We start from the raw sequence: 92,486 nt of genomic DNA, 5'->3' as shown, positions 1-92,486 counted from the left end.
CAGCTTCCTGCTCCTTCAAAACAGCAATGATCTGCTCCTCGCTGAACCTGCTCCGCTTCATCTCGTCCGTACTCCTTCTCGAGGGCCGGACTCTACCTATCAATGGAGGAAATCTAGGGGCTCAGACCAATCTTTATGCGTGCTGCCGGAATGGACCAGATTTTAGCCTTGAGGTCGAACTTCGGCCAAACCGCGAAACGCGTCTCGCCAGACCGGACAGCGTTGAAGAGCGTGAACAGGAGCGCATCACGGCCCGCTGTCTCGGGAAGGCCATCGAGACAGCGCACCAGCGCTGGGACTTCCGTGTAGGGCATGGCTGCAAAATGCCCTTCGTCCTTCGGCTGACGGGGAAGGCCCTTGGTTACCGACCTGAGTGCGGCTTCGTGCGGGCACCAACCTTCGATATGCGAATAGTCGAGTACCGTGCCGATACGTTGAAGGATTCTGCGCGCGGTTTCCGGGATAAATAGCCAGATAGGAGCCAGCGCGTCGCGCACCATCACGCTGGTGACTTTATCGACGGGTGTTTCCCAAAGGCAGGGAAGATGTGGTTCTCGAGCGACGACAGCCAAGAATCGCTATGACGCTTGTTCGCCAACCACCCTTGATTGCTTCATGGCAGTCTCGAGCAGCTCGCTCAAATGTCGGAATGGATGCGCTGCCGGGTTCCTCTTTAGCTCTCACATTTTCGCCTGCCTTGACCTTGTTCCGTAGCTCGGATGCTTTCGTCCGGGCTTGAGCCAACGACAGCTGAGCGACCGGCCCGATTCCGAGGTCCTGCCACTTGCCATCGACCTGAATGCGAAGGACCCAGGATCGTGAGCCGCTCGGGCGTACAAGCAGATACAGGCCGTGCCCGTCGGCATGACGGCCTGGTTTGGCGTTTTTCACTTCGAGCGCAGTCAGTCCGGACATTGCGTTTCCGTCCCTCATTTGGTCCCTCACTTCGTATTGGAAGTGGTGAGACAGGGTAGGGCATTCAGAAACGCATCTTATACAGAAAGGTTTTCAGCTCAAAGAGTTAAGGACGCCCTGATCTGCCCTGGAATTTCAATGATACAGACCTCGGCTCCACCAAATCCTCACCGGATTTGCCGCCACCGATTTTCCATCGTTTTTCAAATCACTTCGTTGCGACGTGAATTAGCGTCGAGCGCTTTCCGGTCTGGATGAACTGCGCCCGACGCTGATGGTTTCTAATCGACGGGCATCGGGCCGTTGGCGACCGGCTGCCCAAAAACCGGCATGCCGTCGGCATCATACTGGATGATCTGCACGCGCGCGTGGCGATTGGGATCGAACAGCGGATCGCCCTCGATCTTTTTGTAATCGCGGCCGTGGTAAACCAGCAGGTCGCGGCCCTTTTCATCGACGACGAAGCTGTTGTGGCCGGGGCCGTAGACATGGTTCGCCTCTGATGTGCCGAACACCGGTTCGGGCGATTTCACCCACATTCCTGCATCCATCGGATCGGCATCGTCGGGCGCGCTCAACATACCGATGCGATAGCGGTCGTCGGTCGCGCTTGCCGAATAGGTGATGAACATCCTGCCGTTGCGGGCAAGGAAATAGGGGCCTTCATTGACCTTGAACCCGCGCCGTTCCCAAGGGAGGTTTGGCATCGACAGCCGGGCAGGCTTCGCCGCCAGCGTCGTCGGCGTGGCGAGCGGGGCGAGATACAGGTTGCTGTTGGTGTCGATGCCCGGTTCGGCCTGCGCCCAGCAGACATAGCGGGTGCCCTTGTGTTCGAAGCTGGTGCAATCGAGCGTGAACGTGTCCCACGGCGTTTCGAGCTGTCCAAGCAGCGACCATTCGGCGTGCATCGGATCGGGGCCATCCGCCTGAAGCACATAGGTGCGGATATGGAACGGCTCATCGCCATCTCCCGCAGCGAAATAAATGTGCCAGCGTCCATCGAAATAATGGATTTCGGGCGCCCAGATATAGCCCGCCATCCGCTCGCTTTTCGGCCGCCGCCACAGCACGGTTTCTTTCGCTTGCGACAGTCCTGCGACCGTCTTTGCGCTGCGCAGCACGATGCGGTCATATTCGGGCACCGACCCGGTGAAATAAAAAGTGTTGTCGTGACGGTAGATTTGCGGGTCGGCGCGTTGGCGGATGATCGGATTGACGATGTCGGGATCGGTCGCCCGCGCCGTGGCGACGCCCGGCAATGTCGCCGCGATCGGCAGCGCCGCACCGGCCGTAAGGATGGTCCGGCGGCTGAGGGGGTGGTTGCTCATGAGTGCGCTCTCCCGTTGGTCGGGGGCTGTTGCCCGTCTATATTGTCTGAGAAATGCACTGGTTGCCAATGTCAGGCAAGTATTTCCATCCGGCGCGCCAAGGGTGCTGCGCGTCGCTGCGATATCGGAACGCCGCAAACACCGTCAGCCGTGGTGAGAGTCCGCGATCATAGCGATCGGCACCTGATGCGTCGCAAGCGCCAGGGGTGCTCGGCGATGCGATACTAGGATCAGGCCGGTGCCGGTTGAATCGAGCCAACCGCCGAGGCGCGAAACGAGCAGCGCCTCCGTGGCAGCGTCCAGCCCCTCGGTCGGTTCGTCGAGCACCAGCCATGGCCTCCCGGCGAGCAGCGCGCGGGCAAGCGAAAGCCGTTTGCGTTCGCCACCCGACAGCGTGCCGCCGCCTTCGCCGATCACCATATCCAAACCGTCGGGCATCGTCGCGATCCGTTCGTCGAGGCAGGCGACATGCAGCGCTTCGGCCATGTGCGAATCATCCAGTCCGGGACGGGCGAGGCGCAGATTGTCGGCGATGGTCCCGGCGAGCAGCGTCGGCTCTTGCGGAGCCAGCGCAAACTGCCCGGTCAGCATCGATTGCGAGCAGTCCGCAACGGGCATATCCGCAACGGCGAGCGGGTGTACCGGCGCGCGCAGCCCGGCCAGTGCTTCGATCAGCTGCGTCTTGCCGCTGCCCGATGCGCCGACAATCGCGATGCGTTCGCCCGGCGCGATTACGGCTTTGCCCAGCGTGACCGTCAGCGCGTCGTCGCGAACCGCCTGTGCCTTGACCGGTTCGCCCTTCAGCGTCGCGAGCAGCGACAGCCGATCGAGTCCCTGCTCGACGCTTGCCTGACGAACCGCCGTGCGGGCAAAGGCGGCCATTGCCTCAACCGACGCGGTCGCCGCGAGCAGGCCCAGCGCCATCAGCGCGGCCGGGCTGCTCGCCAGCACCAGCACCGCTGCCGCCGCGATCGTGCCATAGCCGACGAGTAACCCGGCGACATGACCTTCGCCGCGGAACAACGCCGCATTGGCGCGATCGACTCGCGCGGCTGCCAGCGCCAGTTCATCGGTCACCCGGTCGGCGATGCCATAGCTGATGATTTCGGGCCGCGCGGCCGCGGCTTCGACAAAGGCGGCGCGCAGATCACCCAGCGCCGCGGCTGCTTCGGCAGCGGGTTCGCGGGTCCAGCGTGTGGCGGCATGTTTGAGGATGAAGGGCAGCAGGGCAAGCAGCACCGCCAGCGCGAGCGCCGCCTGCCACCCGGCGAGAAAGGTCAGCGCGACCGCGAACGCCGCGCTCGCTAGGCTCGCCGGGCGCGTGGGGCGGCGCACAACCAGATCCTCCAACGCCTCGATATCGCCGATCAGCCGCGCGCTGGCATCGCCCCCGGACAGGTCGGGGGCGATGCGCGTATCCTGTGCGGCGAGCTTACCGAACAATCGCCCGCGCCAGTCGGCCATCGCGGTCAGTGCGGCACGGTGCGAGAGCAGCCGCTCGCCATAGCGCGATCCGGTGCGGATGATCGCAAGCGCGCGGATCGCGGCGCTGGGGATCAGATAGTTGAACGCGGCGGCGACGGCCGCGCCGCCTGCTCCGGCAATCGCAGCAGCGGTGAGGAACCATCCCGACAGTGCAAGCAGCAGCACCGAGGATAGCCCGGCAAACAGCGCGCAGATAAAGGCGTAGCGGATCAGTGAGCCGGTGCGCCCGCGGATCGCGGTTTCGATCAGGTCGCGGTTCATAGCGCCACCGCCTGCTGCGCGGTTTCGATCACCAGCGGATCGTGGGTCGCCACCACCAGCGCGCGTTCGTGCGACAGCAGGAGGAGCAGCATGGCAATGTCCCGCGCGCTTTCGGCATCGAGGTCGGCGGTAGGTTCGTCGGCAAGCAAAAGCGGCCGCCGCGCAAGGATCGCGCGGGCAAGGCCGAGCCGCCGCCGCTCCCCGCCCGACAGGCCGGACCCGCGATGATCGAGCATCAGGTCAAGCCCTTCCCCGCGCGCTGCGATCAACGGACCCAGCCCCACGCGTTCGGCGGCGTCCACGATTTCCGCATCGTCGGCGTTGTCCCGGCCGAGCGTTAGATTGTCGCGAAGCGATCCGGGCAGGATCAACGGCCGCTGCGCCGCCCAGGCGATGTCGTGCGAGGGAATCGGTGTGATCGCGCCATCGGTCAGCGCGACCTGGCCGGCGATTCCGGCAAGCAGGCTGGTCTTGCCGCTACCCGTGGGGCCGGTCAGCGCGACCAGCCCGTTCATCCCGAGCGTAAAGGAAACCGGGCCGATCGATCGGCCGGGCCATTCGATCCGCGCCGCGCGCGCGGTCAGCCCGGCATAGGCGCATGCATTTTCGGGGGCGGGAAGCGGGGCGGGAAGCGCGTCAAGCGCCGCTTCGGCCGCTTCACCGAGCTGTTTTTCGTGATAGGCAGCGGCAAGCCGGCGCATCGGCAGATAGAATTCGGGCGCCATGGCGAGCGCGAAAAACGCTTCGCGCAGGGTCAGCGTTTCGGGGTCGGGAAAGGGTAGCATGCCAAGCAGGCTGAACCCGCAATAGACCGCGACCAGCGCAACCGCGAGCGCGGAGAAGAATTCGAGCACCGCGCTCGACAGAAACGCGACTCGAAGCACGCTGACGGTTCGCTCGGCAAGATCCGACGCAGCGCCGCGCACCTGCCGCGTGATCCGTTCCTCGGCGTGAAAATGGCGGATGATCGAAAGCGCGCGTACCCGGTCGACGAACAGGCCCGACAATTGCCCCATCGCGTTAAGCTGTTGTTCGGATGCGCGCCGCGCGGCGGTGCCGGCAAAGATCATGCCGATGATGAAGGGAATGAAGGTGGCGAACAGAATGCCCGCTGCGACCAGGCTGGCGAATGCGACGAGCGCGATGACCAGCAGCGGCGCTGCCGATGCCGCGAACCGGCTGGGCATGAAACGCGCCTGATATTGTTCGATCGCCAGCGGATGATCGATCGCGAAGACCGCCGACTGGCCAAGCGAAGGCGGCTGGGTGAGCGGTTCGCCGATCAGCCGGCGAATGACGGGCAGGCGGCGCGCTGCCGCGATCCGCTGCGCGCCCGCGATGGCAAGCCGGTGGACCAGTCCGACCGCGATCGCGCGGATCAGCCCGCCCGTCAGGATCAGCGCGATCGTTTCGGCTTCGATCAGCCCGCCCTGCGCGGCGCCGGTAACCGCCATCGCGATGCCCAGCGCGAACAAAGCCGCCCCGCCAAGGTCGAGCAGCCATGCAAACCCGGCCGTGTTTTTCCTGTTCATCGCATCGGCATCGTGGGCGCGAACGCTCCTTACTACGGAATATCCCCAATATCGGCGTCGCCCCCGCAGCGCCTAACCGGCACGCGTCAAAAGGCGGCTTTGCCGCGAAATGGGGACCCGTTACCATGGATATGGCTGTTGTCGAACTGTCGAGGCTGCAATTTGCCCTGACAGCCTTGTATCACTTCCTGTTCGTACCGCTCACGCTCGGTCTCTCCTTCATCCTTGTGATCATGGAGAGCATCTATGTGATGACCGACCGGCCGATCTGGCGCGACATCACCCGCTTCTGGGCGAAGCTGTTCGGTATCAACTTCGTACTGGGCGTCGGGACCGGCCTCACCATGGAATTCGAATTCGGGACCAACTGGTCCTATTATTCGCATTATGTCGGCGATATTTTTGGCGCGCCGCTCGCCATCGAAGGGCTGATGGCCTTTTTCCTGGAAGCGACGTTCGTCGGGCTGATGTTCTTCGGCTGGGACCGCCTGTCGAAGCGCGGCCATCTTGCAACCACCTTCATGGTGGCGCTGGGTTCCAACCTTTCGGCATTGTGGATCCTGATCGCCAATGGCTGGATGCAGCACCCTGCGGGTGCGGCGTTCAATCCCGACACGATGCGCATGGAAATCACCAATTTCTACGAAGTGATCTTCAACCCCGTCGCGCAGGCCAAGTTCGTTCACACCGTCAGCGCCGGATATGTGACGGCCAGCGTGTTCGTGCTGGGCGTTTCGGCTTTCTATCTGCTCAGGGGGCGGCATCTGGAGCTGGCCAAGCGCAGCTTCGCGGTCGCCGCCGCATTCGGCCTTGCCGCATCGCTGTCCGCCGTCGTGCTGGGCGATGAAAGCGGCTATGCGCTGACCGACAACCAGAAGATGAAGCTCGCCGCGATCGAGGGCGCATGGGATACCGATGCGGCGCCCGCCGGCATCGCGATTTTCGGCCTGCCGTCCAATACGGGGCATGAAACCGGCTATGAGATCAAGGTGCCTTACGTCCTTGGCCTGATCGCCACGCGCAGCCTGACGGGTGAGGTTTCGGGCATCAAGCCGCTGGTTCGCCAGGCCGAAGCGCGGATCGTCAACGGGCTGACCGCCTATGACGCGGTCGAGAAGCTGAAGGTGAACCGCAACGATCTTGCCGCGCGCGAAGCCTATGAACGGTCCAAGGCTGATCTTGGCTATGCAATGCTGCTCAAACGCTATGTCGCCGATCCGCGTCAGGCGGATGCCGCCACCATTCAGAAGGCGGCGTGGTCGACCGTACCCAATGTGCCGCTATTGTTCTGGCTGTTCCGCGGAATGGCGCTGATCGGGTTCGTGCTGATCGCGTTCTTCGCGACCGCGCTCTACTTCGCCAACAGCCGCAAGTTCGACCGCAAATGGTTCCTTCGCCTTGCGCTGTGGGTCATGCCGCTTCCCTGGCTTGCGGTGGAGTTCGGCTGGATCGTGGCGGAGGTCGGGCGTCAGCCCTGGGCGGTGGACGGCGTGCTGCCCACCTTCCTGGGCGCTTCCAGCCTGACGGTGCCGCAAATCTGGACGACGATCGCCGGTTTCACCCTGTTGTACGGCGTATTGGCGGTGATCGAGGTGCGACTGATGCTCGCCGCAATCAAAAAGGGCCCGGAAACTTACATTCCGTGGCGCACCGATCCCGGCCGCGCGCCGTCCGCGCCGACCACCGGCGCCTATCAGACCGTCCCGGCGGAATGAGCCGACAAGACGATACGGAGACAAGAAATGGGTATTCCGCTCGATTATGAAACGCTTCGCGTCATCTGGTGGCTGCTGCTGGGTGTGCTGCTGATCGGCTTTGCGCTGACCGACGGGTTCGATCTGGGCACCGCGGCGCTGCTTCCCTTTATCGGCAAGACCGATGAGGAACGTCGGATGGTCATCAACACCATCGGCGCCACCTGGGAAGGGAACCAGGTCTGGTTCATCCTGGGCGGCGGCGCGATCTTCGCTGCATGGCCATTCGTCTATGCGGTCAGCTTTTCGGGGTTCTACCTCGCCATGTTCCTGGTGCTTTCGGCGCTGATCCTGCGTCCGGTGGGGTTCAAATACCGGTCGAAAAGGGCCGATCCGGCATGGCGCAATCGCTGGGACTGGGCGCTGTTCGTCGGGGGATTCGTTCCCGCACTGGTCTTCGGCGTCGCGGTCGGCAACGTGCTGGCGGGCGTGCCCTTCCGGCTCGACGGCGACCTGCGCCCCTTTTACGAAGGAACGCTGCTCGGCCTGTTCACGCCGTTCACGCTGCTGACCGGTCTGCTGTCGGTCGCGATGCTGGTGCTGCACGGCGCTGGCTGGCTCAGCCTGAAAGCCGAAGGCGTGGTGCGCGAACGCGCCCGCAGCTGGGGTCAGATCGCCGCCATTCTTGCCATCGCTCTGTTTGCGCTGGGCGGCGTGTTCGTGGCGATGGGGTCGATGGGCTATCAGGTCAGCGGCGCGGTCGATCCCAACGGGCCGTCCAACCCGCATCTTGCCGGGGCGGTCGCCGCGGCGGGCGCGTGGATGGACAATTATTCTGCGCATCCCTGGATGCTGATCGCGCCGATGCTGGGCTTTTTGGGGCCGGTCATCGCCTTTTTCGGCATTCGCGGGCGCGGCGACACCATGGTCTTCACCGGATCGAGCATCGCCACGGTAGGCATCATCGCGACGGTCGGCCTGTCGATGTTTCCCTTTATCCTGCCCAGCTCGATCGATCCGGCGTCCAGCCTGACCGTCTGGACCGCCTCTTCCAGCCATATGACGCTGTTCATCATGCTGCTGGCGACGGTGCTGCTGCTGCCTATCGTGCTTGCCTATACGGCCTGGGCCTATCGCGTGATGTTCGGACGGGTGAGCGAGGAAGAAGTTCGCCTGAACCCCGATTATTATTAAGGAGATTTGGCAATGTGGTATTTCGCATGGATCCTGGGTCTCGGCCTGGCAGTCGGTGTCGCGGTGATGAACGGCATCTGGCTTGAATTCCATACCGACCCCGCGACTGATCTGACGGTCGAGGACTGATTTCATCGCTTCCGGCGCGGCGAACCGAAGCAAAGGTTGGCCGCGCCGCTCCGTTCCGGCATCTTGAAGGGGCGCCGCCCATGCACCGTTATATCCCCGCCCTCGCGAACCGCGCCGCGCCGCGCTACACCAGCTATCCCACCGCGGCCGAATTTGACGGATCGGTCGGCGCGGGGCAGCATGCCGCGGCGCTTGGCAGCGCGGCAAAGGACGGGCCGGCGTCGCTGTATATCCACATCCCCTATTGTCATTCGGTCTGCTGGTATTGCGGTTGCAACACCGGGGCACTCAATCGCGAGGATCGGCTCGAGGCATATCTGGAGGCGCTTTTCGCCGAAATCGCTCAGATCGGCGCGGCGTTTGGCGGAACGATCGGACAGGTGCATTTCGGCGGCGGCACCCCCAATGTCCTGTCGCCGGCACAGTTTTCGCGGCTCGCCGAACATCTGCGCCAGAATTTCGCGATTCCACTGGACGCCGAATGGGCGGTGGAGATCGACCCGCGTTCGTTCACCCGCGATCATGCGATCGCGTTCGCCGCCGCCGGGGTAGGCCGCATTAGTATTGGGGCGCAGACATTTTCGCCGCATATTCAGGCCGCGATCGGCCGTATCCAGCCGCTGGCCGAAGTCAGCCGGGTGATGGCCGACGCGCGCGAAGCGGGAATCGCACGGATCAACCTCGACCTGATGTACGGCCTGCCCGGACAAAGGCTGGACGATATCGCGGCGACATTGTCCGCCACGCAGACGCTTGCGCCCGACCGCGTGGCGATGTTCGGCTATGCGCATATGCCGCGCCTGTTGCCGCGCCAGCGAATGATCGACGAAAGCCGCCTGCCCGATGGCGAGGCGCGTTTCTGGCAGCGTGCGCTGGCCCATGACATGCTGGTCGAACAGGGGATGGAGGCGATCGGATTCGATCATTTCGCCCGACCGTGGGACAACCTGACGCTGGCCGCCCGCGAAGGTGCGCTGCATCGCAATTTTCAGGGGTTCACTGACGACTGCGCAACGACGCTGATCGGGCTGGGCGCATCGGCGATCAGCCAGTTTCCCGGGCTGATCGTGCAAAATGAAAAGCATGTCGGGCGCTATCGCATGCTGGCCGGCAACCGGCAGGGGTGCGCGGTGCGTGGACTGGTGCGCTCGCGCGAGGACCGGTTGCGCGGCGCGGTGATCGAGCGGTTGCTGTGCGATGGCGTCGTCGATGCACAGGCGATCGCGCGTGCCCACGGCCTGCCCGCCAGCGCGGCCGTCGCCGATGAAGCGCTGCTCTACGAATTGGAGGGGCACGGCGTCGTTCGGCGCGATGGCGCGCGTCTGGCCATTACGCGCGATGGCCTTCCCTATGCGCGCCTCGCCGCCGCTGTGTTCGACACCTATCGCAATCCGGGCGCGCGCCGCTTCAGCCGAGCGGTCTGAACTGCCTTTATTGCGTAACTCTACCGATAGCCCGTCGATCGTCCGGGTGTTTAGCCTGCCAGTGAATTTCTGAAATCGGGAGGCGATGATGAAGAATATATTGCTGCTGGTGCACGACGATTCAGGGCAGGAGGCCCGGTTTCAGGCGGCGCTGGATGTTACCCGCGCGATGGACGGACATTTGAGCTGCGTCGACATCGCGCTCGCGCCTGCAATGAACGAGGATTATTTCTCACCCGGCCTCGGCCCCATCCTGATGTCGGAGGAAATCGAGCAGGAACAGGCCAATCGCGGACGGCTGGAACAGCGGCTGGCGAGCGAGGACGTGGCATGGACCAGTATCGAGGCGAGCGGCGATCCGGGTGAGGCGATGCGGCGTGCGGCGCGGCTTTGCGACCTGATCGTGGTCAACAGCGACCTTCAGAAATTTCCCCATCCCCGGCTGTCGGAAATCGCCGGGGAACTGATTGTGTCATCGGGCAAGCCGGTGCTGGCTGTGCCTGCCGATATGCGCAAGCTCAACCCGTTCGGCGGTGCGCTGGTCGCCTGGGATGGTTCGCGTGAGGCGGAAACGGCGCTGCGAGCGGCGGTGCCGCTGCTTGCCCATGCGAGCGGCGTAACGCTGTTCGAGGTAGAGGACGGATCAGTTAAACTGCACGCCGAAGCGGCGGCCGAATATCTCTCCCGGCACGGCATCCACGCCGCCATCCACCGGGTAACGGGGGTGGGAACGCATCCGGGTGATGCGATCCTGAAGGCGATCGGCGACATGAAGCCCGATTATGTCGTGATGGGTGGTTTCAGTCGCCCGCGCCTGATCGAATCGATGTTCGGCGGGGTCACCCGGCAATTGTTCGATCACAGCCCGGTGCCGCTCTTTCTGGCGCATTGACGCCAAACCTGCGTTCGGCGAGGCTCCTCGTCGAACATTCCGGCAAGGGCTGTGCGGCGTCGCGATCGCGAACGTCAATATCGATGCCCCCTGATATGAATCGCGGGCACGAAAAAGGGGGCGGTCGCCGCGACCGCCCCCTTCCCCCTTGCCAGCCATGGTGTCGTCAGAAGCGGGTTCCGATGCCCAGCCCCACGACGAATGGATCGATATGAATGTCGGCCTGATTGATCGCGCCGCCGGTATTCAGCGTGGCGGTAGTATCCATGTCGATATATTTCAGGTCGAAATTGACGAACACCCGATCGGTCAGATCCATGTCGACACCGGCCTGCAGCGCATAGCCGAAGCTGTCGTCCATCTTTATCTTCGTGTCGCCGATCGCGGCTTCCAGCGCGTCGCTGGCATCTTCGGAATAAAAGATGGTGTAGTTGACCCCGGCGCCCAGATAGGGGCGCACTGTCCCGTGCGGGTTGAAATGATATTGCAGCGTCAGCGTCGGCGGCAGGACCCATGTGCTGGCCAGCTTGTCGATTCCGCCCAGCGTCCCGCGCCCCTGCGCCGCATGCTTGGTCGTGCCCAGAATCAGCTCCGCGCCGATATTGTCGGTCGCCATATAGGTGAAGTCGACTTCGGGCATCACGCTGTAGCCCACACCCACATCACTGCCCGGAAATGCGGGTTCGACGGCGCTGGAGCTTTCGTTCGGGGAAACCAGGATGGCGCGGGCGCGGACGAGCACGTCGCCCGCCTGGATGCCGGTGGCGGGGGCCGCGTCCTGGGCCAGGGCCGCGCCGGGGGCGAGAAGCGCCGCAGCGGCGGCGGCGGTGATAGCAAAGGATGGCACGCGCATGATCAAATCTCCTGCATTGGTTGCAGGCGCGATACTGCTGCGCGCGGCTGCGCACTTTGATCGTTCGCAATATAGCGATTAGGTAGATTTCCGGAAGGAAGCGTCCTTTTGAACGGTGGCGTCGGGCAGGGCGCGAGCCATCGCGCGCACGCAGGAACAGGCATGACCAAGGCATCGATACCCGATCTGGATTTCGCAAATGTCATCGCGGGCGAAAGCGAATGCGCGATGCTGCTGGCCGATGCGCACGGGGTCATCCTGTCATGGAACGCGGGCGCCGAGCGGCTGACCGGATGGAGCGCGCAGGCAGCGATCGGCCAGCCGCTGGGCATGCTGTATCAGGAGGGGCAGGCGGGTGCGAAAGAGGCGGCGACCGATCTGGCCGCGGCACGCGACCATGGCCGTCATCGGCGCGAAAGCTGGCGCGTCAGGCGGGATGGATCCGAATTCCTTGCCGACGCCACCACGCTTGCCGTGCGCGGGACGGACGGGGCCACGGCCGCCTTTTGCCAGATCACCCGCGACATCACGCGTGAGAAAGCCGACCAGTCGGCGCTCGCCCGCAACGAACAGCATCTTCGCTCGATCCTCGCCACCGTGCCCGAAGCGATGATCGTCATCGACGAACGTGGAATCATCCTGTCGTTCAGCACCGCCGCCGAAACGCTGTTCGGCTATAGCGAGGAGGAGGTGCGCGGGCGCAATGTCGGCATGCTCATGCCGCAGCCCGATCGCGGACGGCACGACCAGTATCTGAAACATTACGAGGAAACCGGCGAAAAGCGCATTATCGGCATCGGCCGGGTGGTGCGCGGCATGCGCCGCAGCGGCGAAACCTTCCCGATGGAATTGGCGGTGGGGGAGGCGGTTAGCGAGAGTTTCCGAATCTTCACCGGTTTCATCCGCGACCTTACCCACGAACAGGAAGCCGAATTGCGGATGGAGGAACTGCGCAGCGAACTAATCCACGTATCGCGGCTGAGCGCGATGGGGACCATGGCCTCCACGCTCGCGCATGAACTCAATCAGCCGCTGACCGCGATCGCCAATTATCTGGAGGCGGTGCGCGACCTGATCGACGAAGGGACGATCGAACCCGACATGCTGCATGAAGCAGTGTCCGAATCGGCGAGCGAAGCGCTGCGCGCCGGGAATATCGTTCGCCGCCTGCGCGAATTCGTCGCGCGGGGCGAGATCGAAAAGCGGGTCGAGGATCTGGATGAACTGATTGGCGGCGCGGGACGGCTGGGCTTTGCCGGAGCGACCGAAAGGAGCATCCGCGCCTTTTTCGACCTTTCGCCCGACATGCCGCCGGTGCTGGTCGATCGCGTTCAAATTCAACAGGTATTGGTGAACCTGATCCGTAACGCGATCGACGCGGTGAGCGAAAGCGATGTGCGCGATATCCGGGTCGGCACGCGCCGCGCCGCGCTGGCAATGGTGGAAGTGTCGGTGGCCGATACCGGCCCTGGGGTGGACCCGTCGATCATGCCGCGATTGTTCGAAGCCTTTACGAGCACGAAACAGAGCGGCATGGGACTGGGCCTATCGATATGCCGCACCATCGTGGAGGCGCATGGCGGGCGCATCCGCGCCGAGCCGAACGATGGCGGCGGCAGTATCTTTGCGTTCACGATTCCCAGTGCGGAGACCAGCGAATGAGCGACAGGCGTGTCATCCACCTCGTCGATGACGAGGAAGCGATCCGGCGATCCGCCGGGTTCATGCTGCGCACCAGCGGTTTCACGGTCGAAACCTATGAATCGGGGGACGAGTTTCTGAAGGTCGTGAAAACCGCCGAACCCGGTTGCGTGCTGCTCGACATCCGCATGCCGGGCATGGACGGGCTGGAAGTGCAGCAGGCGCTGGCCGACCATGGCGTAACGATGCCGGTGGTCGTGCTGACCGGCCATGGCGATGTCGGTACGGCCGTGCGCGCGATGAAGCAGGGCGCGGTCGATTTTCTGGAAAAGCCCTTTGAGAAAAAGGCGGTGCTCGCCGCGATCGAATCGGCATTCGCGCGTTTCGATCGGACCTCACACGACGATGTCGCCGAACATGAGGCGAAAGTGCTGGTGGCGCGGCTGACCCGGCGCGAAACCGACGTGCTTGCCGGGCTGGTGCGTGGCCATCCGAACAAGACGATCGCCTATGACCTTGGCATTTCACCGCGCACGGTCGAGGTGCACCGCGCCAATTTGATGACCAAGCTGGAGGTGCGCAATTTGTCCGAAGCGCTGCGCATCGCCTTTGCCGCTGGAATCGAGGGAGAAATCTAAGGAGATTCCCGTATCGCGCGGGGAGGATGCGCGCGGCATCGTGGGGTTATGACCGACTCCCGTTCCCAGGCCGAATCGCGGCAGTTGCTGCTGATCGAGGATGACGCGAAGGTTCGCCGCTCGCTTCATCTGTTGCTGCAATCGGAAGGATATGAGGTGCGATCCTTTCCTGGGATCGGCGCGCTGCTGGCTGAAAGTCTCGCCAGAACCGCGCCCTATCTGGTCACCGATTATCGGCTGAGCGATGGCGACGGGATCGGCGTATTGCGCGCGCTGCGCGGCGTCGGGTGGCAGGGGCGTGCGGTGCTGATCACCGGATTCGCCACCGAAATGCTGCGCGAGGCGGCGATGGCGTGCGGTTTCCATCATATCGTCGAAAAACCGCTGCGCCGCCACGATCTGCTTCGCGCGCTCAGCGCCTGACCGCTCCGGCGCGCGCTCGACGCTTGCGGCGGCGCGCGATGCTTGCCACGGATAGCGCGGATAACAAGCATGGGAGTGTGGCTGGATGGCGGGATTGTGGTTCGAGGAACTGAAGGTCGGGCAGATTTTCGACCATGCGATCCGGCGCACCGTTACCGAAACCGACAATCTGATGTTTTCCACCCTGACGCATAATCCGGCGCAGCTTCACTTGGACGCCGAATATATGAAGGGAACCGATTACGGCCGGATTCTGGTCAACTCCACCTTTACGCTGGGGCTGATGGTGGGGGTGTCGGTGGGCGATACGACGCTGGGCACCGCGATCGCCAATCTGGGCTGGGACGAGGTTCGCTTTCCAGCGCCCGTCTTCATCGGCGATACGCTGTCGATCCAGACCGAGGTGGCGGAACTGCGCGAATCGAAATCGCGGCCCAATGCCGGAATCGTCACTTTCATCCACCGCGCCTATAATCAGGACGGCGTGCTGGTGGGATCTTGCCGCCGCAGCGGATTGCAGCGCAAGCGCCCCGAAAGCGTGTGATGCGTGGGGCGGGGCGCCATGCCTTGCCCTGGGCACGGTGTTGCTTAAATCGATGGCGATGACAGATGCCGCGCCCTCGCCGATCCCCGCCGCCACGCTGGTCGTGATGCGTCAGGGCGAAGACGGCGCCGCGCCCGACCTGTTGTTCGTCGAACGCTCTCGCGACCTGCGCTTTGCAGGTGGGGCGGTGGTGTTTCCCGGCGGGCGGATCGATCCGGGCGACCATGCGCTTGCCGAACGAATCGCGCCCGGTCTTTCCGATGCCGCCGCACGGATCGCGGCGATTCGTGAAACGCTGGAGGAAACTGGGTTGGCGGTCGGTTTCGCGACGTCGCCCCCGCCGGAAGCCGCGGCGCGGATGCGGCGCGGCCTGAATGACGGGCGGGCGATGGGAGAAGTGATCGAAGGCGCGCTCGATCTTGATGCGCTGGTGCCGTTCGCGCGCTGGCGTCCCGATCTGCCGCATGCGCGCGTGTTCGACACGCTGTTCTATCTGGCACGCTGTCCGGCCTGCATGGGGGAGGTCAGCGTCGATGGAACCGAGAATAGCCGGCTGTTCTGGGCCAGGGCACAGCGCGTGCTCGACGACGCGGCTCGCGGCGATGTGCACATTATCTATCCGACAAGGCGCAATCTGGAACGGCTGGCGGCGCGTGCCGATTTCGATGCCGCGATCGCCCATGCCCGTGATTTTCCCGTACGGCTGATTACCCCCTGGGTGGAGATGCGCGACGGTGCGCGCCACCTGTGCATCCCGGACGATCTTGGCTATCCGGTTACGTCCGAGCCGCTGGCTGATGTGAAACGCGGGTGAGGGCGCTTCGCGGGATCATCCGGGCGGGAATCGTTCTTGCGCTGCTGTTCGTGGCGGGGGTGGTCGGCTGGGGCTATTTTCGCCACCATCCGCAGGACGTGCCCTGGGGGCAGTTGGACCTTGCCGAAAAGCCGGGACTGTTCAGCGGGCGACGGCTTGCCGCGCTGACCGGTGATTTCGACCAGTGCCGCGCGCTGCTGACCCGTGCGGGCGTCGATTACGCGGTGATGCCTGCGCGCAAGGGCGAACATTGCGGCTATTCAGACCGGGTGCGCATACGCCCCGGCGGTGCCAGCCCGATACGTTTTCGCCCGGCGGGGCTGGGTACGAGCTGCCCGGTGGCGGCGGCGCTGGTGATGTGGGAATGGAACGGGCTGCAACCGGCCGCGCAGCGCTATTTCGGGACGAAGGTCGTCGCCATCCGCCATCTCGGCAGCTATTCGTGCCGCCGCATGTACGGGCGCGGATCGGGGGCGTGGAGCGAACATGCAACCGCCGATGCCGTCGACGTTGCGGGCTTTGTGCTGGCCGACGGGCGCGAGGTCAGCGTGCTGCGCGACTGGAAAGGGGACGGGGAAAATGCGGCGTTCCTGCACGCCGTGCGCGACGATGCCTGCGACCTGTTCGCCACCGTGCTCTCGCCCGACTATAATAATGCGCATCGCGACCATTTCCACCTCGATCAGGCGGAGCGAGGCGCGCTGGGCGGACGCGCCTGCCGGTGACCGGCAAGCGCGTGTCCGGCAAGCAGATCAGCTTGGAAGCGCCGTCCCGTCGACCTTTTCCACCCAGGCGGGAAAGAAGCTCGGCTGACGCACCGACCAGCCCGAAGCGGTCGCCGCGGCTTCGCTGATCGACTGAAGCAGCTTGCGGCGCAGATCGGGATGAAGCTGCGGCATGGCGGCGGCGGCGCAAAAGGCGGCGGGCAGCCATGGCCGCACCTCTGCCCCGATCAGCCGTTCGTACAGGAAGCGATAGGCGGCGAAGGCGGGCAGCCGCCCCTGACCCAGATCGAATGCCGAAACGCTGATCAGCGGCGCAAGAAACGGTTCGACCGCATCGATGGCGCTGTCATCGGGGACCATGGCGCGAATATCGGGAAGCCGGTCGTACAGCCGCGCCTGCGCGCGAATGCTCGCCGCTTCGACCACGTCGCGCGACCAGCGGGCGAGCGCATCCTCGCGATCCAGCCCGATGTCGAGCGAGCGGCGGATATAACGCTGCGTCGCCGCGCTGAACCCAGCGAACTCTTTCATTTCCGATAGCGTCATCGCGCCGTCGGCCGGTTTCATACGTGAACTCATAATCAACTCCACCCCCAGCATCGCGACGGGGAGCATAGCCGATCGTGGTTAACCTAACATTGAACGGCCTGCGAACCCGACACGGACCATCGGACCATAAAGACTGTTGCGTTGCAACAAACCATGCGACGAACCGAGTGCGGCAATCAATTGGATCGCCGCTATTCCATTATAGGAAATAAAGCTGCGCCCCGGTCAATCGGCGGTCAGGCGGACCAGCGCATTGGCGATCCAGCCGGACGGGCAGGGGCCGGTATAGGCCTGTGGCCGTTCGACCCGCTGGTTTACACCGCAATCGGCGGATGCGGACGTGCCGTCGCGCGTTTGCGGGACCACGACGCCCAGCCAGCGCTGGTCGATCGAGCGGGTGCAGATAAACATGCGCTGCCCCGCCTTCAGCGCGGTAACCTGATCGGCCTCGTCGAACGGTGCGGCGCGAAGCGGGACATTCTTGTCTTCTCCGATGGTGACGATGCCGCGCGCCCCGCAGGCGGCGAAATTGGCGCCGTTTTCGCCGATCCGCACCGGCCGCGCGCCGGGCGAAAGCGGCTGATCGACCGCCGCGTCGCTGGTCTGGCTGTCATTTTCCGGGGTGATCGGCGTTCCCGACTGGCAGGCGGAGAGCATGAGCGCCAGGGTCGCAAGCGGCAGGATAAATCGCATACGAAGCACCTTAGCGGGCGGTGCGCGCGATTTCGAGCGGCTTTGCACACTGCGCGTCTGGCCGCCGTTGCCGTTTGCGGAGGGAGGCCTTAGGCGGCGTGGACAAATTCCACATCGCCACGGTTGCCCTGTAAAAGGCCCCGGCAAGGCGTGAGGACGATGGAATAGTGCTCCTATTTCAAGGACGAGCAACGCGGCTGGGGCCTTTTACAGGGCAACCCCGCAGGGGCTGGACCAAAAACCGTCACTTCCGCGTCGGCTCGGCTGGAAATATGGACATATTCCTGCACCTCGCCTCCTCGAACTGACGGTTTTTGCCTCCAGCCGTGGCGTTGCGGAATTTGTCCACGCCGCCTAGCGTCCACCCCTTGTTCATTTATTTTGTGCGAGGGCCGCTTTTGATGAAACTACAGATGCTTACCGCCTCCGCGCTCGCGATCGCGCTGACCGCCTGTTCGGGCGCGGCGGGCAATTCCGCCGCCGTTTCGCAAAATGACGCGCCACCCGCCGTGGCGCCGGTGCTGGACACGCCGGAGGCGAAGGACGTGCACAGCTATGCCGATCCGCAGGAAGCACGGGTGACGCATGTCTCGCTGGACCTTGCCGCGGATTTCGACGCACATGTGCTTCGCGGGACGGCGACGCTTGATTTGAAGACGGCGAAGGATGCGGACAAGGTCATCCTCGATACGCGCGACCTCACCATCGCGTCGGTCACCGATGCGAAGGGCAAGCCGCTTCCCTATCAGGTCGGCGCGGCCGATCCCGATCATGGCGCGCCGCTGACAATCGCGCTCGACGGCGCGAAACAGGTGAAGATCACCTATCAGACCTCCCCCGATGCGCCGTCGCTGCAATGGCTCAGCCCCGAACAGACGGCGGGCAGGAAATATCCCTATCTGTTCAGCCAGGGCGAGGCGATCCTCAACCGCAGCTGGATTCCGACGCAGGACAGTCCGGGCATTCGCCAGACCTGGGACGCGTCGATTACCGTGCCCAAACCGCTGACCGCGCTGATGAGCGCGGAAATGCTGACCCCGGATGGCGTGGACACGTCGGGCGATCGCCACACCTTCCGCTTTCGCATGGACAAGCCGGTCGCGCCCTATCTGATCGCGCTTGCCGTCGGAAATCTTCAGTTCAAGGCGACGGGTCCGCGCACCGGCATCTGGACCGAACCCGAAATGCTCGACAAGGCGGCGTATGAATTCGCCGACCTGCCCAAATTCGTCGATGCGGCGGAGGATCTGTACGGCCCGTATCGCTGGGGCCGGTACGATGTGCTCGTCCTGCCGCCCAGTTTCCCGTTCGGCGGCATGGAAAATCCGCGCCTGACCTTTGCCACGCCGACCGTGATCGCGGGCGACCGGTCGCTGGTTAGCCTGGTCGCGCACGAACTGGCGCATAGCTGGTCGGGCAATCTGGTGACCAACGCGACGTGGAATGATTTCTGGCTGAACGAAGGCTTCACCGTCTATTTCGAAAACCGCATCATGGAAAAGCTGTACGGCAAGCGGCGCGCGGCGATGGAGGCCGATCTCGGCTGGACGGGAATGATGGACGCGGTGAAGGCGGCGGGCGGGCCGACTTCGCCGGATACGCAGCTCCACCTTAATCTGGGCAAGGACCGCGATCCCGATGACGGGATGACCGACATCGCCTATGAAAAGGGCGCGGCGTTTCTGCGCACCATCGAAAAGACGGTGGGGCGCGACCGGTTCGACAAATATCTGCGCGGCTATTTCGACCGCCATGCTTTCCAGCCGCAGACCACGGCGGGTTTCCTCGCCGACATCAAAAAGAACCTGCTCAGCGATGCGGAGGCAAAGCGGATCGGGCTGCACCAATGGGCCTATGAACCGGGCATTCCCGACAATGCGGTTCATGTGAAATCCGAAGCCTTCCCGGCGATGGACATGGCGGCGAAGGAATATGCCGAGGGCGGGCTGGTCGCATCGGTGCCCGGCGACGACATCACCACGCAGGAACGCGTGCGTTTCCTGAACCAGCTTCCCCGCGACCTAAGCCATGATCGCTTAAAGGCGCTCGATGACCGGTTCGATTTCAGCCATGCGGGCAATAGCGAGATACGCTTTGCCTGGCTGATGCTGGCGCTTGATGCGCGCTATCAGCCGGCGGTCGCGTCGGCACAGGCGTTCCTCACCAGCCAGGGACGGCGTAAATTCGTCGCGCCGCTGTTTTCGACGCTGATGAACGAAGACAACTGGGGAAAGCCGATCGCGCGGCGAATCTATGCCATGGCGCGCCCCGGCTATCATTCGGTCACCACCGGCACGGTGGACCGGATCGTCGGCTGGACGCCCGATCAGGGCTGAGCGTTCCGTTCATTCGGGCCAGTCATCGCCCCCGCAACACGTTTCGTCGGAATTGGTTCCGTTGAACCGTGGGCGGGGGTTTTTTTTGTCCTAAGGGTCTGCTTAGCAGACATCACCTGATCATTGCCGTGGGGGGCAAAACACATGAATTTAGGACGCTTTGCGGCGCGTTTCGCGCTGACGGGATTGCTTTGCCTGGCGACGGTGGCACCGGCCCAGGCCAGATTCTGGCAATGCGTGCCCTTTGCCCGCGAAATGTCGGGCATCAACATTCATGGCGATGCGCTCACCTGGTGGAAACAGGCCGCCGGCGTGTACGAGCGCGGCAACACCCCGCATGTCGGCGCGGTCATGTCTTTCGCCCCGGTCGGCAAGATGCATCTCGGTCATGTCGCCATGGTGTCGCAGGTGGTGAACAGCCGCGAAGTGCTGCTCACCCACGCCAACTGGTCGAAACCGGGCGGTGTCGAGCATGATGTAAAGGCCATCGACGTTTCGCCCGACAATGACTGGAGCGAGGTGAAGGTATGGTATGCGCCGATCGATGATCTGGGCGCGACGACCTATCCGGTGAACGGCTTCATCTATCCCGTATCGGTTCCCGACGCGACCGACGCGGAAAAGGCGCTCCCCTATGCCGCGCTGCCGCGTCAGCCGGTAGATCACACCGCCGAGCATCTGGTCGCGCTCACCAACTGATTGCGGCCAAAGCGGGCCGAATCCCCGCCGCCGGCGTGAAGCATACGGGCTATGCGGCCCGGAACTTCATCGCCGCACCGTTCATGCAATAACGTTTTCCCGTGGGCTTCGGCCCGTCGTTGAAGACATGGCCAAGATGCCCGCCGCAGCGGCTGCACAACACTTCGGTGCGCGCCATGCCCAGCGACCGATCGGTGCGGGTGACCACCGCGCCTTTCAGCGGCGCGTAGAAACTGGGCCAGCCGGTGCCGCTCTCAAACTTGGTTTTCGAGGAATAGAGCGGCTGGTCGCACCCGGCGCAGATAAAGGTTCCGCTGCGATGTTCATCGTTGAGCGGACTGGAAAAGGGGCGTTCGGTTCCTGCTTCCCGAAGGATGCGGAACTGGGTCGGCGTCAGGCGCTTCTTCCACTGTTCGCGCGAAAGGTTGAGCGGGAACGTCTCGGCTGCGCGGCTCTCTCCGGCGGAACATCCCGTCGTCAGCGCGGCAAGGCCGATTCCGGTAAAGCCCAGAAACTGTCGGCGATCGGGGGTCATGCGTCATCCTTCCTGCAAGAGCATGGTTGCCCCGATACGCTTCGGACGGGGCAATGGATGCACGCCCGGCCGCGGCGAGGGGCGAACCGTTTCGTCGTGCGATACCCTATCGCGCCTGAACCGGGCCTGATCTGGCAAATTCAGCCTGCCCGCCGCCGGTATCACACGCTCGTCTCGGCGATCTCCGCGTCGCGCTTACGCCGCCAGCGTGGTTTCGCCCCGGCCGATTTCAGCACGCCGATGCGAAAGAAGCGCGCGCCCAGCGCGATCGACAGCGCCACCCACAGCAATTGCCAGCCAAGCGCCAGCACATGCGGCCAGATCGCCGCCTCCCGCGCGGCATAGCCAAGCATTGCGAAGGGCGAACTGAACGGGAAAACCCGCGCGATCAGCGATACCGTCTGATCGGGCAGCGCGACAGAGGCGGAGGCGAGGCCGAGCATCGCCATCTGGAAAATGGTGATGGGCAGCGAAAGCATCTGGATTTCGCGCGGGGTCGATGCCTGCGCTCCTACGCCCAGAAACACCGCGCCCAGCAGCAGATAGGCCATGGTGAAATAGACGAGGAACAGGATCGCGAAGGGGATGATGCCGATTACGGGCCGCATCTCGTCCGCCTTCGCAAAGGCCTCACCCGGCAGGAATGCGGTCATCAGTCCGGCCAGCCCGCCCCAAAAGGCGATAAAGACCATCGCCACGCCGAACATGCCGATCAGCTTGCCCAGAAACACGCTTTCCAGGCGAACCGAGGCGGCGAGTATCTCGATTACCTTGTTCGACCGCTCCTCCGCCATGGTGCCCACCGTCTGGCCCGACAGCATCAGCGTGAGAACGAACAGGATGGTGACCGCGAAGACGCCGGTGGCCGATGTGCCGCCGATCGAACTCCCCTCGCGCGCTATTCGCACGAAATCGGGATGGGTGAGCGGCCGGTCGAACCCGCCCGCCCTTGCGCGTGCCGTCTGTTCGGCCACTTCGGCGAGATAGCTTGCGCTCGACGATTCGGCGTTGCGCTTCAGGATGGTGGGATGTTCCAGCGGGCCGTACAGCACCGCCGGGACGTCATGATCCTCCTGATCGAGGAGCGTGCGCGCCTGCTTCGCGGGATCGGCTTCGGGCGCGAGCGTGATTAGTTCGGGGGGCGTCGATTTTTCCCCGAACAGGTCGCGCAACCGGATGTCGGTCGCGGTGAAGTCGCGCGCTTCATCGCTGCCCAGCACGGCATAGATCCGCTGTTTGGCATCGGCGTTCTTGCCGACCATCGCGCCGCCCATGCCGCCGATCGCTCCGAAACCGAACATCAGGACCGGGGCAAAGAGGAACAGCAGGAACGTCGGTGTCGCGACGATTGCGGTGAAGTCGCGCCGCGCGATGGTCAGGGTGTCGCGGATCATCCGCCAGGTCGATTTCATGCCATTTCCTCCGCCGCCTTGCGTCCGACGATCTGAACAAAGGCGTCATGCAGGCCGGGTCGTTCGATCGACAGCCCTGATATGCCGTGCCCCGCCTCGATCAGGCGGACCAGCAACTGTTCGATCCCCTCTTCGGGCAGGGTGAAGCGCCAGCCATCGGCTTCGCGCACGGCATCGCCGGGCAGGGTCGCCGCGATATCGGCACCTTCATGGTGCGGTTCATAGAATACTTTCATCGGCAGCAGCGCGCGCGCATCGGCGACCGTGCCTTCGAACCGGCGCTGGCCGTCGGCGATCACGCAGAGCCGGTCGCACAGCCGTTCGGCATGCGCCATGATGTGCGTGGAAAACAGAATCGTCGCGCCGCGATCGCGTTCGCCCAGGATAAGCGCTTCGAGCCGTTCCTGATTGACCGGATCGAGGCCGGAAAACGGTTCGTCGAGCACGATGAAGCGCGGCCGGTGGACGACCGATCCCAGCAACTGGACAAGCTGCGCCATGCCCTTCGACAATTTGCGGATTTTCATGTCGGGCGCGTGGCCCAGCCCCGCCGCCGTCATCAACTCCACCGCCCGCGCGCGTCCGGTTTTCCAGTCGAGCCCGCGCAGCGCACCCATGAACGCGATCGCATCCTTGCACTTCATGCCCGGATACAGGCCGCGCTCTTCGGGAAGATACCCCACCTCGTCGCTGATCTCGCGCGGCGAATCATTGCCCAGCAGTGTGCGGTGCCCTTCATCGGGTTCGATAATGCCCAGCAGCATGCGAAGCGTCGTCGTCTTGCCCGCGCCATTGGGGCCTAGAACGCCGTAGATCGCGCCCTTCGGCACGGCGAGATCGATTCCCTGAACGACGCGCTTTCCGCCGAATTTCTTGACCAGCCCGTGCGCTTCGAGCGCGAGTTCCTGAACCATTTCCGGCTGCCGCCCCCTGTCACCGCTTGCCATCGCTTCGCCGCGCGTGGCAACGCTTCGTCGCAAAGATACATTTGCCCCGCCACCCGTGGTAGCGGGGCAGCGTGAGCGAAGACAAGGTGCTGGAAGACCGCATAAAAGAAAAGGCGCGCGAGCTTGGTTTCGTCGCGTGCGGCTTCGCGCGTGCCGATACTACGCCCAAAACGGCCGAGCGGCTTCGCCAATGGTTGGAGGCGGGGCGGCATGGCGACATGATCTGGATGGAAAGCCGCGCGCATCACCGCGAAAATCCCGTCGGGCTGTGGCCCGATGTCCGTTCGGTCATCGCGCTGGGGATGAGCTATGCCCCGGGCATCGATCCTTTTGCGCTGGAAACGGTGCCTGAGCGCGGACGGATTTCGGTCTATGCGCAGGGTCGCGATTATCATGATGTGGTGAAAAAGGCGCTTAAGGCGCTCGGCCGCTGGCTGGTCGCCGAAGCGGGCGGCGAATTGAAGGTGTTCGTCGACACCGCACCGGTGATGGAAAAGCCGCTGTCCGAAGCGGCAGGGCTGGGCTGGCAGGGTAAGCACACCAATCTGGTCAGCCGCGACCATGGCAGCTGGCTGTTCCTCGGCGCGATCTACACCACGCTCGACCTTGCGCCTGAAAAGCCGGGCCGCGATTCGTGCGGATCTTGCCGGGCGTGTCAGGATGCCTGTCCCACCGACGCTTTTCCCGCGCCCTATCAACTCGATGCGCGCCGTTGCATCTCGTACCTCACCATCGAGCATAAGGGGCCGATCCCGCACGAATTTCGCGAAGCGATCGGCAATCGTATCTATGGCTGTGACGATTGCCTGGCGGTGTGTCCGTGGAACAAGTTCGCCCGCGCTGCGGCGCGAAACCGCGCCTTCCTGCCGCGTGGCGAGCTGACCGCGCCGTCGCTCGCCGCGCTGCTTGCGCTTGACGATGCGGGTTTTCGGGAAGTGTTTTCAGGCTCGCCGATCAAGCGGATCGGGCGCGACCGGATGGTGCGCAATTGCCTGATCGCGGCGGGGAACAGCGGCGACCCGGCACTTGGCCCACCGGTCCGCGCGCTGCTGGACGATCCCGATCCGGTGGTCGGCGAAGCGGCGCACTGGGCACTGGAACGGCTCGGCGGATGAGCGAGCATTTCGATGCGATCGTCCTGGGAGCGGGCGGGGCGGGGCTGATGTGCGCCGCCACCGCCGGGCAGCGCGGGCGCCGCGTGCTCGTCATCGACCATGCCGACGCGCCGGGGAAGAAAATCCTGATTTCCGGCGGCGGACGATGCAATTTCACCAATCTGGGCGTCGCGCCCGACCGCTATCTTTCCCGAAACCCGCATTTCATGAAATCGGCGCTCGGCCGATACACGGCAAAGGACTTTCTGGCGCTGGTTGATCGTTACGCTATCGCGTGGCACGAAAAGACGCTGGGCCAGCTTTTTTGCGACGGGTCGGCTCGGCAGATCGTCGCCATGCTGCTCGACCAGTGTGACGCGGGCGCGGTGACGCTGCGCGTGTCCGCGCCGATTACCGATGTCGTGCACAGCGATGGCCGATACCGGGTGACGCATGGCGGACGCGTGGCCGAAGCGCCCGCGCTGGTGATCGCCACCGGCGGGCCGTCGATCCCCAAAATGGGTGCGAGCGGCTTTGCCTATGATCTTGCCCGCCGATTCGGGCTGAAGGTGGTCGAACCGCGCCCCGCGCTGGTCCCGCTGACCCTACCGGGGGAGGAGGCGCTGTTTCGCGACCTGTCGGGGGTTTCCGCGCCCGTCATCGCGCGCTGCGGCAAGGCGGCGTTTGCCGAAGCCGCGCTGTTCACCCATCGCGGGCTTTCCGGCCCGGCGATCCTGCAAATCTCGTCCTATTGGTATCCGGGCCAGCCGATCGGTATCGATTTCCTGCCCGGACATGGCGCGGACTGGCTGGTCGCGATGAAGCGGGAGAAACCGCGCATGTCGCTTCGCCAGCTTCTGGGCGGGGTGCTTCCCGATCGGCTGGCCGCCGCGCTTGCCGGGCGGCTGACGCTGGAGGGCGGCCTTGCCGATCAGAAGGACCGCGCGCTTGCCGATGCAGGACGGCAGCTCTCCGACTGGCGCTTCGTGCCAAACGGCAGCGAAGGCTTTGCCAAGGCGGAGGTGACGGTGGGCGGCATCGACACCGCCGGGCTGTCGTCAAAGACGATGGAGGCGCGCAAGGTGCCGGGGCTGTATGGGGTGGGCGAGGCGGTGGACGTTACCGGCTGGCTGGGCGGCTATAATTTCCAATGGGCATGGGCAAGTGGCTGGGCGGCTGGGCAGGCGCTGTAGCGGGGAGGGGGTGACTACTTCCCGCCGCGCCGCCGGGTGAGCGCGGCGACGCAGCTTGCCCGGTCGATCGGCGCTCCGCTGCGCTGGCGCGCGTCGATATGGGTGACGATCGGCGCGCCGCCGCCGCGCGGGGGATAAAGATAGGCGTCGAGCACGCAGATATCGCTGCCGAACTGCAATTTGCGCCCCACGCCTTCGGTTTGATCGGCGTCGGGCGTGCCGAACAGCGCCTGAAGCGCGCGCGCATCCTTGCCCATCACCCGTTCCAGCCCGGCCGCGCTTTCGGTCGGCGTGACCGAACCCATTTCGGGGCGGGCGCTGGGGATCATGCTGCCGCTGCACCCCGCGAGCAGAACCGCGCCTGCCAATATCGCCGCCTGAGCCTTCATGCGTATCTCTTCCCGTGAAACAGATGGGTTGCCATCGCCGCGCCCAGAACCGGCGCGACCAGATTGACGAACGGAACCATGAGCAGCCCCGCCACGGCAAGTCCCAGGACGAAGCGCGGCCATCGCGTCGCCGTGCGCCAGTCACGCATCGCCGCTTTATTCAGGTGCCGTGCGGCCACCATGTCGCCCAGATCGCGACCAAGCAAGCATCCGTTGACGACAAGAAACAGTGCAGCCGTTCCAATGCCGGTTGCCAGCAGCAGCAGATAGAGCGGCGTCAGCAACAGGTTCGCGGCAATCGCCCGTAGTGCGGAGGAGATTCCCATAACGGCGGCGCGGCCGAACGGCACGTCGCGAGCGCTTGCCAGCATTCGCGGATAATGTTTCGCCTCCACTGCGCGCACCATATCATCGGCGAAAAGGCCGAGCACCGCGATGGCAATGGCGCGGAAGAGCAGCCAGGCCGCACCAAGCGTGGCCAGCATCGCGGTCATGGCGGCGATGCCCGACGCTGTCTCGCCTGCACCGATCAGCCGTTGCATTGCCCCCGCAATGCCGAACCACAGCGCGCCGCCGAACAGCGCGAAGATCAGCAGCGTCAGCAGAAACGATTTCAGGAAGACGCGCGCGACTGCCGGATCGTCGAACTGACGGATCGAAAGGAACAATGCACGCATCATCGGGATATGCGGTGTATCGGACCCGCGCCGCGTGTCCAGCGGTTGCAAGCGGCAGGAGGGCCGCCTAGGCCCGCGTGCAATGCACTTTTTCGAATTCCTCTTCAGGAGAACCATGTGACCAGCGCAAGCTATGATGTCGTGGCGATCGGCAATGCCATCGTCGATGTAATCGCCCAGTCGGACGATGCCTTTCTGACGAAGGAAGGCATGAACAAGGGGTCGATGCAGCTTATCTTTGAGCCCGAAGCGGCCGATGCGCTGTACGGTAAAATGGGGCCGGGGCGAGAGATTTCGGGCGGTTCGGCGGCGAACACCATCGCCGGCATCGCATCGCTTGGTGGGAAATGCGGCTTTATCGGCCAGGTCGCCGACGATGAACTGGGGCAGATTTTTGCGCACGACATCCGCTCGGTCGGCATCGATTTCGATACGCCCGCGCGCAGCGGCGAACCAACCACCGCGCGCTGCCTGATCTTCGTGACGCCCGACGGGCAGCGCACGATGAACACCTTTCTGGGTGCCTCGCAATTTCTTCCAGCCGAGGCACTCGACGCCGATTTTATCGCGAAGGGCGAGATCCTCTATCTCGAAGGCTATCTTTGGGATCCCGAAGAACCGCGTGCGGCGATGCGCCGGGCGATCGAAATCGCGCGCAAGGCCGGCCGCCGTGTCGCCTTCACGTTGTCGGATACCTTCTGCATCGACCGGCATGGCGACGATTTCCGCAAGCTGATCGCCGACGGGCTGATCGACATCCTGTTCGCCAACGAAAACGAGCTTCAGGCGCTGGCGCAGGTCGAGGATTTCGATGCCGCCGTCGACAAGATCGCCGGGCAGGTGCCACTGCTGGTCGCCACGCGCAGCGAAAAGGGCGCGATCGCGGTAAAGGACGGCGACCGGGTCGAAGTCGCCGCCGAACCGATCGACAAGGTTGTTGATACCACCGGCGCGGGCGACCTGTTCGCAGCCGGGTTCCTGCGCGGTCAGGCGCAGGGCAAGTCGGTGAAGGATTCGCTGAAAATGGGCGCGATCTGCGCGGGCGAGATCATCTCGCATTATGGCGCGCGCTCGGAAGCCGATCTGGGCAAACTTGTCGGCGACAGGGTCGGCTAGAATGGCAAGGCCGCACCGTTCGCGCTGAGCGGTGGACGAAGCCGGCGTCGCATATGACGGGTAGAGGGGAGCCTGCGGGCTCCCCTTTTTATGCCGCCTCGAAAACCGCTCAAAAAAATTGGGGCCGGAAAAGGCATATTGCTTCCGGCCCCGTTCAAACGTTCGGTGTTAAATCTCGCCTCAGGCGTCCTTGTAACCCGGCGTGTGGGCGCTGCCGATCGGCGGCACTGCCTGTGGCGGGGCATCCTCATCATCTTCATGCACGTCGATGATGCCGCGCCCGACATGGCTTTTGCGGAAGCCGTAAAGGAAATACACGACCAGCCCGATGCCACCCCATACCGGCAGCACCAGCATCGCCTCCACCGGCAAGCTGACATAAAGGCCGAGCGTGCCGAGGATCGCCAGCGGCGCGACGATATAGACCGCCGGCGTGCGGAACGGCCGTTTCCGTTCGGGCTGGGTCCGGCGAAGGATCAGCACGGCGAGCGCCACCATGAAGAAGGCGAAGAGCGTTCCCGAATTCGAAATGTCGGCAAGCTGCCCCACCGGCAGGAACGCCGCGAAGAACGCGACCGCGACGCCGGTGATCATCGTGACGATGTGCGGCGTCTTCCATTTCGGGTGAATGGCCGACAGGAATTCGGGCAGCAGCCCGTCGCGTGCCATCACGAAGAAGATTCGCGTCTGGCCGAACAGCATGATCAGGATGACCGAAGGCAGCGCGAGGAACGCCGCGATACCGATCATGTCGCCCAGCCGGGCATAGCCGATTTCGCGCAGCACGTGGGCCAGTGCTTCGCGCGAACAGACCAGCGGTTCGGTTCCCATGCTCGCCAGCGCCTGACAGCGGTCAGCGAGTTCTGGCGTGCCGGGGGCCAATATGCCGCCACCGATCGCGGTGACTGGCTGTGCGCCGATGGTGCCGATCGCACCGGCCGCCACCAGCAGGTAGAAGACGGTACAGATCGCCAGGCTTCCGATCAGGCCGATGGGCACGTTGACCTGCGGATTCTTTGTTTCTTCCGCCGCGGTCGAAACCGCGTCGAACCCGACATAGGCGAAAAAGATCGAGGCGGCGGCGCCGACCGCGCCCAGTCCCGACCCGAATCCGGTTCCGATCCAGCCATTGGGCAGGAAGGGTTCGAACTCCGCACCCTTCATCACCGGCACGGTCAGCGCGATGAAGACAGCGAGCGCGGCCACCTTGATCGTCACAAGCACCGCGTTCACCCGCGCGCTTTCGGTCGTGCCGATCATCAACAGCAGCGTGACGAGCAGGGCGATGATCAGTGCGGGCAGGTTGACGATGCCGCCCGCATAGGGGCCGACCGACAGGACATGGGGAAATCCTATCCCCCAACTGTCGAGGAGCCCGATGAAATAGCCCGACCAGCCGACCGACACGGCGCTTGCCGCCACGGCATATTCGAGGATCAGCGCCCAACCGACCATCCAGGCCAGAAGTTCGCCCATCACGGCATAGGTATAGGTATAGGCCGAACCCGAAACCGGCACCATCGATGCGATTTCGGAATAACAAAGTGCCGCCACCGCGCACACGAACGCGGCGATGACGAACGCCCACATCATGCCCGGCCCCGCCTTTTGCGCGGCTTCCGATGTCAGTACGAAGATGCCGGTGCCGATGATTGCGCCCACGCCCAGCAGCGTGAGCTGGATCGGACCGAGCGTTCGTGCAAGCGATTTCTTCTCAGCGGTCGCCAGAATGGCGTCCAATGGCTTTACGCGCCAATCCATGAAGATAGTCCCCCCGGAACAGATACGCGGCGGGTGGCCCGCCGGGATTTGGAAAGGGGCGAGCCTAACGGCAAAGCGGTTGCGTGCAATCCCTTATTGCGCGTGCGAAGGCGCGAGCATCGGCCCCAGATTCGTTCCGGCGAAGATATGGACGTGCAGGTGCGGCACTTCCTGATGCGCATCGCCGCCGGTATTGGCGAGTAGGCGATAGCCGGTTTCGACCAGCCCCGCCTGACGCGCGATCGTTCCGACCGCGCGCACGAACCCAGTGATTTCCGCGTCTTGCGCGCGTGCCGAGAAATCGGCCCACGATACATATCGTCCCTTCGGGATCACAAGAATATGCGTTGGTGCCTGCGGATTGATGTCGCGAAAGGCGAGGGTGTGTTCATCCTCATGCACTTTGTCGCACGGAATTTCGCCGCGCAGGATTTTCGCGAAGATATTATCGTCGTCATAGGGCAGCGTTGCGTCGACGGGCATGGCGTTACTCTCCCGATCCGTTGGTGCGAGGGCGCGTTCGATGGCGTTTTGAAGCAAGCGCTGCGCTTCGACAAGCGGCGGCGGACGGGTTCGCCGGGGCGGAGCGGTTATCGGGTGCGCGCCGCTTTTTCCTCCAGCCCGGACACGCCTTCGCGCCGAATCAGTTCGCCGCGCACATCGTCGAGCGACAGCCCTGATTCGGCCAGCAGCACGAGCAGGTGGAAGATAAGGTCCGCCGCTTCGCCGGTCAGTGCGGCGCGGTCGCCCTCGATCGCGGCGATTACGGTTTCGACTGCCTCTTCGCCCACTTTCTGGGCGATCTTGGCGCGGCCCTTGGCATGCAGTCGCGCGACATAGGAACTGTCGGGATCAGCGCCCATCCGTTCGCGAATGACGGCTTCCAGCGTGGCGAGGGGGTCGGTATCGCTCATATGCCCGCACATCGCAGGCATGCGCGCTTTGTCAATCCTGACCGCCCTCGCGCCGCCCGCGTCGGCGAAAACGGGTGCGAAGCGCGCGGCGGGCGAACCAGACGCCGAGTACCGCGACAACGAACAATGCGATGTCGGAAAGTTCAAAGCCGTGGCGGTCGATAATTCCCGAATGGGCGGGCGCCTGTGCCCATGCGGGAAAGGCGCGCATCAGGCCGAAAAGAAAGACGATCATTCGCATCGCCACCGTGCCTAGTCCGCGATCCGGCAAGATACGGTTAAAATTTGGGTGCATTGCCCATCGCAACGTCATCAGCGCGATCGGTCAAGCCGCGCGCTGATTCAGAAGCGCTTCGCGTCGGCGCAGCGCCGCAATCAGTCCTTGTTGCGGCGTCGGGCGAGAAGGCGGCCTGCAAACACGCCGGCCAGCCCCGTTGCGAACAGCGCGAACATGCCGGGTTCGGGAACGGGGGACGGGCTGCCCGATCCGTGATGGCCGCCACCATTATGTCCGGGCGCTTCCTGCGGCGGCTGGCTCATCGCCGATGCGGCAGACAGCGGCATCAGCGTCGCTGCCGCGGCGATGGCGAGGCGGATGGGCATGGACATGGCGTTTCCCTTCGCTTGAATCCTGTTGCCAAGGGTTAATGCAAACGAGAGGCCACTTATCGAAATCAACGCTTTTCGGTAGGAAACAAGGTTAACCGTCGCGATCGGTTCATGGTAAATGTAAAATAAATCGACATTTGGAAGGGTCAGCCCCGCGCGGGGATTCCCGCCGCACGCAGCGCGGCATGGGCGTCGGCAACGCTCGCTTCGCCGAAATGGAAGATCGATGCGGCGAGCACTGCGCTCGCATGGCCTTCGCTGATTCCGGCGACCAGATGGTCGAGATTGCCGACGCCCCCCGACGCCACCACCGGCACCGTCACCGAATCGGCTATCGCGCGAATCAGCGGCAAGTCATAGCCGCCCTTCGTCCCGTCGCGATCCATTGAGGTGACGAGCAATTCGCCCGCGCCCAGCTTCGCCAGCCGCAGCGCGTGGTCGATTGCGTCGATGCCGGTTTCGCGCCGCCCGCCATGGGTGAAGATTTCCCAATGCTCGCCCACGCGGCGCGCATCGATTGACGCAGTGATGCACTGGCTGCCGAAACGGTCGGCGATGTCGGCGACGACTTCGGGCCGCGCGACCGCCGCGGAATTGACCGCCACCTTGTCCGCGCCGGCGAGCAGCAGCGCGCGCGCATCGTCCGCGCTGCGCACGCCGCCGCCGACGGTCAGCGGCATGAAGCAGACTTCGGCGGTGCGCCGCACCACGTCGATGATCGTCCCGCGATCCTCGTGACTGGCCGTGATGTCTAAAAAGCACAACTCGTCCGCGCCCGCCGCATCATAGGCGCGCGCCTGTTCGACCGGATCGCCCGCATCCTTCAGATCGACGAAATTGACGCCCTTCACCACGCGGCCGTTCGCCACGTCGAGGCAGGGGATGACGCGTGCTCGGACGGTCACGAAATGGCTCCGTTCGACCGGATCATGCCGCAGCCGCTCCGATCGCTTCGGCAAGGTCGAGCCGACCGTCATATAGCGCACGACCGGTAATTACGCCGGCGACGCCGTCATCGACATGGCGGCGCAGCGACTCGATATCGCCCATGCCCGCAACGCCGCCGCTCGCGATGACCGGGATCGATACCGCGCGGGCCAGCGCGACCGTCGCTTCGACATTGCAGCCTTTCAGCAACCCGTCGCGCCCGACATCGGTGAACAGCAGCGCGGCGACACCCGCATCTTCGAACCGACGGGCAAGCGATTCGGCCGATACGGTGGAAACATCGGCCCAGCCGCGTGTGGCGACCATCCCGCCCTTGGCATCGACCGCGACGACGATCCGGCCGGGAAAGGCGGCCGCCGCTTCCCGGACCAGATCGGGATTTTCCAGCGCCGCCGTGCCGATCACCACCCGGTCGACGCCAAGCGCGAACCAGTGTTCGATTGCCGCGCGGTTGCGGATGCCGCCGCCAAGCTGAACCCGGCCCGGAAACGTCTTCACGATATTCGCGACCGCTTCGCCGTTCACCGATTGCCCGGCAAATGCACCGTCCAGATCGACGACGTGCAGATGATGTGCGCCCGCTTTCGCGAACAGGTCGGCCTGTGCCGCCGGATCGTCGCCATAGACCGTGGCGCGGTCCATATCGCCCTCGGCCAGCCGGACCACCGATCCGCCCTTCAGGTCGATCGCCGGGAAGATGGTCAGGGACGCCATGCAAGAAACCTTTCGAGCAGCGCGATGCCGTATCGCTGGCTCTTTTCGGGGTGGAACTGGACGCCGACCATATTGTCGCGCCCGATCGCTGCGGTCACCGGCCCGCCATGGTCGCTGGTGGCGATCACATGCGCGCCGGTAAAGGCGAAGCTGTGCAGGAAATAGGCTTCGCCCGGTTCGATCAGCGGATGCGCCGCAGCCGGGACGACATCGTTCCAGCCCATGTGCGGCACGCGAATGCCGGGGGCGGGGGTGAGCGCCTTCACCGTTCCCGAAATCCAACCCAGGCCGGGGTGCGTGCCGAATTCCTCCCCGCTATCGGCCATCAACTGCATGCCGACGCACACGCCCAGAAATGGCGCGCCGCGCGTCAGCACGCGTTCCTCGATCGCATCGACCATGCCGGAGACGCCGCGCAGGCCCTTGGCGCACGCCCCGAATGCGCCGACACCGGGAAGCACGACGCGATCGGCGCGCCGCACCGTTTCGGGATCGTCGGTAACCGCGATATCGGTCGCGCCCGCCGCCATCAGCGCATTGTGGACAGAATGAAGGTTGCCCGCACCGTAGTCGATCAGCGCGATGGTCATGCCAGCAGCGCAGCGATTTCCGGCACGGCGAAGCTGGCGTTGAACGCGATCACTTCTGCCGTTGCGACGCCGCTTTCGACGAACGGATCGGTTCTTGCCAGCGCCTCGACCCTGTCCTTCGTCCCGCGGACCACGATGACCCCGCCGGTACGCGGGTCCTTGCGCCCGGCGATCAGGAACACGCCCTCGCCAAACCCTTTTTTCAGCCATTCGACATGCGCGCCCATTTGCACATCGACCGCGTCCAGCGGTTCGACATAGTCGAGCAGGATCAGGCACAGCGGTCCCGACGAGCGGTAGTCTTCAGCCACCCAGCATGCCCTTGGTCGAGGGAATTGCGTCTGACTTGCGTGGATCGATCTCGACCGCATTGCGCAGCGCGCGCGCCAGCCCCTTGAAGATGCTTTCGGCGATATGGTGGTTATTGGTGCCGTACAGCGTCTCGATATGCAGCGTGATCCCCGCATTCTGCGCGAAGCTGTGGAACCAGTGTTCGATCAGTTCGGTATCCATCTCACCCAGCTTCACCTGAGTGAAGCCGGTTTTGAAGACCAGCCAGGGACGCCCCGAAATATCGAGTGCGACGCGGCTGAGCGTCTCGTCCATCGGCGACATCGCATCGCCATATCGGTGGATGCCCTTCTTGTCGCCCAGCGCCTTTGCCACCGCCTCGCCGATGGCGATGCCGCAATCCTCAACGGTGTGATGCTGGTCGATGTGCAGGTCGCCCGCGACGGTGCATTCGAGGTCGATCAGCGAATGGCGCGAAAGCTGTTCGAGCATATGGTCGAGAAAGCCCACCCCGGTCGAAACGGAATATTGTCCCGTCCCGTCCAGGTTGACGGTGACATCGACGGCGGTTTCCGCGGTCTTTCGCGAGATGCTTGCGCTGCGCATGATGCCCCCCACATAGCGCGGCCGCCGCGTCATGCAATCTTGACCGCGGCCCAAAGGAGGTTAGTCACCGCAATCATGACAGCAAGCGTGCCAGACAGCCTGATTCCCTATGACGAAATCGTGCAGGAGGCACTGCGCGCAGTCGTCGGCCGCGTGCTGGGGCAGGTGCAGGAAACGGGCGCACTGCCCGGCCAGCATCATTTCTACATCACATTCAAGACGCAGGCGCCCGGCGTCGACATTCCCGAACGGCTGGTCGAACGCTTTCCCGATGAAATGACGATCGTCATGCAGCATCGTTTCTGGGACCTGACGGTCGACGATGAACGCTTTTCAGTGGGGCTGAGCTTCAACCAGATTCCGTCTATGCTGGTGATCCCGTTTGCCGCGATTACTGGCTTTCACGATCCGGCGGTCAATTTCGAACTGCGCTTCGCCGCGCAGGAAGGGCCTGACGCGCCGGAGCCGGACGATGACGGCGAACAGGACCGCGATCGCGGCGTGGTGGCCGAATCGGAAGACGGTTCGAACGTCGTCGCGGTGGATTTCAAGCGCAAGAAATAGCGTTCCGCCGCGTTCGCTCACCGGTCGTCGCGGCCAGCACCGGGTAAAGGCGCTTCGGAACGATCCGTGTGCTCCGGGCGCTCTTCGTCCTGCGCGAAGCGAACGGAGGAATGGACGTGAACACTACCCGCACCGAAAGCGATTCGATCGGCGATATTGATGTGCCCGCCGACGCCTATTGGGGCGCGCAGACGCAGCGCAGTATCGAGAATTTTCCGTTCGGCGCGCGCGAGCGGATGCCGGTGGAGATCGTGCGCGCGCTGGGCATCATCAAACAGGCCGCGGCGCGGGTGAACCGCGAACACGGCCTGGACGGCGATATTGCCGATGCGATCGAACGCGCCGCAGCCGAAGTCGCGGACGGTGGCCTGGACGACCAGTTCCCGCTCGTCATCTGGCAGACCGGCTCGGGAACCCAGTCGAACATGAACGCGAACGAGGTGATCGCGGGCCGCGCCAACGAAGCGCTCAACGGAAGGCGCGGCGGCAAATCGCCGGTCCACCCCAATGACCATGTCAACAAATCGCAAAGTTCGAACGACACCTTTCCCACCGCGCTGCACATCGCGACCGCACTTGCCACGCGCGACAGGCTGCTCCCAGCGCTCGACCGCCTGCTCTCCGCGCTGGAGGACAAGGCGAAGGCGTGGGACGATATTGTCAAGATTGGCCGCACCCATCTTCAGGATGCGACGCCGGTCACGCTGGGGCAGGAATTTTCGGGCTATGCCGCGCAGCTTCGCCTTGCGCGCGTGCGCACCGAAGCCTTTGTCACCCATGCGGTATCGCGGCTGGCGCAGGGCGGCACGGCGGTGGGCACCGGCTTGAATGCACCCAAGGGATTCGGGGAAGCATTCGCCGCGCAGGTAAGCGACATCACCGGCTTCACGTTCGAAACCGCGCCCAACAAGTTCGAAGCGCTGGCGTCGAACGACACGCTGGTCGATTTTTCGGGGCGGCTGAACAGTCTGGCCGTCGCGCTTTCGAAAATCGGCAACGATATTCGCCTGCTGGGATCGGGGCCGCGCTGCGGGCTGGGCGAACTTGACCTGCCCGCCAACGAACCGGGCAGTTCGATCATGCCCGGCAAGGTCAACCCCACCCAGTGCGAGATGCTGACCATGGTCGCGGCGCAGGTTATCGGCAACCATCAGGCGGTGACCGTCGGCGGGCTTCAGGGGCATTTGGAACTGAATGTTTTCAAACCGATGATCGGCGCCGCCGTGCTGCGGTCGATCGATCTGCTGAGCGTGGCGATGGAGAGTTTCGCCGAACGCTGTGTCGACGGGATGGAGGCGAACGAGAAGCGCATCGCCGAACTGCGCGACCGTTCGCTGATGCTGGTCACCGCGCTCGCTCCCGAAATCGGCTATGACAATGCCGCGAAGATCGCCAAGCACGCGCATGAGAACGACATGACGCTGAAGCAGGCGGGTCTGGATCTGGGGCTGGTCGACGAAGCGACCTTCGACCGCGTGGTGAAACCCGAAACCATGGTCGGGCGGTAGCGCGGGCAGAAAAACGGCGCTTCGACTTTGCTCAGCGCAAACGGGTGTAGGGCCAGTTTTCAAATGATCCGTTGGTCCTGAGCGAAGTCGAAGGACCGTACTCATTTCCTGTCCGCGTGTGTCCAATCGGAACCGCGCGCAAGGTTTGCGGGTTCCGAAAAGACGACGCAGCCCCCTTTTCCGGGGCGGATTTTTCAGGAGATACTAATATGGGTGCAACCACGATCGGCGCGCTGGTGGGCGGAGCAATCGATTCGATGAGCGGTGACGACAGCGCGGCCGACGGCGCGATCATCGGCGCGGTTACCGCCAATGTGCTGAAGGTCGCGGTGCCCGTCGCGCTTACCTATGCAGTGGGCTGGCTGGTGCTTCGCGGCATATCGGAAGGCGTGGAGCAGGTGTTCGGCGGCGGCGAGGGAGCCTGAACGCTTGACGCGACCGGTTCTGCTCCGCCACTAGCAACCATGGCATTTGAGCGAGACCCCGATCCCCATGGTTTCAAACGGCGCGGTGTGTTGTTCGTGCTGTCCTCCCCTTCGGGCGCGGGCAAATCGACGATCGCGCGCAAGCTGCTTGCCGCCGAACCGAAGCTTGGCATGTCGGTTTCCGCGACCACCCGGACGATGCGTCCCGGGGAGGTCGATGGGAAGGATTACCATTTCGTCGATATCGAACAGTTTCGCGACATGGCTGCGAATCACGAATTCCTCGAATGGGCGCATGTCTTCGACCATCGCTACGGGACGCCGAAAAAGCCGGTCTACGACATGCTGGAGGCGGGACAGGACGTGCTGTTCGATATCGACTGGCAGGGCGCGCAGCAGCTTTTCCAGATCGCGGGCGGCGACGTGGTCCGCGTCTTCATCCTGCCGCCCTCGATGGAGGAGTTGCGCGACCGGCTCGAACGCCGCGCGACCGACAGTCAGGAGATCATCGACGGTCGCATGGCCCGGTCGGAGCGTGAGGTCAGCCATTGGGACGGCTATGACTATGTGCTGGTCAATGACGATGTCGAGCAATGTTTCGAATCGGTCAAAACCATCCTCGCCGCCGAACGGTTGAAACGCTCGCGCCAGACCGGCCTGATCGGCTTCATCCGCGGCCTAATGAAATAAGCGAGTCCGCCGCCGCTTGCGCCAACGGCGCTAGAGCATCTTCAGGAACCGGACGCCCGCGTCGAAACTTGCCCGCTTGTCGGCGCGCGCCTTCGCCGCGAGTTCGTCTTCGCCCCATTGCCCGGCCTGCCAGTCCTCGTCGCAATTCGCCGCTTGCCATATCGCATCGGCTTCGGCCGCCGCTTCGAGCAGCGCGAGCGCGAGGACCAGCGATCCGGTAATCGTCACAATCGGGTACAATCCGGCCAGTTCATGCGCGGAACACGCCGCGACCGCCTCGTTCAGCCGCGCCACCGTCGCCACCGGCTGAGCGACGTGCATCACGCCGTGCACACGTTCTAACCGGATGTCGTAGCGCGCCTGCGCCCAGTCGAGATGCGGCCCCCACAGCATTTCCTGTCTGGCGACAAGGTCGTCCGGACTGTCGGCCCGGTAGCAAAGAAGATCGGTTTCGCCATAAGCGGCAAGCGTTGCGGCAAAGGTTTTGCGATCGGTGCCCGCCCGGTCGATCGCGGCATTGGCAAGCCCGGTCAGCGGCATCGCGGCAGGATCGATGGTTTCGGCGACTGCGCGCCATTCGTCCGCAATCTTCTCGGCAAGAACAGCATTCGGCACGGTCATCGGCGCGCGACCTGGTGTGCGCACCGGCCGGCCGTCGAGCGCGATCCCAAATTGATCGCCCTCGGGCGCAGTCGTGACCGCTTTCCAGAAGCGTTTCATTCGTCGCGCGTCCGCCATTGCCGCGCCATGGCGCGCGGCACCGTTGCGATCATATACAGCGCGGCCAGCACGATTGCCGCGCCCAGCACGCGCGTCCAGGTGTCGCCCGCGCGCGCCAGCACCACCAGCCCGAAAACCGCGCCCGCCGACCCGGCGATCCGCACCAGCGTCATGGCCAGATAGCGGTTGCGCGCGCTGTGGAGTCCGCCGCTCACAGCGCCGCCAGATAGGGGAGGATTTCGCTGGCATGGCCGGTCACATGCCGCGCACCTGCCGCGCCAAGCTCGTCGGGCGCATGATAACCCCATGCGACGCCCAGCGGATGCGCACCCGCCGCGACGCCCATCGCCATGTCGAACGTGGTATCGCCGATCATCACGCTGGTTTCGGGCGCTGCGACCGCTTCGGCGATCGCGGCTTCCAGCATTGCCGGATGCGGCTTGGACGGGTGGCGGTCGGCGGTCTGCAACGTCACGAACCGGTGTTTGAGGCCATGATGGTCGAGCAGCAGGTTCAACCCGCGATCCGATTTGCCGGTGGCGACGCCCAGCATCCAGCCCGCGTCCTCCAGTGCGCCCAGCGTTTCGGCGATTCCGTCGTAGAGCGGTTCGGCCAGCATCGCGCCGGTGTTGCGCAGCTTCACGAACTGGTCCTTATACGCGTCGGCCAGCGTCAGGTGCAGGTCGGCATCGCCGTCCGGAATCAGTTGCGCCATCGCTTCGACCAGACTCAGCCCCACGATCCGGCGAATGGCGTTGCGTTCGGGCGGCGTCAGCTTCGCGCCGTTGAATGCCTCTTCCATCGCGATGCAGATATTCGCCTGGCTGTCGACCAGCGTGCCGTCGCAATCGAATATGGCGAGCCGGTTGGTCACGGCTTGCCCCGACCGCCGCCGCCGCCGTCGCCGCGCTTGCGCCGTTCGCCACGCCGTTCCTTGCGGATGGTCTTCGCGTGGCGGCGCGCCTTGATCTTCTTTTCCTCGCGGGTCGCGGGCGGCGGCGCTTCGCTGATCGGCAGCGCATCGCCCTTGGCGGGGTCGAAGCCCAGCATTTCCATCGATTCGGCGAAATGCTGCGGCAATTCGGCGGTCACGTCCAGCTTGCCGCCGCCCGGATGATCGACGCGGATGCGCCGCGCATGAAGGTGCATCTTGCGGCTGACGCCGCCGGTCAGGAACGCCTCAGGCCCGCCATATTTGCCGTCGCCGACGATCGGGTGGCCGATCGCAGAGAGGTGCACGCGAAGCTGGTGGGTGCGCCCGGTCATCGGTTGAAGTTCGACAAAGGCCGCGCGATTGCCCGCGCGCTCGATCACGCGATAGCGCGACTTTGCGGGCTGGCCATTCTCTTCATCGACGTGCATCTTCTCCCCGCCCGTGCCCGGTTGCTTGGCGAGCGGCAGGTCGATCAGCCCGTCGTCTATATCGGGGACGCCGACGACCAGCGCCCAATAGACCTTTTTCGCGGTGCGGCCCGCGAAATTCTTGGAAAACAGCCCCGCCGCACGCGGTGTCCGCGCAACCAGCAGCGCGCCCGACGTATCCTTGTCGAGCCGGTGGACCAGCTTCGGCCGGTCCTCACGCTCGAATGACAGCGCGTCGAGGAGCCCGTCGACATGCTCGGTCGTCTTCGTCCCGCCCTGCGTGGCGAGGCCCGGCGGCTTGTTCAGAACCAGCGCAGCATCATCCCTGTGAATGACAAGGCTTTGCGCGAATTCGACCTGTTCGGGCGTCAGCGGTTTCTTCTGCCGCTGCGGCTTCGCGGTTTTCGGCGCCTCGGCAGGCGGCACGCGGATCGTTTGTCCCGCCCGGACATGATCGCCCGGTTTGGCACGCGCGCCATCGACACGAAGCTGCCCCGTGCGTGCCCAGCGCGACACGATGTTGAAGCTGGCGTCGGGGACGTGCCGTTTGAACCAGCGGTCGAGGCGAATGCCCTCATCCTCCGTCGCAACGGTGAACTGGCGAACCTCGTCGGATGCGACGTTGGTCATGCGACGGCCCGGACGAGGTTCAGCCCGGCGGCAAGCGCGCCGATCGATGCGATCACTGATATGAGCACATAGCCGAGTGCCGGCATCCACGCGCCGCGTTCGATCATGTTCACCGCGTCGAGCGAGAAGGAGGAAAAAGTGGTGAAGCCGCCCAGCATTCCCACCGCGAGGAACAGGCGAAGCGATTCGCCCGGTGCGGCGACCCGCGACAATATTCCGACCAGCAGTCCCATGAACAAGCCACCAAGAATATTTGCGCTCAGCGTGCCCCAGGGATAGCCCGGCCCCATGAGCGCGATCATCGCGCGGCCCAGAAGATGGCGACCCGCAGCACCGATGGCACCGCCCAGCATGACGAAGAAGATATGCGGCATTGCAGGTGCAGTTAGCGTCTATCCCGCCAAAGGGAAAGCCGTGCCTCGCCGTTGCGGTCTACCCGCCGTTGTTGGTGACGATATCGATATCGGTGCCGCCGCCGTCGCGCGGACGCAGCCACAGGACATAGGCACCATCGTCTCTGGCGCGCGTGCCGCCCAGAATATGCTCGGTCCCGTCGATCTGATGCTCGGCAGTGAACCCGGCGCGCCGCGCGCGGGTGTAATACCAGTTGACCATGGTATCGAGCGGCGTTGAAGTCTGGAAATTGACGATGCGCAACCGGCACGCATCCTTGTCTGTGCCCGCCGCCTCGATCACCTTCGCCCCGGGATATAGCGGCATGTCGGTGGGCATACGGGCGGCCCAGCGCGTCGAATAGCGGATATCGGCGGCGCAGCCGGCGACCCTGCCATTGCCCTGTTGCTGCGCCAGCGCGCCCAACGTCACCGAATTGCCCGATGCCTTGCACGCCGGACAGTCTTTCGCCGGGGTGGGGGCAGGCGCCTGCATCAATTTGCCCGCATCGCCGCTTGCGCGCCCTGCCACACCGCTATCGGGCAGCGCGCCCGAATAGGGTTTGCCAGGCGGGCGAACCGCGTTGCCGTTGCGCTGATCGGCGAGCGTGGGATCGACCATGATCTGGTCCTGCAACGCGCCGGTGACCGCCGGGTCGGTGCTGTTGGCCGTATCGACCAGATCGGAATCGAGATTGTCCAGCGCGCTGTCGTCATCGCCGCCCGAACAGCCGGCGAGGATCATCGGCACGGCGATCAACGCGGCGCGCGCGGCTTTGCCGAAGCGGCGGACGGGAAGGGGGCGGGGGTGGCTCATGTCGCGCCACTGGTCGCATGCGGAAGGTTAAGATCGCGTTTTCGGCAACTGTATTATCTTGTCAATACGCCGTGCGGTGCCCATGTGATCGGCCATGTTCAATCTTCTTTCGCTTTTTACCGGAATGATGGCACTTGTCCTTGCGCTGGTCGGGCTGATGCCGCTGCTCGGCTGGCTCAACTGGGCAGCGGTCCCGCTTGCCGTGATCGGCGCGGCGCTGGGCATGGTTTCGTCGGGACGGTCGGGCCGTAACCTCAACCTTCTGGTGATCCTTGTCGGGGTCTGCCGGCTCGCGCTGGGCGGCGGTATCTTCTGACGTTGGGCTCGTCGCGCGCGCCTTTTATGTTTCCGCGTGCGAAAAGCGTTGTTCGCCCGCTACCCTGTCGGCTAAGGACGGCTTCATGCGTATGACCTCGTTCCGTCCCCTCGCCGCCGGTCTTGCCATGGCCGGCCTGATGGTCACTGCCGGTTGCGCCTCGACAAAGGCGGGCAACGACCTTCCTTATGTCGCGCGCGATGTCGGCACCCTGTATTCTGCGGGCAAGGAAAAACTGGACAAGGGCCAGTACAAGCTGGCGGCGGCCCTGTTTGCCGAGGTGGAGCGTCAGCATCCCTTTTCGGTCTGGGCGCGCCGCGCGCAGCTGATGGCGGCGTTCAGCTATTATATGGACGACGATTACACTCAGGCAATTCAATCGGCGCAGCGGTTCATCGCCGAACATCCCGGCAGCCCCAGCGCGCCCTATGCCTATTATCTGGTCGGGCTTTGCTATTATCAGCAGATCGCCGATGTCGATCGTGACCAGAAGATCACCGAACAGGCGAAGGCGGCGCTGGGCGAGCTGGTCCGCCGCTATCCCGATACGCGCTATGCCGCCGATGCACGGCTGAAGCTCGACCTGGTCGAGGATCATCTCGCCGGCAAGGAGATGGAGGTCGGCCGCTTCTATGAACAGCGCGGCAACTGGCTTGCCGCGACGAAGCGGTTTCAGACCGTCGTCGACGACTATCAGACCACGACCCATGTTCCAGAAGCGCTGATGCGGCTGACCGAAACCTACCTCGCGCTCGGCCTTCCACAGGAAGCAAAGAAGACGGCGGCCGTGCTCGGCGCGAACTATCCGGGCAGCAAATGGTATCAGCGCGCCTATGACCTCATGCAGGACAAGGCTCCGGCGGCGGTTGCCGCCGGCGCCTGAGGCCGTCGCGGTGACGGGCCGCACGCCATGCTGACCGGGCTGTCGATCCGCGATGTCGTGCTGATCGAAGCGCTCGATCTGGATTTCGCACCTGGTCTGGGCGTGCTGACCGGCGAAACGGGCGCGGGAAAATCGATTTTGCTCGATGCGCTCGGCCTTGCGCTGGGCGGGCGCGGCGAAACCGCATTGGTGCGCAGCGGCGCGGGGCAAGCGGTGGTCACGGCGAGTTTCGTGACACCCGCCGACGGCAGCCCGATCGCGCTGCTTCTCGACGAAAACGGCATTGCCCGCGAACCGGGCGAGCCGCTGATGATCCGGCGGTTGGTAAAGGCCGATGGCGGCAGCCGCGCCTTTGTCAACGACCAGCCCGCATCGGCAGGGCTGCTGCGCGACCTTGCCCAGCATCTTGTCGAAATTCACGGCCAGCATGACGATCGCGGCCTGCTCAACGCGCGCGGACATCGCCGCCTGCTCGACGCTTATGGCAGGCTGGACGTGGCAAGCGTTGCCGCCGCGCATCGGCGCTGGCGCGCGGCGGAGGCCGAACTGGCGGAGATGCGCGAAAGCCATGACGCGGCGATGCGCGATCGCGAATGGCTGGAACATGCCGTTGGCGAACTGACCGCGGTCGCACCCGAACCGGGCGAGGAGGAACAGCTTGCCGAACGCCGGGCGGCGATGCAGCGCGGCGAAAAGATCGCGACCGAGCTTCAGGGGATCGCCGATCTGCTCGACGGATCGGAGGGCGGTCTTGCCCGACTGCGTCAGGCGGCGCGAATCCTCGAACGCGTCGCCGACGACCATGAGGCGCTCGGCGAAGCGCTGGCCGCGATCGATCGCGCGATTATCGAAGGCGCGGCGGCGCAGGAAAAGGTGGATGAGGCGGCCGAAGCGCTCGCCTTTGATCCCGCGCAGCTCGAAGCCGATGAGGCGCGCCTGTTCGAACTGCGCGGGCTGGCGCGCAAACACCGGGTGCAGCCCGACGACCTGTCCGCGCTCGCCGGGGATCTGGCCGCGCGTCTTGCACGCATCGAAAGCGGCGGCGAAGCGCTGGAGCGATTGGAAAAAAGCGTGGCCGCCGCGCAGGCAGAGTATCGCAAGGCGGCCGATTCGCTGCACAAGGCGCGGGTCGAGGCGGCGGCGCGGCTCGACCGGTCGGTCGCGAACGAACTGAAACCGCTGAAGCTCGACGCGGCCCGTTTTCGCACCATGGTCGAACCGCTTGCCGAGGCGCAATGGTCGGCCACCGGCAGCGACCGGGTCGAATTCGAAATCGCCACCAATCCCGGCACCCCCTTCGGCCCGCTCGCGAAGATCGCGTCGGGGGGCGAATTGTCGCGCTTCATCCTCGCGCTGAAGGTCGCGCTTGCCGAAGAAGGCGGAGCGCGCACGCTGATCTTCGACGAAATCGATCGCGGCGTCGGCGGCGCGGTCGCGAGCGCGATCGGCGAACGGCTTTCGCGACTTGCGGCAAGTGCGCAGGTGCTCGTCGTCACGCACAGCCCGCAGGTGGCGGCGCGGGGCAATCGCCATATGCTGATCGCCAAATCGAGCGACGGCATCGTCACGCGCACCGGCGTGACTCCGCTGGATACCGACGAGCGGCGCGAGGAAATCGCCCGGATGCTGTCGGGCGCCGAAATCACCGACGAAGCGCGCGCGCAGGCGCAGCGCCTGCTTGAACCTGCCTGACGCGTTCCGTTCAGCGACGCGGGGACGGCATTACGATGGGGAGAGGGCGCGGGTAATTGCCGGCCAGCCCCGTTCGTCCTGAGCGGCTGCTGAAAGCAGCCGGTCGAAGGGCCGTCCTTACCTCGCCCCCAATCCGCCGCACGGCGATACGGCACGTCGCTTGCGCATCCATAATCCGGGGAACCTGCACCCCGGCCGGTTGGTTCGCATGGGCAACGAACAAGAGGGATTTGAATGTCGAGACGCTCGCCGGCGAAACTTGAAGTACGCACCGCCACCACCGGGGACATTCCCGGCATCCTGTCGCTGATCGGCAGGGTCTATGCCGCCTATCCGGGCGTGGAAAACTACACCCCCGGCATGATCCGGGGACAGATCAACAACTTTCCCGCGGGGCAGTTCGTCGCGCTGTATGAAGGCGAGGTCGTCGGCTATTGCGCGTCGAGCCGGATCGACGAGCATGTCGCGCTGTCCCCGCATGACTGGGAAAGCATCACCGGCAACGGTTTCGGCAGCCGCCACGATCCGACTGGCGACTGGCTGTACGGCTATGAAATGGCGGTCGATTCGAAACAGCGCGGCCTGCGTATCGGCAAGCGCCTGTATGAGGCGCGCCGCGCGCTCACCGAACGGCTGGAATTGAAGGGCATCGTGTTCGCCGGGCGGATGCCGAATTACCGCCGCAACCGGAACAAGGTCGAAGGCCCCGCCGACTATGTCGAGAAGGTGCGTGAGGGCAAGCTGCGCGATCCCGTTATCGGGTTCCAGCTTTCGAACGGCTTCGAGCCGATCGGCATCCTCGAAAACTATCTGCCGGAGGACAAGGCCTCGCTTGCGATGGCTGCGCACATGGTCTGGCGCAACCCGTATGTGGATCCCGACGAACCGCCGACCCACCGCGTCCCGCGCGACATCGAAAGCGTCCGGCTCGCCACCTGCCAGCTTCAGGCGCGCGCGGTGAAGGATTTCGACGAATTCATTCGCAACGTCGAATATTTCGTCGATGTCGCGGCCAGCTATGAATGCGACTTCATCTGCTTTCCCGAACTATGCTCGCTCTCACTGCTTTCGTTCGAGCGGAAAAAACTGTCGCCGACCGAGGCGATCGACCGGCTGACCGACCATCGCCAGCCGCTGGTCGATGCATTGAGCGACATGGCGCTCCGCTACAACATCAACATCGTCGGCGGGTCGCACCCGACGCGCACCGATGATGGCGATATTCAGAACGTCGCCTATGTCTGCCTTCGGGACGGTTCGGTCCATGCGCAGGAAAAGCTGCACCCGACCCCCAACGAAGCCTATTGGTGGAAGATCAAGGGCGGCGACAGTGTGGAAACGATCCAGACCGATATCGGCCCGGTCGGCGTGCTCATCTGCTACGATAGCGAATTTCCCGAACTTGCGCGGCGATTGGTCGATGAAGGCGCGCGGATCATCTTCGTGCCGTTCTGCACCGACAATCGGCAGGGCTATATGCGCGTGCGCTATTGTGCGCAGGCGCGGGCGATCGAAAACCAGTGTTTCGTGGTGATGAGCGGCAATGTCGGCAACCTGCCCGGCGTCGAGAATATGGACATCCAATATGCCCAGAGCGCGATCATCACGCCATGCGATTTCCCCTTCGCACGCGACGGAATCGCGGCGGAGGCGAGCGAGAATATCGAAGCGCTTACGATCGCCGATGTGAACCTGGCCGACCTTACCTGGGCGCGCGCGGAAGGGACGGTGCGCAACCTTACCGACCGCCGGTTCGATCTGTACCGGATCGACTGGACGCAGGGCCCGCGTCCCGAAGGCCAGCAAATGCCCAGCCGCGCGCCGATGGAAAACAAGGGGCCGGGCGGCGGCTGATGGGCGAAGCGGCCGTTATCCGCGGTTCACCTACCTGAACGAACCCGCTCGCCGCGACACATTTCGCGACACTTTTGCGGGGCGTTCGGGACATTGACGATACAGACAGGCCCTATTCTTCAATCCATGCCGGAAGCATCCCGGCGAAGGAAAGAAGGAGACGCCGCCATGAAGACATTCACGCTCATGCTCGCCGGGATCGGCATCGCCACCGCCGCCATGCCCGCGACGGTCACTGCGGCGCCGCGCCAGTCAGCGAATATCAGCCATGTTCAGATCGAGCGTCAGATCGATCAGCGCGAACATGACGGGAGGATCGGTCGCCGCGACGCGCGTTCGCTTCGCGTCGAATATCGCCAGCTTGCCAGGCTTGAGGCGCGCTATCGTCGCAGCGGACACGGGCTGAGCAGCGCGGAACGCCGCGACCTCGATCGCCGCTATGCCATGCTGGAGCGCAAACTTCGCCACGACAGCCATAGCCGCGGCGGTGACAGCAGACAGTATCATCAGGCGAACTATCGTCGCTGATCCCATAAGGCTCCGCCCGACCGGCGGAGCCTTTTTGCCAAGTCCGCCAAACTCAACGCAGCGGCTTGCCCGAATCCTTCCATTTGTCGAGGATTTGCGATTGCGGAAGCACCGCGACATGCGGGTCTGCTTCACCGTCATCCTGCGGGGTGGCTTGCGCCACCCTGTCGGACGATGCGGCCGCGTGGACGATGGCGGGAAGCGGCAGCGCGGCTTGCACCATTTCGACCGGCGGGGCATCGATCCTGCGGTGCGGCCCCGGCACCGGCTCACCGCCAGCATATACTTCATGAAACGCGGCCGCCGTTCCCCACCAGCCCGCCCAGCGATGGAAGAAATGCGCACCGAACACGCCGGTCATTACCAGCTTGCGGTTCCATGCCGGGCGAACCGCATAGGTGTGATAATGCGTCGCCAGCCCGACGGGCGCGAAGACATGCCCCGAAAGCGCCGCCACGGCGACGTCGCGCGCCCTGCGCCAGTACCGGCGATCGGGCGCGCGGGCGAGTGATCCGTCGCAGGCGAAGCTGAACTGGCATCCAGCCCGTTCGGATCCCTGATAAACCACCCCGCATACGGTATCGGGAAAGGCGGGGTGCGCGACACGGTTCAGGATCACCTGCGCCACCGCCTGTTGCCCGTCATCGGGTTCGCGCGCCGCTTCATAATATATCGCGCTGGTCAGGCATTCGCGCGCCCGCGCCTCGCTTTCGGCGGAGCCGGTCAGGCGAAAGGGGCGGGCAGGCACGATGCCCGGCTGCATCGCATCGGCGCGCGCGGATGCCGGCATGTCGGGCAGCGCGGTCGTGCCGGTAACGCCGCGCGCCACCGCCGCATCGTCCTCCACCATCGTGTAATAGAGCGAACCGGGAAAATGCTCGCCCGCATCATAATCGGCCTTCGGCGACATGACGGGCGCGGGGGGGCGCATCTGGTCGAGCGAGGCGAGCGCTGCATGCGCCGAAAACCCCGCCCCCGCCAATAATGCGAGCGCGGCCGCGATTAGCGTGCGAATCTCCATGCCGAAAGGGCGGGGTGCCGACATAGCGCCGCCAAATACTGCAATGCGCGCGACAATGCGCCCGCCAAAATCGCAGTGTCCCGCCGCGAAACGCTATATGGTTAAATCAGCAATTGCGTGCGAAGGATCAGTCGCGCCGCTTCGACTTGGCGGCATATAGCGCGGCCGCGGCTAGCGCCGCCGATCCGATGCCAAGCCCTATCCCCGCGCTGGTCGGCCATTTCCTGCTGCGGTCATGGCCGGGTTCGGGGCGCGCACCGGCACGCGACTGTGCGGTCTTCGCCTCGCGCGCAGCGGCGGTGATTTCGTTTTCGCTCTCGTCATGCATGATCGCTCTCCGCAGCTCTTATGCTTGTTTTTTACGAACATAGCGCGCGAGAAAGCGATTGGCGAACGTCTTCAGCTCGCCCTTCGCGATCGCATCGCGCAGATCGGCCATCAGCGCCTGATAAAAGAATATATTGTGCTCAGTCATCAGCATTGCGCCCAATATCTCGCCCGCGCGCACCAGATGGTGGATATAGGCGCGGCTCCACCCGGCACATGCCGGGCAACCGCATTCAGGGTCGAGCGGCCCGGTATCCTCGGCAAAGCGGGCGTTGCGAATGTTGATCGGCCCGTCGCGGGTGAACGCCTGCCCGGTGCGCCCCGACCGGGTCGGCATGACGCAATCGAACATGTCGACGCCGCGTTCGACAGCGCCGACGATGTCGTCAGGCTTGCCCACGCCCATCAGGTAGCGGGGCTTGTCGGCGGGAAGCTGCCCCGGCGCGAAATCGAGCACGCCGAACATCGCGTCCTGTCCTTCGCCCACGGCCAGTCCGCCGATCGCATAGCCGTCGAACCCGATATCGATCAGCGCATCCGCGCTCGCCCGGCGCAAATCCTGGTCAAGCGCCCCTTGCTGAATACCGAACAGGGCAGCGCGATCCGCATGTTCCTCACCCGAATCGAACCCGTCGCGGCTGCGCTTCGCCCAGCGCATCGACCGCTCCATCGCCGCGGCCTGAACCTCGCGCGTGGTGTCGCTGGGGACCAGTTCGTCGAAGGCCATCACGATATCGCTGCCCAGCAGCCGCTGGATTTCCATCGACCGTTCGGGGCTCATCATATGGCGCGACCCGTCGAGATGGCTTTTGAAGACGACGCCGTCCTCGCTGCGTTTCGTCAGTTCGGAAAGGCTCATCACCTGATATCCGCCGCTGTCGGTCAGGATCGGGCGATCCCAGCCCATGAATGCGTGCAGCCCGCCCAGCCGATGGATACGCTCGGCGCTGGGGCGAAGCATCAGGTGATAGGTGTTGCCAAGGATGATATCGGCGCCGGCGCTGCGCACGTCATCGGGTTTCATCGCCTTTACCGTGGCGGCGGTGCCGACCGGCATGAAGGCGGGCGTGCGAATATCGCCGCGCCGCATCGAAATCGTGCCGGTACGCGACGCGCCGTCGGTGGCGGTAATGGTGAAATCAAAACGTGGGTTCATGGGGCAATCGCCATGCCCCGCGAACGCGCGGCTGTCCACCATGCGGCGAAGGCGCGCGAGGAAAGAAGGACGGGGCTTCGACGCTGCTCAGCCCGAACGGTCAGGGCGCTATCGCTTCGCCCCAAATCCGTCCGCGCTGAACGAAGTCAAAGGAGCCGTCCCTCTTTTGCTGCTCAGCCCGTCACCACGTTGTTCTTGCGATCCTTGTCGGGCAGCTTGTGGTCGGGATCGATTTCCGCCTTCACAACCTTGCTCGTGCCGCCAACCGGCACTGCGGTCGCTGCCTGCCGGATCCACGTTTCGGCCGGAAGCCGCACGTCCTTCGTGCTGCCATCGGCAAAGGTCACGCGAAGCGTCGCCGGAATTATCAGCTTGTCGCGCGCTTCCACCGTTACCAGCGCGCCCTTTGTCGGATCATTGTCGACATACGCGATCCGGGTCGCCGCCAGGTCCATCTGCCAGTTGTTCAAAAACCAGCCGCGCCAGTAATAGTCGAGGTCTTCGCCCGCGTCGCTCGCCATCGCGCGGAAAAAATCATCGGGCTTGGGATGTTTGAACGCCCAGGCATCGGCGAAGCGGCGAAAGGCATGGTCGAATCGCTTCGGTCCCAATATCTGTTCGCGCAGTAGCACCAGCCCCAGCGCGGTTTTGAAATAGGTGACCGGATGGCGGTATTTTTCGATCACCGTGTCGGCGCGGCTCATGATCGGGGGCGCGTCCTTATCGGCAAGGATCGGCAGAATTTCGTCAACCGGATTACCGCCGCCCGGCGCATATTCGCCGTCGCGCTTGGGCGCATATTCGCCATGGTTGAACTCGTCCGATTCATACACGTCGATGAACGTGTTGAACCCTTCGTCCATCCACGCATGGCGGCGTTCGTCGAACCCGACGATCATCGGGAACCAGCCATGGCCGATTTCATGCGCGGTGATCCAGAACAGCATCTTGCCCTTGTCGTCGATGCCGTCGAACACGATGCCGGGATATTCCATGCCCGTAGCGGGACCCGCGACATTGATCGCGTTGGGCCAAGGATAGGGATACCATTTGGCCGAAAACCGTTCGACCGCATCCTTTACATATTCGGTGGAGCGGCCCCACCGGTCCGGTCCCGCGCTTTCCGCCGGGTAAACCGACTGGGCGAGCGCGCTCTTTCCGTCCGGCAGGTTGATCCGCGCCGCGTCCCACGCGAATTTGCTCGACGCTGTCCATGCGACGTCGCGCGTATTTTCCATGCGGAAATGCCAGGTCAGCGTACCGTCGCGCTTCGGCCTGCTGGCCGGATCGTCGATTTCCTGCGGTGACCGGATCGTTACCGTCTTGTCGGACCGGCGCGCCTTGTCCAGCCGGTCGATCTGCGTCGGCGTCAGCACGTCTTTCGGGTTCATTAATTCGCCCGATCCGGCGACGATCATGTCCGAAGGCACGGTCAGCCAGTAATCGAAATCGCCATATTCGCTGTAAAATTCCTGGGACAGATAAGGCAGCGGGTCCCAGCCGCGAATATCGTCATACACGGCGACGCGCGGATACCATTGCGCCAGGTCATAGATTTCGCCGTCGCGTGACGTGCCCCATGCCATCCGCCCGCCGAACGTGCCGGGGATGGTGAAATGCCACGCGATTTCGATCGTCGCGCTCTCGCCCGGTTTCAGCGGCGCCGGCAGCACGATCTGCATCCGCGTATCGTTGATTGTCGGCGTCACCGGCTGGCTCTCGCCCTTGCCGATGCCGATCGCTGCCGAATCGATCATCGCGCCGCCGGTGGTCCCGCGTACCGGCCCGCCATTGGCAAGGTATCCCCGCGATTCCGCCTTGTAGAGATTCTGTTCGACGTGCAGCCAGATGATGCGAAGCGTGTCGGGGCTGTTGTTGGTATAGGTGATCCGTTCGGACCCGCGCAGCGCCTTCGCCTTCGTGTCCAGCGTCGCGCGAATCGCATAATCGGCATGGTTCTGCCAGTAATCGGGGCCGGGCAGGCCATTGGACGAGCGGTAGCGATTGACCCCCTGCGAAAGGTCCAGCGGCGCGAAGGTTTCGCGTGGATGATATTCCTGCGCGACAGCAGGCGCGGCGACCAACAGCAGCGCGGGCGCCACCAGCAGCTTCTTCATCGATATTCCCCCGTACGACAGGCCGAACCCGCCTTAGGCCACATACCAGCGCCGCTGTCGACAGGCCGGTTTTAGAAACCGACATCCAGAATAACCGCCATTGATTGTCCATCGATCGCACCGATCAGCGTGACATTGCCACCGGGATAATCGGGGCCGTTAATTGCCGTGATAGCGAGGACATGCATTTTGGCCGAAAAAAGCGGTGTGAAATCCTTGGCATAGGGTGCTGTAACGATCACCGATCCGTCCGTTTTTTCCCAAACACTATATCCCCATGCTGCGTCGATAAAATGCAAGCCGCTGTTGTCCGGGGCCGATGAGGACGGCTTTTCGTCATATCGTTTTCCGTCGCAGCTTTCGGGACTGAAACGTCCATTGGAGAGCGCGTGGTTATAATAATCGGCTTCCAGCAGATAGCAGCGCCCGTCGCTGAAGAAGAGCGTGGCCGGCAGGAATCCTGGACCCCATGCGTTCTTCAGACGCACATTGCCATGCGGCGTGATCGCAAATGCACCGATCACCTTGACATGGCCATCCCGGGGATAGTCCGGAACAATCATAAACCGGTCCGCAACCGTTCCGGGCGGCACAGCAATTATGCTCGGCATATCCTTGTCCGGCGGGGCCGCAATATCTCTTTCGGGCGGCCGACCAGCATACCCCGCTGGGGGCACGAACTGGCTCTCCTCCTCCGGTACGGTCGGCGTCAGTGCGAGGGTCGCGGCAATCGCGAAAGCTATCAGCATCATATCGCGCTCCCTGTTTCCATCATCAGCCTATAGCACGATAATGACCAGTGCTTGCTGGTCCGTCCTAGACGCCCAGATCGTCAAGACAATGTTCCACCGCGCCGCGATAGCTGTTTCCGAACAGGCGCAGATGGACGAGCAGCGGCCAGAGGCGATAGACCGGCTGGCGCTCGCGCCATCCCGGTTCAAAGGCGAGCGCGTCGAAAAGGCGAGCGGGCGGCGCATCGAACAGCGTCAGCATTGCCGCATCGACTTCGCGGTCACCATAATAGCAGGCCGGATCGATCAGCGCGCGCACATGGTCGCCCGATACCAGCACGTTGCCGCCCCACAGATCGCCATGGAGCAGCGCCGGGGCGGGATGCGCAGGCAAATGATCGTTCAGCCGGTCGGCCAGCGCCTCGATCCGTCGGGCCAGCGCGGCATTGACATGCGGTGCGTGGCAGCGAAGCCGGCGATCGGCCCAGAATGTCACCCAGTCGTCGCATTGCGTGTTCTCGACGCTCACCGCACCAAAGGCGTGATCGCACGTCCAGCCATAGCTATCGCCACGCGCGCCGTGCAGGCGGCCGAGCACCTCCGCCAGATCGTCCCACGCATTCGACAGACTACCGCCCGCATCGACCCGTTCGATCAGCAACAGCTCGTCGCTTGCCGCGAGCACTTCGGGAGCGGGCGCGCCGGTTGCGGCGATGGCGCGAAGCATCGCCGCTTCGCTTCGTGCGCTCACTCCCGTTTTGGAAACCACGCGGCGGCCATCGGCAAGGTCGAGCGCGACCACTTCGGAAAGGTCGCCGCCGGACATGGGACGCGAAGCGACGATGTCGCTGCCCAGCAGGGCGGCGGCTTGCGATGGATCAGTCATGCAAGCGCATCTGGGGTCGGCGAAGCGCCATTGCGAGCAGTGCGTCCGCGCTCCGTCAATGCCAACCCGCCAAACGAGTGAACCAATCCAGCGTCGGCGCAAGGGAAACGCGATGCGTCGGCATGGATGCGTTCGGCGGTTATCGCTGCATACGCAGCGCGACCTCGCTCAGAAAGCGGGCGTCGTCGCCGCGTGCCAGCCATTCGGCTTCGGCCGCTACCGCACCCAGCAGGACGGACAAGTCCTCGATCTCCTCTTTCGCATAATTGCCCAGCACATAGCCGTGCACCCTGTCCTTGTGCCCGGGATGGCCGATGCCCAACCGCACGCGACGATATTCGTTGCCGATATGGCTGTCGGTCGAACGCAGGCCGTTATGCCCGGCCGCTCCGCCGCCGGTTTTCACCTTCACTTTGAACGGTGCCAGGTCCAGTTCGTCGTGAAAGACGGTGACCGCGCTTTCGTCCAGCTTGTAGAAATCGACCGCGGCGCGGATCGACCGGCCGCTTTCGTTCATGAAGGTGGCGGGTTTGAGCAGTATGATCTTTTCGCCGCCGATCCGGCCTTCCTGCGTCAAGCCCAGAAACTGCTTTTTGGGCGTGCTGAAACCGTGGATTTCGGCAATCGCGTCGACCGCCATGAAACCGACATTGTGCCGGTGCATCGCATATTGCGCGCCGGGATTACCCAGTCCTGCCCAGATTTGCATCGACCTGCCCTTTCGGGGCGCGGGTGGCCCGCCCGGTCCGTGCCGGGATGGAGGGCCGGAACGGGGCGTTCCGCGTCGCGGATGCCGCCGGTTCCGGCCCGGTCCGGATTATTCGCCGTCCTTGTCGTCTTCCATGACAGTGTCGGCATTCTGCTCGGTGACTTCGGTCTCGCCGGCTTCCTCGCCCTCGGCTTCGCCTTCGCTCGACTTCATCGCCGACGGGGCGACCAGCGTGGCGATGGTGAAGTCGCGATCGGTGATTGCCGATTCGGCGCCCTTGGGCAGCTTCACATGGCTGATATGAACCGAATCGCCGACATCCAGTCCCTTGAGCGAGATTTCGACCTCGTCGGGGATGCTCGCGGCATCGACCACCAGTTCCAGTTCGTGGCGAACGATGTTCAGCACGCCGCCGCGCTTGATGCCCGGCGCTTCTTCTTCATTGGTGAAGGTGACGGGGATCGCCACGGTGACCTTCGCATGTTCGTCGATGCGCAGCAGGTCGACATGCGTTGGACGGTCGGTAACCGGGTGCAGCGTCACATCCTTGGGCAGGGTGCGCACAGGGCTGCCGTCGCCGGTGTCGATCATGATGACCGAGTTCATGAAATGCCCGGTATTGAGCATCTTGACGAGCGCGCGCTCCTCGACGTGAATCGGAAGGGGCTCTTTCTTGTTGCCGTACAGAACGGCGGGAACTCGGCCTTCGCGACGAAGCGCCCGGGAGGCTCCCTTGCCAACCCGGTCGCGCGTCTCGGCCGACAGCGTAAGCTGATCGCTCATGATATCTGTCCTTCGAATGCGCTTGATTGCGTGGTTTTCTGTCGCGCGGGCCTCCAGGGATGTCCCCACGCGAACAAGCGCGCGCCTATACGCGCGTACGGCCCGGTTGGCAAGCGCGCGACGCGCTATTGCACTCGCGTCACGGCGTACCCCTTGCGCGCCAGCAGCGCGGGCAGGCCGTCATCGCCGGCCAGATGCCCTGCGCCGACCGCGATCAGCACGGTTTCCGGGCGACGCATTTCCCGCTTGATGCGCGCGGCCCAGCGCGCGTTGCGTCGGGTCAGCAGCGCTGCTTTCAGCCCCGGCGCATCGGTGAACAGCATGTCCGCCGCGCTTTCCAGCGCCTTCGCATCACCCGCACGCCACGCCGCCAGCCCGCGCGCATAGCCGTCGTCCGACGCAGCATCGGTAACCGCGTTGGTGAGCAGGCGGCGCTGATCGGCGGGGTTCAGCGAATCGAAGATCGCGAACTGTTCGTCCAGCGTTTCGAACGCGTCGATCGGCTTCTCCGCTGCCTGAAATTCGCCGGTCAGCACCGCCTCAACGCCGTCCGCGCGGGTCGCGCCCGCTTCGCGCGCATCGCCCGCCGCCAGCATCAGCGCCGCGCCCCAGTCCTTCAGCCCGTCCAGCGTCGCGCGCTCCACCCCGGCATGTTTTACTGCCGCGCCTAGCAGCGCTCGCTTCGCACGCGGCAGGCGCTGCTCGATCGCGACTGCCTGTCGCGCCCGCGCTTTCTTCAGGAAAGCAGCCGAAGCTTTGCCCGGATCGCCCGGCGGGATTTCGAGGATCAGCCGGTTCGAATCCGCAATCGCGGCTTCCACTGCCGGGGTGCGCCAGCGGATATTTGCGGGCAGCATGTGGATCGATCCCAGCAGCCAGATCGTCGTATCGCCGTCCGAAACCTTCCACAGGGGCGGGCTGGCCGAGACCTGTCGCGCGTCATGACAGCCCGCGAGCGCGAGTCCGGCCAGCAACGCGGCAAGGGCAAGAAAAAGGCGGCGCATGGGACCCCCATCGCCGCCCTTTGTCGCCGTGGCAAGCGCGCGCTCAGTCGTAATCGACGCGGGTGGCCTTCACCCCCAGCTTCGCCAGATCCGCCTGCACGTCCTTCGGCCCGGCCAGATGCCCCGCGCCGACGGCGATGAACACGGTGCCGGGCTTGTCGAGCATCGCCTTGATCTGATGCGCCCAGCGTTCGTTGCGATCGTACAGCAATATTTTGGCGAGGTCGGGGGACGCAGTCAGTTCATCGTTGATCAGCTTGCCCAGTTCTTCCGGAGCGCCGGCGGCCCAATAGCGGATCATCCTGTCCAGCATCGCGGCGGGTTCGTCCATTTCCTCCGCCGTTTCGACCAGGAAGCGGATCTGCTCCTCTTCGCTCAGCGAATCGAAAAAGCCCAGTTGTTGATCCGCGGTTTCCAGCGTGTCGATGCGCTTGCCCGCCTGTTTCGCCGCCTCGACCAGTGTTGCTTCGGCCCCTTGTTTGGGATCGAACCCGGCCTTCTGCACGCCGAGCGTCGTCAGTGTCACCCCGGCCAGCCACGGCTTCATCCGGTCGAGCGCGGTGGGCGGAACGCCCAGTTTCTGCAGCGCCGCTTCGTACGTCGCCTTCTGCTTCGCCGTCATACGCGCGGTAAAGGGTTCGGCCTGTTTCGAAATGCCGTATTTCATCGCCGCCGCCTGAATCGCTGCAGTGTCGCTGGTGTCGATTTCGAAAACCGCCGTATCCGATTTATCGAACGCCTGACGCACGGCATCGTCGAACCAGCTCAGGCCCGGCTTGAGCGCGTGGAAGGTGCCGAACAGATAGATGGTCGTGTCGTCATCCTTCACCACCCACATCGCAGGATCGGCGTCCTGTACCGCCGGGGTCGCCGATGCCGCCTGTTGCGCAAGCGCGGGAGAGGCGAACAGGAACAGGCCGGCAAGCGGCGCGGTGATTTTGCGGATCATGAAATACTCCCAGATTTCCAATGCGCCGCTGCGCGTCAGCGACATTTGCACCCGTGCCGACATGGCCACATATACGGCGATTGCAGCGACATATACCGCGATCCCTTAACCGACGATAACCTGCCTGCGAATACGCCTTCCCCTGACAGGCGTACCGCTTGATTCCCCGCCGCGCATGATCCAAAGCCGCGCGCAGACAATCGGTTTACGAAGGCGAAAAGGCAGTTCGTTGAGCAACGCCCCCAGTTTCCAGCGCATGATCCTGACCCTCCATGATTATTGGAGCGCGCGCGGCTGCCTGATCCTGCAACCCTATGACATGCGCGTCGGCGCGGGCACGTTCCACACCGCGACGACGCTGCGTGCGCTGGGGCCGCAGCCGTGGAACGCCGCCTTCGTTCAGCCGTGCCGCCGCCCCACGGATGGACGCTACGGCGAAAATCCCAACCGGTTGCAGCATTATTACCAGTATCAGGTGATCCTGAAGCCCAGCCCGGCGGACCTTCAGGAACTGTATCTCGGCAGCCTTGCCGCGATCGGCATCGATTTCACCAAACACGACATTCGCTTTGTCGAGGATGACTGGGAAAGCCCGACGCTGGGTGCCTGGGGGCTTGGCTGGGAAGTGTGGTGCGACGGGATGGAAGTCACCCAGTTCACCTATTTTCAGCAAATGGGCGGGTTCGACTGCAAGCCCGTGGCGGGCGAGCTGACCTACGGTCTTGAACGCCTCGCCATGTATATTCAGGACGTCGACAGCGTGTACGACCTCGCCTTCAACGATGCGGGCATGTCCTATGGCGACGTCTTCCTCGAAAACGAACGCCAGATGTCGAAATGGAATTTCGAGGTGGCGGACACCGATGCGCTGTTCGACCTGTTCAAAAAGGCGACGGCGGAATGCGAGAACTGCCTCGCCGCCAAATTGCCCATTCCCGCCTATGAACAGGCGATCGAGGCAAGCCATATCTTCAACCTGCTTCAGGCGCGCGGGGTTATCTCCGTTGCCGAGCGGCAGGCCTATATGGGCCGGGTGCGCGACCTCGCTAAGGGAAGCTGCGCCGCGTATATCGAAAAGATGACCCCCGAATGGGAAGCCAACTATCCGGGGTGGAGCATATGATGCCAGTCATGGCCGCCTCCGTTCGCCCTGAGCTTGTCGAAGGGCTGTCCTTTACCCCCCGCAACAAGAAAGCACAGGGCTTCGACAGGCTCAGCCCGAACGGTTCTTTCTGTCGGAGGGCTGCACAATGACCGACTTCCTTCTCGAACTGCGTTGTGAGGAAATCCCCGCGCGGATGCAGGCGAAGGCGCGCGCCGATCTTGAACGCCTCTTCGCCGCCGAACTGGAAAAATCGGGGCTGAAGGCCGGTGGCTATACGACCTATGCCACGCCGCGCCGCCTTGCGCTGATCGCGCATGGGCTTCCCGAGAAGACGCAGGCGGTGGAGCATGAGACGAAAGGTCCTCGGGTCGGTGCGCCCGATCAGGCTATCCAAGGTTTCTTGAAAAAGTATCAGCTGAATGCTGATCAGCTTGAAGTGCGCGACGGAGTTTACTTCGCTCGACGTATGGCGGCGGGACGTCCTGTTTGGCGGATTCTTCAAGAGGCGATTCCTGCGCTCATCCGCGCCTTTCCCTGGCCCAAATCGATGCGCTGGGGCGATGCGTCGCGATCGAGCGAAAGCATGCGCTGGGTCCGCCCGCTGCACGGCATCGTCGCGCTGCTGGGCGATCAGGTGGTCGATTGCGAAATCGCGGGCATCAAATCGGGTAGCGCGACACTCGGCCATCGCTTTCACCATCCCGGCGAAATCACCATCGGATCGGCGGACGATTATGTCGAAAAGCTGCGCATGGCGCATGTCATCGTCGATCAGGACGAACGCCGCAACACCATCGCGCTCGGCGCGAAGATGGCGGGGCAGGGGGCAGGGCTGACGCTGGTCGAGGACCACGGCCTGCTGGAAGAAAATGCCGGCCTCACCGAATGGCCGATGCCGCTGCTCGGCCGGTTCGACGAAGCGTTTCTGGACGTCCCGCCCGAGGTCATCCAGCTTACCGCGCGCGTGAACCAGAAATATTTCGTGTGCGAAGCGGACGACAAACTCGCCAACGCCTTTATCTGCGTCGCGAATATCGATGCCGAGGATGGCGGGGACAAGATCGTAGCGGGCAATGAAAAGGTTCTCGCCGCAAGGCTGTCCGATGCGCGTTTCTTCTACGAAACCGACCTGAAAACCAGGCTGGAGGATTTGCTTCCCCGGCTGGAAAAGATCGTCTTCCACGAAAAGCTGGGCACGCTGGCCGACAAAGTCGATCGCGTCGCGAAGCTCGCCCGCTGGCTGGTCGAAGAGGGTATCGTCGGCACCGGTGCTCCTGCGCAGGCAGGAGCCCAGAGCGGCAATACCAGCGCTTTAAACCCTGGGCTCCTGCCTGCGCAGGAGCACGACCGCGCAAAGCTCGCCGACATGGCCGAACGCGCCGCGCGGCTGGCCAAGGCTGATCTTGTCACCGGCATGGTCGGCGAATTTCCCGAACTTCAGGGGCTGATGGGCGGCTATTACGCCGCCGCACAGGGCGAACCGCCAGAAGTCGCCGAAGCGATCCGCGATCACTACAAGCCGGTCGGGCAGGGCGACGACGTCCCCACCGCGCCGGTGACGGTCGCGGTCAGTCTGGCGGACAAGCTGGATACGATTGCGGCGTTTTATTTCATTGGAGAGCGTCCAACAGGCTCTAAGGATCCCTTTGCGCTTCGTCGTGCGTCATTGGGAATTATAGCTGTTGTATTGGCTAATGAAATTAGAATGCCGATGGCAGAGGCGGTAAGGGTAGCTAGTTCGCCCCTCCTTATCCAGTTGGTCACTACCGTAGGTGCGGCCTACCAAATTGCAAAACATCAAGCAGAATACTTGATAAATACTGCTGAAGGTTTAGCAAAGGGCGGAGAGCAAGCGTCACTTTCCGCAGAGCTTTTTAAGCAGTTTAAGAAAGGCGAGAGCCGCATTGATGAAGCGGATTTGCTAGAGGAGACGGCAAACCGGATGTCATCGGGAGCGTTATGGCGCGATGTCCTCGACTTCTTTGCTGACCGCCTCAAGGTCCAGCAACGCGAGGCAGGCGTTCGCCATGACCTGATCGACGCGGTGTTCGCGCTGGGCGGGGAGGACGATCTAGTCCGCCTGCTCGCACGGGTTCATGCGCTTCAGGCGTTCGTCACTACCGAGGACGGCGCGAACCTGCTCGCCGGGTATAAGCGCGCTGCGAACATCCTGAAAAAAGAAGGCTGGGAAGCCGCCCCCGACCGTGCTCCTGCGGACGCAGGAGCCCAGGGCGGCGAAGCGCTGGCCAACGAAAATTCCGCCACCGCGCATCCGGAAGCGCAAAAAGCGCTGTCCTACACGCCCGAACCGGCTGAAGCTGCGCTGATCGACGCGCTCGACGCTGCCGAACCGCACGCGGCATCGGCGATCGCGCGCGAAGATTTCGAATCGGCGATGGCGGCGCTCGCCTCGCTTCGCGCGCCGATCGATGCGTTCTTTGACACGGTAACGGTCAATGACCCTGTCCCGGAAAAGCGCACCGCGCGGCTGGCGCTGCTTGCCCGGATGCGTGCCGCGGTGCACAATGTGGCTGATTTTTCCAGAATCGAAGGGTAATTATCTGACAATTGCGCGACACTTTCTATCGCATTTAACGCGAAAATCGTGAAGCTAAACGCGCTTTCCGCTGGTTTCCCTCCCCAGGAACGTGATGTGGAACGAAAGGGCAGGACGCACAGAATGACGCAATATGTCTATCGCTTCGGCGGCGGTATCTCCGACGGCGGGCAGGGGGACAGAAACCTCCTGGGCGGCAAGGGCGCGAACCTCGCCGAAATGGCCTCGATCGGCCTGCCGGTCCCGCCGGGCTTCACGATCAGCACCGAAATGTGCACCCGCTATTATGAAGAGGGCGAAACCTTCCCCGATTCGCTGCGTGAGGAAGTGGCGAAAGGCGTCGCACATATCGAAGGGGTGACGGGCAAGAAATTCGGCGATGCCGCCGATCCGCTGCTCGTATCGGTTCGTTCGGGCGCGCGCGTTTCGATGCCGGGAATGATGGACACGGTCCTCAACCTCGGCCTTAACGACGAAACGGTCGAGGGGCTGGCGAAAAAGGCCGATGACGAACGCTTCGCCTGGGACAGCTATCGCCGCTTCATCCAGATGTATTGCGACGTCGTGCTCGGCCTCGACCATGGCCGGTTCGAAGAGGCGCTGGAAATCGCTAAGGAAGATCGCGGCTACGATCTCGACACCGAAATGACGGCGAAGGACCTGAAGGCGCTGGTCGGCGAATATAAGGCGCTGGTAAAGGAAATGTGGGACCAGCCCTTCCCGCAGGATGTGAACGATCAGCTATGGACCGCGATCGGCGCGGTGTTCGGATCGTGGAATGTCGAACGCGCAAAGGTCTATCGCCGGCTCAATTCGATCCCCGGCGAATGGGGCACCGCCGTCAATGTTCAGGCGATGGTGTTCGGCAATATGGGCGATACCTCGGCCACCGGCGTCGCCTTCACCCGCGATCCGTCGACCGGGGAGCGGGCCTATTACGGCGAATTCCTGATCAACGCGCAAGGGGAAGACGTGGTGGCGGGTATCCGCACGCCGCAATATCTGACCAAAAAGGCGCGCGAGAATGCGGAGGCGAAACCGCTCAGCCTCGAAGAAGCGATGCCCGATACCTATGGCGAACTGGTAAAGGTGTTCGACAAGCTCGAAACCCATTATCGCGACATGCAGGATATCGAATTCACGGTGGAACGCGGTACGCTGTGGATGCTTCAGACGCGCAACGGCAAGCGGACGGCGCGCGCTGCGCTGAAAATCGCGGTCGACATGGCGGGCGAAGGGCTGATCAGCGAAGAGGAAGCGGTGATCCGCGTCGATCCTTCCGCGCTCGACCAGCTTCTCCACCCCACGCTCGACCCGCAGGCGGAGCGCGACGTGCTGACCAAAGGGCTTCCCGCCTCGCCCGGCGCGGCCAGCGGCAAGGTGGTGTTCGACGCCGACAGCGCCGAACGCATGGCGAATAACGGCGAGGATGTAATTCTCGTTCGCGTCGAAACCAGCCCGGAAGATATTCACGGCATGCACGCGGCGCGCGGCATCCTCACCGCGCGTGGCGGGATGACCAGCCACGCCGCCGTGGTGGCACGCGGCATGGGGCGCGCCTGCGTTTCGGGGGCTGGCGCATTGTCGGTCAAGGCGAAGGAAGGCGTCATGCGCGTCGGCAGCCGAGAGGTGAAGGCGGGCGAGGTCATCACCATCGACGGCGCGACCGGCGAAGTGATGGTGGGCGCGGTCCCCACGGTGAAGCCCGAACTGTCGGGCGATTTTTCCAGGCTGATGGCTTGGGCGGACAAGGGGCGGCGGCTGAAGGTGCGCGCCAATGCCGAAACGCCGAACGATTGCCGCACCGCGCGCGAATTCGGCGCGGAAGGTATCGGGCTGTGCCGGACCGAGCATATGTTCTTCGATTCCGGCCGGATCACCGCGGTGCGCGAAATGATCCTTGCGTCGGATGAAAAGGGACGGCGCGCCGCGCTCGACAAGCTGTTGCCGCATCAGCGCCGGGATTTTACCGAGATTTTCGAAGAGATGGCGCCGCTGCCGTGCACGATCCGCCTGCTCGATCCGCCGCTGCACGAATTCCTGCCGCACGAGGACGCGGAATTCGCCGAAGTCGCCAAAGCAGTCGGCATGGATGTCGAAAAGCTGAAGCGCCGCGCTGCGGAGCTGCACGAATTCAATCCCATGCTTGGTCATCGTGGCTGCCGGCTGGGCGTGACCTATCCCGAAATCTACGAGATGCAGGCGCGCGCGATTTTCGAGGCAGCGTGCGATGTCGCCGAAAAGACGGGCGATGCGCCGACGCCCGAAATCATGATCCCGCTGGTCGCTACCCGTAAGGAGCTCGATCTGATGCGCGCGGTGGTCGAAAAGACCGCCGAGACGGTGTTCGGGGAAAAGGGGCGGCGACTGACCTATCTGATCGGCACGATGATCGAACTGCCGCGCGCCGCGCTGAAGGCTGGTGAGATTGCCGAGAAGGCGGAATTTTTCAGCTTCGGCACCAACGATCTGACCCAGACCACGCTGGGCGTCAGCCGCGACGATGCCGGACGGTTCCTCGGCACCTATGTCGACAAGGGCATTTACGCGCGTGATCCGTTCGTCAGCCTGGATGAAGAAGGGGTGGGCGAACTGGTTGAAATCGCCACAGAACGCGGCCGCGCGACCCGTCCCGACATCAAGCTGGGGATTTGCGGCGAACATGGCGGCGATCCCACCTCGATCGCCTTTTGCGAAAGGATCGGGCTCGATTACGTCTCCGCCTCCCCCTATCGCGTGCCGATCGCCCGGCTGGCTGCCGCGCAGGCGGCGTTGAAAGCGAAAGGATGATCGTGGCGGCGCTTCCCGCGCCGCTGCCCGTGGTGATGAGTGGAATCACGCAGCAGGATCAGGTGGCGTCGCTCGACGCCGATCTGCTGCGCGGTCCCACCGCCACCGCTGCGCTGCAACGACGGTGCGGCGATGTGCCGGTTCGGGTAGAGGTCGATCGCGACGCGAAACGCGCGCCGGATGCCGCACAGCGGCAAAGGCTGCAGGTGGGGCCGGATGAGCCGGTTTCCTATCGCCGCGTCCGGCTGGTCTGCGGCGACCGGCTGTTGTCGGAAGCGGAAAACTGGTTTGTGCCTTCCCGCCTGACCGACGCGATGAACCGGGATTTGCTCAGCGGTACGCGCCCCTATGGTGCGGTAATCGCACCACTGAGGCCGCGCCGCCGCAATCTGCAGCGCGAACGCCTATGGGATGGCAGCGGAATGCCGCCCGAAAAAATACTTCGCCATCGCGCGCTCGTGCTCGATCACAACGGCGTTCCGCTTGCCGAGGTGGTCGAAACCTATCATCGCGGCGCGTTGCATCGCTGACGATCGGCCGGTCAGCGTTCTTCGCGGATCGTGGGATCGACGATAACGGGATCGGTAACGGGACGTCGGGTCTGGACCGTGCCCTCCATCGCGGCATCGCGCTGCGCACGCAGTTCGGCTATCTCGCGATCGCGCGCCGCCAGTTCGGCGTCACGTTCCTCATGATACCGCCGGGTTTTCAGTTCGAGATCGCGATAACGCTGCTTCCACCGTCTGCCGCCGGGATGGCTGGCAAGGCCGAAAAGCCATCCGGCCACCAGTACCAGGACAAGGATGACGATCTGTGTCGGCGTATGGAATATGAAGCCGTTCATGGCCCGCTCTCCCGATGTTACGCAACGTCAACGAGCTTGCCGCACCCTCGTTCCCGTTGCGTTGCCCGTCGGGTTCACTTCATCAGCGCATCGTTGATCGAACAGGCGGCGGGGCCAAGGATCACCACGAACAATGTGGGCAGAATGAACAGGATCAGCGGCACCGTCATGATCGCGGGCAAGCGGGCCGCCTTTTCCTCGGCGCGCATCATGCGTTCGTGGCGGAATTCGGCCGAAAGCGTGCGCAGCGCGGAAGCGAGGGGGGTGCCGTATTTCTCGGTCTGGATCATCGTTGTCACCACGCCCTTCACCGCATCCAGATCGATGCGGTTGGCAAGGTTTTCGAACGCCTGACGCCGGTCGGTCAGGAAGCCCAGTTCGATCGCGGTCAGCGAAAATTCCTCACCCAGTTCGGGATAGGCGCGGCCCAGTTCCTTCGCGACGCGGTGAAAGGCGGCGTCGACGGTGAGCCCGGCCTCCGCACAGATGACCAGCAGGTCGAGCGCATCGGGCAATCCCTTGCGGATCGCGGCGCTGCGTTTCTGGATCTTGTTTTTCAGGTACAGGTCGGGCGCCTTGTAGCTGAGGATCAGCGCACCGGCGACCACGGCATAGGATTTGATCGGCCCCCAGTCGGAAAATGTATCGGTGCCGTACACGATATACCCGACCAGCCCGCCCAGCACGATCGGCATCACCAGCCGGCCGAAAATGACCACCACCGCCAGGTCCTTGGTACGGATACCGGCCTGAAGCAGCTTTATCTGAACCGCCTTCACCTGTTCATCCTGCAGCACCTTCAGCGACTGCAGGAAACTGCGCATCCGGTCGGTGGTCTCGTTCTTGTGGACCAGCTTCGCGCGGCGTTTCGATGTCGATGCGGTGATGCCCGCTTTCAACTGTTCGCGCCGATCGTTGAGCGCCTTGACCCGCTTCGCCATCGGGTCGCGCACGCTGACCGCGGCATAGATGGCGATGATCACCGCCAGCGCCGCGATTCCCGACAGCAGCGTCGCCACAGCGATTACGTCGATCCCTAACAGGGTGGGGTTCGGGGTGCCGTTCATCGCCGCGACCTCAAATTTCGAAACTGACCATTTTGGCCATGATGAAGGCGCCGATGCCCATCCACACCAATCCGCCGATGCCGGCCACCATCAATCGGGGGTCCTTGAAGAAATCGGTCATGTAATCGGGGCTGATCCACATGATCAGGCCGAACACGATGAACGGCAGCGCCCCGACGATATAGGCCGATGCCTTGGATTCGGACGACATCGCCTTGATCTTCAGCTTCATCTGCGAACGCTTGCGCAGCACATCGGCAAGGTTCGACAGCGTTTCGGCAAGGTTGCCGCCGGTTTCGCGCTGGATCTGGATGGTGATGACGAAAAACTGGAATTCGGGCGTGCCCAGCCGGTCGGCCGTTTCCTGAAGCGCGGAATCGAGCGAGCGGCCGATTTTCATCTTGTCGGCGACGGCGCGGAATTCCTCGCCCACCGGGCCTTTCATCTCGTTGCCAACGACGCTGATCGTTTCGGTGATCGGCAGTCCTGAGCGGAGGCCGCGCACCAGAAGTTCGATCGCGTCGGGAAATTTGGCGGTAAACTGGCCGACGCGGCGCTTGATGACCATGCTCACTGCCTTGTGCGGGATGCCGGCACCCAGAAATATGCCCAGAAACAGCGCGATCAGCAGCGGCAGGCCGCGCGACCACAGTGCGATCATCGTCAGCAGCGCAATGCCCAGCGTCGCCATGCCGTACTGGCCGACGGTCCAGCTCTTGCCGGTCATGGCAAGACGCTTTTTCAACTGCGTAGGATTGGGAAGGATGCGAGCGGCGGCATCGTCCATGCGCGTGCTGCGACTGGCGGCGATGCGCCGCATCTGTGCTTCGACCTTTGCACTGGCGGTTTGCGAATGGCGCGCGCGCAGCGTGGTCAGCCGGCGCGATGCCGCCCGCTCGGCTGAGGGGCCGGAAAAGGCGAGGATCAGCATCGCCAACAGGACGAACATACCCGTCATGATGATCGCGAACTGCATCATGGCATCAGGCCCGGCCTTCTCCATGGCGAGTTGAAGGACGAAACGCTCCGGTCATTTGCGCTTCGAACCCTGCCGGGGCTTTTTCGCGGTAAGCGCGGTCAGCTTGCCGAGCAGCGAACTATCTTTCTTTTCGGCGGACTCCTCGGCTTCATCGTCGCGAACATTGGCGACTTCTTCGGCAAGCGCGAGGATCGGCGCCACCGTTTTCGACCCCTTGCCCGCTTCGGCGAGGGGACGTCCCAGCTTCGCCGCCTGCGCGGCCAGTTTCTGATCGAACGGGATCAGGAAATCGACCTTGCGCTCGATCGATCCTTCGAAATCCTTGCGACTTATTTCAAGCTGCGAACCCGGCAACACCCGGTTTGCCGCCACGATGGTGCGAACTTGCGGCGCGGTGGATTTGAACCACGACAACAGCCGGATGCAATCGCGTGCCGCCGCCAGGGTGAATTCGGTTACGATGACCGCGGTCTGGATATCGGAAACCAGATGCGGATGCTGGACCAGCATCGCGCGCGGCATATCGATCACCGTGGCTTCGAACGCGCTACGCAATTCCTCCTGAAGCTGGAAAAACGCGCTGCCATCGGTGACGATCGGCGAATGGATCGGCGCTTCGGCCGAAAGAATGGCGAGCTTTTCCGAGGCGCGAACCATGGCGCGTTCGATGAACAGCCCGTCGATGCGACTGGGATTTTCGATCGCGTCGGTCAGTCCGCGACCCGGTTCCAGATCGAGCGAAAGCGCCGCCGTGCCGAAATGGACGTCGAGGTCGAGCAGGCCGGTGGTGCGGTTGCCCTTGTCGCTGAGCAGCCATGCGAGCGAGGTCGCGATCGTCGATGCGCCCACGCCGCCGCGCGCGCCGATCACGGTCACTGCGTTATGCGGTTGATCGGGACCCTGCTGTTCGCTGGCGCGCGGGGCGTTGAGCATCGCCTGCGCCTGTGTGAAGGATTCGCGAACGATGTCGGGATTGAGCGGTTTGAGCAGATAATCCTGAATCCCGCTGCCCAGAAGATCGCGGTACAGGCGGACATCGTTTACCTGCCCCGCCGCGATCACCACGGTTCCCGGCTCGCAAACCTCGGCAAGCGCATTGATGTCGTTGAGCGGATCACCCGATTCGGACAAGTCGACGAACAGGATATTCGGACTGGCCGAAACCGACAGCGTCTGCACCGCGTTGCGCAGCCCGCCCTTCATGACTTTTTCCGGCGACCAGCCCTGTTCCACCGCGACCGGGCGAAGTGCGTCGAGCGACGTATCGTCGCAGACAAAGGCGGCAAAGGGTTCACGCTGGCTGGCACGCCCGGCGTTCCACGGCGCGTTCATCAGTTGCTTTCCTTCGTGGTGGAAACTTCGTCAAGTCCCTCAGCGCCCGTCGGCGTTGCCTTGCGGAACGTCTGGATCGCCTTGACCGCAGTATCGGGATCGGTGGTCCCGGACCCCGGCTGACCGCGAACCAGGTCTTCGGGCCGGGCGACCATTGCCGCCAGATTGGAATTGATCGCGCAGCCGAAATTCGATGTCGTATGCGCGTCGAAATTCGGTTGATCGACATCGGCGTAATCGGGGCAACCGGGTACGGAGGCGCTCATCCGGGTCACCACGACGCGGACGGTGCCGGGGGCGACCGAACCGGGCGTCACCGGGGCGGCATCGCTGAGCAGCAGGCCGAAGCGCGCCGCTTCACCGGCAACCGCTTCGCGCGCGGCGGCGTCGTATCCTTGCGCATCGGCGACATAGACCCTGTCGCCATAGCCGAGGTTGAGCAAGGACATCCATCCGGCGAGGCGATCCGCTTCACCGGGGGCGAGGCCATAGCCGGAGGTTTGCAGGTCAAGCGCATAATTGTTGCGCGTGACGACGGGCTGATGCGGGCTTTCCAGCCCGCGATAGGCGTTCGGTTCGCCACAACCGGCCAGAAGAAACGCCGGAACGATGCCGGCCAGGATCGCGATATGCTTTGCCATGGTCCTATCCTAGGGGCTGTGGGTTAGGGAATGCTGAAGCCGGGGGCGGCGCCGTCGTTCTTGCCATCGCCTCCGCGCCTGGAACCGGACGTCGTCGGCGCTGTCGCTACGGCAGCTCCCTCGTCAGTATCGGGCAGGTTCGGTCCGGAGGGGAGCGGGCTGCTGCTCGCGCCCAGCGACGGCTGAACGGTGCCGTCGGGCGCCATGCGCGGTTGCGGCCGCTGGCTGCCCGTCTGGCCGCCCTGCATCTTGCCCAGCAATACCCGCTCCAGATCGGTCGGTGCCCGATATCCGTCAGTGGGCAGCGCGATGTGCGATCCGTCCACCGGCTTCACCAGGTAGGGGGTAATGACGATGACGAGTTCGGTTTCGTTGCGTTGAAATCCGTTTGAACGAAACAGCGCGCCGAGGATCGGCATGTCGCCCAGACCCGGCGCCTTGTCGATCTGGTTCTGGTGATTGTTCGACAAAAGCCCGGCGATCATGAAGCTCTGGCCAGAACCGAGCTCCACCGTGGTTTCGGCGCGCCGGGTGGTGAGCGCAGGGATTTGGGTGCTGTCGATGGTAACCGCGCCGGCGCTGGAAAGCTGCGACACTTCCGGCCGGACCCGCAGTGAGATCCGTCCATCGGCAAGAACCGTCGGCGTATAGGCAAGGCTGACGCCATATTGTTTGAACTGCACCGAAACCGCGCCCAGTCCCTGGCTGATCGGGATGGGAATTTCGCCGCCCGCCAGAAACGACCCCGTCTCGCCCGATAGCGCCGACAGGTTGGTGGTGTTCAGCGTGCTGACCTGCCCGACGGTTTCGCCAAGGTCCAGCGCACCAAGCAGGTCCAGCCCCAGCAGCTTGCCCGCGCCGAACAGCGATGTTCCCGATTCGACGCCACTTACCGACGTCGTCCCGTCGCTGGCATCGGTTCCAACGCCAAGCGTCCCGCCCGGCGTATACTGGTCATAAAAGCTGCGCCCCTGACCGACGCCGAACTTGAATCCGCCGCTCGAATCGGCGGAGGCCAGATTGACCCCGATATTCTTGACGAAGCTGCGGCTGACCTCGGCAAAGCGGACCTGCAGATTGACCTGAAGCGGGGTCGCGGTTTTCAGCCGGGTAATGACCTTTGTCTTTTCCCCGACAAATGCCTGAACCAGTTCCGTGGCTTCGGCCGCATCGTCAGGATTGGCGACGGTGCCCGTAAGCAGCACCAGCCCGTTCATTGTCGATGCGGTGATCTTTGCCTCTGGCATCGCCAGCGCCAGCATGGACGAGATCGAATTGATGTTCTGCCCGACGCGCACCGTGCTGGCATAGATTACCGTGCCCGCCTTGTTCGTGGCATAGACGTTGGTTTCGCCCGCACCCTTGGCAAAGACATAAAGCTGGGTGGGGGAGCGGACCGATACATCGGCGATGCTGTTGTCCGCGACGAAGACGTCGGTCATCGACGAGGGCAGGTTGACCAGTTGTCCGCGGCCGATATCGAGTTGCATCGTGCTGGTCGGTTCGGGCCGGGTTTGCGCGCTGCCGGGAAATGCGGGCGCAAGGGTCCCCACGGCTGCGGCGGCAAGCGCCAGCGGCAGGCCGATCCGCTTTTCGATGATTGCCATGTTACTTGTTCCCCCCGACCGGAACCACGGTCACTTCGTTGCCGCGTGCGACCCGCACGAGCGGTCCTTTGTAATTTTGCGGTGGCGCGCCGTTCGCGTTTGCGGCCGGCATGGTCGCCGACTGTTGCGGGGCGGCGTTCGTATCGGCCTTGCCCGGAACCGTGCTGCGCTGGAAACGTGAGACATCCGCGCCGGTGGAATAGGTTGGCCGACTGTCGACAGGTTTGCTGTCATTGGCGACCAGTTCGTCATTGTCGCCGACCACGACGTCGCCCGCCGCGATCTTCTCCTCCAACTCATGCGAGGTGTCGGCAAGCGAGCGCAGCGAGAGCGACAGGGTGCCCAACTGCTGCGCGACGGCGATTTTTTCAGCGATCTTCGGCGTCGCCTCGACCGTCACGGTCGAATAGGGCGCGACCATCGGCTTGCCGTTTTCGTCCTTCTGCGTGTCGGTGCGCTGATCGGTGGCGAGGACGCGAAGGTTGCGCAGCACCGTTTCGGAGGCCTGAAGCGGCGGTCCGTCGCCTCCGCCCGTCACTGACTGGGTAAGGATCAGGTCCACCCGGTCACCCGGAAAGACGAAGCCTGCGACTGCGCTCTGCGCGGATACCGGCACCGTTACCGCGCGCATGCCGGGGCTGAGCGCTGCGGCCAGAAAGCCGCGATCGCCCGGCTTTACGACCGCGCCTTGCGTGATCGGCTGACCGGCGGGAATCGCGAAGCGGACGACCGACCCCTGCAAGGCGGGCAGGTCAACCTGCCCTTTCAGATAATAGGCGCCCTCGACCAGGTCCTTCGGCCATGGCTGGAATTTCAGCGCATTGCCGTCGAGGATCGTGCCCACGGGCAGCGCTTTCGCTGCGACCAGAATCTGCGGGCCGGCGGGCTGGGCCGGTTGGACCAGTTGCGCCTCGGCTTGTGGTGCGGAACCGCCGACCATCAGGCTGCGCGCCATGAAGGCCGTGACCGCCGCCACGACGAGCGCCCCCACCAGCAGAATGATTTTACGTCCGTCCATCAGCCAAAGCGCCTTTCGGTAGTCTGGGAACCGGTTGAACCGGCGTTAATCATCACCCGAACTGGTTAAGAATCGGTTCGCGAAGTACGATCAGCCCTGCCAGCACGATCGCCACGCCATAGGGTATCTCCAGCGCAGCATCGGATCGGCGGACATGTTTGTCGGCCAGCAGCAGCAGCGTCAGTACGCCGCCCAGCAACGACATCAGCACCAGCATCGAAACCAGCGGTTGAATCGGCAGCCACAGCGCCAGCGCGCCGAGCAGCTTCACGTCACCGCCGCCCATCTGCCCCAGCGCGAAGGCGATTGCGAAGAGCAGCAGCACGCCCAGCCCCAGCGCGAATTGCAGCGCCATTCCCGGCCATAGCGGCAGGCCGATCGCCACCCACCACAGCGGCGCGAGCAGCGCGATCGCGGCGTTTTTCCAGTTCGCGATTTCGCGGTGGCGCACATCCTCTATCCCCGCGGAGACGAGTAGGACGACCAATATGGTCAACAGCGCAGGAACAAATATCTCCCCCATGGGCTGGCAGCCCTAGACGAAGCGGCTTTCCAAAACGTAACCGGGGACCATGGCATCATCCCTTTTGTACCGGCGCGCCATTCCCGCCGATGCGCGCATTTCCCGCTGGCAGGCGCCGGGCGGCTGGATGCTGCGTACTTTCGAATGGCCGGCCGGTGGGGAGGACGCCCCGCGCGGCAGCATCCTGTTTCAGACCGGGCGCGGCGACATGTTCGAAAAATATCTCGAACTCTTCTCGCACTGGCATGCGAAAGGATGGGCGATCAGCGCGTTCGACTGGCGTGGGCAGGGCGGATCAGGACGGCTGGCCGACGATCCGCATTGCGGCCATATCGATGATTTCGCGACCTATATTTCCGATCTAAAAGCATTTTACCGCGACTGGCGCGAGCGCGCTGTAGGCCCGCGAATCGTGATGGGCCATTCGATGGGCGGCCATTTGGTGCTGCGGGCGCTGGTGGAGGGCGCGATTCGGCCCGATGCCGCGGTGCTGATCGCGCCGATGTTGGGGTTGAAAACCCCGTTCGGCGCGCGGCTGGCCGAATGGCTGGCCAGGCTGCTCGGCAATGTCGGGAACAGTGCGCGTCCCGCGTGGAAGCGCAATGAAAAGCCGAATACGACCGAAAGTCGCCAGGCGCTACTGACTCACGATGGCGATCGGTATTCGGACGAATTGTTCTGGCAACAGGCAAAGCCCGAATTATTGACCGGTCCGCCGAGCTGGAACTGGCTGATCGAGGCGTTCCGCTCCTGCCGCGAACTGCGCGCCAATCGGGCGCTGTCCCGCATGGATGTTCCGCTGCTGATGCTGGTGGCGCGCAACGACGCATTGGTCGACCCCAAAGCAGCACTGGCGATCGCGGCGAAGCTGCCCGATTCGCGTACGGTGCGTTTCGGCCCCGAAGCGGCGCACGAAATTCTTCGCGAGGTCGATTCGGTGCGCAATCGCGCCATCGGCGAGATCGATCTTTTTCTCGACGCACGCGCGGGGCGCAGGTGAGCCGGTTCGATATCGCAATCGTCGGGGCCGGCATGGCGGGCGCGAGCCTGGCCGCGGCGATCGGCAAGCGCGCGCGTGTCGTGATGATCGAGGGGGAGGCGCATCCCGGCTATCATGCGACCGGGCGATCCGCCGCTTTCTGGTCCGAAATCTATGGCGGGCCGGGGGTGCAGCCGCTTACCACCGCTTCGGGACCTTTCCTGCGCGATCCAGCGGCTGAATATGGCGGGGAGAGCTTCCTTGTCCCGCGCGGAGAATTATGGATTGCGCGACGCGGCGATTGTGCACCGCTCGACACTCTCGGCCGCGCTTTCGCAGACAGCGATGTCGCGATGGAACGATGCGATCCTGCGCGCTTCGTCCCGGGTATAAGCGATGGCTGGGACGAAGGGCTGTACGTGCCCAGCTGTACCGATATCGACGTTGCGCGCCTGCATCAGGCGTTTTTGAAGGTTGCCCGACGCACGGGCGCGCAATTGCGCTGCGATTCGGCATTGGTGGCGGCGAATCGCGAAATAGGGTGCTGGCGCCTGATCCTTGCCGATGGCGAAGCGGTGGAGGCGGATATGCTGGTCGATGCCGCCGGTGCATGGGCCGATCCCGTCGCGCGGATGGCGGGTGTCGCGCCGGTCGGCGTGCAACCCTATCGTCGCACCGTGATACAGTTGCGCGTCGATCCGCCTGCGCCGGATACCCTCCCGCTGGTGCAGGATGCGCGCGGCCAATTCTATTTCAAGCCGGAGCCGGGCGGGCGGCTATGGCTGTCGCCGCATGACGAGACCCCGATGGATGCAGGCGATGCCGCGCCGGACGAGATCGACGTAGCGCTCGCCATCGACCGCCTGAACCAGGTCGTCGACTGGCGCGTCGAAGCGGTCGAGCGCAAATGGGCGGGCCTGCGCAGCTTTGCTCCCGATCGCTTGCCGGTGTATGGGTTCGCGCCCGATTGCGACAATTTCTTCTGGTTTGCAGGCCAGGGCGGCTTCGGAATCCAGACCGCGTCCGCCGCTGCATGGATCGGTGCGGCGCTGCTGCTCAACGCGCCGCTGCCCGATCCGGTGTCGGCCATCGATGTCGCGCGTTATTCCCCCGCCCGCTTTCGCGACTGAGCCATATAAAGGAGCGCCCAACATGGCATTTCCCCAACCCTATGCCGCCGATGCGAACCGCTATGACGGCCGCATGCCCTATCGCCGCTGCGGACGGTCGGGGCTCGATTTGCCCGCGATCAGCCTTGGCCTGTGGCAAAATTTCGGTGGCGAGGATGTGTTCGAAACCGGCCGGGCGATGCTGCGTCGCGCGTTCGATCGCGGTGTCACCCATTTCGACCTCGCGAACAATTATGGCCCGCCCTATGGCTCGGCGGAGGAAAATTTCGGCAGGGTCATGGCGAGCGACTTTGCGGCGCATCGCGACGAACTGGTCATTTCGACCAAGGCGGGATGGGATATGTGGCCCGGCCCCTATGGCGATATCGGCGGATCGAAGAAATATCTGATCGCAAGCTGCGACCAAAGCCTGAAGCGGATGGGGCTCGACTATGTCGACATCTTCTATTCGCACCGCGTCGACCCGAAGACACCGCTGGAAGAGACGATGGGCGCGCTTGCGCAGATCCACGCGCAGGGCAAGGCGCTGTATATCGGTATCTCCAGCTATTCGCCCGAACTGACCAAAAAGGCCGCGGCGATCCTGGCCGAATACAAGGTGCCGTTGCTGATCCATCAGCCCAGCTATTCGATGCTCAACCGCTGGATCGAGGAGGAATTGCTTTCGACGCTCGACGATCTCGGCACCGGCTGCATCGCCTTTTCGGCGCTGGCGCAGGGGATGCTGACCGACAAATATCTGGGTGGCGTGCCACAGGATTCGCGTGCTGCGAAGGCCGGGTCGCTCGACAGCGACATGCTGAGCGACGCCAATATCGAACGGCTGCGCGCGTTGAACGACATCGCGAAAAGTCGCGGCCAAACGCTCGCGCAAATGGCGATCGCATGGGTGCTGCGGGATTCCCGCGTCACCAGCGCGCTGATCGGCGCACGCACCGTTCAACAGCTCGACGATTCGCTCGACGCGGTGAAGAATCTCGATTTCAGCAAGGACGAGCTGGCCGGGATCGACGCGCATGCGACCGAGGGCGGGATCGACAAATGGAAGGTCTCGTCGGAGGTCGAGGCCCTGCCGACGCGCTGAACCATCGTATTCCTGCGAAAGCAGGAATCCAGAGCCATAGACGCTGCGCTCCAAAACCCTGGGCTCCTGCCTGCGCAGGAGCACAAAGTCTACGTCTCACCCGTCATCGCGATCGCAAGCTAATGCAATCCATTGGCGACGTCCGCGCTCGATTGCTTCGTCGGGTTCGGCGTCTCGCAATAACGAATCGGATTTCCCTATCGCGCCGTGCTCATCGAATAGGGCCGCGCCGCCGGTGCCGTCCCCCATTGCTTGTTTGGCGCTGCCTGCATGGTGAAGTGCAACCGCCCGCCATCCATGATCTCACCTTGCGTGATATAGGTGCGGCCAAGCGGCTTACCGTTCAGCGTGACCGACCCGACATACGGATGCGCATCGTCCATATTGTCGGCGGTAACGGTGAAGTCCTTGCCATTGGGAAGGCTCACCACCGCCTTGTCGACGAACGGCCGTCCGATCGCATATTGCAGGCTGCCCGGCGTCACCGGATAGAAGCCCAGCGCGGTGAACATCAGCCATGCCGACATCTGACCCAGATCGTCATTGCCAGACAGGCCGTCGGGCGTCGGCTTGTACTGCGTGTCGACAATCTGTTTCAGGCGGTTCTGCGTCTTCCACGGCGCGCCCGCATAATCATACAGATAGGCGACATGGTGGCTGGGTTCGTTGCCGTGAATATATTGGCCGATCAGCCCCGCAATATCCTCGGCATGGCTGTAATCCAGTTTCGAATTGTCGAATTCAAACATCTGGTCCAGCTTCTTCACGACCGCCGCATCGCCGCCCATCGCCTGAAACAGTGCGGCCTGATCCTGCGGCACGAACCAGCTATATTGCCACGCATTGCCTTCGGTATAATCTGAGCCATAGTTGATCGCGGTCGGATCGAACGGGGTGCGGAAATCGCCGTTGGATTTGCGCGCGCGGACGAACCCGGTTTTCGGGTCGAACGAATTGCGCCAATAGCCCGCGCGCTTGTAGAACCGCGCCGCGATATCGTCCTTCCCCAGTTTCTCCGCCATCCGTGCGATGGTCCAGTCGTCATAGGCATATTCGACCGTTTTGGATGCCGCTTCGGGCTCATGATCGATCGGAACATAGCCCATCGCCATATAGTCTTTCAGGTCGCCATAGGGGCCATAGGTCGCGCTGGCGACCATGGCGTCCAGCGCCTTGTCGGCGTCGAACCCACCAATCCCTTTCAGATACGCATCGGCGATGATCGGGACCGCGTGATAGCCGATCATCGTCCAGGTTTCGCGACCCTGGAACTGCCATACGGGCAGGATGCCGAACGGGCTGTCCTGTTGGCTGGCCAGCAGCGATTCGATGATCTCGTTATTTACCTTTTCGGGCTGGATCAGCGTCATCAACGGCTGTTCGGCGCGGAACGTGTCCCATAACGAAAAGGTCGATCGGAAGGTGAAGCCATCGGCCTGATGCACTTCATTGTCCGGCCCGCGATAGCGCCCGTCGGCATCGCCCGCGACCGATGGCGCGATCAGGCTGTGATATAGCGCGGTATACAGGTTGGTCCGCATCGCCGCGGGCGCATCGATTTTGACCCGGCCCAGCGCTTTCGTCCATGCGGTGCGGGTTTCGTCGCGTATCGCGTCAAAATCGCCCGTTTCGGCGTAAAGATTGTTGAGCGCCCCCGCTTCATCGACCGAGGAGATCGCAACCTTTACCTCCAGCGGCTTGGTCAGCGTCCCGAAATCGAGCTGCGCGACCAGCGCGCGCCCCTGCTTCGCCTCCACCGCGTCGGTGCCGCGGCCGGGGCCTTGAAACCCCTTGTACGTCACGTCCTGTTCAGTGCTGACAAAGCGGTGCGCCGACAACGGGGCGGAGAAACGCATCGCGAAGCACAGTTTGCGGTCGGGCGCCCAACCGCGCGTCTGGCGGCATCCGGTGATCGTGCGGTCGTCGCGAAGCCGGATCGACGACCACAGGGTCTTGCCCGGATAGTTGTAGAGCGAGGTGCGCAGATCGAACACCAGATGCGCCGCCTTGTCCGCGGGGAAGGTATAGCGGTGGATGCCGATGCGCGTTCCCGCCGTCATTTCCGCACGAACGCCGTAATCGGACAGGGTGACCGCATAATATCCCGGTTGCGCGACTTCGCTGTCATGGCTGAAGCGCGAACGATAACCCGATGCGGGATCATCGCCGCTGCCGGGTTCCAGCTTCACTGTGTCGCCCGACACCGGCATGATCAGGAAATCGCCCAGATCCGAATGGCCCGCGCCCGAAAAATGAGTGTGGCTGAACCCCTGAATCGTCGGATCGTCGTAGCGATAGCCCGCTGCGTGGCCGTAACAGTCGCGCACGGTGCAGGTGGTGTCGGTATCCGGCGACAATTGCACCATGCCGAACGGAGCCACCGCGCCGGGGAAGGTATGGCCTTCGCCGCCCGTTCCGATGAACGGATCGACCGATTGATAGGCGCTGCGCGGGTCGGGATCGGCAGCGCTTTTGGCCATGACGAGGGCGGGAGCGCAAAGCGCGGCGATGCTGCCGGCGGTAACGGCGGTGCGGAAAAATCTGGTCATGCCCTGCTTAGAGCAAGTCCGGTGCCGGGAGGGAAGGGGAAAGCGCGCCGGGGGAACAGGTGATTCGCCGCACTTACGCTTCGCTGAACCGTCGCCTGTAGAAATACCTAATTTCCGGTAAAGGCGGGGGCGACTATCGGGAGAAAACTCACATTCGCGGAGATGATATGCCCCCCGCCGCCGTCATTGCCGAACCCGATGCCGATTTGACGAGTCCCCCGATGTCGAATGACAAACCCAACGGTTCGATTTCTTCCGACATTACGGGCAGCGAAACCGCCAATTTCGTGTTGATGGAGTTGCGGCTGGGGCTGGTCAGTCCGGCATTCGTGCGCCAGTGGATCGGCGAATTGCGCGGCGAGGGGTTCGACCGCCTGGCCGACGCGATGGAGCGCGAACTGAACGCCGGGTGAAGAACTGAACAATGGCAGGGCAAAGGCTGGACCCGGCATTTCTCGGCCGGCGCGCGATGGAAGAGGCGCGCGCCGCCGCCGACGCGAACGCCGCGCCCGACGCGGCGATCCATTCGTGCCTGTCGCTCAGCTATATCCGCGCATGCAGGCAGCAGTTGAAGGATGCCGATCAGTGCAGCCGCTGCCCGGTGGCGGAGCAGTGCGCGCGCGCCTCGGTCGATTCAAGCGAAGCATTCCGCCGCGAGGATATCGTACGGACTGTCGCGAAACGGCCCGATGTTCGGGCAAGGCCGATCCGCTTCGTTCGCCGCCGCCATCGTCGATAATTCCCGTCACCGCGCGGCGATTGCAGCGTCGCTTGCCAGCTGGTCGGCGCGTTCATTGTCGGGGTGACCGGCATGACCCTTTACCCAGACCCATTCGACGCGATGCGGTTTTGCGGCGGCCAGCAGTTCCTTCCACAGCTCGGCGTTTTTCACCGGCTTTTTCGCGGCCGTCTTCCAGCCGTTTTTCTGCCAGCCGTGAATCCATTTGGTCAGCCCGTCCATGACATATTTGCTGTCGGTGGACAGGGTGACGCGGCACGGCCGCTTGAGTGCGTTGAGGCCCTGAATCGCGGCCATCAATTCCATGCGGTTGTTGGTCGTGTTCGGTTCACCGCCCGACAGTTCCTTCTCACGATCGCCGATGCGCAGCAGGACGCCCCAGCCGCCCGGTCCCGGATTGCCCTTGCACGCGCCGTCGGTCGCGATCTCGACATGCGGAAGCTCGCTCATGCGAACGGGTTCGCAGCCGCATAGCGGTGATAGCGGTTGAGATAGGCGATCGGGTCCTTGCGCGTCACCAGCGCATCCGCCGGGGTGTTTAGCCAGTCCCAGGCGCGGCTCAGGAAAAAGCGAAGGCACGCTCCCCTTGCGAGCAGCGGCAGCGCTTCGCGTTCGGCCTCGCTCAACGCAAAGCGCGACCGGTATCCGTCGAGCAGCGCATTCCCGATATTGGCGTGCAGGGTTTCGCCGCTCGCGTCAAACGCCCAGGCGGTATGCATCACGGCCAAATCGTAGGCGCGAAAATCGGTGCACGCGAAATAAAAATCGATCAGCCCGGTGACCGTATCGCCCAGCATCAGCACATTGTCCGGGAAAAGGTCGGCATGGATCGCCGCACGGGGCAGGGCGTCGGCGGCGGGCCAGCCCGACAGCACCTCCTCCACCATCGCCGCCGCTTCGGCATGAAGGCCGGGACGAATGCGGTCGAGGTCGTCGCCGCATTTTTGGAACAGCGGCTTCCAGCTTTCGACTCCCATCGAATTGTGCCTGTCGCGCCCGAAATCGGTTAGCGCATCGTGCATCCCGCCCATCGCCGCGCCCGCCGAACGGGCCTGTGCCGGGGTCGGATGGCTGACCGAAACGCCGGGCAGGAATTTGATGAGGCAGGCGGGTCGGTCGCAAAGCTCGTGTATCTCGCGCCCTTTGCGATCCGGAATGGCGGGCGGCACCGGCTGCCCCTGATCGGCAAGGTGATCGAGCAGCGCCATGAAGAAGGGCAGGTCATTCGCCGCCACACGCTTTTCGTACAGCGTCAGGATGAAGCGCCCGCCGGTCGTTTCGACCAGGTAATTGCTGTTTTCGACCCCTTCGGCGATGCCCTTGGCCGATACGAGTTCGCCGACATCGAAGCGTTGCAGGAACGCTGCCAGCGTTTCCGCCGGAACCTGTGTATAGACTGCCAAAATGCTTCCCCCGAACGCGCTGTCTCAGGCGGCCTGAAGCCCGCGCGGCGGTTTGAAGGTGATATTCTCTTCCGCGGTGCGCACTTCGCGCTCGGTCACGTCGAACCGGGTGGCGATATGGTCGACCAGTTCGCGCACCAGCAGTTCGGGGGCAGAAGCGCCCGCGCTGATGCCCAGCGACCCGACGCCCTCCAGCCATGTGAAATCAAGGTCAGTCGCACGCTGGACCAGTTTGGCATCGGTGCCCTGCCGTTCGGCCACTTCGACCAGTCGAAGCGAATTGGACGAATTGGGCGCACCGATCACCAGCACCAGATCGACCGAGGAAGCGATCGCCTTTACCGCCGCCTGCCGGTTGGACGTGGCGTAGCAGATATCGTCGGCTTTCGGCGCGATGATCGTGGGAAAGCGCGCCTTCAGCGCTGCGACCGTCGCCGCGGTATCGTCGACCGAAAGCGTCGTCTGGGTCAGAAACGCCAGATTGTCCGGATCGACGGGCGTCAGTTTTTCGACATCTGCGGCTGTTTCCACCAGCGTCATCCCGCCACCGGGCACCTGACCGAACGTCCCGATCACCTCCGGATGGCCGGCATGGCCGATGAACAGGATATGCTTGCCCGCCGCGACCAGCCGTTCGGCCTGACGATGCACCTTGCTGACCAGCGGGCAGGTGGCGTCGACATAGGTGAGTCCGCGTTCCTGCGCTTTTTCCGGCACCGCCTTTGGCACGCCGTGCGCGGAAAAGACGACGGGAACGCCGTCGGGCACCTGATCGAGCGTCTCCACGAAGACCGCCCCTTTGGCGCGCAGCGAATCCACGACGAATTTGTTATGGACGATCTCATGTCGGACATAGACCGGCGCGCCATAGCGTTCGATCGCCATTTCGACGATCTGGATGGCGCGATCGACGCCGGCGCAGAAACCGCGCGGTGCGGCGATCAGAAGTTCGATTGTCGGTTTGCTGTCGGCCATGACGCAGCTCTCTACGCGATTGCTTGCGTGCGCGAAAGGCGCTTCCTATGATGCGCGCCGCTTCAGCGGTCGTCCCGTACGGGTGCGGCCGCCCAGTTCAGAAAGGTGTACCCGACCGTGATCTCCCGCAAGACCGGAATGTTTTTCGCCCTCGCGCCGCTCGTGATCGCAGGGGGATGCGCCAAGGAAGGGCAGATCGATCCGTCGGGCGGCATCACCGCGATGCGCTCCGCCTGCCCCGAAGTCGGGGTGCCCGCCGGCACCGGCGACATCACGCTGTTCAACCCGAAGGACAGCCGGCTCGCCTCGGCGATCGACGTGACCGCGACGATCACCAATGTTCGCGCCGCCTGCAACGACAGCGGCGACCAGGTGGTGAGCCAGGTGACCTTTGATATCGAGGCGCGGCGCAGCGACACGTCGGCCGCGCGCGACGTTACCTTCCCCTATTTCATCACCGTGGTTCGCGGCGGTACGGCAGTGACTGCCAAGCGAGTGGCGCAGGCAAGCGTGCATTTCGCCGCCGGTCAGGCGCGAGCGCAGGTTTCGGCGCAGGGAAGTAGCGTGATTGCGCGCAGCGCCGCTACGCTTCCACAGGATGTGCGCGACAAGATCACGCAAAAGCGCAAGGCGGGCGATGAAAACGCCGCGGTCGATCCGTTGAGCGATCCGGCAGTGCGGTCGGCGGTCGCGCGCGCGACATTCGAAACACTGGTCGGATTTCAGCTGACCAGCGATCAGCTGAAATACAATCTCACCCGGTAAAAAGCGCGCGCCGACATTTGTCCCCGATTGACTTCCGGCCGGGATATGTAGAAAACTTTATATGTCGATGCCGGGAAACCGGCTCTGGCATGCGCGGGAGAGTCTCCGGGTGAAAATCCGGAGCGCCGAAGGAGCAACCGCCCCGGAATCTCTCAGGCCAAGGGACCGCGCGGCCACGACACTCTGGAAAGCGAGCCGGTACGTTTCGTCGCCGTCTCCACCGAAGGGGTAACCCCAACCGGGGGAAAGCTCTCAGGTTCCGTGACAGAGGGGGCGATGAAACCAGGCCGGCCTGCGGCAGGTTCATCGCATTGGCTGTTTACGGAGGACCGATTGCGCGAGGAAGTTACCGAAAGCCAGCCGGCACTATTGCCGCTCGATGCATGGCATCGCGCCCGTGGTGGCCGGATGGTGCCGTTCGCCGGTTATGAAATGCCCGTCCAGTATGAAGGCATCATGGCCGAACATCTGTGGACACGCGAATCGGCGGGCCTGTTCGATGTCAGCCATATGGGCCAGCTCGTCTTTTCGGGCGACGGTGCGGACGCCGAGCTGGAAAAACTGCTGCCCGGCGACGTAAGGGCGCTCAAGGCCGGACGGATGCGCTATTCGCTGCTGCTGAACGAAGCGGGCGGAATCCTCGACGATCTGATGATCACAAGGCTTCCCGAAGGCCATCCGTTCGGCGAAGCGGGCGCAGACGACCTCTACATGGTCGTCAACGGCGCGGTGAAGTTCGACGATATCGGCACGCTGCGCGAACATGTCGCCGACCGGATTACGATCAACCATATGGAAGATCGCGCACTGCTGGCGCTGCAGGGCCCGAAGGCGGTCGATGCGCTGGCGCGGCTGGTGCCCGGCGTCGCCGATCTGGTCTTCATGCGTGCGGGTGCGTTTGACTGGCAGGGCGTGCCGCTTTGGATCAGCCGGTCGGGCTATACCGGCGAGGACGGGTTCGAGATTTCGCTGCCCGGCGATGCTGCCACGGTTTTTACTGATGCGCTGCTCGAACAGCCCGAGGTGAAGCCGATCGGGCTGGGTGCGCGCGATTCGCTCCGGCTGGAGGCGGGGCTGCCGCTTTATGGTCACGACCTCGATCCCGAAATCACGCCGGTTACGGCCGATCTGGGCTTTGCACTGTCGAAGCGGCGGCGTGAGGAGCGCGGATTCGCCGGCGCGGATCACATCCTGGCCGAGCGCGAAAACGGTGCCGTCGCCAGACGCGTCGGCCTGATCATCGACGGGCGTCAGCCGGTGCGCGAAGGCGCCGATGTGCTCGACGGCGAAGGATCGATGGTCGGTCGCGTCACTTCTGGGGGGGTCGCGCCCAGCGTGGGAAAGCCGATCGCAATGGCCTATGTTCCCGTCGCCATGGCCGCCCCCGGCACCGCCATTACCGTATCGCAGCGCGGCAAGGTTCACCATGCCACCGTGGCCGCAATGCCTTTCGTCCCCCACCGCTATGTTCGTGCAGGAGCATAACCGATGACCCGTTATTTCACCGAAGACCATGAATGGATCGACGTTGACGGCAGCACCGCCACCGTCGGAATCACCGATTACGCGCAGGGGCAGCTGGGCGACATCGTTTTTGTCGAACTCCCCGACGAAGGGAAGCGCTTCGAAAAGGGCGATGAAGCCGCTGTTGTCGAATCGGTAAAGGCGGCATCCGACGTCTATTCGCCGATTTCTGGCACCGTCGTCGAACTGAACGGCGATCTGGAGGACACGCCCGCCCTGGTCAACGACGACGCGGAAGGCGATGGCTGGTTTTTCAAGCTGGACATGGCCGATGCCGGCGAGCTGGACGGCCTGATGGACGAAGAAAAATACGGCGCGTTCGTTTCCAAGCTTTGAACCGTCCGCTCCGGCGGAGGCGCGGAGCCGTGAAACCAGTTGTGATACATGCGAACGGTCCCGGCCTCCGCCGGGGCCACGGGAATGTTTATGCGATATCTACCGCTGACCAATGACGACCGGCAGGCGATGCTTGCGAAAGTCGGCGCGTCCACCATCGACGATTTGTTCGTTGATGTGCCTGAAATCGCACGGCTGAACGGGACGATTCCCGATCTGCCGATGCATGCGAGCGAGATGGCGGTGGAGCGCCATTTGTCGAAACTGGCGGCGAGGAACCTGACCGCGGGCGACGGGCCGTTCTTCCTGGGATGCGGCGCGTACAAGCATCATGTCCCGGCCAGCGTCGATCACATCATCCAGCGCGGCGAATTCCTGACCGCCTACACCCCCTATCAGCCCGAAATCGCGCAGGGCACGCTGCAGATGCTGTTCGAATTCCAGACGCAGGTGGCGCGCCTGTTCGGCACGGAGGTCGCTAACGCATCGATGTATGACGGTTCGACCGCCTGCTGGGAAGCGGTCGTGATGGCCGGCCGCGTCACCAGGCGCAAGCGCGCGATCCTGTCATCGGGGCTGCACCCGCATTATGTGTCGGTGGCCAATACGATGGCAAAGTTCACCGGCGACACGCTGGTCACCGGAACGCCCGCCCTGACCGCCGAGCCGGACACCGATGCGCTGATCGAACAGATCGACGACGACACCTCGTGCTTGGTCGTGCAATATCCCGATATTCTGGGCCGCATCGGCGATATGACGAAACTGGCGGAGGCGGCGCATGCCAAAAAGGCGCTGCTGATCGCGGTCGTCACCGAACCCGTCGCGCTGGGCGCGATCAAATCGCCGGGCGAGATGGGTGCGGACATCGTGGTCGGCGAAGGCCAGTCGCTTGGCGTCGGTTTGCAGTTCGGCGGGCCGTATGTCGGCCTGTTCGGCTGTTCGCAAAAGCTGGTGCGCCAGATGCCGGGCAGGCTTGCCGGCGAAACGGTCGATGCCGAGGGCAAGCGCGGCTATGTCCTCACGCTTTCGACGCGCGAACAGCATATCCGCCGCGAAAAGGCGACGTCGAACATATGCACCAATTCGGGGCTGTGCGCGCTCGCTTTCTCGATCCACATGACCTTGCTGGGGGAGGCGGGGCTTCGCCGCATGGCCGCGCTCAGCCACGCCATGGCGTGCCGCACCGCCGATGCGCTGACGAATATACCGGGCGTCGAACTGGTCAACGATCATTTCTTCAACGAATTCACCGTGAAGCTGCCCGGCGAGGCGCGTCCCGTGGTGCGCGCACTGGCCGACAAGGGCATTCTTGCGGGCGTATCGCTCGGCCGCTTGTATCCGGCGGAAGGCGCGCTCGCCAACGGTCTGGTCGTCGCGGCGAGCGAGATGACGACGCAGGAGGATATCACCGCCCTTGCGCAAGGGCTGAAAGAGGTGCTGGCATGAGGCAGTGCCCCGCTTTGTCCGTTCGCGCCGAGCTTGTCGAAGCGCCGTATTTTTCTTGTCTTGAAACAGCAGGGCAGGGCTTAGACAAGCTCAGCCCGAACGGGAAGTAATCATGTCTTTGAACCAGAGCGGATGGCGTCCCGAAATGGGCAGCGGCAATGACGGTGCCGCGGTCGATACCTTCACCGGCAACCGCGCGCTGATGCTGGAAGAATCGCTGATCTTCGAAATCGGCTCGAACGACGTCACCGGCGTCGATTTTCCCGAAGGCGATGTGGTGGGATCGCGACTGGGCGATCTGTCGCGCACGTCTCCGATCGGCCTGCCGGGGCTGACCGAACCCGAAACGGTTCGTCATTATACGCGGCTCAGCCGCCAGAATTATGCCATCGACCTTGGCCTGTTCCCGCTGGGATCGTGCACGATGAAGCATAATCCGCGCCTCAACGAGCGGGTGGCGCGGCTGCCCGGTTTCGCCGACATCCACCCGTTGCAGCCGGTGGACAGCGTGCAAGGTGCGCTGGGGCTGATCCACGAACTTGCCGACTGGCTGGTGAAACTGACTGGCATGAATTCGGTCGCGATGAGCCCTAAGGCGGGGGCGCATGGCGAATTGTGCGGCATCCTTGCGATCCGGGCGGCGCTTGAAGCGCGCGGCGACGCGCGTCAGGTGGTGCTGGTGCCGGAAAGCGCGCACGGCACCAATCCGGCCACCGCCGCCTTTGCCGGGTACAAGGTGGAGGCTATTCCCGCGACGAAGGAAGGGCGCGTCGATCTGGAAAAAATCCGCGAACGGCTGGGGCCCGACGTTGCCTCGGTGATGATTACCAATCCCAATACCTGCGGCCTGTTCGAGCGCGACATGAAGGCGATTTCGGACGCGGTGCACGAAGCGGGCGCGTTCGTCTATTGCGACGGAGCGAATTTCAACGCGATCGTCGGCCGCGTGCGCCCCGGCGACCTTGGCGTCGATGCCATGCATATCAATCTGCACAAGACCTTTTCCACCCCGCATGGCGGTGGTGGTCCCGGCTCCGGCCCCGTGGTCTTTTCCGAAGCACTGACCCCGTTCGCGCCGCTGCCCTTTGTCGAAAAGCGCGACGACGGCTTCCATCTGGTCGAGGAAGAGACCGCGGACGAACATCACGCCCATTCGTTTGGCCGCATGGTCGCGTTCCACGGCCAGATGGGCATGTTCACCCGCGCGCTGAGCTATATCATGAGCCATGGCGCGGACGGATTGCGGCAGGTCGCCGAGGATGCGGTGCTCAACGCCAACTATATCCTGCGCAGTCTTGACGATGTGCTCCATGCGCCGTTCGGCAAGGGCCCGTGCATGCACGAGGCGCTGTTCGGCGATGCGGGAATCGCCGAGGGGCTGTCGACGCTCGACATCGCCAAGGCGCTGATCGACGAAGGCTTTCACCCGATGACCATGTACTTCCCGCTGGTCGTGCATGGCGCGATGCTGATCGAGCCGACCGAAACCGAATCGCGGGCGGATCTGGATCAGTTCATCGGCGCAGTGCGATCGGTGGTCGAACGCGCGAAGGCGGGGGATGAACGCCTGAAAGGCGCGCCCTATTACGCGCCGCGCCGCCGGCTCGACGAGACGCAGGCCGCGCGCAAGCCGGTGCTGGTGTGGAACGAACCGGAACCGGCGGCCGCCGCTGAATAGCGTTTCGCGCGGGGAACATTGCGCGCGCTGTTGCGTCCTAACGCGATGATCCCCGCGGCCTTTCCGTCATGACCCATCGCGAGCGCGAGCTGCGCGAAGGGAGGCTTTCCGACGAACCGCTGGACGCCGAAGCCGAAAAAAACGCGGCCGACCTGACCGAAGAGGAAGAGGTCGATGTCGAGGAGCGCCGCGCCCCGCCCGCCAAGGTGGTGCATGAGGCGATCCGGCGGCAGGGCATCGAAGAGCTGGAACGCCCCGCATCCTCGCTGATATGGTCGGGCGTCGCCGCCGGCGTTGCCATGGGGATGTCGGTCCTGTCCGAAGCGGTGCTGATGGAGCGCCTGCCCGAAAGCGCGTCACGCGAATTGCTGGCCAGCTTCGGCTATACGGTCGGTTTCATCATTGTCATCATGGGACGGTTACAACTTTTCACCGAAAGCACGATCACCGCGGTACTGCCGCTTGCCACTGCGCCAAGCTGGGCGAGTCTGGGACGAACCGCGCGGCTATGGCTGCTGGTGTTCGGCGCGAATATCATCGGCACCTTCGCCTTTGCCCTGTTCGAACATATCGGTGGTTTCGGCGGCGTCGAGATGCAGGCCGCGATTTCCAGCGTGAGCCATGCGGTGACCGAGCGCGACGCATGGGGCACGTTTCTGACCGGTATTCCAAGCGGATTCCTGCTCGCGGTCATCGTGTGGCTGATGCCCAGTTCCTCGGGACAGCGGATTTGGGTCATCATGCTGCTGACCTGGCTGATCGCCCTGGGTGGATTTTCGCATGTCATCGCCGGATCGTGCGAAACATGGGTGCTACTGCTCGACGGTTCCGTATCGCCAGGATGGGCGCTTGGCGGCTTCCTGTTTCCCGCGCTTTTCGGCAATGTCGCCGGCGGCACCGCGCTTTTCGCACTGCTCGCCCATGCGCAGGTGCGCCGCGAAATCCATCATTGACCGTTCGCAATTGCGCCCGGTTGTTATAGGCTGCCGCCATTCGTTGACCGAACGAACGGGGGATGGCCATGCACGGCGGTACGCACGAACCGAATATCTGGATCACCTATGGCATCACCGCGCTGGTGGTTCTGGCGGTGCTTGCCTTTCGCATGCGATCGATGAACCGTTTGCGCCCCTTGCGGCTGGAACGGCTATGGGTGCTTCCCGCCATTTATACCCTGATCGGTGCGATGGCGTTCGCTGGCCATCCGCCCTCGTCCGCTGGCTGGCTGTTCGCGCTGGTGGCGCTGGGGCTGGGGGCCGTACTGGGATGGCAGCGCGGCAAGATGATGCAGATCCATGTCGATCCCGAAACCCATGCGCTGAACCAGAAAGCCTCGCCAGCGGCTTTCCTGTTCATCGTTGCGTTGATCGTCGTGCGGCAGGCGGCGCGGATCGCGGTTGAGAGCGGGAGCGATATGCATGTCGATCCGCTGATAATCACCGACATCCTGATCGCCTTCGCCATCGGCATGTTTTCGGCGCAGCGGATTGAAATGTATCTGCGCGCCAAACGCCTGCTCGAAGCCGCGCGCGCCAGACATTGACGGGCGAAGCCGCGCCCTGGATCGTGTCTGAGGATGGCGGCGCGGTGCGCAAACATGCGCCCGCTACGCTGCGTAACCGCGAACCGATCGCGGATGTGCTGCCAGGCGTGCTGCCCGGAACCGGGCGCGTGCTTGAAGTGGCAAGCGGCAGCGGCGAACATTGCTCTTTTTTCGCGCAGCGTTTCGAGACATGCGAATGGCAGCCCAGCGATCCCGATCCGCAGGCGCTGGCATCGATTAAAAGCTGGTGCGCCGAACGGAATAATGCTCTTCCCCCGGTTGCGCTCGATGCTGCCGATACCGTCTGGCCAGTGGCGCGTGCCGACGCCATCGTCTGCATCAACATGACGCATATCGCGCCGTGGCAGGCGACGCTTGGCCTGATGGCGGGGGCGGGCAGGCTGCTCACGTCCGAAGCGCCGCTATATCTTTACGGGCCGTTCGTTCGCGATGGCGTGACGACCGCCGAATCGAATCGCGCCTTCGATGCGTCGCTGCGCGCGCGCGATTCGCGCTGGGGGTTGCGTCGGGTGGAGGATATCAGCGCGGCGGCGGGCGCGAACGCGCTGCATCTCGAGCGGGTGATCGAAATGCCCGCCAACAATCTGTCGCTGGTGTATCGGCGCGCTTAAATGGGCGTATCGCATTGCGATAGAAACGGTTTTTTGAATGTTTGGCGTTACCGGCGCCAGCTTCGATCTGACCGGCGTCACTTTCACGCTGCTGTCATGAGACTATTCATCGTGCGCTTGAGGCGATGGCGGTGCGGTGGCCTTCTGCCGGATCAGGAATTTCCGCCGCGTTGCCGTCCGATACGACACGCTCGCCGCCAACTTCCTGTCAGGCGTTGCTCACGTCCCCCGCGCTCGCCTTCTGGCTGTGATTGAGTCAACTCTGGCACGCTGCGTTTTGGGTCACGCAAAATCGCCATTTTCGGCGCGCATCCCTTCAGGGACGGTTCGCGTTCGCCGGAGAAAAGACCCGCCACGTCAGCAATCGGCCGAGGCGGGCCTTCGGATCAGCGGTTCAGAAAAAAGCCGTTGAGGATGCGAACGAATTCGTCCGGTTTTTCCAGGTTCACGACATGCGATGAATCGACCTTGATATATTTGCCGTGTTTGAGAAGCGACATGGCGTGATCGGCATCCTCCTTCGTCATTGCCCCGTTCAGAATGCCGTCGTCATCGATGGTGTAATTCGCCTGCATCAGCAGCACCGGGCAGCGGATTTTCGCCAGTGCCTCGGCATGATCGAAGCCCTTGTTCCAGCTTCCGTCGTAAAAGGCCGCGCCGAAACGCGGATCATATTGGTCCAGACCGCGGATGAGCATCCGGACGGTATCATCCTTGATGATCCGCAGTTCGACCGGCTTTCCGGGGTTCCGCTTGCGATACATCTGCACCGCGCGGGTAAGAAGAAACGGGGTGCCCGGGCCGACATTCTTCCGAAAGAAGGCGGCGTTGTTGTGAATCCAGTATAACAGGAAATCGTCAGGATGGTCCTGCGTCGCGGCGGTATGGCTGGTTTTGAAAGCCTTATCGGCGATCGTCTGTTTGATCCGCGGATATTCGGACGAAAACAGCGGCGGGTCCTCCAGCAGCGCGGCCCTGACCTGATCGGGCCGGTTCGCGGCAAGCCATGTGGCGAGCAGGCCTCCCGATGAATTGCCGGTCACGTAAACCGGTTTGCCGATTTTCTGTTTGATGAAATCGCTTAAATCAGCGCCGATCCGGTTCGCGGTCATCGGATAGTCGGCGGGCGTCCGGGTTTCGCCATGACCGGGATAGTCGATGTCATATACATGATAGGATTTGGCGAGCTGCGGCAGGACGCGGCTATAGCTGAACCAGTCGAGCAACTGCGCGTGCAGCAGGATAAGCGGGGGACCGTTATCCGGGCCTTCGGCATAGCTTAGCGTGATCGTGTTGACCCGCGCGGTCTTGCGAACATATCCCGCCGCCGCGACTTTCGCGTGATACGGATCGACATGCGATGGCTGCTTCCGCAAAAATGGGCCTGCCGCGACCGTTCCGGCCGTCAGCGCCGTCAGCCCCAGCACCGCGCCCATGGCGATACCCGTCTTTCGCCACTGCGGCCATGAACGGTCCTTGCGCATATGCTTCGATTTCAAAATTCGGCTCCTTGGTGTCGTGCCGCCGCTCCGCCATGCGATGCATGCGCTTCGCGTTCAGCAATGATGCGCTATATGTCGGCGCGAATTTTTCGCTTTGAAACTCGCTTTTCCCGACCGGAGCCATTTGACCATGGAGCAAAATCAGGAACCTGAAATCGCGCGGAAAAATCCGGTTCAGGCGCGTTCGAAGCAGACCGTCGAGACGATCCTCGAAGCGACTGCTCGGATTTTGGAGGAGGAGGGGGGCGAAAACCTCACCACAAATCATCTCGCGCGGCGGGCGGGCTTTTCGATCGGTACGATCTACCAGTATTTCCCGAACCGCGAAGCGATCGTGCTTGCGCTGATCGAACGACAGCGCGAAGCGACCTGGCGCCGGATCGAAACCGTGCTGGACGATGGTCGGTTCGACACCGCCGAAGCGAAGGTGCGGCAAATCGTGCGCATTCTGCACGAGGCGTTCAACGTCCACCGGATGCCCCAACGCCGTCTGGTTCGGGCGCTGCTGCAGCTGGCGATCGCGCAGGGCGTTCCGGCTCCGCCCGACAGGATAGGGCGTCTGCTGTTCGTTCTGGCGGCGCAGGCTTGCGAAACCGACAGGCGCCAACCCGACAAAGGCGAAGCGTTCGTGCTGACCCATTCGTTGTTCGAAACGCTGCGTCAGGCAACGCTGCAAAGCTCGCCTCTGCTCGGCACGGCGGGGTTTGAAGATGCGCTGGTGCGGCTTGTCTTCGGTTTTGTCCGCGAAAGCGCGACGCGCTGAACGCGGATCGGGTCGCGGCGCGCGCCGGAACCGGAACGCGCGGGCGTTTCCGGTCCGGCGCAGAAGCGTCTTCGCGCTCAGGCGGCCTGCTTGATCTCGACCAGCGTCAGCCCGAAGGTGAGGTCTTCTCCGGCGAGCGGATGGTTGGCGTCCGCCTTGATCGCTTCATCGCCTACTTCGGTGATGACCAGCGTCGCGGTCGATCCGTCCTGCTGCTGCGCGGATAGCGCCATGCCGGGCTGAGGGGCCGGGTCCTGCGGCAGGTTCGCGCGCGGAATTTCGATGATACGGTCTTCGTGACGCGGGCCGAACGCATCGGCTGCCGCGATTTTGACCGTCTGTTCCTCGCCCACCTTCATGCCGTCGAGTGCGGCCTCGATCTGCGGAAAAATCTGCGATCCGCCGATGGTGACGGTCTGCGGCCCTTCCTGCTGCGTGCCGCCGACAACGGTATCGTCGCTTTTGCGAACGACATAGTCGATAAGTACGGTGTCGCCATTCTTTGCTGTCTGCATATGGTTTCCTCTGATGGTTGGTTGCCGCGGCGCGGTGCGCCGGGCGGGCGGCGGCATCGTGAAAAAACCGCCGCCTCCCATAACGATGGGAAGGCGCGCCCGGTCATTCAATGCGAAGCTTGCAGGCAATTGATGCCGGGGCGAAGCAATCGCGCCTCTTCCCGCGTCGCGGCGAGCATGGCTGACCGACCTTGGCGTGATAGCAAGAAGCGCGGCAATAGGGCGGTCGGGCAACCGTTTTTACACGGGCAGGCGGGCAGGCATTTCACCAGGGCCGCCCCGTTCCAGCGAACGGCACGGCCCCGACCCAAGCCCCGCGCTCAAGTTGGTGTCAGGCGACCTGCGTTTCGGCGGACGCCGGTTCGTCGGCGTCGCGCAGCACATAGCCGCGACCCCAGACAGTTTCGATATAATTTTCGCCATCGGTCGCCATCGACAGCTTCTTGCGCAGCTTGCAGATGAAGACGTCGATGATTTTCAGTTCCGGTTCGTCCATCCCGCCATACAGGTGGTTGAGGAACATTTCCTTGGTCAGCGTCGTGCCCTTGCGAAGGCTCAGCAGTTCGAGCATCGCATATTCCTTGCCGGTCAGATGAACCCGCGCGCCGTCGACTTCAACTGTCTTGGCGTCCAGATTCACGGCCAGCTTACCGGTTTTGATCACCGACTGCGAATGGCCCTTGGACCGGCGCACCACCGCATGGATGCGCGCGATCAGTTCCTCGCGATGGAACGGCTTGGTGACATAATCGTCCGCGCCGAAGCCGAACGAGCGCACCTTGCTGTCCATTTCCGAAACGCCCGACAGGATCAGCACCGGCGTTTGCACCCGCGCGACGCGCAGTTTCTTCAGCACGTCATAGCCGTGCATGTCGGGCAGGTTCAGGTCGAGCAGGATGATGTCGTAATCATACAGCTTGCCGAGGTCCAAACCCTCTTCGCCCAGGTCGGTGGCGTAGACGTTGAACCCTTCGGTATTCAGCATCAGCTCGATTGCCTGCGCCGTCGTCGGTTCGTCTTCGATCAGCAATACGCGCATGGGTGTCCCCTGTTCCTTTGCCGGTAAGCCGGACGGTGCCGTCGGCGTGCATGCTCGGATTTAATTAACCTAAACAGGTATGAAGGCAAAAGGTTAATTTCCGACTAACCGCCTTAACTCCGCGAGTCGCGCCGTGTGGGAAGGTTAGCTAAACCTCTTCACCCAGTGTTTCCCGAAGGTAAAGGCTGCGTATTAAGGTATATAGGACAACCAATAGCGCGGCGGAGAAGAAAAGGCCGAAAATTCCGAATACTACCCCGATGCCCACGATCGCGAACAGTGTCACCGCGGGCGGAATCGCCACAACCCGCGCCTGAACGAAGGGCGTGATGAAGTTGGTCTGGACCAGGCGAACAACGGCATAGGTGACCAGCGATCCGACCAGCGGCCCCGTCCCCTGGGTCGCCGCCAGTCCCAGCGCGGGCAGCATCGCCGCAGTGGGGCCGACATAGGGAATGAACTCGCTGAGCCCCGCCAGCAGGCCAAGCGCGGCGGCGGACGGCACGCCGGATATCCACAGGCCGATACCGACCAGAACGCCCATCGACGTCATGCATATAAGCTGCGCGCGCAGCCAGAGGCGGAGCGTATCCGACGCATCGTTCAGCGCATCGGCAAAGGCGGGCCGTTTGCTTTTGGGGATGAGTAGCAGGAAGCCGCGCTTGTACAGATCGGGTTCGGAGGAAAGAAAGATCGCGCCTACGATCAGCAGGATGAAGTTCAGCACCATCTCCCCCGATCCGCTGACCAGCCCGCCGATATCCTGAGCGATCCGCGATCCGGCGAATG

At 63.6% G+C, this 92,486-nt stretch carries 98 protein-coding genes and 2 riboswitches (1 of these 100 cut by a window edge); of the genes, 43 read left to right on the top strand and 55 right to left on the bottom strand.

Features of this window, described 5'->3' with window-relative positions; all coding sequences use genetic code 11:
* Positions 1-113 precede the first annotated feature (113 nt).
* The 5 genes from KY084_RS11895 to KY084_RS11875 form a co-directional block, all read right to left on the bottom strand.
* Positions 114-572 carry a tyrosine-type recombinase/integrase gene (locus tag KY084_RS11895; RefSeq protein ID WP_219238700.1) on the bottom strand — a complete coding sequence of 153 codons (459 nt, stop codon included), beginning with the start codon at positions 570-572 and terminating at the stop codon, positions 114-116.
* Positions 514-915, bottom strand: coding sequence for an Arm DNA-binding domain-containing protein (locus tag KY084_RS16795; RefSeq protein ID WP_219238686.1), 402 nt, complete (start codon positions 913-915; stop codon positions 514-516). The genes KY084_RS11895 and KY084_RS16795 overlap by 59 nt, the downstream gene beginning before the upstream one ends.
* 281 nt (positions 916-1,196) lie before the next feature.
* Positions 1,197-2,243, bottom strand: a complete 1,047-nt coding sequence (locus KY084_RS11885; protein WP_219238685.1) for a glycoside hydrolase family 43 protein — start codon at positions 2,241-2,243, stop codon at positions 1,197-1,199.
* Positions 2,244-2,387: 144 nt separating this feature from the next.
* Positions 2,388-3,989: an ATP-binding cassette domain-containing protein gene (locus KY084_RS11880; protein WP_219238684.1), complete on the bottom strand. Its 1,602-nt coding sequence runs from the start codon at positions 3,987-3,989 to the stop codon at positions 2,388-2,390.
* Entirely contained in the window at positions 3,986-5,521 is a 1,536-nt protein-coding gene (locus KY084_RS11875) for an ABC transporter ATP-binding protein/permease (protein WP_219238683.1), read from the bottom strand. The genes KY084_RS11880 and KY084_RS11875 overlap by 4 nt, the downstream gene beginning before the upstream one ends.
* Positions 5,522-5,646: 125 nt before the next feature.
* Between KY084_RS11875 and KY084_RS11870 the strand changes: the two genes are divergently transcribed.
* From KY084_RS11870 to KY084_RS11850, 5 genes are all read left to right on the top strand, one after another.
* Positions 5,647-7,236, top strand: coding sequence for a cytochrome ubiquinol oxidase subunit I (locus tag KY084_RS11870; protein ID WP_219238682.1), 1,590 nt, complete (start codon positions 5,647-5,649; stop codon positions 7,234-7,236).
* A gap of 27 nt (positions 7,237-7,263) precedes the next feature.
* A complete protein-coding gene (gene cydB, locus KY084_RS11865) occupies positions 7,264-8,409 on the top strand; it encodes a cytochrome d ubiquinol oxidase subunit II (protein WP_219238681.1) in 1,146 nt (381 codons plus the stop codon).
* A gap of 12 nt (positions 8,410-8,421) precedes the next feature.
* Entirely contained in the window at positions 8,422-8,538 is a 117-nt protein-coding gene (gene cydX, locus KY084_RS11860) for a cytochrome bd-I oxidase subunit CydX (protein ID WP_219238680.1), read from the top strand.
* A gap of 80 nt (positions 8,539-8,618) precedes the next feature.
* Positions 8,619-9,962, top strand: a complete 1,344-nt coding sequence (gene hemN / locus KY084_RS11855; RefSeq protein ID WP_219238679.1) for an oxygen-independent coproporphyrinogen III oxidase — start codon at positions 8,619-8,621, stop codon at positions 9,960-9,962.
* An 85-nt stretch (positions 9,963-10,047) separates the two neighbouring features.
* Positions 10,048-10,854, top strand: coding sequence for a universal stress protein (locus tag KY084_RS11850; RefSeq protein WP_246587073.1), 807 nt, complete (start codon positions 10,048-10,050; stop codon positions 10,852-10,854).
* 166 nt (positions 10,855-11,020) lie between these two features.
* On the opposite strand, the gene KY084_RS11845 is transcribed toward KY084_RS11850, so the two are convergent.
* Entirely contained in the window at positions 11,021-11,707 is a 687-nt protein-coding gene (locus KY084_RS11845; protein WP_219238678.1) for an OmpW/AlkL family protein, read from the bottom strand.
* A gap of 162 nt (positions 11,708-11,869) precedes the next feature.
* On the opposite strand from KY084_RS11845, the gene KY084_RS11840 reads away from it, so the two are divergent.
* The 6 genes from KY084_RS11840 (at position 11,870) to KY084_RS11815 (ending at position 16,492) form a co-directional block, all read left to right on the top strand.
* Positions 11,870-13,369, top strand: coding sequence for a PAS domain-containing sensor histidine kinase (locus KY084_RS11840; protein WP_219238677.1), 1,500 nt, complete (start codon positions 11,870-11,872; stop codon positions 13,367-13,369).
* A complete protein-coding gene (locus tag KY084_RS11835) occupies positions 13,366-13,986 on the top strand; it encodes a response regulator transcription factor (protein WP_219238676.1) in 621 nt (206 codons plus the stop codon). Before KY084_RS11840 ends, KY084_RS11835 begins: the two co-directional genes overlap by 4 nt.
* A gap of 48 nt (positions 13,987-14,034) precedes the next feature.
* Positions 14,035-14,409, top strand: a complete 375-nt coding sequence (locus KY084_RS11830) for a response regulator (RefSeq protein WP_219238675.1) — start codon at positions 14,035-14,037, stop codon at positions 14,407-14,409.
* 85 nt (positions 14,410-14,494) lie between these two features.
* The gene (locus KY084_RS11825; protein ID WP_219238674.1) at positions 14,495-14,953 is read left to right on the top strand and encodes a MaoC family dehydratase; all 459 of its coding nucleotides are present in this window, start codon (positions 14,495-14,497) and stop codon (positions 14,951-14,953) included.
* Positions 14,954-15,005: 52 nt separating this feature from the next.
* Positions 15,006-15,767, top strand: coding sequence for an NUDIX hydrolase (locus KY084_RS11820; protein WP_343228006.1), 762 nt, complete (start codon positions 15,006-15,008; stop codon positions 15,765-15,767).
* Complete coding sequence (locus tag KY084_RS11815) at positions 15,764-16,492, top strand: extensin-like domain-containing protein (protein ID WP_219238673.1); 729 nt, start codon at positions 15,764-15,766, stop codon at positions 16,490-16,492. The genes KY084_RS11820 and KY084_RS11815 overlap by 4 nt, the downstream gene beginning before the upstream one ends.
* A 27-nt stretch (positions 16,493-16,519) precedes the next feature.
* On the opposite strand, the gene KY084_RS11810 is transcribed toward KY084_RS11815, so the two are convergent.
* Both KY084_RS11810 and KY084_RS11805 read right to left on the bottom strand, forming a co-directional pair.
* The gene (locus KY084_RS11810) at positions 16,520-17,071 is read right to left on the bottom strand and encodes a hypothetical protein (protein ID WP_219238672.1); all 552 of its coding nucleotides are present in this window, start codon (positions 17,069-17,071) and stop codon (positions 16,520-16,522) included.
* Between the two features lie 195 nt (positions 17,072-17,266).
* Complete coding sequence (locus KY084_RS11805; RefSeq protein WP_219238671.1) at positions 17,267-17,734, bottom strand: hypothetical protein; 468 nt, start codon at positions 17,732-17,734, stop codon at positions 17,267-17,269.
* Positions 17,735-18,135: 401 nt separating this feature from the next.
* On the opposite strand from KY084_RS11805, the gene KY084_RS11800 reads away from it, so the two are divergent.
* Both KY084_RS11800 and KY084_RS11795 read left to right on the top strand, forming a co-directional pair.
* Positions 18,136-20,070, top strand: a complete 1,935-nt coding sequence (locus KY084_RS11800) for a M1 family metallopeptidase (protein WP_246587072.1) — start codon at positions 18,136-18,138, stop codon at positions 20,068-20,070.
* Positions 20,071-20,214: 144 nt separating this feature from the next.
* A complete protein-coding gene (locus KY084_RS11795; protein WP_219238670.1) occupies positions 20,215-20,769 on the top strand; it encodes a CHAP domain-containing protein in 555 nt (184 codons plus the stop codon).
* A gap of 49 nt (positions 20,770-20,818) precedes the next feature.
* Here the strand turns inward: KY084_RS11795 and msrB are convergent, their stop codons facing one another.
* From msrB to KY084_RS11780, 3 genes are all read right to left on the bottom strand, one after another.
* The gene (gene msrB / locus KY084_RS11790; protein ID WP_219238669.1) at positions 20,819-21,304 is read right to left on the bottom strand and encodes a peptide-methionine (R)-S-oxide reductase MsrB; all 486 of its coding nucleotides are present in this window, start codon (positions 21,302-21,304) and stop codon (positions 20,819-20,821) included.
* Positions 21,305-21,465: 161 nt separating this feature from the next.
* A complete protein-coding gene (locus KY084_RS11785; protein ID WP_219238668.1) occupies positions 21,466-22,716 on the bottom strand; it encodes an ABC transporter permease in 1,251 nt (416 codons plus the stop codon).
* The gene (locus tag KY084_RS11780) at positions 22,713-23,663 is read right to left on the bottom strand and encodes an ABC transporter ATP-binding protein (protein WP_425516736.1); all 951 of its coding nucleotides are present in this window, start codon (positions 23,661-23,663) and stop codon (positions 22,713-22,715) included. Before KY084_RS11780 ends, KY084_RS11785 begins: the two co-directional genes overlap by 4 nt.
* A gap of 71 nt (positions 23,664-23,734) precedes the next feature.
* Between KY084_RS11780 and queG the strand changes: the two genes are divergently transcribed.
* Positions 23,735-24,778, top strand: coding sequence for a tRNA epoxyqueuosine(34) reductase QueG (gene queG, locus KY084_RS11775; protein ID WP_219238667.1), 1,044 nt, complete (start codon positions 23,735-23,737; stop codon positions 24,776-24,778).
* The gene (locus tag KY084_RS11770; protein ID WP_219238666.1) at positions 24,775-25,950 is read left to right on the top strand and encodes a BaiN/RdsA family NAD(P)/FAD-dependent oxidoreductase; all 1,176 of its coding nucleotides are present in this window, start codon (positions 24,775-24,777) and stop codon (positions 25,948-25,950) included. The genes queG and KY084_RS11770 overlap by 4 nt, the downstream gene beginning before the upstream one ends.
* Before the next feature lie 14 nt (positions 25,951-25,964).
* Here the strand turns inward: KY084_RS11770 and KY084_RS11765 are convergent, their stop codons facing one another.
* Entirely contained in the window at positions 25,965-26,339 is a 375-nt protein-coding gene (locus KY084_RS11765; protein WP_219238665.1) for a hypothetical protein, read from the bottom strand.
* Entirely contained in the window at positions 26,336-27,019 is a 684-nt protein-coding gene (locus KY084_RS11760) for an EI24 domain-containing protein (protein ID WP_219238664.1), read from the bottom strand. Before KY084_RS11760 ends, KY084_RS11765 begins: the two co-directional genes overlap by 4 nt.
* A gap of 114 nt (positions 27,020-27,133) precedes the next feature.
* On the opposite strand from KY084_RS11760, the gene KY084_RS11755 reads away from it, so the two are divergent.
* Positions 27,134-28,132, top strand: a complete 999-nt coding sequence (locus KY084_RS11755) for an adenosine kinase (RefSeq protein ID WP_219238663.1) — start codon at positions 27,134-27,136, stop codon at positions 28,130-28,132.
* Positions 28,133-28,312: 180 nt separating this feature from the next.
* Here the strand turns inward: KY084_RS11755 and KY084_RS11750 are convergent, their stop codons facing one another.
* From KY084_RS11750 to hisB, 10 genes are all read right to left on the bottom strand, one after another.
* Positions 28,313-29,893, bottom strand: a complete 1,581-nt coding sequence (locus KY084_RS11750) for an amino acid permease (RefSeq protein ID WP_219238662.1) — start codon at positions 29,891-29,893, stop codon at positions 28,313-28,315.
* A gap of 93 nt (positions 29,894-29,986) precedes the next feature.
* Positions 29,987-30,376, bottom strand: coding sequence for a histidine triad nucleotide-binding protein (locus tag KY084_RS11745; protein WP_219238661.1), 390 nt, complete (start codon positions 30,374-30,376; stop codon positions 29,987-29,989).
* A gap of 107 nt (positions 30,377-30,483) precedes the next feature.
* Positions 30,484-30,807 carry a phosphoribosyl-ATP diphosphatase gene (locus KY084_RS11740; RefSeq protein ID WP_219238660.1) on the bottom strand — a complete coding sequence of 108 codons (324 nt, stop codon included), beginning with the start codon at positions 30,805-30,807 and terminating at the stop codon, positions 30,484-30,486.
* Between the two features lie 31 nt (positions 30,808-30,838).
* Positions 30,839-31,042, bottom strand: a complete 204-nt coding sequence (locus KY084_RS11735) for a hypothetical protein (RefSeq protein ID WP_246587071.1) — start codon at positions 31,040-31,042, stop codon at positions 30,839-30,841.
* A gap of 140 nt (positions 31,043-31,182) precedes the next feature.
* Positions 31,183-31,416 (bottom strand): PEP-CTERM sorting domain-containing protein, encoded by a 234-nt coding sequence (locus KY084_RS11730; protein WP_219238659.1) that lies wholly within the window; start codon positions 31,414-31,416, stop codon positions 31,183-31,185.
* A 146-nt stretch (positions 31,417-31,562) separates the two neighbouring features.
* Entirely contained in the window at positions 31,563-32,321 is a 759-nt protein-coding gene (hisF, locus tag KY084_RS11725) for an imidazole glycerol phosphate synthase subunit HisF (RefSeq protein WP_343228005.1), read from the bottom strand.
* A gap of 22 nt (positions 32,322-32,343) precedes the next feature.
* Positions 32,344-33,078, bottom strand: coding sequence for a 1-(5-phosphoribosyl)-5-[(5-phosphoribosylamino)methylideneamino]imidazole-4-carboxamide isomerase (gene hisA / locus KY084_RS11720; RefSeq protein ID WP_219238658.1), 735 nt, complete (start codon positions 33,076-33,078; stop codon positions 32,344-32,346).
* The gene (gene hisH / locus KY084_RS11715; RefSeq protein WP_219238657.1) at positions 33,066-33,668 is read right to left on the bottom strand and encodes an imidazole glycerol phosphate synthase subunit HisH; all 603 of its coding nucleotides are present in this window, start codon (positions 33,666-33,668) and stop codon (positions 33,066-33,068) included. The genes hisA and hisH overlap by 13 nt, the downstream gene beginning before the upstream one ends.
* On the bottom strand, positions 33,665-33,979 hold the full coding sequence (locus tag KY084_RS11710; RefSeq protein ID WP_219238656.1) for a YciI family protein: 315 nt from the start codon (positions 33,977-33,979) through the stop codon (positions 33,665-33,667). The genes hisH and KY084_RS11710 overlap by 4 nt, the downstream gene beginning before the upstream one ends.
* Positions 33,972-34,565, bottom strand: coding sequence for an imidazoleglycerol-phosphate dehydratase HisB (gene hisB / locus KY084_RS11705; protein ID WP_219238655.1), 594 nt, complete (start codon positions 34,563-34,565; stop codon positions 33,972-33,974). Before hisB ends, KY084_RS11710 begins: the two co-directional genes overlap by 8 nt.
* Positions 34,566-34,640: 75 nt before the next feature.
* On the opposite strand from hisB, the gene KY084_RS11700 reads away from it, so the two are divergent.
* The 4 genes from KY084_RS11700 to gmk all read left to right on the top strand — a co-directional run bounded on the left by KY084_RS11700 (position 34,641) and on the right by gmk (position 37,752).
* Complete coding sequence (locus tag KY084_RS11700; protein WP_219238654.1) at positions 34,641-35,129, top strand: SspB family protein; 489 nt, start codon at positions 34,641-34,643, stop codon at positions 35,127-35,129.
* Between the two features lie 116 nt (positions 35,130-35,245).
* Positions 35,246-36,637 carry a class II fumarate hydratase gene (gene fumC, locus KY084_RS11695; RefSeq protein WP_219238653.1) on the top strand — a complete coding sequence of 464 codons (1,392 nt, stop codon included), beginning with the start codon at positions 35,246-35,248 and terminating at the stop codon, positions 36,635-36,637.
* Between the two features lie 209 nt (positions 36,638-36,846).
* Positions 36,847-37,062 carry a hypothetical protein gene (locus tag KY084_RS11690; RefSeq protein WP_219238652.1) on the top strand — a complete coding sequence of 72 codons (216 nt, stop codon included), beginning with the start codon at positions 36,847-36,849 and terminating at the stop codon, positions 37,060-37,062.
* A 39-nt stretch (positions 37,063-37,101) separates the two neighbouring features.
* Complete coding sequence (gene gmk / locus KY084_RS11685) at positions 37,102-37,752, top strand: guanylate kinase (protein WP_219238651.1); 651 nt, start codon at positions 37,102-37,104, stop codon at positions 37,750-37,752.
* 30 nt (positions 37,753-37,782) lie between these two features.
* Here the strand turns inward: gmk and KY084_RS11680 are convergent, their stop codons facing one another.
* Genes KY084_RS11680 through KY084_RS11655 form a run of 6 tightly spaced genes read right to left on the bottom strand, consistent with a single transcriptional unit; the run spans position 37,783 to position 41,673 of the window.
* Positions 37,783-38,472: an ATP12 family chaperone protein gene (locus KY084_RS11680; RefSeq protein WP_219238650.1), complete on the bottom strand. Its 690-nt coding sequence runs from the start codon at positions 38,470-38,472 to the stop codon at positions 37,783-37,785.
* Positions 38,469-38,687 carry a hypothetical protein gene (locus KY084_RS11675; protein ID WP_219238699.1) on the bottom strand — a complete coding sequence of 73 codons (219 nt, stop codon included), beginning with the start codon at positions 38,685-38,687 and terminating at the stop codon, positions 38,469-38,471. The genes KY084_RS11680 and KY084_RS11675 overlap by 4 nt, the downstream gene beginning before the upstream one ends.
* Positions 38,684-39,346: an HAD-IA family hydrolase gene (locus KY084_RS11670; protein ID WP_219238649.1), complete on the bottom strand. Its 663-nt coding sequence runs from the start codon at positions 39,344-39,346 to the stop codon at positions 38,684-38,686. Before KY084_RS11670 ends, KY084_RS11675 begins: the two co-directional genes overlap by 4 nt.
* Entirely contained in the window at positions 39,343-40,464 is a 1,122-nt protein-coding gene (locus KY084_RS11665) for an RluA family pseudouridine synthase (protein WP_219238648.1), read from the bottom strand. The genes KY084_RS11670 and KY084_RS11665 overlap by 4 nt, the downstream gene beginning before the upstream one ends.
* Positions 40,461-40,838: a fluoride efflux transporter CrcB gene (gene crcB / locus KY084_RS11660; RefSeq protein WP_219238647.1), complete on the bottom strand. Its 378-nt coding sequence runs from the start codon at positions 40,836-40,838 to the stop codon at positions 40,461-40,463. Before crcB ends, KY084_RS11665 begins: the two co-directional genes overlap by 4 nt.
* A gap of 58 nt (positions 40,839-40,896) precedes the next feature.
* Positions 40,897-41,673: a hypothetical protein gene (locus KY084_RS11655; protein WP_219238646.1), complete on the bottom strand. Its 777-nt coding sequence runs from the start codon at positions 41,671-41,673 to the stop codon at positions 40,897-40,899.
* Positions 41,674-41,767: 94 nt separating this feature from the next.
* Between KY084_RS11655 and KY084_RS11650 the strand changes: the two genes are divergently transcribed.
* The 5 genes from KY084_RS11650 (at position 41,768) to KY084_RS11630 (ending at position 46,946) form a co-directional block, all read left to right on the top strand.
* Positions 41,768-41,989, top strand: a complete 222-nt coding sequence (locus KY084_RS11650) for a hypothetical protein (protein WP_219238645.1) — start codon at positions 41,768-41,770, stop codon at positions 41,987-41,989.
* A gap of 85 nt (positions 41,990-42,074) precedes the next feature.
* The gene (locus KY084_RS11645) at positions 42,075-42,872 is read left to right on the top strand and encodes an outer membrane protein assembly factor BamD (RefSeq protein ID WP_219238644.1); all 798 of its coding nucleotides are present in this window, start codon (positions 42,075-42,077) and stop codon (positions 42,870-42,872) included.
* 27 nt (positions 42,873-42,899) lie between these two features.
* Positions 42,900-44,564 (top strand): DNA repair protein RecN, encoded by a 1,665-nt coding sequence (gene recN, locus KY084_RS11640; RefSeq protein ID WP_219238643.1) that lies wholly within the window; start codon positions 42,900-42,902, stop codon positions 44,562-44,564.
* Positions 44,565-44,798: 234 nt separating this feature from the next.
* On the top strand, positions 44,799-46,418 hold the full coding sequence (locus KY084_RS11635) for a bifunctional GNAT family N-acetyltransferase/carbon-nitrogen hydrolase family protein (protein ID WP_219238642.1): 1,620 nt from the start codon (positions 44,799-44,801) through the stop codon (positions 46,416-46,418).
* Positions 46,419-46,586: 168 nt separating this feature from the next.
* A complete protein-coding gene (locus KY084_RS11630; protein ID WP_219238641.1) occupies positions 46,587-46,946 on the top strand; it encodes a hypothetical protein in 360 nt (119 codons plus the stop codon).
* A 52-nt stretch (positions 46,947-46,998) separates the two neighbouring features.
* Here the strand turns inward: KY084_RS11630 and KY084_RS11625 are convergent, their stop codons facing one another.
* From KY084_RS11625 to KY084_RS11580, 10 genes are all read right to left on the bottom strand, one after another.
* Positions 46,999-47,991, bottom strand: a complete 993-nt coding sequence (locus tag KY084_RS11625) for a cell wall hydrolase (protein ID WP_246587068.1) — start codon at positions 47,989-47,991, stop codon at positions 46,999-47,001.
* Positions 47,992-48,094: 103 nt separating this feature from the next.
* A complete protein-coding gene (locus KY084_RS11620; protein WP_219238640.1) occupies positions 48,095-48,295 on the bottom strand; it encodes a hypothetical protein in 201 nt (66 codons plus the stop codon).
* Between the two features lie 18 nt (positions 48,296-48,313).
* On the bottom strand, positions 48,314-49,450 hold the full coding sequence (tgt, locus tag KY084_RS11615; RefSeq protein ID WP_219238639.1) for a tRNA guanosine(34) transglycosylase Tgt: 1,137 nt from the start codon (positions 49,448-49,450) through the stop codon (positions 48,314-48,316).
* 173 nt (positions 49,451-49,623) lie between these two features.
* Positions 49,624-51,567, bottom strand: coding sequence for a M1 family metallopeptidase (locus tag KY084_RS11610; RefSeq protein WP_219238638.1), 1,944 nt, complete (start codon positions 51,565-51,567; stop codon positions 49,624-49,626).
* A 71-nt stretch (positions 51,568-51,638) separates the two neighbouring features.
* Complete coding sequence (locus tag KY084_RS11605) at positions 51,639-52,319, bottom strand: hypothetical protein (protein ID WP_219238637.1); 681 nt, start codon at positions 52,317-52,319, stop codon at positions 51,639-51,641.
* A gap of 64 nt (positions 52,320-52,383) precedes the next feature.
* Positions 52,384-53,184, bottom strand: a complete 801-nt coding sequence (locus KY084_RS11600) for a fructosamine kinase family protein (RefSeq protein ID WP_219238636.1) — start codon at positions 53,182-53,184, stop codon at positions 52,384-52,386.
* A 139-nt stretch (positions 53,185-53,323) separates the two neighbouring features.
* Positions 53,324-53,893: an aminoacyl-tRNA hydrolase gene (gene pth / locus KY084_RS11595; protein ID WP_219238635.1), complete on the bottom strand. Its 570-nt coding sequence runs from the start codon at positions 53,891-53,893 to the stop codon at positions 53,324-53,326.
* Positions 53,894-54,001: 108 nt separating this feature from the next.
* Positions 54,002-54,676, bottom strand: a complete 675-nt coding sequence (locus tag KY084_RS11590; protein ID WP_219238634.1) for a 50S ribosomal protein L25/general stress protein Ctc — start codon at positions 54,674-54,676, stop codon at positions 54,002-54,004.
* 125 nt (positions 54,677-54,801) lie between these two features.
* Positions 54,802-55,680 carry a TraB/GumN family protein gene (locus KY084_RS11585; RefSeq protein WP_219238633.1) on the bottom strand — a complete coding sequence of 293 codons (879 nt, stop codon included), beginning with the start codon at positions 55,678-55,680 and terminating at the stop codon, positions 54,802-54,804.
* 43 nt (positions 55,681-55,723) lie between these two features.
* The gene (locus tag KY084_RS11580; RefSeq protein ID WP_219238632.1) at positions 55,724-56,629 is read right to left on the bottom strand and encodes a TraB/GumN family protein; all 906 of its coding nucleotides are present in this window, start codon (positions 56,627-56,629) and stop codon (positions 55,724-55,726) included.
* A gap of 256 nt (positions 56,630-56,885) precedes the next feature.
* Between KY084_RS11580 and KY084_RS11575 the strand changes: the two genes are divergently transcribed.
* The 4 genes from KY084_RS11575 to KY084_RS11560 all read left to right on the top strand — a co-directional run bounded on the left by KY084_RS11575 (position 56,886) and on the right by KY084_RS11560 (position 63,611).
* On the top strand, positions 56,886-57,752 hold the full coding sequence (locus KY084_RS11575) for a glycine--tRNA ligase subunit alpha (protein ID WP_219238691.1): 867 nt from the start codon (positions 56,886-56,888) through the stop codon (positions 57,750-57,752).
* 127 nt (positions 57,753-57,879) lie between these two features.
* The gene (gene glyS, locus KY084_RS11570) at positions 57,880-60,291 is read left to right on the top strand and encodes a glycine--tRNA ligase subunit beta (RefSeq protein ID WP_219238631.1); all 2,412 of its coding nucleotides are present in this window, start codon (positions 57,880-57,882) and stop codon (positions 60,289-60,291) included.
* A gap of 123 nt (positions 60,292-60,414) precedes the next feature.
* Positions 60,415-63,081 carry a pyruvate, phosphate dikinase gene (gene ppdK / locus KY084_RS11565; RefSeq protein ID WP_219238630.1) on the top strand — a complete coding sequence of 889 codons (2,667 nt, stop codon included), beginning with the start codon at positions 60,415-60,417 and terminating at the stop codon, positions 63,079-63,081.
* Between the two features lie 2 nt (positions 63,082-63,083).
* Positions 63,084-63,611, top strand: coding sequence for a chorismate--pyruvate lyase family protein (locus tag KY084_RS11560; RefSeq protein ID WP_425516734.1), 528 nt, complete (start codon positions 63,084-63,086; stop codon positions 63,609-63,611).
* A gap of 11 nt (positions 63,612-63,622) precedes the next feature.
* Here KY084_RS11560 and KY084_RS11555 read toward each other — a convergent pair whose 3' ends face one another.
* From KY084_RS11555 to KY084_RS11520, 8 genes are all read right to left on the bottom strand, one after another.
* Positions 63,623-63,925, bottom strand: a complete 303-nt coding sequence (locus tag KY084_RS11555) for a hypothetical protein (RefSeq protein WP_219238628.1) — start codon at positions 63,923-63,925, stop codon at positions 63,623-63,625.
* Positions 63,926-63,999: 74 nt separating this feature from the next.
* Positions 64,000-64,992, bottom strand: coding sequence for a type II secretion system F family protein (locus KY084_RS11550; RefSeq protein ID WP_219238627.1), 993 nt, complete (start codon positions 64,990-64,992; stop codon positions 64,000-64,002).
* A 10-nt stretch (positions 64,993-65,002) separates the two neighbouring features.
* Positions 65,003-65,971 carry a type II secretion system F family protein gene (locus KY084_RS11545; protein ID WP_219238626.1) on the bottom strand — a complete coding sequence of 323 codons (969 nt, stop codon included), beginning with the start codon at positions 65,969-65,971 and terminating at the stop codon, positions 65,003-65,005.
* 51 nt (positions 65,972-66,022) lie between these two features.
* Entirely contained in the window at positions 66,023-67,303 is a 1,281-nt protein-coding gene (locus tag KY084_RS11540; RefSeq protein WP_219238625.1) for a CpaE/TadZ family protein, read from the bottom strand.
* Positions 67,303-67,944, bottom strand: a complete 642-nt coding sequence (locus KY084_RS11535) for a CpaD family pilus assembly protein (protein ID WP_219238624.1) — start codon at positions 67,942-67,944, stop codon at positions 67,303-67,305. The genes KY084_RS11540 and KY084_RS11535 overlap by 1 nt, the downstream gene beginning before the upstream one ends.
* A gap of 23 nt (positions 67,945-67,967) precedes the next feature.
* On the bottom strand, positions 67,968-69,551 hold the full coding sequence (locus KY084_RS11530) for a type II and III secretion system protein family protein (RefSeq protein WP_219238623.1): 1,584 nt from the start codon (positions 69,549-69,551) through the stop codon (positions 67,968-67,970).
* Position 69,552: 1 nt separating this feature from the next.
* Positions 69,553-70,569, bottom strand: coding sequence for a Flp pilus assembly protein CpaB (gene cpaB / locus KY084_RS11525; protein ID WP_219238622.1), 1,017 nt, complete (start codon positions 70,567-70,569; stop codon positions 69,553-69,555).
* 52 nt (positions 70,570-70,621) lie between these two features.
* Entirely contained in the window at positions 70,622-71,092 is a 471-nt protein-coding gene (locus tag KY084_RS11520) for an A24 family peptidase (protein ID WP_219238621.1), read from the bottom strand.
* A gap of 49 nt (positions 71,093-71,141) precedes the next feature.
* Between KY084_RS11520 and KY084_RS11515 the strand changes: the two genes are divergently transcribed.
* From KY084_RS11515 to mgrA, 3 genes are read left to right on the top strand one after another with little or no spacing between them, the layout of a single operon-like run.
* Positions 71,142-72,092 (top strand): alpha/beta fold hydrolase, encoded by a 951-nt coding sequence (locus KY084_RS11515; RefSeq protein WP_219238620.1) that lies wholly within the window; start codon positions 71,142-71,144, stop codon positions 72,090-72,092.
* Positions 72,089-73,201 carry an NAD(P)/FAD-dependent oxidoreductase gene (locus KY084_RS11510; RefSeq protein WP_219238619.1) on the top strand — a complete coding sequence of 371 codons (1,113 nt, stop codon included), beginning with the start codon at positions 72,089-72,091 and terminating at the stop codon, positions 73,199-73,201. The genes KY084_RS11515 and KY084_RS11510 overlap by 4 nt, the downstream gene beginning before the upstream one ends.
* A gap of 22 nt (positions 73,202-73,223) precedes the next feature.
* A complete protein-coding gene (gene mgrA / locus KY084_RS11505; protein WP_219238618.1) occupies positions 73,224-74,285 on the top strand; it encodes an L-glyceraldehyde 3-phosphate reductase in 1,062 nt (353 codons plus the stop codon).
* A gap of 197 nt (positions 74,286-74,482) precedes the next feature.
* Here the strand turns inward: mgrA and KY084_RS11500 are convergent, their stop codons facing one another.
* The gene (locus KY084_RS11500) at positions 74,483-76,765 is read right to left on the bottom strand and encodes a GH92 family glycosyl hydrolase (RefSeq protein WP_246587076.1); all 2,283 of its coding nucleotides are present in this window, start codon (positions 76,763-76,765) and stop codon (positions 74,483-74,485) included.
* A 236-nt stretch (positions 76,766-77,001) separates the two neighbouring features.
* On the opposite strand from KY084_RS11500, the gene KY084_RS11495 reads away from it, so the two are divergent.
* Positions 77,002-77,247 carry a hypothetical protein gene (locus KY084_RS11495; RefSeq protein WP_219238616.1) on the top strand — a complete coding sequence of 82 codons (246 nt, stop codon included), beginning with the start codon at positions 77,002-77,004 and terminating at the stop codon, positions 77,245-77,247.
* An 11-nt stretch (positions 77,248-77,258) separates the two neighbouring features.
* Positions 77,259-77,573 carry a hypothetical protein gene (locus tag KY084_RS11490; protein WP_219238615.1) on the top strand — a complete coding sequence of 105 codons (315 nt, stop codon included), beginning with the start codon at positions 77,259-77,261 and terminating at the stop codon, positions 77,571-77,573.
* A 6-nt stretch (positions 77,574-77,579) separates the two neighbouring features.
* Here KY084_RS11490 and rnhA read toward each other — a convergent pair whose 3' ends face one another.
* The 3 genes from rnhA to ispH are packed head-to-tail and all read right to left on the bottom strand — an operon-like array spanning position 77,580 to position 79,951.
* The gene (gene rnhA / locus KY084_RS11485; protein ID WP_219238614.1) at positions 77,580-78,023 is read right to left on the bottom strand and encodes a ribonuclease HI; all 444 of its coding nucleotides are present in this window, start codon (positions 78,021-78,023) and stop codon (positions 77,580-77,582) included.
* On the bottom strand, positions 78,020-78,976 hold the full coding sequence (thrB, locus tag KY084_RS11480; protein ID WP_219238613.1) for a homoserine kinase: 957 nt from the start codon (positions 78,974-78,976) through the stop codon (positions 78,020-78,022). Before thrB ends, rnhA begins: the two co-directional genes overlap by 4 nt.
* A 24-nt stretch (positions 78,977-79,000) precedes the next feature.
* On the bottom strand, positions 79,001-79,951 hold the full coding sequence (ispH, locus tag KY084_RS11475; RefSeq protein WP_219238612.1) for a 4-hydroxy-3-methylbut-2-enyl diphosphate reductase: 951 nt from the start codon (positions 79,949-79,951) through the stop codon (positions 79,001-79,003).
* Between the two features lie 138 nt (positions 79,952-80,089).
* On the opposite strand from ispH, the gene KY084_RS11470 reads away from it, so the two are divergent.
* The 8 genes from KY084_RS11470 (at position 80,090) to KY084_RS11435 (ending at position 87,878) form a co-directional block, all read left to right on the top strand.
* Positions 80,090-80,716 (top strand): hypothetical protein, encoded by a 627-nt coding sequence (locus tag KY084_RS11470; RefSeq protein WP_219238690.1) that lies wholly within the window; start codon positions 80,090-80,092, stop codon positions 80,714-80,716.
* Positions 80,717-80,800: 84 nt separating this feature from the next.
* A riboswitch (glycine riboswitch) is annotated at positions 80,801-80,894 on the top strand.
* A 1-nt stretch (position 80,895) separates the two neighbouring features.
* Positions 80,896-80,988: riboswitch (glycine riboswitch) on the top strand.
* A 61-nt stretch (positions 80,989-81,049) separates the two neighbouring features.
* On the top strand, positions 81,050-82,201 hold the full coding sequence (gene gcvT, locus KY084_RS11465; RefSeq protein WP_246587066.1) for a glycine cleavage system aminomethyltransferase GcvT: 1,152 nt from the start codon (positions 81,050-81,052) through the stop codon (positions 82,199-82,201).
* A gap of 3 nt (positions 82,202-82,204) precedes the next feature.
* Positions 82,205-82,576, top strand: coding sequence for a glycine cleavage system protein GcvH (gene gcvH, locus KY084_RS11460; protein WP_219238610.1), 372 nt, complete (start codon positions 82,205-82,207; stop codon positions 82,574-82,576).
* Between the two features lie 90 nt (positions 82,577-82,666).
* Positions 82,667-84,025, top strand: coding sequence for an aminomethyl-transferring glycine dehydrogenase subunit GcvPA (gene gcvPA, locus KY084_RS11455; RefSeq protein WP_219238609.1), 1,359 nt, complete (start codon positions 82,667-82,669; stop codon positions 84,023-84,025).
* A 112-nt stretch (positions 84,026-84,137) separates the two neighbouring features.
* Positions 84,138-85,703 (top strand): aminomethyl-transferring glycine dehydrogenase subunit GcvPB, encoded by a 1,566-nt coding sequence (gene gcvPB / locus KY084_RS11450; RefSeq protein WP_219238608.1) that lies wholly within the window; start codon positions 84,138-84,140, stop codon positions 85,701-85,703.
* Positions 85,704-85,771: 68 nt separating this feature from the next.
* A complete protein-coding gene (locus KY084_RS11445; protein ID WP_219238607.1) occupies positions 85,772-86,656 on the top strand; it encodes a formate/nitrite transporter family protein in 885 nt (294 codons plus the stop codon).
* A 62-nt stretch (positions 86,657-86,718) separates the two neighbouring features.
* A complete protein-coding gene (locus KY084_RS11440) occupies positions 86,719-87,246 on the top strand; it encodes a CcdC protein domain-containing protein (protein ID WP_246587065.1) in 528 nt (175 codons plus the stop codon).
* Entirely contained in the window at positions 87,243-87,878 is a 636-nt protein-coding gene (locus tag KY084_RS11435) for a DUF938 domain-containing protein (RefSeq protein WP_219238606.1), read from the top strand. Before KY084_RS11440 ends, KY084_RS11435 begins: the two co-directional genes overlap by 4 nt.
* Positions 87,879-88,264: 386 nt before the next feature.
* Here the strand turns inward: KY084_RS11435 and KY084_RS11430 are convergent, their stop codons facing one another.
* Positions 88,265-89,377 (bottom strand): alpha/beta fold hydrolase, encoded by a 1,113-nt coding sequence (locus KY084_RS11430; RefSeq protein ID WP_219238605.1) that lies wholly within the window; start codon positions 89,375-89,377, stop codon positions 88,265-88,267.
* Between the two features lie 133 nt (positions 89,378-89,510).
* Here KY084_RS11430 and KY084_RS11425 point away from each other — a divergent pair, with 133 nt between their 5' ends.
* Positions 89,511-90,143: a TetR/AcrR family transcriptional regulator gene (locus tag KY084_RS11425; protein ID WP_219238604.1), complete on the top strand. Its 633-nt coding sequence runs from the start codon at positions 89,511-89,513 to the stop codon at positions 90,141-90,143.
* Positions 90,144-90,220: 77 nt separating this feature from the next.
* Here the strand turns inward: KY084_RS11425 and KY084_RS11420 are convergent, their stop codons facing one another.
* The 3 genes from KY084_RS11420 to KY084_RS11410 all read right to left on the bottom strand — a co-directional run.
* Positions 90,221-90,658, bottom strand: a complete 438-nt coding sequence (locus KY084_RS11420; protein ID WP_219238603.1) for an FKBP-type peptidyl-prolyl cis-trans isomerase — start codon at positions 90,656-90,658, stop codon at positions 90,221-90,223.
* A 331-nt stretch (positions 90,659-90,989) separates the two neighbouring features.
* Positions 90,990-91,697 (bottom strand): response regulator transcription factor CtrA, encoded by a 708-nt coding sequence (ctrA, locus tag KY084_RS11415; RefSeq protein ID WP_219238602.1) that lies wholly within the window; start codon positions 91,695-91,697, stop codon positions 90,990-90,992.
* 148 nt (positions 91,698-91,845) lie between these two features.
* A protein-coding gene (locus KY084_RS11410) for an AI-2E family transporter (RefSeq protein WP_219238601.1) crosses the window boundary here: on the bottom strand, positions 91,846-92,486 show its 3' portion. 385 nt of this gene lie beyond the right edge of the window; only the last 641 of its 1,026 coding nucleotides appear in the window; its start codon lies beyond the right edge, outside the window; it ends in the stop codon at positions 91,846-91,848.

Source organism: Stakelama flava, from assembly GCF_019351405.1.
GTDB classification, from domain to species: domain Bacteria; phylum Pseudomonadota; class Alphaproteobacteria; order Sphingomonadales; family Sphingomonadaceae; genus Sphingomonas; species Sphingomonas flava_A.
The sequence above is the reverse complement of the archived record's forward strand: the minus strand, read 5'-3'. Positions and strand labels throughout refer to the sequence as shown.

What these genes read in the sequence shown, in the direction of transcription:
- KY084_RS16795 (WP_219238686.1), bottom strand. Translation starts at nt 915, where the DNA reads ATGTCCGGACTGACTGCGCTCGAAGTGAAAAACGCCAAACCAGGCCGT.
- KY084_RS11885 (WP_219238685.1), bottom strand. Translation starts at nt 2,243, where the DNA reads ATGAGCAACCACCCCCTCAGCCGCCGGACCATCCTTACGGCCGGTGCG.
- KY084_RS11880 (WP_219238684.1), bottom strand. Translation starts at nt 3,989, where the DNA reads ATGAACCGCGACCTGATCGAAACCGCGATCCGCGGGCGCACCGGCTCA.
- KY084_RS11875 (WP_219238683.1), bottom strand. Translation starts at nt 5,521, where the DNA reads ATGAACAGGAAAAACACGGCCGGGTTTGCATGGCTGCTCGACCTTGGC.
- KY084_RS11870 (WP_219238682.1), top strand. Translation starts at nt 5,647, where the DNA reads ATGGATATGGCTGTTGTCGAACTGTCGAGGCTGCAATTTGCCCTGACA.
- cydB (WP_219238681.1), top strand. Translation starts at nt 7,264, where the DNA reads ATGGGTATTCCGCTCGATTATGAAACGCTTCGCGTCATCTGGTGGCTG.
- cydX (WP_219238680.1), top strand. Translation starts at nt 8,422, where the DNA reads ATGTGGTATTTCGCATGGATCCTGGGTCTCGGCCTGGCAGTCGGTGTC.
- hemN (WP_219238679.1), top strand. Translation starts at nt 8,619, where the DNA reads ATGCACCGTTATATCCCCGCCCTCGCGAACCGCGCCGCGCCGCGCTAC.
- KY084_RS11850 (WP_246587073.1), top strand. Translation starts at nt 10,048, where the DNA reads ATGATGAAGAATATATTGCTGCTGGTGCACGACGATTCAGGGCAGGAG.
- KY084_RS11845 (WP_219238678.1), bottom strand. Translation starts at nt 11,707, where the DNA reads ATGCGCGTGCCATCCTTTGCTATCACCGCCGCCGCCGCTGCGGCGCTT.
- KY084_RS11840 (WP_219238677.1), top strand. Translation starts at nt 11,870, where the DNA reads ATGACCAAGGCATCGATACCCGATCTGGATTTCGCAAATGTCATCGCG.
- KY084_RS11835 (WP_219238676.1), top strand. Translation starts at nt 13,366, where the DNA reads ATGAGCGACAGGCGTGTCATCCACCTCGTCGATGACGAGGAAGCGATC.
- KY084_RS11830 (WP_219238675.1), top strand. Translation starts at nt 14,035, where the DNA reads ATGACCGACTCCCGTTCCCAGGCCGAATCGCGGCAGTTGCTGCTGATC.
- KY084_RS11825 (WP_219238674.1), top strand. Translation starts at nt 14,495, where the DNA reads ATGGCGGGATTGTGGTTCGAGGAACTGAAGGTCGGGCAGATTTTCGAC.
- KY084_RS11820 (WP_343228006.1), top strand. Translation starts at nt 15,006, where the DNA reads ATGGCGATGACAGATGCCGCGCCCTCGCCGATCCCCGCCGCCACGCTG.
- KY084_RS11810 (WP_219238672.1), bottom strand. Translation starts at nt 17,071, where the DNA reads ATGAGTTCACGTATGAAACCGGCCGACGGCGCGATGACGCTATCGGAA.
- KY084_RS11805 (WP_219238671.1), bottom strand. Translation starts at nt 17,734, where the DNA reads ATGCGATTTATCCTGCCGCTTGCGACCCTGGCGCTCATGCTCTCCGCC.
- KY084_RS11800 (WP_246587072.1), top strand. Translation starts at nt 18,136, where the DNA reads ATGAAACTACAGATGCTTACCGCCTCCGCGCTCGCGATCGCGCTGACC.
- KY084_RS11795 (WP_219238670.1), top strand. Translation starts at nt 20,215, where the DNA reads ATGAATTTAGGACGCTTTGCGGCGCGTTTCGCGCTGACGGGATTGCTT.
- msrB (WP_219238669.1), bottom strand. Translation starts at nt 21,304, where the DNA reads ATGACCCCCGATCGCCGACAGTTTCTGGGCTTTACCGGAATCGGCCTT.
- KY084_RS11785 (WP_219238668.1), bottom strand. Translation starts at nt 22,716, where the DNA reads ATGAAATCGACCTGGCGGATGATCCGCGACACCCTGACCATCGCGCGG.
- KY084_RS11780 (WP_425516736.1), bottom strand. Translation starts at nt 23,663, where the DNA reads ATGGCAAGCGGTGACAGGGGGCGGCAGCCGGAAATGGTTCAGGAACTC.
- KY084_RS11770 (WP_219238666.1), top strand. Translation starts at nt 24,775, where the DNA reads ATGAGCGAGCATTTCGATGCGATCGTCCTGGGAGCGGGCGGGGCGGGG.
- KY084_RS11765 (WP_219238665.1), bottom strand. Translation starts at nt 26,339, where the DNA reads ATGAAGGCTCAGGCGGCGATATTGGCAGGCGCGGTTCTGCTCGCGGGG.
- KY084_RS11760 (WP_219238664.1), bottom strand. Translation starts at nt 27,019, where the DNA reads ATGATGCGTGCATTGTTCCTTTCGATCCGTCAGTTCGACGATCCGGCA.
- KY084_RS11750 (WP_219238662.1), bottom strand. Translation starts at nt 29,893, where the DNA reads ATGGATTGGCGCGTAAAGCCATTGGACGCCATTCTGGCGACCGCTGAG.
- KY084_RS11745 (WP_219238661.1), bottom strand. Translation starts at nt 30,376, where the DNA reads ATGCCCGTCGACGCAACGCTGCCCTATGACGACGATAATATCTTCGCG.
- KY084_RS11740 (WP_219238660.1), bottom strand. Translation starts at nt 30,807, where the DNA reads ATGAGCGATACCGACCCCCTCGCCACGCTGGAAGCCGTCATTCGCGAA.
- KY084_RS11735 (WP_246587071.1), bottom strand. Translation starts at nt 31,042, where the DNA reads ATGATCGTCTTTCTTTTCGGCCTGATGCGCGCCTTTCCCGCATGGGCA.
- KY084_RS11730 (WP_219238659.1), bottom strand. Translation starts at nt 31,416, where the DNA reads ATGTCCATGCCCATCCGCCTCGCCATCGCCGCGGCAGCGACGCTGATG.
- hisA (WP_219238658.1), bottom strand. Translation starts at nt 33,078, where the DNA reads ATGGCGTCCCTGACCATCTTCCCGGCGATCGACCTGAAGGGCGGATCG.
- hisH (WP_219238657.1), bottom strand. Translation starts at nt 33,668, where the DNA reads ATGACCATCGCGCTGATCGACTACGGTGCGGGCAACCTTCATTCTGTC.
- hisB (WP_219238655.1), bottom strand. Translation starts at nt 34,565, where the DNA reads ATGCGCAGCGCAAGCATCTCGCGAAAGACCGCGGAAACCGCCGTCGAT.
- KY084_RS11700 (WP_219238654.1), top strand. Translation starts at nt 34,641, where the DNA reads ATGACAGCAAGCGTGCCAGACAGCCTGATTCCCTATGACGAAATCGTG.
- KY084_RS11690 (WP_219238652.1), top strand. Translation starts at nt 36,847, where the DNA reads ATGGGTGCAACCACGATCGGCGCGCTGGTGGGCGGAGCAATCGATTCG.
- gmk (WP_219238651.1), top strand. Translation starts at nt 37,102, where the DNA reads ATGGCATTTGAGCGAGACCCCGATCCCCATGGTTTCAAACGGCGCGGT.
- KY084_RS11680 (WP_219238650.1), bottom strand. Translation starts at nt 38,472, where the DNA reads ATGAAACGCTTCTGGAAAGCGGTCACGACTGCGCCCGAGGGCGATCAA.
- KY084_RS11665 (WP_219238648.1), bottom strand. Translation starts at nt 40,464, where the DNA reads ATGACCAACGTCGCATCCGACGAGGTTCGCCAGTTCACCGTTGCGACG.
- crcB (WP_219238647.1), bottom strand. Translation starts at nt 40,838, where the DNA reads ATGCCGCATATCTTCTTCGTCATGCTGGGCGGTGCCATCGGTGCTGCG.
- KY084_RS11655 (WP_219238646.1), bottom strand. Translation starts at nt 41,673, where the DNA reads ATGAGCCACCCCCGCCCCCTTCCCGTCCGCCGCTTCGGCAAAGCCGCG.
- KY084_RS11650 (WP_219238645.1), top strand. Translation starts at nt 41,768, where the DNA reads ATGTTCAATCTTCTTTCGCTTTTTACCGGAATGATGGCACTTGTCCTT.
- KY084_RS11645 (WP_219238644.1), top strand. Translation starts at nt 42,075, where the DNA reads ATGCGTATGACCTCGTTCCGTCCCCTCGCCGCCGGTCTTGCCATGGCC.
- recN (WP_219238643.1), top strand. Translation starts at nt 42,900, where the DNA reads ATGCTGACCGGGCTGTCGATCCGCGATGTCGTGCTGATCGAAGCGCTC.
- KY084_RS11635 (WP_219238642.1), top strand. Translation starts at nt 44,799, where the DNA reads ATGTCGAGACGCTCGCCGGCGAAACTTGAAGTACGCACCGCCACCACC.
- KY084_RS11630 (WP_219238641.1), top strand. Translation starts at nt 46,587, where the DNA reads ATGAAGACATTCACGCTCATGCTCGCCGGGATCGGCATCGCCACCGCC.
- KY084_RS11625 (WP_246587068.1), bottom strand. Translation starts at nt 47,991, where the DNA reads ATGTCGGCACCCCGCCCTTTCGGCATGGAGATTCGCACGCTAATCGCG.
- KY084_RS11620 (WP_219238640.1), bottom strand. Translation starts at nt 48,295, where the DNA reads ATGCATGACGAGAGCGAAAACGAAATCACCGCCGCTGCGCGCGAGGCG.
- tgt (WP_219238639.1), bottom strand. Translation starts at nt 49,450, where the DNA reads ATGAACCCACGTTTTGATTTCACCATTACCGCCACCGACGGCGCGTCG.
- KY084_RS11610 (WP_219238638.1), bottom strand. Translation starts at nt 51,567, where the DNA reads ATGAAGAAGCTGCTGGTGGCGCCCGCGCTGCTGTTGGTCGCCGCGCCT.
- KY084_RS11605 (WP_219238637.1), bottom strand. Translation starts at nt 52,319, where the DNA reads ATGATGCTGATAGCTTTCGCGATTGCCGCGACCCTCGCACTGACGCCG.
- KY084_RS11600 (WP_219238636.1), bottom strand. Translation starts at nt 53,184, where the DNA reads ATGACTGATCCATCGCAAGCCGCCGCCCTGCTGGGCAGCGACATCGTC.
- pth (WP_219238635.1), bottom strand. Translation starts at nt 53,893, where the DNA reads ATGCAAATCTGGGCAGGACTGGGTAATCCCGGCGCGCAATATGCGATG.
- KY084_RS11590 (WP_219238634.1), bottom strand. Translation starts at nt 54,676, where the DNA reads ATGAGCGATCAGCTTACGCTGTCGGCCGAGACGCGCGACCGGGTTGGC.
- KY084_RS11585 (WP_219238633.1), bottom strand. Translation starts at nt 55,680, where the DNA reads ATGCGCCGCCTTTTTCTTGCCCTTGCCGCGTTGCTGGCCGGACTCGCG.
- KY084_RS11580 (WP_219238632.1), bottom strand. Translation starts at nt 56,629, where the DNA reads ATGATCCGCAAAATCACCGCGCCGCTTGCCGGCCTGTTCCTGTTCGCC.
- KY084_RS11575 (WP_219238691.1), top strand. Translation starts at nt 56,886, where the DNA reads ATGATCCTGACCCTCCATGATTATTGGAGCGCGCGCGGCTGCCTGATC.
- glyS (WP_219238631.1), top strand. Translation starts at nt 57,880, where the DNA reads ATGACCGACTTCCTTCTCGAACTGCGTTGTGAGGAAATCCCCGCGCGG.
- ppdK (WP_219238630.1), top strand. Translation starts at nt 60,415, where the DNA reads ATGACGCAATATGTCTATCGCTTCGGCGGCGGTATCTCCGACGGCGGG.
- KY084_RS11555 (WP_219238628.1), bottom strand. Translation starts at nt 63,925, where the DNA reads ATGAACGGCTTCATATTCCATACGCCGACACAGATCGTCATCCTTGTC.
- KY084_RS11550 (WP_219238627.1), bottom strand. Translation starts at nt 64,992, where the DNA reads ATGAACGGCACCCCGAACCCCACCCTGTTAGGGATCGACGTAATCGCT.
- KY084_RS11545 (WP_219238626.1), bottom strand. Translation starts at nt 65,971, where the DNA reads ATGATGCAGTTCGCGATCATCATGACGGGTATGTTCGTCCTGTTGGCG.
- KY084_RS11540 (WP_219238625.1), bottom strand. Translation starts at nt 67,303, where the DNA reads ATGAACGCGCCGTGGAACGCCGGGCGTGCCAGCCAGCGTGAACCCTTT.
- KY084_RS11535 (WP_219238624.1), bottom strand. Translation starts at nt 67,944, where the DNA reads ATGGCAAAGCATATCGCGATCCTGGCCGGCATCGTTCCGGCGTTTCTT.
- KY084_RS11530 (WP_219238623.1), bottom strand. Translation starts at nt 69,551, where the DNA reads ATGGCAATCATCGAAAAGCGGATCGGCCTGCCGCTGGCGCTTGCCGCC.
- cpaB (WP_219238622.1), bottom strand. Translation starts at nt 70,569, where the DNA reads ATGGACGGACGTAAAATCATTCTGCTGGTGGGGGCGCTCGTCGTGGCG.
- KY084_RS11520 (WP_219238621.1), bottom strand. Translation starts at nt 71,092, where the DNA reads ATGGGGGAGATATTTGTTCCTGCGCTGTTGACCATATTGGTCGTCCTA.
- KY084_RS11515 (WP_219238620.1), top strand. Translation starts at nt 71,142, where the DNA reads ATGGCATCATCCCTTTTGTACCGGCGCGCCATTCCCGCCGATGCGCGC.
- mgrA (WP_219238618.1), top strand. Translation starts at nt 73,224, where the DNA reads ATGGCATTTCCCCAACCCTATGCCGCCGATGCGAACCGCTATGACGGC.
- KY084_RS11500 (WP_246587076.1), bottom strand. Translation starts at nt 76,765, where the DNA reads ATGGCCAAAAGCGCTGCCGATCCCGACCCGCGCAGCGCCTATCAATCG.
- KY084_RS11495 (WP_219238616.1), top strand. Translation starts at nt 77,002, where the DNA reads ATGCCCCCCGCCGCCGTCATTGCCGAACCCGATGCCGATTTGACGAGT.
- KY084_RS11490 (WP_219238615.1), top strand. Translation starts at nt 77,259, where the DNA reads ATGGCAGGGCAAAGGCTGGACCCGGCATTTCTCGGCCGGCGCGCGATG.
- rnhA (WP_219238614.1), bottom strand. Translation starts at nt 78,023, where the DNA reads ATGAGCGAGCTTCCGCATGTCGAGATCGCGACCGACGGCGCGTGCAAG.
- ispH (WP_219238612.1), bottom strand. Translation starts at nt 79,951, where the DNA reads ATGGCCGACAGCAAACCGACAATCGAACTTCTGATCGCCGCACCGCGC.
- KY084_RS11470 (WP_219238690.1), top strand. Translation starts at nt 80,090, where the DNA reads ATGTTTTTCGCCCTCGCGCCGCTCGTGATCGCAGGGGGATGCGCCAAG.
- gcvH (WP_219238610.1), top strand. Translation starts at nt 82,205, where the DNA reads ATGACCCGTTATTTCACCGAAGACCATGAATGGATCGACGTTGACGGC.
- gcvPA (WP_219238609.1), top strand. Translation starts at nt 82,667, where the DNA reads ATGCGATATCTACCGCTGACCAATGACGACCGGCAGGCGATGCTTGCG.
- gcvPB (WP_219238608.1), top strand. Translation starts at nt 84,138, where the DNA reads ATGTCTTTGAACCAGAGCGGATGGCGTCCCGAAATGGGCAGCGGCAAT.
- KY084_RS11445 (WP_219238607.1), top strand. Translation starts at nt 85,772, where the DNA reads ATGACCCATCGCGAGCGCGAGCTGCGCGAAGGGAGGCTTTCCGACGAA.
- KY084_RS11440 (WP_246587065.1), top strand. Translation starts at nt 86,719, where the DNA reads ATGGCCATGCACGGCGGTACGCACGAACCGAATATCTGGATCACCTAT.
- KY084_RS11425 (WP_219238604.1), top strand. Translation starts at nt 89,511, where the DNA reads ATGGAGCAAAATCAGGAACCTGAAATCGCGCGGAAAAATCCGGTTCAG.
- KY084_RS11420 (WP_219238603.1), bottom strand. Translation starts at nt 90,658, where the DNA reads ATGCAGACAGCAAAGAATGGCGACACCGTACTTATCGACTATGTCGTT.
- ctrA (WP_219238602.1), bottom strand. Translation starts at nt 91,697, where the DNA reads ATGCGCGTATTGCTGATCGAAGACGAACCGACGACGGCGCAGGCAATC.